The sequence below is a fragment of the Arthrobacter sp. P2b genome (assembly GCF_900168295.1).
In the GTDB taxonomy this organism is placed as follows: domain Bacteria; phylum Actinomycetota; class Actinomycetes; order Actinomycetales; family Micrococcaceae; genus Arthrobacter.
In genome coordinates, this window is sequence record NZ_FVZL01000007.1 from 112,538 (window position 1) to 202,454 (window position 89,917).

General features: G+C 66.5%; 79 protein-coding genes and 1 tRNA gene (1 of these 80 only partly in view). 36 read left to right on the plus strand and 44 right to left on the minus strand.

Annotated features, from left to right (window positions below; genetic code table 11):
* The 3 genes from B5520_RS13225 to B5520_RS13235 all read right to left on the minus strand — a co-directional run.
* Positions 1–211, minus strand: partial view of an ABC transporter substrate-binding protein gene (locus B5520_RS13225; RefSeq protein WP_079597530.1) — the start only. It extends 1,148 nt beyond the left edge of the window; the window shows 211 of its 1,359 coding nt (coding positions 1–211); its start codon is at positions 209–211; its stop codon lies off the left edge, out of view.
* Between the two features lie 291 nt (positions 212–502).
* Entirely contained in the window at positions 503–1,447 is a 945-nt protein-coding gene (locus tag B5520_RS13230) for a carbohydrate ABC transporter permease (RefSeq protein WP_079597531.1), read from the minus strand.
* Positions 1,437–2,381, minus strand: coding sequence for a carbohydrate ABC transporter permease (locus B5520_RS13235; protein WP_079597532.1), 945 nt, complete (start codon positions 2,379–2,381; stop codon positions 1,437–1,439). The genes B5520_RS13230 and B5520_RS13235 overlap by 11 nt, the downstream gene beginning before the upstream one ends.
* Before the next feature lie 376 nt (positions 2,382–2,757).
* On the opposite strand from B5520_RS13235, the gene B5520_RS13240 reads away from it, so the two are divergent.
* The 4 genes from B5520_RS13240 (at position 2,758) to B5520_RS13255 (ending at position 8,469) form a co-directional block, all read left to right on the plus strand.
* Positions 2,758–4,026 carry an ABC transporter substrate-binding protein gene (locus B5520_RS13240; protein WP_079597533.1) on the plus strand — a complete coding sequence of 423 codons (1,269 nt, stop codon included), beginning with the start codon at positions 2,758–2,760 and terminating at the stop codon, positions 4,024–4,026.
* Positions 4,027–4,113: 87 nt separating this feature from the next.
* Positions 4,114–5,262: an acetylxylan esterase gene (locus tag B5520_RS13245; protein WP_079597534.1), complete on the plus strand. Its 1,149-nt coding sequence runs from the start codon at positions 4,114–4,116 to the stop codon at positions 5,260–5,262.
* A 16-nt stretch (positions 5,263–5,278) separates the two neighbouring features.
* Positions 5,279–7,354 carry a DUF6807 family protein gene (locus B5520_RS13250; RefSeq protein WP_079597535.1) on the plus strand — a complete coding sequence of 692 codons (2,076 nt, stop codon included), beginning with the start codon at positions 5,279–5,281 and terminating at the stop codon, positions 7,352–7,354.
* A complete protein-coding gene (locus tag B5520_RS13255; RefSeq protein ID WP_079597536.1) occupies positions 7,351–8,469 on the plus strand; it encodes a M24 family metallopeptidase in 1,119 nt (372 codons plus the stop codon). Before B5520_RS13250 ends, B5520_RS13255 begins: the two co-directional genes overlap by 4 nt.
* Positions 8,470–8,787: 318 nt before the next feature.
* Here the strand turns inward: B5520_RS13255 and B5520_RS13260 are convergent, their stop codons facing one another.
* Genes B5520_RS13260 through B5520_RS13280 form a run of 5 tightly spaced genes read right to left on the minus strand, consistent with a single transcriptional unit; the run spans position 8,788 to position 14,715 of the window.
* Positions 8,788–10,239 carry an aldehyde dehydrogenase (NADP(+)) gene (locus B5520_RS13260; RefSeq protein WP_079597537.1) on the minus strand — a complete coding sequence of 484 codons (1,452 nt, stop codon included), beginning with the start codon at positions 10,237–10,239 and terminating at the stop codon, positions 8,788–8,790.
* A 26-nt stretch (positions 10,240–10,265) separates the two neighbouring features.
* Entirely contained in the window at positions 10,266–11,369 is a 1,104-nt protein-coding gene (locus tag B5520_RS13265) for a mandelate racemase/muconate lactonizing enzyme family protein (protein ID WP_079597538.1), read from the minus strand.
* On the minus strand, positions 11,369–12,274 hold the full coding sequence (locus B5520_RS13270; RefSeq protein WP_079597539.1) for a 5-dehydro-4-deoxyglucarate dehydratase: 906 nt from the start codon (positions 12,272–12,274) through the stop codon (positions 11,369–11,371). Before B5520_RS13270 ends, B5520_RS13265 begins: the two co-directional genes overlap by 1 nt.
* Positions 12,271–13,236: an NAD-dependent epimerase/dehydratase family protein gene (locus B5520_RS13275; RefSeq protein ID WP_079597540.1), complete on the minus strand. Its 966-nt coding sequence runs from the start codon at positions 13,234–13,236 to the stop codon at positions 12,271–12,273. The genes B5520_RS13270 and B5520_RS13275 overlap by 4 nt, the downstream gene beginning before the upstream one ends.
* A gap of 30 nt (positions 13,237–13,266) precedes the next feature.
* Positions 13,267–14,715 carry a Gfo/Idh/MocA family oxidoreductase gene (locus B5520_RS13280; protein ID WP_079597541.1) on the minus strand — a complete coding sequence of 483 codons (1,449 nt, stop codon included), beginning with the start codon at positions 14,713–14,715 and terminating at the stop codon, positions 13,267–13,269.
* A 364-nt stretch (positions 14,716–15,079) separates the two neighbouring features.
* Between B5520_RS13280 and B5520_RS13285 the strand changes: the two genes are divergently transcribed.
* Positions 15,080–16,114 carry a LacI family DNA-binding transcriptional regulator gene (locus tag B5520_RS13285; protein WP_079597542.1) on the plus strand — a complete coding sequence of 345 codons (1,035 nt, stop codon included), beginning with the start codon at positions 15,080–15,082 and terminating at the stop codon, positions 16,112–16,114.
* Between the two features lie 24 nt (positions 16,115–16,138).
* On the opposite strand, the gene B5520_RS13290 is transcribed toward B5520_RS13285, so the two are convergent.
* Positions 16,139–16,849, minus strand: coding sequence for a FadR/GntR family transcriptional regulator (locus tag B5520_RS13290; RefSeq protein WP_079597608.1), 711 nt, complete (start codon positions 16,847–16,849; stop codon positions 16,139–16,141).
* A 99-nt stretch (positions 16,850–16,948) separates the two neighbouring features.
* Between B5520_RS13290 and B5520_RS13295 the strand changes: the two genes are divergently transcribed.
* Positions 16,949–18,286, plus strand: a complete 1,338-nt coding sequence (locus B5520_RS13295; RefSeq protein ID WP_079597609.1) for an alpha-hydroxy acid oxidase — start codon at positions 16,949–16,951, stop codon at positions 18,284–18,286.
* Positions 18,287–18,303: 17 nt separating this feature from the next.
* Here B5520_RS13295 and B5520_RS13300 read toward each other — a convergent pair whose 3' ends face one another.
* Complete coding sequence (locus tag B5520_RS13300; protein WP_079597543.1) at positions 18,304–18,873, minus strand: ArsR/SmtB family transcription factor; 570 nt, start codon at positions 18,871–18,873, stop codon at positions 18,304–18,306.
* 152 nt (positions 18,874–19,025) lie between these two features.
* Here B5520_RS13300 and B5520_RS13305 point away from each other — a divergent pair, with 152 nt between their 5' ends.
* The gene (locus B5520_RS13305; RefSeq protein WP_079597544.1) at positions 19,026–19,496 is read left to right on the plus strand and encodes a hypothetical protein; all 471 of its coding nucleotides are present in this window, start codon (positions 19,026–19,028) and stop codon (positions 19,494–19,496) included.
* Between the two features lie 29 nt (positions 19,497–19,525).
* Here B5520_RS13305 and B5520_RS13310 read toward each other — a convergent pair whose 3' ends face one another.
* Complete coding sequence (locus tag B5520_RS13310; RefSeq protein ID WP_079597545.1) at positions 19,526–20,737, minus strand: acetoin utilization protein AcuC; 1,212 nt, start codon at positions 20,735–20,737, stop codon at positions 19,526–19,528.
* A gap of 104 nt (positions 20,738–20,841) precedes the next feature.
* On the opposite strand from B5520_RS13310, the gene B5520_RS13315 reads away from it, so the two are divergent.
* Positions 20,842–22,272 carry a TrkH family potassium uptake protein gene (locus B5520_RS13315; RefSeq protein WP_079597546.1) on the plus strand — a complete coding sequence of 477 codons (1,431 nt, stop codon included), beginning with the start codon at positions 20,842–20,844 and terminating at the stop codon, positions 22,270–22,272.
* Between the two features lie 40 nt (positions 22,273–22,312).
* Positions 22,313–22,951, plus strand: coding sequence for a potassium channel family protein (locus B5520_RS13320; RefSeq protein WP_172801511.1), 639 nt, complete (start codon positions 22,313–22,315; stop codon positions 22,949–22,951).
* Between the two features lie 19 nt (positions 22,952–22,970).
* Here B5520_RS13320 and proC read toward each other — a convergent pair whose 3' ends face one another.
* From proC to B5520_RS13345, 5 genes are all read right to left on the minus strand, one after another.
* Positions 22,971–23,804 carry a pyrroline-5-carboxylate reductase gene (proC, locus tag B5520_RS13325; protein ID WP_079597547.1) on the minus strand — a complete coding sequence of 278 codons (834 nt, stop codon included), beginning with the start codon at positions 23,802–23,804 and terminating at the stop codon, positions 22,971–22,973.
* Between the two features lie 304 nt (positions 23,805–24,108).
* On the minus strand, positions 24,109–25,098 hold the full coding sequence (locus B5520_RS13330) for a Ppx/GppA phosphatase family protein (RefSeq protein WP_079597548.1): 990 nt from the start codon (positions 25,096–25,098) through the stop codon (positions 24,109–24,111).
* An 80-nt stretch (positions 25,099–25,178) separates the two neighbouring features.
* Positions 25,179–25,631, minus strand: a complete 453-nt coding sequence (locus B5520_RS13335; protein WP_079597549.1) for an SseB family protein — start codon at positions 25,629–25,631, stop codon at positions 25,179–25,181.
* 94 nt (positions 25,632–25,725) lie between these two features.
* Positions 25,726–28,452 carry a type I DNA topoisomerase gene (gene topA / locus B5520_RS13340; RefSeq protein ID WP_079597550.1) on the minus strand — a complete coding sequence of 909 codons (2,727 nt, stop codon included), beginning with the start codon at positions 28,450–28,452 and terminating at the stop codon, positions 25,726–25,728.
* Between the two features lie 123 nt (positions 28,453–28,575).
* Positions 28,576–30,240: a DUF7059 domain-containing protein gene (locus B5520_RS13345; RefSeq protein WP_079597551.1), complete on the minus strand. Its 1,665-nt coding sequence runs from the start codon at positions 30,238–30,240 to the stop codon at positions 28,576–28,578.
* 89 nt (positions 30,241–30,329) lie between these two features.
* On the opposite strand from B5520_RS13345, the gene B5520_RS13350 reads away from it, so the two are divergent.
* Together B5520_RS13350 and B5520_RS13355 are read left to right on the plus strand one after the other, a co-directional pair.
* A complete protein-coding gene (locus B5520_RS13350; RefSeq protein WP_079597552.1) occupies positions 30,330–30,788 on the plus strand; it encodes a hypothetical protein in 459 nt (152 codons plus the stop codon).
* Positions 30,789–30,838: 50 nt separating this feature from the next.
* A complete protein-coding gene (locus tag B5520_RS13355) occupies positions 30,839–31,402 on the plus strand; it encodes a hypothetical protein (RefSeq protein ID WP_079597553.1) in 564 nt (187 codons plus the stop codon).
* 30 nt (positions 31,403–31,432) lie between these two features.
* On the opposite strand, the gene B5520_RS13360 is transcribed toward B5520_RS13355, so the two are convergent.
* On the minus strand, positions 31,433–32,326 hold the full coding sequence (locus B5520_RS13360; RefSeq protein WP_079597554.1) for an oxygen-dependent tRNA uridine(34) hydroxylase TrhO: 894 nt from the start codon (positions 32,324–32,326) through the stop codon (positions 31,433–31,435).
* A gap of 116 nt (positions 32,327–32,442) precedes the next feature.
* On the opposite strand from B5520_RS13360, the gene B5520_RS13365 reads away from it, so the two are divergent.
* Both B5520_RS13365 and B5520_RS13370 read left to right on the plus strand, forming a co-directional pair.
* Positions 32,443–33,135 (plus strand): GNAT family N-acetyltransferase, encoded by a 693-nt coding sequence (locus B5520_RS13365; RefSeq protein ID WP_079597555.1) that lies wholly within the window; start codon positions 32,443–32,445, stop codon positions 33,133–33,135.
* An 88-nt stretch (positions 33,136–33,223) separates the two neighbouring features.
* The gene (locus B5520_RS13370) at positions 33,224–35,608 is read left to right on the plus strand and encodes a DEAD/DEAH box helicase (RefSeq protein ID WP_079597556.1); all 2,385 of its coding nucleotides are present in this window, start codon (positions 33,224–33,226) and stop codon (positions 35,606–35,608) included.
* 115 nt (positions 35,609–35,723) lie between these two features.
* On the opposite strand, the gene B5520_RS13375 is transcribed toward B5520_RS13370, so the two are convergent.
* The 7 genes from B5520_RS13375 to ssd form a co-directional block, all read right to left on the minus strand.
* On the minus strand, positions 35,724–36,107 hold the full coding sequence (locus B5520_RS13375; RefSeq protein ID WP_254865568.1) for an Rv3654c family TadE-like protein: 384 nt from the start codon (positions 36,105–36,107) through the stop codon (positions 35,724–35,726).
* Between the two features lie 65 nt (positions 36,108–36,172).
* Positions 36,173–36,607 carry a TadE family type IV pilus minor pilin gene (locus B5520_RS13380; protein ID WP_079597611.1) on the minus strand — a complete coding sequence of 145 codons (435 nt, stop codon included), beginning with the start codon at positions 36,605–36,607 and terminating at the stop codon, positions 36,173–36,175.
* A gap of 74 nt (positions 36,608–36,681) precedes the next feature.
* Entirely contained in the window at positions 36,682–37,032 is a 351-nt protein-coding gene (locus B5520_RS13385) for a DUF4244 domain-containing protein (protein WP_079597557.1), read from the minus strand.
* 219 nt (positions 37,033–37,251) lie between these two features.
* Positions 37,252–37,863 (minus strand): type II secretion system F family protein, encoded by a 612-nt coding sequence (locus B5520_RS13390; RefSeq protein WP_079597558.1) that lies wholly within the window; start codon positions 37,861–37,863, stop codon positions 37,252–37,254.
* Complete coding sequence (locus B5520_RS13395; RefSeq protein WP_079597559.1) at positions 37,860–38,696, minus strand: hypothetical protein; 837 nt, start codon at positions 38,694–38,696, stop codon at positions 37,860–37,862. The genes B5520_RS13390 and B5520_RS13395 overlap by 4 nt, the downstream gene beginning before the upstream one ends.
* Positions 38,693–39,970 carry a TadA family conjugal transfer-associated ATPase gene (locus B5520_RS13400; RefSeq protein ID WP_079597560.1) on the minus strand — a complete coding sequence of 426 codons (1,278 nt, stop codon included), beginning with the start codon at positions 39,968–39,970 and terminating at the stop codon, positions 38,693–38,695. The genes B5520_RS13395 and B5520_RS13400 overlap by 4 nt, the downstream gene beginning before the upstream one ends.
* Complete coding sequence (ssd, locus tag B5520_RS13405; protein WP_254865571.1) at positions 39,967–41,031, minus strand: septum site-determining protein Ssd; 1,065 nt, start codon at positions 41,029–41,031, stop codon at positions 39,967–39,969. The genes B5520_RS13400 and ssd overlap by 4 nt, the downstream gene beginning before the upstream one ends.
* A 268-nt stretch (positions 41,032–41,299) precedes the next feature.
* Between ssd and B5520_RS13410 the strand changes: the two genes are divergently transcribed.
* Entirely contained in the window at positions 41,300–43,018 is a 1,719-nt protein-coding gene (locus B5520_RS13410) for a bifunctional 3'-5' exonuclease/DNA polymerase (protein ID WP_079597562.1), read from the plus strand.
* Between the two features lie 149 nt (positions 43,019–43,167).
* The gene (locus B5520_RS13415) at positions 43,168–43,359 is read left to right on the plus strand and encodes a YegP family protein (protein ID WP_079597563.1); all 192 of its coding nucleotides are present in this window, start codon (positions 43,168–43,170) and stop codon (positions 43,357–43,359) included.
* A 91-nt stretch (positions 43,360–43,450) separates the two neighbouring features.
* On the opposite strand, the gene B5520_RS13420 is transcribed toward B5520_RS13415, so the two are convergent.
* The 3 genes from B5520_RS13420 to B5520_RS13430 all read right to left on the minus strand — a co-directional run bounded on the left by B5520_RS13420 (position 43,451) and on the right by B5520_RS13430 (position 46,340).
* The gene (locus tag B5520_RS13420; protein ID WP_079597564.1) at positions 43,451–44,128 is read right to left on the minus strand and encodes an NUDIX hydrolase; all 678 of its coding nucleotides are present in this window, start codon (positions 44,126–44,128) and stop codon (positions 43,451–43,453) included.
* Positions 44,125–44,919, minus strand: a complete 795-nt coding sequence (gene nth / locus B5520_RS13425; RefSeq protein ID WP_079597612.1) for an endonuclease III — start codon at positions 44,917–44,919, stop codon at positions 44,125–44,127. The genes B5520_RS13420 and nth overlap by 4 nt, the downstream gene beginning before the upstream one ends.
* Before the next feature lie 65 nt (positions 44,920–44,984).
* Entirely contained in the window at positions 44,985–46,340 is a 1,356-nt protein-coding gene (locus tag B5520_RS13430) for a hypothetical protein (RefSeq protein WP_079597565.1), read from the minus strand.
* A gap of 410 nt (positions 46,341–46,750) precedes the next feature.
* Here B5520_RS13430 and acs point away from each other — a divergent pair, with 410 nt between their 5' ends.
* Complete coding sequence (gene acs, locus B5520_RS13435) at positions 46,751–48,751, plus strand: acetate--CoA ligase (RefSeq protein ID WP_079597566.1); 2,001 nt, start codon at positions 46,751–46,753, stop codon at positions 48,749–48,751.
* Positions 48,752–48,846: 95 nt separating this feature from the next.
* A complete protein-coding gene (locus tag B5520_RS13440; protein WP_079597567.1) occupies positions 48,847–49,635 on the plus strand; it encodes a DeoR/GlpR family DNA-binding transcription regulator in 789 nt (262 codons plus the stop codon).
* Positions 49,636–49,644: 9 nt separating this feature from the next.
* On the opposite strand, the gene B5520_RS13445 is transcribed toward B5520_RS13440, so the two are convergent.
* A complete protein-coding gene (locus tag B5520_RS13445; RefSeq protein ID WP_079597613.1) occupies positions 49,645–50,664 on the minus strand; it encodes a LacI family DNA-binding transcriptional regulator in 1,020 nt (339 codons plus the stop codon).
* 10 nt (positions 50,665–50,674) lie between these two features.
* The gene (locus tag B5520_RS13450) at positions 50,675–51,880 is read right to left on the minus strand and encodes a Gfo/Idh/MocA family protein (protein ID WP_079597568.1); all 1,206 of its coding nucleotides are present in this window, start codon (positions 51,878–51,880) and stop codon (positions 50,675–50,677) included.
* A 209-nt stretch (positions 51,881–52,089) separates the two neighbouring features.
* Here B5520_RS13450 and B5520_RS13455 point away from each other — a divergent pair, with 209 nt between their 5' ends.
* The 5 genes from B5520_RS13455 (at position 52,090) to aroQ (ending at position 58,329) form a co-directional block, all read left to right on the plus strand.
* The gene (locus B5520_RS13455; RefSeq protein ID WP_079597569.1) at positions 52,090–53,031 is read left to right on the plus strand and encodes a carbohydrate ABC transporter permease; all 942 of its coding nucleotides are present in this window, start codon (positions 52,090–52,092) and stop codon (positions 53,029–53,031) included.
* 9 nt (positions 53,032–53,040) lie between these two features.
* A complete protein-coding gene (locus B5520_RS13460; protein ID WP_079597570.1) occupies positions 53,041–53,967 on the plus strand; it encodes a carbohydrate ABC transporter permease in 927 nt (308 codons plus the stop codon).
* Between the two features lie 44 nt (positions 53,968–54,011).
* Positions 54,012–55,349, plus strand: a complete 1,338-nt coding sequence (locus B5520_RS13465; RefSeq protein ID WP_079597571.1) for an ABC transporter substrate-binding protein — start codon at positions 54,012–54,014, stop codon at positions 55,347–55,349.
* Between the two features lie 190 nt (positions 55,350–55,539).
* Positions 55,540–57,735: an alpha-galactosidase gene (locus tag B5520_RS13470; RefSeq protein ID WP_079597572.1), complete on the plus strand. Its 2,196-nt coding sequence runs from the start codon at positions 55,540–55,542 to the stop codon at positions 57,733–57,735.
* Positions 57,736–57,864: 129 nt separating this feature from the next.
* Complete coding sequence (aroQ, locus tag B5520_RS13475) at positions 57,865–58,329, plus strand: type II 3-dehydroquinate dehydratase (protein WP_079597573.1); 465 nt, start codon at positions 57,865–57,867, stop codon at positions 58,327–58,329.
* Here the strand turns inward: aroQ and B5520_RS13480 are convergent.
* Positions 58,326–59,453 carry an acyltransferase family protein gene (locus B5520_RS13480; RefSeq protein WP_079597574.1) on the minus strand — a complete coding sequence of 376 codons (1,128 nt, stop codon included), beginning with the start codon at positions 59,451–59,453 and terminating at the stop codon, positions 58,326–58,328. The two genes, aroQ and B5520_RS13480, sit on opposite strands and share 4 nt — an antisense overlap.
* 341 nt (positions 59,454–59,794) lie before the next feature.
* Between B5520_RS13480 and B5520_RS13485 the strand changes: the two genes are divergently transcribed.
* The gene (locus tag B5520_RS13485) at positions 59,795–60,577 is read left to right on the plus strand and encodes a polysaccharide deacetylase family protein (protein ID WP_079597575.1); all 783 of its coding nucleotides are present in this window, start codon (positions 59,795–59,797) and stop codon (positions 60,575–60,577) included.
* A gap of 21 nt (positions 60,578–60,598) precedes the next feature.
* Here the strand turns inward: B5520_RS13485 and B5520_RS13490 are convergent, their stop codons facing one another.
* Positions 60,599–61,783 (minus strand): MarP family serine protease, encoded by a 1,185-nt coding sequence (locus tag B5520_RS13490; RefSeq protein ID WP_079597576.1) that lies wholly within the window; start codon positions 61,781–61,783, stop codon positions 60,599–60,601.
* A 251-nt stretch (positions 61,784–62,034) separates the two neighbouring features.
* Here B5520_RS13490 and B5520_RS13495 point away from each other — a divergent pair, with 251 nt between their 5' ends.
* The 3 genes from B5520_RS13495 (at position 62,035) to B5520_RS13505 (ending at position 63,451) form a co-directional block, all read left to right on the plus strand.
* Complete coding sequence (locus B5520_RS13495) at positions 62,035–62,712, plus strand: Crp/Fnr family transcriptional regulator (RefSeq protein ID WP_009359192.1); 678 nt, start codon at positions 62,035–62,037, stop codon at positions 62,710–62,712.
* Between the two features lie 151 nt (positions 62,713–62,863).
* The gene (locus B5520_RS13500) at positions 62,864–63,142 is read left to right on the plus strand and encodes a GIY-YIG nuclease family protein (protein WP_254865572.1); all 279 of its coding nucleotides are present in this window, start codon (positions 62,864–62,866) and stop codon (positions 63,140–63,142) included.
* 126 nt (positions 63,143–63,268) lie between these two features.
* Positions 63,269–63,451: a hypothetical protein gene (locus B5520_RS13505; protein WP_254865569.1), complete on the plus strand. Its 183-nt coding sequence runs from the start codon at positions 63,269–63,271 to the stop codon at positions 63,449–63,451.
* A gap of 3 nt (positions 63,452–63,454) precedes the next feature.
* Here B5520_RS13505 and B5520_RS13510 read toward each other — a convergent pair whose 3' ends face one another.
* Genes B5520_RS13510 through B5520_RS22440 form a run of 3 tightly spaced genes read right to left on the minus strand, consistent with a single transcriptional unit; the run spans position 63,455 to position 65,073 of the window.
* Positions 63,455–64,366 (minus strand): NUDIX hydrolase, encoded by a 912-nt coding sequence (locus B5520_RS13510; RefSeq protein ID WP_079597579.1) that lies wholly within the window; start codon positions 64,364–64,366, stop codon positions 63,455–63,457.
* Positions 64,367–64,381: 15 nt separating this feature from the next.
* Positions 64,382–64,915: a RidA family protein gene (locus tag B5520_RS13515; protein WP_079597580.1), complete on the minus strand. Its 534-nt coding sequence runs from the start codon at positions 64,913–64,915 to the stop codon at positions 64,382–64,384.
* Between the two features lie 2 nt (positions 64,916–64,917).
* On the minus strand, positions 64,918–65,073 hold the full coding sequence (locus B5520_RS22440; RefSeq protein ID WP_009359196.1) for a DUF4177 domain-containing protein: 156 nt from the start codon (positions 65,071–65,073) through the stop codon (positions 64,918–64,920).
* A gap of 37 nt (positions 65,074–65,110) precedes the next feature.
* On the opposite strand from B5520_RS22440, the gene B5520_RS13520 reads away from it, so the two are divergent.
* The 6 genes from B5520_RS13520 to B5520_RS13545 all read left to right on the plus strand — a co-directional run bounded on the left by B5520_RS13520 (position 65,111) and on the right by B5520_RS13545 (position 73,058).
* Positions 65,111–67,417 (plus strand): transglycosylase domain-containing protein, encoded by a 2,307-nt coding sequence (locus tag B5520_RS13520; protein ID WP_079597581.1) that lies wholly within the window; start codon positions 65,111–65,113, stop codon positions 67,415–67,417.
* A 6-nt stretch (positions 67,418–67,423) separates the two neighbouring features.
* Positions 67,424–68,368: a metallophosphoesterase gene (locus B5520_RS13525; RefSeq protein WP_079597582.1), complete on the plus strand. Its 945-nt coding sequence runs from the start codon at positions 67,424–67,426 to the stop codon at positions 68,366–68,368.
* A 141-nt stretch (positions 68,369–68,509) separates the two neighbouring features.
* Positions 68,510–70,318: an ABC transporter ATP-binding protein gene (locus B5520_RS13530; protein WP_079597583.1), complete on the plus strand. Its 1,809-nt coding sequence runs from the start codon at positions 68,510–68,512 to the stop codon at positions 70,316–70,318.
* Entirely contained in the window at positions 70,315–72,141 is a 1,827-nt protein-coding gene (locus tag B5520_RS13535) for an ABC transporter ATP-binding protein (protein ID WP_079597584.1), read from the plus strand. Before B5520_RS13530 ends, B5520_RS13535 begins: the two co-directional genes overlap by 4 nt.
* Before the next feature lie 74 nt (positions 72,142–72,215).
* A complete protein-coding gene (locus B5520_RS13540) occupies positions 72,216–72,905 on the plus strand; it encodes a GntR family transcriptional regulator (RefSeq protein WP_176156861.1) in 690 nt (229 codons plus the stop codon).
* Between the two features lie 76 nt (positions 72,906–72,981).
* Positions 72,982–73,058, plus strand: a tRNA-Pro gene (locus B5520_RS13545).
* 147 nt (positions 73,059–73,205) lie between these two features.
* Here the strand turns inward: B5520_RS13545 and B5520_RS13550 are convergent.
* Positions 73,206–73,427 (minus strand): hypothetical protein, encoded by a 222-nt coding sequence (locus tag B5520_RS13550; protein ID WP_079597586.1) that lies wholly within the window; start codon positions 73,425–73,427, stop codon positions 73,206–73,208.
* Between the two features lie 140 nt (positions 73,428–73,567).
* On the opposite strand from B5520_RS13550, the gene B5520_RS13555 reads away from it, so the two are divergent.
* The gene (locus tag B5520_RS13555; protein WP_079597587.1) at positions 73,568–74,833 is read left to right on the plus strand and encodes a helix-turn-helix domain-containing protein; all 1,266 of its coding nucleotides are present in this window, start codon (positions 73,568–73,570) and stop codon (positions 74,831–74,833) included.
* Between the two features lie 36 nt (positions 74,834–74,869).
* Here the strand turns inward: B5520_RS13555 and B5520_RS13560 are convergent, their stop codons facing one another.
* Positions 74,870–75,808 (minus strand): phosphoribosylaminoimidazolesuccinocarboxamide synthase, encoded by a 939-nt coding sequence (locus tag B5520_RS13560; RefSeq protein ID WP_079597588.1) that lies wholly within the window; start codon positions 75,806–75,808, stop codon positions 74,870–74,872.
* A gap of 1 nt (position 75,809) precedes the next feature.
* Positions 75,810–77,126 carry a phosphoribosylamine--glycine ligase gene (gene purD / locus B5520_RS13565; protein WP_079597589.1) on the minus strand — a complete coding sequence of 439 codons (1,317 nt, stop codon included), beginning with the start codon at positions 77,124–77,126 and terminating at the stop codon, positions 75,810–75,812.
* A 99-nt stretch (positions 77,127–77,225) separates the two neighbouring features.
* Here purD and B5520_RS13570 point away from each other — a divergent pair, with 99 nt between their 5' ends.
* Positions 77,226–78,800, plus strand: a complete 1,575-nt coding sequence (locus B5520_RS13570; protein WP_104443499.1) for a molybdopterin-dependent oxidoreductase — start codon at positions 77,226–77,228, stop codon at positions 78,798–78,800.
* 37 nt (positions 78,801–78,837) lie between these two features.
* Positions 78,838–79,854: an asparaginase gene (locus B5520_RS13575; RefSeq protein ID WP_079597591.1), complete on the plus strand. Its 1,017-nt coding sequence runs from the start codon at positions 78,838–78,840 to the stop codon at positions 79,852–79,854.
* Positions 79,855–79,886: 32 nt separating this feature from the next.
* Here the strand turns inward: B5520_RS13575 and B5520_RS13580 are convergent, their stop codons facing one another.
* From B5520_RS13580 to B5520_RS13595, 4 genes are all read right to left on the minus strand, one after another.
* The gene (locus tag B5520_RS13580; RefSeq protein WP_079597592.1) at positions 79,887–81,302 is read right to left on the minus strand and encodes a UDP-glucose dehydrogenase family protein; all 1,416 of its coding nucleotides are present in this window, start codon (positions 81,300–81,302) and stop codon (positions 79,887–79,889) included.
* A 63-nt stretch (positions 81,303–81,365) separates the two neighbouring features.
* Positions 81,366–82,439, minus strand: a complete 1,074-nt coding sequence (locus tag B5520_RS13585) for a right-handed parallel beta-helix repeat-containing protein (protein ID WP_254865570.1) — start codon at positions 82,437–82,439, stop codon at positions 81,366–81,368.
* Positions 82,436–84,298 carry a right-handed parallel beta-helix repeat-containing protein gene (locus tag B5520_RS13590; RefSeq protein ID WP_079597593.1) on the minus strand — a complete coding sequence of 621 codons (1,863 nt, stop codon included), beginning with the start codon at positions 84,296–84,298 and terminating at the stop codon, positions 82,436–82,438. Before B5520_RS13590 ends, B5520_RS13585 begins: the two co-directional genes overlap by 4 nt.
* Positions 84,295–85,629 (minus strand): glycosyltransferase, encoded by a 1,335-nt coding sequence (locus B5520_RS13595; RefSeq protein ID WP_079597594.1) that lies wholly within the window; start codon positions 85,627–85,629, stop codon positions 84,295–84,297. The genes B5520_RS13590 and B5520_RS13595 overlap by 4 nt, the downstream gene beginning before the upstream one ends.
* Before the next feature lie 299 nt (positions 85,630–85,928).
* Between B5520_RS13595 and B5520_RS13600 the strand changes: the two genes are divergently transcribed.
* Positions 85,929–86,306: a sterol carrier family protein gene (locus B5520_RS13600; protein WP_079597595.1), complete on the plus strand. Its 378-nt coding sequence runs from the start codon at positions 85,929–85,931 to the stop codon at positions 86,304–86,306.
* Positions 86,307–86,366: 60 nt separating this feature from the next.
* Here B5520_RS13600 and B5520_RS13605 read toward each other — a convergent pair whose 3' ends face one another.
* From B5520_RS13605 to B5520_RS13615, 3 genes are read right to left on the minus strand one after another with little or no spacing between them, the layout of a single operon-like run.
* The gene (locus B5520_RS13605) at positions 86,367–87,128 is read right to left on the minus strand and encodes an SDR family oxidoreductase (protein ID WP_079597596.1); all 762 of its coding nucleotides are present in this window, start codon (positions 87,126–87,128) and stop codon (positions 86,367–86,369) included.
* 23 nt (positions 87,129–87,151) lie between these two features.
* On the minus strand, positions 87,152–87,895 hold the full coding sequence (locus tag B5520_RS13610) for an aspartate/glutamate racemase family protein (protein WP_079597597.1): 744 nt from the start codon (positions 87,893–87,895) through the stop codon (positions 87,152–87,154).
* Between the two features lie 52 nt (positions 87,896–87,947).
* A complete protein-coding gene (locus B5520_RS13615) occupies positions 87,948–89,516 on the minus strand; it encodes an NCS1 family nucleobase:cation symporter-1 (RefSeq protein WP_079597598.1) in 1,569 nt (522 codons plus the stop codon).
* Positions 89,517–89,917 lie beyond the last annotated feature (401 nt).

Below are 89,917 nucleotides of genomic sequence, written 5' to 3' on the forward strand. Positions count from 1 at the left end.
CGCGTTTGTCGCCGCCCCACCAGGAGAACCGCAGTTCCACAGTGCCGTCGGCGTTTTGCGGGGCGGCTCCCCCGCCGCAGGCACTAAGGGCCATAACGACGGCGGCTGCAGCGGCAACCACGCCTGTCTTACGGATGCGGCGGGCGGCGCCACGGGATGGAGTCTCTGCCGATTGCTTTGCAGCAGACGCAGAACGGGGGAAAAGCGGCACTGGGTACTCCGATCTTCTTTGATCTAGGTGCTGGGGATGGTTTGCTTCGGGTGCTGTTGTTGCAGGGTTTCAGTATTCATTGATGCTGGGGCAGTTAGCGGGAAAACGCTTTCTGCACCTAATGCTACAAGTGAAGAACTTGTATTACAAGGAGTTGGAGAGGGCAAATTTACGGGTGGTTTCGTTCCGGCAGCCCAACGGCCCGTCGCGAGGACGGGCCGTCGGGTTGCGCTGCAGGTGCTCCGGAAAGCCGCCTAATCGCGGCGCCCGGCAGGTCCTGCAAAGTGCAGGTTACTTGATGCCGGTGGTGGCGATGCCCTTGATGAGGAACCGCTGGCCAAAGAGGAAGACCAGGAAGACCGGCAGCAGGGACACGATGGACATCGCGAACAGCGATCCCCAGCTGGTGGCGGACTGCGAGTCCACAAAGGCGCGCAGTGCCACGGGGACGGTGAACATGTCCGGGTCCGTCAGGTAGATCAGGGCCCCGAAGAAGTCGTTCCAGGTCCAGATGAAGGTGAAGATGGTGGTGGTGGCCAGGGCCGGGACCATCAGCGGGAGGATGACCCGCAGGAAGATGCGGGGGTGGCCGGCGCCGTCGATTCGGGCCGCTTCATCCAGTTCGCGCGGGATGCCGCGGATGAACTGGACCATCAGGAAGACGAAGAACGCTTCGGTGGCCAGCAGTTTGGGCACGATCAGCGGCCAGAAGGTGTTCACCCAGCCGATCTGCGAGAACAGGATGTACTGCGGAACGATGACCACGTGGAACGGCAGCATGATGGTCAGCAGCATGATGCCGAAGAACAGCTTCTTGCCGGTGAACTGCAGCCGGGCGAAAGCATAGGCGGCCATGGAGCAGGAGATCAGGTTGCCCAGGATCGAGCCGATCACCACGATGGCGGAGTTGATCATGTAGTGCCCGAACGGGTGGGTCAGGGCGGACCAGCCGTCCGTGTAGTTGCTCATCTCCAGGCTGTCGAGCCAGAGCCCGGGTTCGCGGAAGATCAGTTCGTTTGCCCGCAGCGAGGAGACGATCATCCACAGCAGCGGGTAGATCATCAGGCCGCCGGCAAGGATCAGGATGGCGTGCTTCGTCAGTGCTTTACCGCGCTGGGCCCTGCTGAAGGCGAGGGTGCCGCGGGACTCGCGGACCTTGGGCTTGCGGTGGTTCGTAGGCTTGCCCGGCCCTGACTTCTTGTCCGGGGTGGGCAGCGTCTCCAGCTTAGTCGTCATAGAAAACCCAATACTTAGAAGCGATGAAGTTGATGGCGGTGAAGACACCGATGATGACCAGCAGGAACCACGCCATGGCGGAGGCGTAGCCCATGTCGAACTGGCCGAACCCCTTTTGGTAGAGGTACAGGGTGAAGAACATCGTGGAGTCGGACGGACCGCCGTTGCCGCCGGAGACGATGAACGCCTGGGTGAACGACTGGAACGAACCGATGATCTGCAGCACCAGGTTGAAGAAGAGGATGGGACTCAGCATCGGCATGGTGATCCGCCAGAACTGCTGCAGCGTGGTGGCGCCGTCAACCTTTGCGGCCTCGTAGTACATCACCGGAATCTGCCGCAGGCCGGCCAGGAAGATGATCATGGGGGCGCCGAAGGTCCACACGTGGAGCAGGATGATCGATCCGAGCGCGGTGCTGGGATCGGAGATCCAGCCCGGGCCCTGGATGCCGAACATCGCCAGGACCTGGTTGACCAGGCCGGTGGTGCCGAAGATCTGCTTCCACAGGATGGCAACGGCCACCGAACCACCCAGCAGGGACGGCAAGTAAAACACGGAGCGGTAGAACGGCAGTCCGCGCAGGCCTTTATCCAGGACCAGGGCGATCAGCAGTGCCACGGCCAGCTGCAGCGGAACGCCGACCAGGACGTAGGTGAACGTTACGCCGAGCGAGTTGTGCAGCCGGGCATCGGTCAGCATGCGGGTGAAGTTGTCCAGGCCCACCCATTCCGGGGGCTGGAGCAGGTTGTAGTCCGTGAAGGACAGGTACAGGGACATGATCATGGGCCCGATGGTGATGGCCACAAGGCCCACCAGCCACGGCAGAAGGAAGATATAGGCGGCCTTGTTATCCCGGCCGTTCGCCTTCTTTTCCTCGGCGGAGAGTTTGCCCTTGCGGCGGGAAATCGAGCTGAGCTCGCTGATGGCGCTCACCGCAGTTGCCCCGTCCCGTTCAGGCCCGCTGCTGCCGGCGCATGCGCCGGGCGCGGTGTCCTGGGTATGTGTTTTGCGGCCATGTTGTCTCCTTTGGTCATCGTGGCCTCCACGTTCTTGGTTATCGCCGGGGCGATGTGTTCGAGCACCTTGCGGCTCCGGGGTCCCGCCGCAACAGCGTCAGGAGTGCGTGGTCCGGATGCCGCCGGTGGTGTTGGTCAAAAAGCGGCTCCGTACCAAAGTAAACGGTTTCTTGACTCCTGTATAGCCCTTTGTTAGTTTTTGAGAAAACGCTTTCTTGTTACGCGCATCACCCAACACTAGATCACACAACCTGAGGGGCAGGACAATGCGGTTTCGTCTCAAAAAGTCAGTAATGGGGGTGGCCGGCGCAACAGCGGCGATGGCCCTGGTTCTCACCGGATGCGGCAGCAGCCCGGAGACCGGAAAGGTGGGGACTGTCGAAGATCCTGTCACCATCCGGTTTGCCTGGTGGGGCAACGATTCCCGCGCCAAAACCACCCTGGAGGTCATTAAGGACTTCGAGGCCGCGAACCCCACCATCAAGGTCCAGGGCGAAAACACCGAGTTCAGCTCCTACTGGGACAAGATGGCCACCCAGATCGCCGGCGGCACCACACCGGATGTTTTCGCCATGAGCGGCGCCTACCCCAGCGAATATGCCACCCGCGGCGTCCTGCTGGACCTGGACAAGGTCAAGGACCAGATCGACACCTCCAAGTTTGCCGAAGGGACGGTGGACCTCGGCAAAATCGACGGGAAGCAGTACACCATCACGGCCGGCGTTAACGCCATGTCCATGGTGATCGACCCGAAAGTCTTCGAGGCTGCCGGAGTGGAGCTGCCCGACGACGAGACCTGGACCTGGGACGACTACGCGGACATCGCCGCCGAGATTACCCGGAAGTCTCCTGCGGGAACATTCGGAACCACCCCGATGACCAACGACTCGTTCCTCGCGGTGTGGGCACGCCAGCACGGCGAGGACCTCTACACGGATGACGGCAAGAAGCTGGGCATCAGCGAGGACACCGCCACAAAGTGGTTCGAGATGAACAAGAAGCTGATGGATACCGGCGGCGCACCCTCGGCCTCCCAGACTGTCGAGGACAACTCAGCCCAGCCGGAGCTGACGCTGATGGGCCAGGGCAAGCAGGGCATGAAGATCTCCTGGAGCAACCAGATGAACTCCTACTCGGGTTCACCCCTGGTCATGATGAAACTGCCGAACGAGAGCAAGCAGCCCGGCACCTGGCTGCGCTCCTCCATGGAATACGCCATCTCCTCCAAGTCGGCACACCCCAAGGAAGCAGCCATGTTCATCAACTACCTGGTGAACAACGAGGACGCGGCCACCAAGATCAAGAGCGACCGCGGCATGCCCGCCAACACCGATCTTAAGGCCGCCATCACACCCCTGCTGAAGGAATCCCAGCAGAAGGAAGCGGAATACCTGGACCGCGTCGCTGAGATGAAGATCGAACCGCCGCTGCCCTTCCCCGCCGGATCGTCAGCCACCATGGAGGTCATCAACCGGCTCACCACGGATGTCCTGTTTGGAAAGACATCACCGCGGGACGCCGCCAAGAGCTTCATCCAAGAGGTCAACTCGAACCTGGGCTGATCCCCGTACAGCAGATCAGAGCAGGCAGGCAGCAGCCGGACGCCCAACAAGCAGCTTCAACCAATCACAACCAGAGGAGGCAGGACAGTGAGTGCCGATACGCGCCCTGCACGCCCCAGTGCCATTGCCGGTTACGAGGACTGGCCTGCCTACGTCCGCCAACACCCGCGTTACCGTGCCGCCACCGCCGCGGCCCAGGAACTCTCGGACGCGCTGGGCGTGCCCGCTGTGTCCCGCCTTCAGGAGGTGACGGTCCAGTGGGAAGAAACGTACGACGGCGTCACCACCTCCCAGCTCAGCTGGCAGTTGGGCTTTGGGCCGGCAACCACCGGCTGGCTGGTCAGGCCTGCGGACTCCGCGGGCCCGCTGCCCGGAGTCCTCGCGCTGCACTGCCACGGCGGGAACAAGTTTGGCGGTGCGGACCGGCTGGTGGAGCTTCCAACGAACCATCCCTCTGCCGAGGCCGCCCGCGCCGGCCATTATGACGGACACGCCCTCGCCACCGAGACTGCCCGCAGGGGCTTTGCCGTCCTGGCCCATGACAGCTTCGCCTGGGGCAGCCGCCGCTTCGACCTCTCCACTCCCCCATGGCGGACCGCGTCCGCGCTGGAGGCGCGGCGGGCGCAGTGGCGGGAGGACGGCGTCGTGCCTTCCGAGGCGGACGACTACAACGCCTCGGCCGCGTTCCACGAAGACACTGTTGCCAAAACAGCCGGGCTTCTAGGCACCAGCCTGGCCGGTATGGTGGCCCACGACGACCTCGCCGCGCTGGACATCCTGGCCGGACTGCCAGGAGTGGACGCAGACCGCCTGGGCTGCGTCGGCTTCTCTGGCGGCGGGGGCCGGTCGCTTGCCCTGGCCGTACTCAGCCCACGGATCCGGGCGTCGGTGGTGACGTGCATGATGACCACGTTCCAGTCGCTCCTGCCCGCGTACCTGGACGCCCACTCCTGGCTGCTCCAAACGCCCGGGCTGTGGAAACTGGGCGATTGGCCTGAACTGACTGCCCGGTCAGATGCCGGCTTCCTGGTGCAATACGCGCTGGCCGATGAGCTGTTCCCGGAGGACGGGATGCGGCAGGCCCACCGGGTGCTGGAAACGCTGCACCGCGACGGGAAGTACATCGGAGCCTTCTGGCCCGGCGGCCACGTCTTCACTACGGCAATGCAGGAAGAAGCCATCGATTTCCTGGCCGGCGCCCTGCACCTCAAGACTCCATTCACTACAGCCCTTTAGCCTCAAGGACCCTTTGATGACTCAGCAATCCGCCACCGCGGAACACGGCAGCAGCCCCCGCCACGCCGCGCCTTTACCGGCCGCCGTGCCGCGTATCGCCCTGGTGGGCGTCCACGGCTTCGGCGAACGGCACCTGGCCAACCTCGCCCGGCTGGAGGAGGCCGGCGCCGTCGAACTGGTCGCCGTCGCTGACCCCAACCCTCCGGAGCCGGGCAAACTCGCGGAATCTGTTGCCGTCTTCCCCGACCTGGACGGGCTGCTCGCAGCCCAGCCGGGAGCCGACGTCGTCATCCTTGCCACCCCTATCCAGACGCACGCGCCGCTGGCCGTCGCAGCCCTCCGGGCAGGCATGGACGTCTACGTTGAAAAGCCCCCGGTAGCGTCGCTGGCCCAGTTCAACGAGGTCCTGGCAGCCGCCGAGGCAGCAGGCAAACTGGTCCAGGTAGGCTTCCAAAGCCTGGGGTCCCACGCCCTGCCCGCCATCCGGGACCTCGTTGAGTCAGGCGGCATCGGGGATGTCCTGGGCCTGAGCGCCAAGGGCCAGTGGGCGCGGAACAAGGCATACTTCAAACGCTCGCGCTGGGCCGGGAAGCGCAGCCTGGACGGCATCGACGTTGTGGACGGCGTGGCCACCAACGCGCTGGCGCACGCAGTCGCCACGGCCCTGCACATGGCCGGGGCACACACGCTTGCGGACGTCGCATCGGTGGACACGGACCTTTACCGCGCAAACGAAACCGAGAGTGACGACACCTCGGCGATCCGGGTCCGCACCGCCCACGGCACCACCCTTCTCTGCGGCCTGACCCTCTGTGCTCCGGAACAGCTGGATCCCTCGGTCACCGTGCACGGCACCCGGGGCGAGATCACCCTGTTCTACACAAAGGACGAGGTGGTCATCACCACCCCGGACGGCGAGCGCCGGGAAAGCTTCGGTCGGACGGACCTGCTCGAAAACCTCCTGGAGGCCCGCGCCACGGGTGCTCCACTTCTGTGCTCGCTGCCGGACACCGGCGCCTTCACCACGGTGATGGAAGCCATCCGCACCGCCCCGGCGCCGCAGGCCATCGGTCCGGACCACATCAGCTGGGAGGGCGACAGTGACGACGCCCATCCCGTGGTCCTCGGCATCGCAAACCTGATTGACCGCGCTGCCAAGGCGCAGGCAACCTTCGCCGAACTTGGCGTCCCATGGGCACGCGCCCTTCCGCCGGTCCGCTCGCTGACCGTGGACGGGCGTGCGGTGGCGGATTACCAGGACGGCAGCCGCATCCGTGCCGTTTCCTCGCCGCGGCCCTACCTGCACCCCGTCCGCACGCTGGCCGGCACCGTGGTGACCAACCACCAGCCGTTTGACCATGTGTGGCACCTGGGCGCGGGCGTGGCGCTGCAGGACGTGGACGGCATCAACTTCTGGGGCGGCAGGACTTATACGCGCGAAGCCGGGCAGTACGTCTGGCGGCGCGACCACGGCAGCATCTCCGTCACCGAAACTGTCCTGGAGCAGACCGCCGCCGTGTCCGGCGGCTCCGCCGGCAGGCTGCAGGAGACGCTCAGCTGGAACGGACCCGACGGCAAGCCCGTCCTCGCGGAAGACCGGTCCTGGCGCTGGCAGGGCATCACCCCAAGGGTGTGGGCCCTGTCCCTCGAGTTCACCCTCTCCCCCGCCGGCACCAACCCGGTCAGCCTGGGCAGCCCCGGCTCCAACGGCCGCCATGAGGGTGGCTACGGCGGCTTCTTCTGGCGGCTGCCGGAGTGCCGCAGCGCTGCTGTTTGGACCCCCGTGGGCACCGGCGAATCGGGAGTGCACGGCAGCGTGGCGCGCTGGCTCGCCTGGTCTGGAAAGTTCGGCCCGGGAACGGCCGACGGCGAGGCCACCCTGGTTTTCGTTGCTTCCGACGGCTCCACGGACCCCTGGTTCGTCCGCTTGGAAGGGTATCCCGGCGTGGGCCAGTCGCTCGCCTGGGACACTCCCGTCATCGCCGAACCCGGCAACCCGGTCCGGCGCAAAATTTTCGTCTTGATTGCCGACGGCATCCTGAACACCACCGACATCGAAGCTTTGATCAACCAACAGGGGGACCTCTCATGACCCAGACAACAGCCGCCGCTCCGCCGGCCCTCCGCGTATCACCGGCATCAGCGGCGGACCGGGAGGTCAAGCGCCGCCGGGTCCTGGGCATCCTTGACGCCGCCGGCCGGGACTCGCTGCTCCTGACAACGCACACGGCACTGACCTGGTACCTGGACGGCAGCCGGGTCCACATCAGCCTGGCGGGCGATCCCATCGCCGCGGTGCTGGTGGACCGCGACGGCGACCACCTGGTGACCTTCAACAACGAAGCCGGGCGTATCGCCGCCGAGGAGCTCCCGGCCGGGGTCTCCCTGCACACCGTTCCCTGGTACGGAAACCTGCACGAGGCTGCCGCCGCCGTCGGCTCTTCCCCTGCCGGAGCCCAGGATCCGCTGGTGGAAGCGGACGTCGCGTCCGAGCTGCGCGCCGCCCGCCAGCAGCTGCTTCCCGCCGAAAGCGCCCGCTACGCCTTCCTCAGCGCCGAACTGGCGGCCATCATGACCGATGTGCTGTCCACCGCACGGCCGGACACCACGGAATTTGAGCTGGTGTCCGCCCTGGCGGAACGGGTGGTGGCGGCAGGAGCGGAACCGCTGGTCCTGCTGTGCAACGGCAGTTCCCGCAGCACGTTCCGCCACCCGCTGGCCACCCATTCCCCCCTTGGCCGCCGCGCGATGGCCGTGGTCTGCGCGCGCCGGGACGGCCTGGTTGCCAACATCACCCGCTGGGTGCGGTTCGACGCCGGCACCCTGGAGGAGCGGGACGCGGAGTCCCGGATCGCCGCAGTGGAGGCGGACATCTTCGACGCCACGGTCCCGGGCGCGCGGCTGGACCGTATTTTCGCCGAAATTCAGGCATCGTACGTACGTCACGGCTTCGGCGCCGACCAGTGGGAACAGCACCACCAGGGCGGCCCCGCCGGTTATGCGGGCCGGGACCCCAGGGTCACCTCCGCGGTGGCGGACACGGTGGTCCTGGGCCAGACCTTCACCTGGAACCCCTCCGGTCCCGGAGTCAAGATCGAGGACACCGTGCAGCTCACGGAGTCCGGCCTGCAGGTCCTCACGGTGGACCCCCGCTGGCCGGTGGCCATCGTGAACGGACTGCAGCGCCCCGTCACGCTGCAGTTGTAAACCTCTCTCACGTGATGCCGGTTTCTCCCCGATCCTCTCTCACTAGTCGCTCCGGCCGGGGCGGCACGTGAGGGGGCGTCGGGCTGGACGTACGACGGCGTCACGTCTGGCAGCCTTTTGGCCCACCACAGGCGCCGCTCCCCCGCCAAACCGGGCCGCCGTCGTTGTGCGCTTGCCAAAAGCCGGCGCTGCGTGACGCCCGCCGGCCGAGCAGCACTCCGGACGTCCTGCCGCTTACACTGAAACGCTCTATCACTCTCCTAAAGAAAGTGATAGAGCGTTTGAGTTTAAGCGGCGTTGAGTGCGAGAGCGTTACAGCTACGGCAGCACGAGTTCACCGTCCACGCGGCGCGGGATGCGCAGCGGGTTGGCCTCGTGCAGCGCCGGGTGCAGCACCGTTTCCGGGGCGTCCTGGTAGGCGACCGGCCGCTGGAACCTGCGCACCGCCGTCGCGCCCACCGAGGTAAAGAGGGACGTGGTGGCCGGGTACGGGCCGCCGTGCTGCTGGGCCCAGTTGACGGCGACGCCGGTTGGCCAGCCGTCGAACAGGACCCGGCCGGCCAGCCCGGACAGCTGCTCCACGAGCGCTGTGATGTCCTCGCCGGACTGGGCGTGGAGGGTGGCTGTCAGGCTGCCCGGCACCTTGGCCAGCACGGCCGACAGTTCGGCCTGGTCCGTGTATTCGATCAGCATGGTGGTGGGTCCGAAGCACTCTTCGAGCAGTTGCTCCGGGTTCTCCAGCACCTTCGCAGCGGAGGTCGAGAAGACCACCGGCGCTGCACCGTTGGCTGCGGCGTCCTGGTCCACGCTGCCGCTGACCACGTCCACCCCGGGCACCGACGCAAAGCTGCGGAGCCCATCCGGGTATGCCTCGGCGATCCTGCTGGTGAGCATACCGACGGCGGGCTTGTCCTTGCTGGCCTCCGCCACTTCCGCGGCAAAGGAGGTTCCTGCCGGAATGAAGACCAAACCCGGCTTGGTGCAGAACTGCCCCGCACCAAGCGTGAACGAGCCTGCCAGGCCCGCCGCGAGCTGGCCGCTGCGTTCCGCCAGTGCTGCAGCGGTGATGACCACTGGATTGAGGCTGCCCAGTTCCCCGTAGAACGGAATGGGATCGGGGCGGGAGGTTGCGAGGTCGAACAAGGCACGGCCGCCGGGGATGGATCCAGTGAACCCCACGGCCTTGATGGCCGGGTCCTGGACCAGGGCGGTGCCCACCTCACGGCCGCTGACCAGCGCAAACAGGCCTTCCGGCGCTCCTGCGGCGCCGAGGGCATCAGCCACGATTTCCGCTGTCCGCTCGGACAGGCGCAGGTGGCCGGAGTGGGCCTTGACGATGACCGAGCAGCCCACGGCCAGGGCAGAGGCGGTGTCACCTCCGGCCACCGAGAAGGCGAACGGGAAGTTGGAGGCGGAAAAGACTGCCACCGGACCGATGGGCCGCAGGATGCGGCGGAGGTCGGGCTTGGGCGGGGTGGAGGCCGGGTCCGCGTGATCGATGATGGCCTCGAGGTAGGAGCCTTCGGTGATCACGCGGGCGAAGAGTCGCAGCTGGCCGGAGGTCCGGGCCACCTCGCCGGTCAGCCGCGGGGCGCCAAGGCTGGTCTCCGAATCCGCAATGTCCACCAGTTCGGCAGCGTTGGCATCCAGCGCGTCAGCTACTGCCGTGAGCCAGGCAGCGCGTTCGGCATCCGGTGCGGCGGCGGAAATCGTGGCTGCCTGGGTGGCGGCGGCAGTGAGTTCGGACAGGGAAAGCGTTGCAGTTGTCACTCAGGTACCTGTTCTTTGTCTGTAGTTTAAAGTTCGTCCCGGAACCGGAAGCCGAGGCCCGGCTGGCCGGCCAGGGTTGCCCGGCTGTCGCTGAACCGCACGGGAGAGGGCCCGTCCAGGATGCCGAGCTGTTCGAAGGATGCTTCTTCCACGTCCTCCACGAGTGTGGGCTCCGCCAGGGTGAGCGCCAGCTGCCCGGAAAGTTCCGGCAGCAGGTGGGGCATCACCCGGATGCTGTTGGTCCGCGCCAGCTCGACAATCCGCCGGAACGGGGTAATCCCGCCCACCCGGATGATGTTGGGCTGGATGATGTCCACCGCCTCGGCGTCGATGAAATCGCGGAAGCGGTAGATGGTGTGCAGGTTTTCGCCGAGCGCGATGGGCACAGGTGAATGCTTGCGGAGCCTGCGGTATGCCCACAGGTCGTCGGCGCGGATGGGTTCCTCCAGCCACTCCAGCCCGAAGCCGGACAGGACATCCAGGGCGCGGAGGGTGGTAGGGAGGTCCCAACGCTGGTTGGCGTCAATCATCAGCTTCCGGTCGGGCCCCAGAACGGAGCGGACCGCGGCCACCCGTTCAGCGTCCTCCCGGATATCGGGCTTGCCCACCTTGATCTTTACCGCCTGGTGCCCGGCCGCAACCCACCGCTCAACCTGGGCAACGAGCTCTTCAAGGGTGTAGTGCAGGTTCACCCCGGACCCGTACACCTCCGCCGATTCCTGCCGCTGGCCCAGGAGCCCGGCCACGGATGTCTGGGAACGGCGGGCCTGCAGGTCCCACAGGGCAAGGTCGACGCCGGCCATGGCGATGGTGGTCAGTCCCCCGCCGCCGGCCTCGTGCAGGCGCTTCCACAGCGCGTCCCAGACCGTCTCCGGATTGGCAGGCAGCCCGGTGACAAACGGGGCGATGTCGTAGTCCAGCAGCGCCTTGACGGCCTGCGGGCCGATGGTGGGCGTCCATGAAAAACCGTGCCCCGCGCCGCCGTCGTCCGTGCGGATTTCGGTGACGATCACGTGGTTCTCGGGTGCCTCGACGCCCCAGCTTCTGCGCAGCGGGACGGTGATGAGCCGGGAGGTCAGGCCAGTGATGCGGGGAACGGTGCGGACGGCTACGGCCGCCGGGGCGCTCATCAGCGGCCGGCCAGCTCGTAGCCCTTGGCGAGGATGGACTTCAGCTGCACCAGCTGCTCCTCGGTGGGGTCCACCAGCGGCGGGCGCACGGAGCCTACCGGCAGCCTGCCCAGGCGCAGGCCGGCCTTGATCAGCGAAACGCCGAAGCCCGGGGTCTGGTCGCGGAGGCGGACCAGGGGCGCGTAGAAGCCTTCGAGCAGGGCGTTGCGGCGCTCCTCGTCGCCGGCCATGTAGGCGTCGTAGTAGGCCTTGGCGATCTCCGGGGCCATGGCGAAGGCGGCCGAGGAGTAGAGCGGGATGCCGAGGCCGCGGTAGGCGCCCTGCGTCAGTTCCGCGGTGAGCAGTCCGTTGAAGAAGGCGAAGTCCTCCCGGCCGGTGGCCTTGACGGCGGACACAATCTCCTGGGCAAGGCCCACGTCCCCTAGCCCGTCCTTGAAGCCGACCACCTTCGGGTTGGCCGCCAGGCGGGCCATGGAAGCGGCCGTGAACTTGGCGTTGCCGCGGTGGTAGACGATCACCGGCAGGCTGCTGGCGGCAGCGACTGCTTCGATGTAGGCCACCAGTCCGTCCGTGGGTCCGGTGACCAGGTACGGCGGCAGGACCAGGAGGGCGTCCGCGCCGGCTTCTTCCGCGGCGCGGGCGGCTGCAAGGGCGTGGCCAAGCGGACCACCGGCGCCGGCTACTACCGGGACTTTTCCTGCCACAACCTCGACGGCGGCAGTCACCACGGTGCGGACCTCCTCGATGCTGAGGGCGTGGAATTCACCGGTTCCGCAGGCGGGGAACACACCGCCGGGCCCGAACGGGAGCCGGGAGCTGATGTGTTCCTTCAGCAGCTCTACGTCAACGGCACCTTCGGCCGTGAACGGAGTGACGGGAAAGAACAGTACGCCGTCGAATTTCATGATGTCTCCTTGGTTCCGCTGCCGGCACTGACCAGCGCGGAGGTCTCGTCGTTGAGGGTGGGATGGGACTTGAGTTCCGTGCGCCAGCTGCGCGTGGGCTGCCAGCCCAGGAGTTCCTGGGCTTTGGCGATGGAGAAGGCGGGGCTGGTGCCGGTCAGCCCGGCACTGAGGGCTTCACTTCCGGGCAGGAACCTGGGCATCAGTTCGGCGAGGGGCGCCGTGGCGAGGGCGTCGGCCGCGCCCACGAAGAAGGTTTCCCCGTTGGGAATGGAGTCCATCTTCTGCAGCAGCAGGTCCAGGAAATCCGCCACGTCCCGGGCATCCACGTAGTTGAACAAGGCCGGGGCGGATAGCGCCGGATCGGCCAGCCGCTCGGCAAGGGTGTGGCCCTGCTGCGTCGGTGCGCCGTCCCACTCCTCCGGTGAGATCACGTAGCAGGGGCGGAAGGCGGCGTAGCGGATCTTCTCCCCCTGCGCGGCAGCGAACATCTGCACGGTCTGCTCGGCGATGAGCTTGGACAGAGCGTAGGCATTCCACGGCCGCGGCGTGGTCCGCTCGTCAAGCGGGAACGCCGCCGGCAACCAGCCGGCGGGCGAACCGTAGCCGAGGACCGTGGGGCTGCTGGCCGTCACGATCTTCGGCACTCCCAGTTCCGTCGCGGCGCTGACCACGGCGAAGGCGAGCCGGGTGTTGGTGGCGAAGATGACGTCCTCGGGCGCGCTGAACGGAACCGCGATCGCCGCAAGGTGGATGACGGCGTCGGGCCTGGTCTCGCGGAGGAGCCGCAGTGCCTCCCCCGGGGCAAGGAGGTCTGCCGTTTCCTGCACGACGCCGGCCGGCAGCTGATCGGCCGGCACGGCGTCCCGGTCCACCGAGATGACGTGGTGGCCGGCTTCTGCAAGCCCCGCCACCACACTGCGTCCCAGCCGGCCGGAGCCACCGGTGACGAAAATCCTGCTCATATTGGTTCCTTTAGGTTTTCAGGCAGCGGACTAGGCGCCGCGTCGAAGGTCGACGCCGAGGTCCAGGTCCTCGATGCGGACGGGCAGGGACGATTCAAGCGAGCGGTTCCCGGCGATGCCCACGGAGACGGAGCGCAGTCCGTCCAGGTAACCGGACGGACGGCCCAGGGGGTCTTCACCCGGCCCGTTGAAGAGGTCCGAGAGGAGGAGCTCGTCCCCGCCGCCGTGGCCTCCTTCGCCGTTGACGATCGGCACCTCGTAGGCAGCTTCCCAGTGGCGCTGGACCACGAGGCGTTCACCGTTGCGGCGGATGGCGTCGTCTTCCTCGACGGGGGTTGCGCTCGGGTCCACCACGGTCTTTTTGTCCGTGCTGCTGGTGACGGCGGCGCGTTCCACCACTTCGAGTTCGGCGCGGCCTTCGGTGCCGTTGACCGCCACGCGGTAGCCCTCCCAGGGGCTGTGTGCGTTCAATGAGTAGCTCAGGCGCGGGCCGCCCTGGTATTCCACAACCAGCGCGAGGTTGTCCTCAATGGTGATGCCGCCGGTGAAGACGTCCTGGTCCCGGCGGTATCCGTCGTAGTGCTCGTTGTCCAGGAAGAGGGCCTTGAGCCGCTCGTCTTCGCGGAGGTCCAGCGTGAACGGGTCCTTCTCTGCGGTGGCCGGGGCGTCGGCGCTGGGAGTGCCGCGTTCGGGACGGGGGCCCAGGCCGCGTTCGGCGGCGTTCTTGTCGCCGTAGAACTTCAATCCGCCGGAGGCGAAGACGCGTTCGGGGACGTCATCGATCCACCAGTTGACCAGGTCGAAGTGGTGGGAGGCCTTGTGGATCAGCAGGCCGCCGGAGTTCTTCTTTTCGCGGTGCCAGCGGCGGAAGTAGTCAGCCCCGTGGACGGTATCCAGGACCCAGCTGAAGTCGATGGAGGTAACCTTGCCGATCACACCGCTCTGGATGATTTCCTTGAGGGCGCTGTTCCGCGGCGAGTAGCGGTAGTTGAAAGTGACCACCACGTTGCGGCCGGTCTCGTGCACGGCCTGGGTAATGCGCCGGCAGCCCTCGGCGTCGATGGTGAGCGGCTTTTCCACCACAACGTCGGCCCCTGCACGGAGCGCTTCAACAATGTAGTCGGCGTGGGTGTAGTCCGGCGTGGTCACCACCACGCGGTCGATGTTGTTGGCCTGGATGAAGGCGGTGAGATCTGCGGGATCGAACGAAGCAACGGGACCCGGCGCACCCAGTTCCTGGATGAGCTTCTGGTAGAACTCCACGCGCCCGGGATTCACGTCGGAGAAGGCGACCAGCTCTGCGGTGTGGGCGTAGTTGCCGAAGATTGCCCGGATGTACATTTCCGAGCGGCCGCCGGTGCCGATCAAGGCAATGCGGGCTTTACCGCCGGCTGCGGCAGCAGCGCCCACAGTTGCGGCGGTGTCCGGAGCAGCTGTTGCCGCCCCTGCAGCAGAACTGGATTCGGCTGTGTTGACCATGAGGGGTCCCTTTCGAAAGCTGATACCCGGCCGCCCGGCGGCCTCTGACGTTCGACAATCGGTGCAATGCTGCACCTTGCCCAAGAAAGCGTTTTCTCAGGTCGCTATAAGATTTGTACCAAGGGGATTGTGCATCCGTCAACCATTATCAGCATTGGGAGAAAACGGTTTCCAGTCCGGCCGCGGCCTTGGCTCCGCCGAATGGACAAAAAGTTGCTGGAAAACTTGGGAAAATGAGAGAAATCGCTTTCCCGCCGCGGTATATGCTGTGTTGGAAACGCCGTCGGGCAAAGGCGGCAGGAGCCTGCCATCGGGCAGCAGTACGCGCAGGGACACCGTCCGCTGCGCCAAGGAAGGGACCAGCATGGTCAGGAAATCGGCAACCGGCCGGATTGGCATCGCGGATGTCGCCATCAAGGCAGGGGTTTCGCACGCCACGGTTTCCCGCGTAATGAACGGCAACTTCACAGTGGACCCGGACATCGCAGCCCGCGTCCGGGCAGCGGCGGCGGAACTGAAGTACCAGCCCAATCCTGTCGGGCGCAGCCTGGCCCTGGGTAAGACCGACACCATCGGAATCGTTGTGCCGGACCTGGCCAACCCCACCTTCCAGGCGATTCTTCGCGGCCTGAGCCGCGCCGCGGCGCAGGACAGCTACCGGGTCCTGATCGCCGATTCCTTCGAGGTTTCCAGCGAGGAGGCCATTCTCGCCGGCGAGGCCCGCCGCCGCTGTGACGGCCTCGTCCTCTGCGCACCCCGCATGAGCGACGCCGAACTGGAGGAGATCGCACCCTCGCTGCACCCCCTGGTGCTGATCAACAGGACTACCGCAGCCGCCGGCGTACCCAGCCTGGTGGTGGACTACGGCCAGGGCGTGCAGGACATCGCGGAGCACTTGGTGGACCTCGGACACACCCGCCTGGCATTCCTTGCCGGTCCGCCCCGCAGCGCCTCGAACGGACTCCGGCTCCAGGGACTGGAGTCCTTCAAGGCAGCCCACCCCCAGGTGGAGGTGACCATGCTTGAAGGCGGATCCGACTTCGACACCGGACACGAGGCAGTGGACGCGGTACTTGAGAGCGGCGCCACGGGAATCCTGGCCTTCAACGACCTGGTGGCCATGGGCCTGATGAGCGGGTTGCATGAACGCGGCCTGGACGTGCCGGGAGACATCTCCGTCACCGGCTTCGACGATATTCCGTTCGCCAAATACACGACGCCGGCCCTCACCACGGCGGCGGTGCCCATCACGGAACTGGGCGAGCAGGCATGGCAGCAGCTGCGGGCGCTCATCCGCAAGGAGGAGAACGAGGCTCCGGGGAGCCGGTACCAGCCCAGGCTCGAAGTGCGTTCAAGCACCGGCCCGGCCAAGGCCCCCCGCACGGCAGCCCACGGCTGACGGGCCGGCGGACGCAAGCCCGCGCTACGGCCGGGCCGGTTCCGTTCCGGCGGAAGCCAGCCCGGCCTCTTTGTAGTACCCCTCAATGTGGGCGGCCACCAGCCTGGCCGCCTGCCCGCCGTCGTCGTTCCTGATGGCCGCCAGGATGTCCTGGTGTTCGGCCCGCAGGCGCGATGCGGTGGCCTCCCAGTCAGGCAGGCCGGACGTCAGCTCCGCTGCATATCCCTGAATGGACTCGCGGAGCGATCCCATCATGGCGCTCACAACGGCGTTGCCCGCGGCGTCGGCCAGCGCCAGGTGGAAACGGACGTCCAGTGCCAGGAAGTCGCTGACCGCGAGGTCCTCGGCGGCCATGGCTTCGAGGAGCGCCGAGGCTTCCTCCAGTTCCGGCGCATCCGGACCGGCTTTCGCCACGGCCCACGACTCCAGCAGCACACGGGTTTCCACGATGTCCGCCACCGGCAGGTGCTGGGTGGCCACGTGAAGCCGGAGGGCGGAGCCAAGCGCGGCCGTCGGATCAGAAATGACAACGGTTCCCGCTTCCGGGCCCGACCCTACGCCGGCCCGGACCACACCCATGGCCTCAAGGATGCGGATCGCCTCCCGGACCGAGGTCCGCGACACCTTCAGCTGTTCCGCCAGGGTGCGCTCGGCCGGAAGCCGGCCGCCCACGGTAAGCCGGCCGCCGGAAAGCTCGTTCTCGATCCAGGACAGGACAAGCTGGTGGGTACGCATACGTAAATAGTAGTTGATGTGGTTGGACCACATGCCCTAGAGTGTGGTTAGACCACAGAAGGTTCCGGACACGGACCCGCCTGCCCAATGGAGGACGCCATGACCCACACCATCCAGCCCAACAACCCGGAAACGACCCCCGCGCCGGATGCCACCGACATTCCCGCCGCCCCGGCACCCGCTCAAGCACCGGCGTCGTCCGCTGTTCCGGCGGCACTGAAGCGGCGTATCCCCAAGTACTCGGACCTGGCTCCCCTGATGCAGTTCAAGAAGCCTGAGTTCAGCAAGGAGGCCCGGCTCAAGCGCGCCAGCACCATTTGGGAACTGCGGGACATCGCCAAGCGCCGCACCCCCCAGGCCCCGTTCGACTACACGGACGGCGCAGCCGAAGAGGAAATCACCCTCGGCCGAGCACGCCAGGCGTTCCTGGACATCGAGTTCCGGCCCGGCATCCTGCGGAACGTCTCCACGATCGACCTGGGCACCGAAATCCTGGGCAAGCCCTCTCGGCTGCCCGTGGGCATCGCCCCCACCGGTTTCACCCGGATGATGCAGTCCGAGGGCGAGTACGCCGGTTCCCAGGCGGCCGAAGCTGCGGGCATCCCCTACACCCTCTCCACTATGGGCACCGCCTCCATCGAGGACGTCGCCGCCGCCGCCCCGAACGGCCGCAACTGGTTCCAGCTGTACCTCTGGACAGACCGCGACCGCTCGCTGGAACTGATCGAGCGCGCTGCCAAGGCCGGAAACGACACATTGATGGTCACCGTGGACACCGCCGTCGCCGGCGCCCGCCTCCGCGACGTCCGCAATGGCATGACCATCCCGCCGGCACTGACAGTCAAGACCGTGCTGGACGCTTCCTACCGCCCGGCCTGGTGGTTCAACTTCCTCACGCACGAGCCGCTGACATTCGCCTCGCTGTCCCGCTACACCGGCACCGTGGCGGACCTCATCAACTCGATGTTCGACCCCACCCTCACCTTCGAAGACCTCGACTGGCTGCGCGAAACCTGGAAGGGCAAGCTGGTGGTCAAGGGCATCCAGACCGTCGAGGACGCCCGCCGCGTGGTGGACCACGGCGCCGACGGTGTGGTGCTGTCCAACCACGGCGGACGCCAGCTGGACCGGGCTCCCATTCCGTTCCACCTGCTCCCCGAGGTCAAGCAGGCTTTCACGGCGGACAACACCGACGCCGCGATCATGCTGGACACCGGCATCATGAGCGGCGCTGACATCGTGGCAGCCCTGGCCCTCGGTGCGGACTTCACCCTGATCGGCCGCGCCTACCTGTACGGACTGATGGCCGGCGGCCGCGCCGGGGTGGACCGCACCCTCCAGATCCTCGAGAAGGACATGGCCCGCACCATGGCGCTCCTGGGCGTCAGCAACATCTCGGAGCTCACCCCGGACCACGTCCGCCTGCTGAACAAGTAGGTCCTGCGGGGTTCGCGCTACTTTTTGCGGCCGAACTTGGGGAGGTTGGCCAGCAGGTCGGCCGCGCGGGTGGCCGCACGGCCCACCGTGCGGCCGATTTGCTGCGGAACGCTGTCATCGCTCAGCGGCTGCGTGGTGCCGCCGGGAATAACGACGGCGGGGCTCAGTTCGGCACCGTCCGGTGCCAGGACGCCTTCCGAGACGGCCTCGGCAGCAACCGCCTCGGGCGTCTCGCCGGTGTGGGCGGCGTCAGCGCCCCGGGGGGTGGCGGAGTCCCCGGCGGCGCGGCCTGCGGGACGGACCGGAGCAGCAGCGGGAGCCGACGAGCCGACGTCGAACGTTTCCAGCCAGCTGGCGATCCCTTCCAGCGGCTTGCGGTTCAGCGCGTAGTAGCGCTTCTGTCCCTGCGCCCGCATGCTGACCAGCTGCGCCTCGCGCAGGACCTTGAGGTGCTTGGAAATGGTGGGCTGGCTTGCTGCCAGTTCTTCCACGAGTTCCCCCACGGCCTTGTCTCCGGAGCGGAGGGAGACCAGGATGTCCCGCCGGGTTGATTCCGCAATGACGGCAAATACGTCGTCTGTCACCATGCCTCCCACCCTAACGACATATACGCCGAAAGGCATCAACTATTTCGTCAGCCAACTGGCTATTGCTGCCCATGCGGCGCAGGTGTTACAACGGTTGAACTGTGCCCCGGCCGGCCCGGCCGCCGCCACCTGAGACAAGGGGGTGGGCCATCATGGATGCCCTGCGCCGGCAACTGTTCAACATCATCGCTTTTGTGTTCCTGGGCCTTTTCGTCGCCGTGTGGGGCAGCGTGCTGCTCCGCGTAGGATTCTGGGTGCCGGACGGAAGGACTGCGGCCCCGGCCCTGAACGGCGCATTGGTCACGGCGGCCGGAGTCCTTGCCACGTCGCTGAGTTCACTGACCGCGTCCGCCCTCGGATTCACCATCGCAGAAGTGCGTCATGCCGAGGGGTCTGGCCGCACCGAAACCCCCTTCAGCCCCGGCGACGTCACCGCCAGGCTGTCCGGACGGATCGTCGCGGCCATTGTGGTCTATATGGCAGTGGGGCTGCTGGTCCTGCTCCTCTGGCTGGCCAAGGGCACGGCGTCCACGGACCTGATCGGAGCGTTCGCCCTGTCGCTGCTGGGCTGGCTGATTGGCGCGGCAGGCGTGGTGTTCCAGACCGAAAAGGCTGCATCCTGATGCAATGCGGGGCCGGACGTGGCTGGTGTTCAGTCGAACCAGGGATCGAGTCCATGCAGCGGGAACACGGCCTTGCGGGTGGCCATGACGGTACGGTCCACGGCGTCGTTGGGATCGAAACCGACCTCCCATGACCGCCACCACAGCTCCACGTCGTCGCCCATCAGGCCGGGCGTGGACGTGCCGAATTTCCCTTCCACATAGTCGCGCCAGTCCTGCGGCACCGGCGTACGCAGCGGCACCGGCCGCCCCGCGGCGATGGCCACCAGGTGACTCCAGGACCGCGGCACCACATGCAGGACGTTGTACCCGCCGCCGCCGGTGGCGATCCAGCGGCCGTCGCAGTGGCGCTCGGCGAGATGTCCGACGGCGGATGCCGCCTCCCGCTGACCGTCAACACTGAGATTGAGGTGCGTGAGCGGGTCCGTCCGGTGGGAGTCACAGCCGTGCTGGCTTACGATCACTTCGGGTTCGAAGGCGGCCACGAGCTGCGGCACCACGGCGTAAAACGCCCGAAGCCAGCCGGCGTCGCCCGTTCCGGCCGGCAAGGCGATGTTAACGGCCGTCCCCTCCGCCTGCGGCCCGCCGATCTCGTTGGCGAACCCGGTACCGGGGAACAGCGTGAGGCCCGTTTCGTGCAGGGAAAGGGTGAGGACCCGGGGATCGTCCCAGAAGATGCTTTCCGTGCCGTCGCCGTGGTGGGCGTCAACGTCGATGTACGCCACCTTGCGGATGCCGCCGTCGAGCAGCTTCTGCACGGCAAGTGCGGCGTCGTTGTAGATGCAGAAGCCGCTGGCACGGTCCCTGGCCGCGTGGTGCATGCCGCCGCCGAAGTTCACGGCGTGCAGGGCTGACCCGTCCAGGATCCGGGACGCAGCCAGCAGGGATCCGCCCGCCAACCGCGCGGCGGCTTCATGCATCCCGGCAAAGGCGGGGTCGTCCTCGGTGCCCAGGCCGCGGGATTCATCCGATTCGGACGGGTCCTCGCTCACCCGCCGCACCGCAGCAACGAACTCGGCCGAATGCACGGACTCCAGGTCGGCGTCGGCGGCCACCCCAGGGGCTTCCACCGAAACATGCTCAAGATCGAACAGTCCCAGGCTCCGGACCAGGCGTGCCGTAAGGTCCATCCGCTCCGGTGCCATGGGATGGCCCGGTCCGAAGTTGTAGGCGGTCATGTCAGGGCTCCACGCCACCGTCGTTGGCGGCGCGGGCTTGCTGAGACCGGGCAGGTATGTCATCAATCACAGGCTACCGGAGGCCGGGCCCTTGTCCGCCCGGCCATTACGCGGGCATTAGTGGTTTACTACTGAGGGAAGCAGATTCAACCGAGGAAAAGCCACACATGACGCAAAGCCAGTCGAGGCCCCGGAATTCGGCCAGCTGGCACCCCGCGCAGGAGCGGGAGGGCCTCTGGATCCTAACGCGGCTCCGCGACTTCATTGACGACATTGCCAACACCTCCCCTGCCCGGCTTGCCCTGAGCGCGTTCGCCGCCGTGTGCCTGGTGTTCACCTTCCTGCTGTCCTTGCCCGTTTCCTCTGCCGCCGGCACCGCAACCCCACTGCACCAGGCCATGTTCACCGCAGTTTCCGCCGTGTGCGTTACAGGCCTCACGGTAGTGTCGACGGCGGTCCACTGGTCCTTCTTCGGCCAGCTGGTGATCCTGATCGGCGTGTTCATCGGCGGCCTGGGCACGCTGACCCTTGCGTCGCTGCTGGCCCTGATGGTGAGCAAACGGCTCGGCGTCCGCGGCAAGATCATTGCGGCGGAATCCATGAACAACGCAGGCCGCCTCGGTGAAGTGGGTACCCTGCTGCGGATCGTCATCACCACCTCCGTGGTCATCGAAGGGATCCTGGCGCTGGCCTTGATCCCACGGTTCCTCACCCTGGGCGAGCCGTTCTGGCAATCCGTCTGGCACGGGATCTTCTACGCCATCTCATCCTTCAACAACGCCGGCTTCACCCCGCACTCGGACGGCATCGTCCCGTATGAGACTGACCTGTGGATCCTGGTTCCCCTGATGCTGGGCGTCTTCCTGGGCAGCCTTGGATTTCCCGTGGTGATGGTCCTGCAGCAGAACGGCTTGAACTGGAAGCGGTGGAACCTGCACACCAAGCTGACCATCCAGGTTTCCTTCATCCTCCTGGTGGCGGGTACGTTCCTGTGGGGCCTGATGGAGTGGGACAACGCCCGGACCATCGGCACGATGGGTTTCGGAGACAAGGTGACACACTCGCTGTTCGCCTCTGTCATGACCCGGTCCGGCGGGTTCAACCTGGTGGACCAGAACCAGATGGAATCCACCACCATGCTCCTGACGGACGCCCTGATGTTCGCCGGCGGCGGCTCAGCGTCGACGGCGGGCGGCATCAAAGTAACCACCATCGCCGTGATGTTCCTGGCCATCGTTGCCGAAGCTCGGGGCGACGCCGACGTGAAGGTGTACGGCAGGACCATCCCGGAGGGCAGCATGCGGGTGGCCATTTCGGTCATCGTTGCCGGCGCCACCCTGGTGTCCGTCTCCGCGTTCCTCCTGCTTCACATCAGCGGCGCGTCCCTGGACCGCGTCCTGTTCGAGACCATTTCCGCGTTCGCCACGGTGGGGCTGAGCACCAACCTCAGCGCGGAGGTTCCGCCCGAGGGCGTCTACGTCCTGACAGCGCTCATGTTTGCGGGCCGTGTAGGCACCGTAACCCTCGCCGCCGCCCTGGCCCTGCGCCAGCGCAGCCAGCTCTACCACTATCCCGAAGAGAGGCCCATCATTGGCTAGTTCCCCAGACGCCCCCAGGCGCCCCGCCCATAATGCTCCGGTGCTGGTGATCGGGCTGGGCCGCTTCGGTTCATCCACTGCCGAGCAGCTGGTGAAGCAGGGCCGTGAAGTGCTCGCCATCGAACGGGACCGGACCCTGGTGCAGAAGTGGGCACCCCTGCTGACCCACGTGGTGGAAGCCGACGCCACCAACATCGACGCACTCCGGCAGCTTGGAGCCCAGGAGTTCAGCTCTGCCGTCGTGGGCGTGGGCACGTCCATTGAGTCTTCCGTGCTGATCACCGTAAACCTGGTGGACCTGGGCATTGAACACCTGTGGGTGAAGGCGATTACGCCATCGCACGGCAAGATCCTCACCCGGATCGGTGCCAACCACGTGATCTATCCGGAAGCGGACGCCGGCGTACGCGCGGCGCACCTGGTGTCCGGGCGCATGCTCGACTTCATCGAATTCGACGACGACTTCGCCATCGTCAAGATGTACCCGCCCCGTGAAACAGTTGGTTTCACGCTCGATGAGTCGAAGGTCCGCTCCAAGTACGGCGTGACGATCGTGGGCGTGAAGTCACCGGGTGAGGACTTCACCTACGCGCGGCCGGAGACCAAGGTGTCCTCGCGGGACATGCTGATCGTGTCCGGCCACGTGGACCTGCTGGAGCGCTTCGCCGCCAGGCCGTAGGGGTTTGGGCGGGCCCAAATTAGCCGAGCTGTTTGGTGATTTCCGCTGCCCTGTCCGCTGCGGCCTTTGCGCCGGCGGCGATGATGGACGGGATGCCCTGCTCATCAAATGTGGCGATGGCGCGTTCCGTGGTGCCGTTCGGGCTGGTGACCGCCTTCCGCAGCGCTGACGGGTCGGCACCGGGTTCGGCGAGCATGAGCCCGGCGCCGGCTACGGTTTCGCGGGCCAGGAGCAGGGACAGTTCATGGTCCAGGCCCAGTTCCACCCCCGCGGCGGCCATTGCTTCGGCGAGGTAGAACGCGTAGGCGGGTCCCGAGCCGCTGATGGCCGAGAGCGCGTCCACCTGTTCCTCGGGTACTTCGACGACGGTTCCCGCGCCCTGCAGCATGTCCTTGACCTGCTGGAGCTGTTCAGGGGTGCAGTTGGTGCCGGGCGAAACGGACACCACGCCGCGGCCCAGTTTCGCCGGTGTGTTGGGCATGGTCCGGATGACCGGCTGCCCCGCGGGGAGCGCGGCTTCGAGCTGGGCGATCGACACGGCGGCGGCCACGCTGACCACTACGGTGTTCGGCGAGAGAGCCCCGCTGATTTCCCGGGCGAGGTCCGCGATGCCCACCGGCTTGACGCCAAGAATGACGACGGCGGACCCCTTGGTAGCCTGTCTGTTGTTGTCGGGCTCCTCCTCGCCTGCGATGGCGGTGATGCCGTGGTACCGCTCGGCCAGTTCGGCGGCACGCTCGGCGCGCCGGACCGTAGCCACGACGTCCGCCGGATCCGTGCCAGCTTCCAGCAGGCCGCCGAGAATGGCCTCGTTCATGGATCCACAGCCAAGGAATGCGATTCGGTTGCTCATGGCTCCATCATTGCAGTTAGCCACGGCGGGTGCCGACTTCTTACAGCAACGCGGGGTCGGATAAAGCCCAATTCCTGCCCGATATTGGGCCGTATCTGACCCCGCGTTGGCTGGATTCACAGCTGGCTCACATGTTCAGCGCAGGTCCCTCACAAGTTGCGCCCCTACCGTGGTTATTACCTCATTGAGGGTGCGAGTGATGCGGCAGGCATGGGGATGTCTGCCAGGGCACCGGCGGCTGGCAACAGGTTTTCCCCCATTTTCCTGTTGCCGGCCCCGGTGCTTCCGCTTTTAAAGGCCAGTCCTAGACGGGTGCCTCCACGGCCTGCGGGGCGGCGATGTGCGGCGCGGGTTCAAGAGGCCCGGAGAAGACCAGCTGGTCAAGGCGGCGCAGGATGAGGCCTTCGCGCAGGGCCCAGGGACAGATGCGGAGCTTCTTGAATTTGAACAGCTCCAGTGCGGCCTCAGCCACCAGCGCACCGGCCAGGAGCTGGTGTGCGCGCGCCTCGGAGACACCGGGCAGATGCAGCCGGTCTTCGGCTTTCATCGCCGAAATGCGCTGCGCCCAGATCCCAAGATCGGAGGCGTGCAGTTCCCGCTTGACGTAGGGACCGCCCGCGCTCGGTGCCGCCCCGGCGATCCGGGCCAGGGACCGGAATGTCTTGGAGGTTCCGGCCACCAGGTTGGCCCTGCCCAGGCCGTCGAACTCCCGGACCGCGGGCTTCAGGGTGGCCTGGATGTACCGCCGCAGTTCCTTCACGCTCTTTGCGCTGGGAGGGTCCTCCGCCAGCCAGTCCCGGGTGAGCCGGCTGGCGCCCAGGGGCACTGACGTGGCCACCTCCGGGAGCTCGTCCTGGCCAAAGGCCATCTCGAAGGAACCGCCGCCAATGTCCAGGTTCAGGATGGGGCCGGCACCCCAGCCGTGCCAGCGGCGAACGGCGAAGAAGGTCATGGACGCTTCCTCACTGCCGGTCAGCTCCTGCAGCGTCACGGTGGTTTCATGCTTGACGCGGGCCAGGACCTCGGGACCGTTGGTGGCCTCGCGGATGGCCGACGTACAAAACGCCAGGAGGTCCTCTGCCTTGTGCCGGGCCGCGAACTCCCACGCTTCCAGCACGAATTCGCTGAGTTCGTGCTGCCCGGCGTCGCTGATGCTGCCGTCAGGTTCCAAGTACTGGACCAGGGACAGGGGCCGCTTGTGAGATGCAAAAGGAACCGGGCGCGCACCAGGGTGGGCATCCACCAGCAGAAGATGGACAGTGTTGGACCCGATATCGAGGACGCCTAGTCGCATCCTGCCATTATTCACTGGCGCAGCAGGTGGATTCCAACCGCCACCCGGTCAACGGGTGCAGCAGGTCAATTGTTGCGGCGTCAGTTGGTGGACGGGTCCGTCGGGGCATCGCCGGGGAGTTCGTCAGCGCGCTTGAAATCGCGCTTGATGTTGGCGACGCCCTCAGGGTTGATTTCGAAGCCGTAGGCCGCCCCGGGGTTGATGACCATGCCCAGCTCCTCGCCGATGTTGGCGATGATCGCTGCGCCCTGGGTGCCGAGCACGTTGGGGGCTGCTGCAAGATACTGCTCGTCAACACGGCTGGGGTGCGAGAAGACGGCAAGGACGGGGTCGCCGTCGGAGTTGGCCAGGACCAGGGGCTCCACCTGGGAGTCCTCGCCCTCGATGCCGTCCGAGCTGACGATGTACACCTCGCTGTTGAGGAAGGACAGGATGACGTCCACGGGACTCGCGTCAGGCTCTCCGCCCTTGGCGAGCTTCTCCTCAAGGTCGTTCAGCGGAGTCGGGTCGGCAATTCCGGGCTGTTCAGTCATGCCTCTACCCGATCACGTTCCGGTGCCCCGCGCAAACGCCGGTGGCTGAGCTGTTCGAAACATGGGTTTCGAACAGCTCAACCACTGGAAGAGATTACTTCTTGGCCGTTGCCTTCTTTTTGGCCGGCGCCTTGCGGGTGGCCGTGCGCTTGACCGGGCCCTTGGCGCGCTTCTCGGCGAGGAGCTCCACGGCCTGTTCGCGGGTGAGTTCCTCCAGCGAGGTGGCGCGCGGAACGGTGATGTTGGTGATCCCGTCGGTGATGTACGGGCCGAACCGGCCTTCCTTCACCACGATGTTCTTCTCGGACACCGGATCGGGGCCGAACTCCGCCAGCGGCGGCACCGCAGCACGGGCACCGCGCTGCTTCGGCTGGGAGTAGATCTCGAGGGCCTGCTCCAGCGTGATGGTGAAGATTTCCTCCTCTGAGCCGATGGACCGGGAGTCCGTCCCCTTCTTCAGGTAGGGGCCGAACCGGCCGTTCTGCACGGTGATGAGGTTGCCTTCGGCGTCCTCACCCAGGACGCGCGGCAGGCTCATGAGCTGCAGCGCCTCGTCGAGGGTTACGGACTCGACGGTCATGGACTTGAAGAGCGAGCCGGTGCGCGGCTTGGCCTTGACCGGCTTCTTGGCCGGCTTGGGCTTGCCGTTCTTGTAGTACTCCACCGGCTGGTTGGCGATCTGTTCCTCGGTCATCTCGGGGATGACCTCGGTGACGTACGCGCCATAACGGCCGTTCTTGGCAACTACGGTGTGGCCCGTGTGCGGGTCGGTGCCCAGCACCCGCTCCTCGGGGGCCGCGGTCTCCATCAGCTCGATGGCCTTGGCCGCCGTCAGTTCATCCGGTGCCAGGTCCTCCGGCACATTGGCGCGCGCCGACTCCACGATTTCCCCGGTCTTGGGGTCGACGGTGGCAGCGGAACTTTCCAGGTACGGACCAAACTTGCCAACCCGCAGCGTGATCTCGTCGGTGATGGGGATGGAGTTGATTTCCCGGGCGTCGATCTCGCCCAGGTTGTTCACGATGCTGAGCAGGCCCGGATCGGAGTCTTCCCCAAAGTAGAAGTGCCGGAGCCAGGAGGCGCCAACGGCCTGGCCGTTGGCGATCTTGTCCAGGTCGCCTTCCATGTCCGCGGTGAACTCATAGTCCACGTAGTCGCTGAAGTGCTGCTCCAGCAGGCGGATGACCGAGAAGGCGATCCAGCTGGGAACCAGGGCCGAGCCCTGCTTCCGGACGTAACCGCGGTCCTGGATGGTGGAGATGGTAGAGGCGTAGGTGGACGGGCGTCCTATGCCCTTCTTCTCCAGCTCTGCCGTCAGCGACGCTTCGGTGTACCGCGGCGGCGGCGAGGTTTCGTGGCCCACAGCGATGATGTCCGAGGCCTTGAGGGCATCGCCCTTGGCAACGTTGGGAAGGCGCCGGGCTTCGTCGGAGTCCTCGTCGCCGCGGGTCTCGTCCTTGCCTTCCTCATAGGCCGCAAGGAAGCCGGGGAACGTGATCACGGTGCCGGACGCGGAGAACTCGGCATCCCGCCCGTCCGCAGCCACCGCGCCCAGGCGGATGGTCGCCGTCGAGCCCTTGGCATCGCCCATCTGGGATGCAACGGTCCGCTTCCAGATCAGTTCGTACAGCCGGAACTCGTCGCCCGAGAGCTGTTTCGCCACCTGGGCGGGCGTGCGGAAGGAGTCACCGGCGGGACGGATGGCCTCGTGGGCTTCCTGCGCGTTGGCAGACTTGTTGGCGTACACGCGCGGGGACTGCGGAACGTACTCGGGGCCGTACAGCTCGGCAGCCTGCCGGCGGGCAGCGGTCACGGCTTCGTCGCTCAGCGCGGACGAGTCGGTACGCATATAGGTGATGTAGCCGTTTTCGTACAGCCGCTGGGCAACCTGCATGGTGCTCTTGGAGGAGAACCGCAGCTTGCGGCCCGCTTCCTGCTGCAGTGTGGAGGTGGTGAACGGCGCGGCCGGGCGGCGGGTGTACGGCTTGGTGTCCACGGAACGGACAGTGAACGAGGCATCCTGCAGCCCTGCTGCCAGCGACGTAGCCAGCTCCTCGTTGAGGTGCGCCACGTTCTTGGAGGTGAGGACGCCGTCGTCGTTGAAGTCGCGGCCGGTGGCCACCTTGGCGCCGTCAACAGCCGCGAGCTTGGCTTTGAAGGAGCCGGAATCCGCGCCGAACTGGCCGGTGAGGTCCCAGTAGGACGCCGCCTTGAACGCCATGCGTTCGCGTTCCCGGTCCACCACCATGCGGGTGACCACGGACTGCACACGGCCGGCGGACAGGCCGCGCGCCACCTTGCGCCACAGGACCGGGGAGATTTCGTAGCCGTACAGGCGGTCCAGGACGCGGCGGGTTTCCTGCGCGTCCACCAGCGCCGAATCGACGTCGCGCAGGTTGCCCATGGCGCGCTGGATGGCTTCCTTGGTGATTTCGCCGAACGTCATCCGGTACACCGGGACCTTGGGCTTGAGCACTTCCAGCAGGTGCCACGCGATGGCTTCGCCCTCGCGGTCCCCATCGGTTGCGAGGTAAAGTTCGTCGGCGTCTTTGAGCGCCGCCTTGAGCTCGGTCACCTTTTTCTTCTTGTCCGCGGACACCACGTAGTACGGCTTGAAGTCGTGCTCGATGTCCACGGCGAACTTGCCCACCGAGGTTTTCTTCAACTCTGCGGGGAGCTCGGACGGCTGCGGCAGGTCGCGGATGTGACCAATGGAGGCCTCAACGATGAAGCCCTCGCCGAGGTACTTGGCGATGGTCTTGCTCTTGGCCGGAGACTCCACAATCACGAGTTTCTTGCCGGTTTTGGCCTTGCTTGGCACGGTGCTCCTACAGAAAAAGGTTGCTGGGGCAGATGAGCCCATATTGGCCTAGTTCACCATATTTTGGAGAATTGTGCGCATTCCTGTGGAAAACCGGGGGCTGCAGGCAGGCGCCGCGGACGCCTAATCGGCAGCAGGAATAAGGAAGCCGTCGCGGACCAGGTTTTCCACATCGGCAAGCAGCGCACTCCGGAAGGTACCGGCGTCAAAACCGCCGTCCGGGCCATCTTCGACGGCACCCATACTGCCGCCCAGCAGGGCCTCCAGCGCACCGGCGATCTGCCCGGCGGACAGGTCGCCGTCGCACGCCGACACAAAGCCGGCCAGTTCCGTACTGAGCAGGTTGGTGCGGCGCAGCCCTGCCCCTTGGCGGAGCAGGATGACGCCCGGATGCTCCGCGCCCGGCCGCTGGTGCCGCTCCTCCGTGACGTCATCCGCCACCAGCAGGTGCGCGTCCTCAATGTCGTTGGCCGCCAGCCAGTCGCTGCGTTCGACGGCGGCGCCCAGGTGGGGGCCGATGGGCTGCTCGATGGGGTAGGTGATTTCCTCGAAGCGGCTGACCGCGACGTGTCCGCCAGTAACGGGACGCCGCAGCCAGACCATCCCGAAGCCGATCCCCTCCACCTGCCGGGATTCAAAGTCGGCGAGGTAGGCCTCATAGGCATCGCGGTAGTGCTGCCGGTCCCGGCCTTCCGACGCGTCCTGCAGCCACGTCTCGGCGTACTGTTCCGGGCTGACCTGTTCCCGCTGGATGAACCAGGCGTCCACGTCCGGACCGGCCCAGCTTTGCGGCCGCTCCTGCCACTCGGCGCCGGCCGGTACTTCCCAGTTGCCCAGCATTTGCGCCGTGCCGCCGGGGGCGAGCACGTCCGGCAGTGCCCTGACCAGCGAGGAGACGATCTCGTCGCCCGGCATCCCGCCGTCCCGGTAGGTGAACTGCTCCGCGGCTTCCTCCCCCGGACGCCGCGGGGTGATGACAAAGGGCGGGTTGGATACCACCAGGCCGAATTCCTCACCCGCCACCGGATCCAGGAGCGACCCGAGCCGGAGGCTCACCCGCTTCTCCAGCCGCGCCGGGTCAACAGAGAGGGCCTCGGCGTTGAGCAGGATGTTGAAGCGCGTGAAGGCCAGGGCCCGTTCGGAAATGTCGGTTGCCGTCACGTGCTCGCAGTGGTGGAGGAGGTGGAACGACTGGATCCCGCAGCCCGTACCGAGGTCCAGCGCCCGCTCCGTGTGCCGCCGGATGGTGGTCTGCACCAGTGTGGTGGACGCCTGGCCGATGCCCAGGACGTGGTCATGCCGCAGCACGCCCGGCTGCTGGTGGGCCGCAAGGTCGCTGGCCACCCACAGTTCGGCCCCGCCGCTGCCGTCCTCGTTCGCATCCCAGCCGTAGGGCCGCAGGTCCGCCTTGGCGGCCAGCCGTCCCGAGCCGGGAACGGGCTGCAGCAGCCCCAGCTCCAGCAGGCCCCCGGCGCGGATGCCCGGCAGGGCGGCGTCGAGCGTTTCCCGTTCCTGGGGTTCGGCCAGGAGCCACAGACGGACGACGGCGGCAAGCGCCGCTGCGCCCTCGTCCTCCCGGACGGCGCGCTCGGCAGCGAGCAGGGCAGGGATGGTCTGGTCCCGGTTCAACGCAGCCGACGCGGAGGGCCCGAGCAGCCGGGCGACGCCGTCGAGCGTGTAGCCAAGCCGGCGCAGGTCAGCGGCGAGCGCCGTGAGCAGTTCGGGAAGGTCGCTGCGCGGGGCGTCGGGCGTGTTGCCGGCGGTGAACTCGTAATGGGATCTAGGCACCGGACAAGTTTAGTCCGGCGGGATGTGCCGCCCGGGGCTGCGCCAGCCGGCAGTGCAGCCTGGTCCCGCCCAGGCGGTAGCGTGGAAGCATGCCTTCCCGACTTTCCTTCCTTCCGCGCGCCCGCCGCGGAACCGCTGTGCTGACATTCAGCGCCCCGGTGGCCGCGGCCCTTGCATTGGCCGCCTGCGCACCCCTGGTGTCCATCGAGAACGCGGACGTTCCGCAGTGGCGGGCCACCGCGCTGCCCACGGCTTCGGGAACGGTCCTGGCGGACGCCGGCAAGATCCTTAACCGGGACCGCATCATTGAGGAAGCGGCCAACGTTCCCGCAGGCCGCTACACGCTGACAGCCACCTGCGAAGGCGGCGGCAAGGCCTTTTTTGCGGTATCGCTGAACGGCGCCCAGCTGGTGGACCACGGCGCGGCCTGCAACGGCAGCAAGGAAACAACCCGGATCACACTGCCTGAGGCAGGCACCCTGAACATCAGCACCTCCAGCGTGGACGCTCCGCTGATCTACGCCTACCACCTGGTGCCTGCCGAATAGGGAGCGGTGGGGCTATGGCCCGCCGGCGCCGGCAGGCATAAAGTCGGATTATGCCCAGCGTGCGGAAAGCCTCCGCGCCCCGTCCCGTACGGACAGCACGGGCGCCGCTGGCACGGAAGCCGGCGGCCGCCGTCGTCCTGGGCATCGTGCTGGCAGCGGGAACGCTAAGCGGCTGCGAATATACGTACGACGACGGCCGGGACTGGTCCGCCCCGGCGGAGGCGACACCGCTCCCGGGTCCGGTGTTCACTCGTGACCCGCTGCGGCGGGATCCCGTGTCCGAAGCCGAGCTGGAGGGATGGATCTCAGAGACCCTCCCCGACACCCCGCAGACGGTGGTCCACGCGGGGGCCGGGCTGCTGGGCGCCGGGGAGGTGCGGACCGAAGCCACGCCGGTCCTCGGAACCGGCACCTATGCACTGGCCCTTGCCTGCCGGAGCCAGCGGCGGGTGACGTTTACCGTCCGCAGTGATGCGCTCACGCTGGTGGATCTTGGCCTCAGGTGCGGGGTCAACCGCGAAAACGTCATCTACCTCTCCGCGGAGACGGCCCTGACCATCACCGTTGAGGCTCGAACCGGAGCCAACTTTGCCTACCGCGTGCGGCGCCTTTGATCGCGCGCCGGGCGGCAGCTCCAGGGGTGTTCAGGCGGCGCAGCCCTCGGGACACCGCAGCGTTTCCGGACTGGCGGCGCACTCGGCGCAGTAGAGCGTGAGGGTGCGGCAGCTGGGGTTGGAGCAGTTTTCGAACTTGCTGGTGGGTGCTGAGCAGCGGGTGCATTCGCCGATGGTCTTGGCGTCCTCGCTGAACTCCAGGTGCATGCGCTTGTCGAAGACGTAGAGGGAGCCTTCCCAGAGGCCCTGGTCCTTGAAGGTTTCGCCGTACCGGACAATGCCGCCGTCCAGCTGGTAGACCTCTTTAAAGCCGCGGTTCACCATGAGGCTTGAGAGCACCTCGCAGCGGATCCCGCCCGTGCAGTAGGTGACCACGGGTTTGTCCTTGAGTTCGTCGTACTTGCCGGACTCCAGCTCCTTGATGAAGTCGTGGGTGGTGGCGACATCCGGGACCACGGCGTCCTTGAACCGGCCGATCTGGGCTTCGAACGCGTTCCGCCCGTCGAAGAACACCACCTCTTCCCCGCTCTGTTTCTTCGCGTCCACCAGCTCGTGCAGCTCTTCCGGCTTCAGGTGCTTGCCGCCGCCCACAACGCCGTTGGCGTCCACCGTGAGCTCGCCGGGAGCTCCGAAGGAGACGATCTCGTCGCGCACCTTGACGCTGAGCCTGGGGAAGTCGTGCGCGCCGCCATCGGACCATTTAACGTCGATGCCGTGGAAGCCCTTGTACTCCCGGGTGGTCTTGACGTACTGCTTCACGGCTCCGATTTCGCCGCCGACGGTGGCGTTGATGCCGTCCTTGGAGATGATGATGCGGCCGGTGAGGCCCAGCTTTTCGCAGAGGGCACGCTGCCAGAGACGCACCGCGTCCGGGTCCGCGATGGGGGTAAAGCCGTAAAAAAGGACAATTCGGTTCAAAGCCACGTATTTAAGGGTACCGGCTGGGGTTCCTGGACCGGATCGGCGCCTCCTGCATCACGATTGCATAAGCACTCCGCCGCCCACTGTTGCTGGCGATCGGGCTGGATTAGTGTTCAGTCATGAGCCCGGAAACCATGATTGAAGACATCACAGGCCTTCTTGAAGTGTGGGTGGCCGGCTGGGCCGGCTGCCGCGGATACCAGACGTCCACCGAGGGCCGCTTCCCCGCTGCGCTCCGGGCCGACACCAGCGGGGAATGGGAATTCTTCGCCTCCGACCCAACCCCGGAAGAGTTCGCGGCCTTGGCGGCCAAGACCGCCGAGGTCCCCGCCCGGGTGCTGACCATCCTGACCAACGACGTCGACCGCTACGCGGCGCTGGCCCGCCAGCACGGGCTGAACGTCACCTCCGACTCGCAAACCATGATGATCGTGGACATGGAAACGCAGGACGCCGAGGACCCCTGGCTTTCGGACGACGACCTGAAGCTGTACCTGTCCGAGCACAACCACGTCCACTACGCGGAAGTGCGCTCCGGCGACACTGTAGCCGCCAGCGGCCGGGTGTTCGTGGTGGGCGATACCGCCGTGTTCGACAAGATCATCACCGAACCGGGATTCCAGCGCCGCGGACTGGGCAGTTTCATCATGCGGGCCCTCGCTGCGCAGGCCTTCGAACACGACGTGGAGACCGGGTTGCTGCTGGCGTCCATTGACGGCCAAAAGCTGTATTCCCATCTGGGCTGGAGCATTGTCTCGCGGGTCCTGATGCTGTCGGCATCCCATGACGGTTCCGACCTTTCCCTGAGCTGACCCTCCTTCTTCGGCAGATCCAGCCGGTCCGGTTACCCCTTGGGCGAACCGGCCCGGCTGGCTCCGCGACGGGTGAAACAATGTTGGGGTGAACCCCCATGACTCCCTGATTCCCCTGCTGGGCCGCGGCCCGGATCCGGAACAGCTCCGTCATGTCCGCACCATCCCGGCCCGCGCCGCCCTGTACGAGCCGTGGCCGGACTGGCTGCACCCTGACTTGGCCGGGGCATACGGCTCGCTGGGCATCCAGGAGCCGTACCGGCACCAGGTGGAAGCGGCGAACATCGCCCACGACGGCGAACATGTGGTGGTGGCCACCGGGACAGCATCCGGAAAGTCGCTGGCCTACCAGCTGCCTGCGCTGGATGCCATCCACCGCTCGGAACTGCGCGTCCTCGCCGACCCCGGCAAGATTCACGACGGTGCGGTCGCCCTCTATCTCTCTCCCACCAAGGCGCTGGCCGCCGACCAGCTGAACGCGATTCGGGCACTGAAACTGCCCACGGTGAGGGCGGAAACGTACGACGGCGACACGGATCCTGCCTCCCGGCGCTGGATCCGGGACCACGCCAACTTCATCCTGGCCAACCCCGACATGCTGCACTTCGGCATCCTCCCCAACCACGCCTGGTGGGCCGGGTTCTTCCGCCGCCTCCGCTATGTGATCGTGGACGAAGCCCACAGCTACCGCGGGGTGTTCGGCTCCCACGTGGCCAACCTTATGCGGCGGCTGCGTCGCATCTGTGCCTACTACGGAGCCGGCACGTCCTTCCCCGAGCCCGTGTTTATTGCTGCGTCGGCCACCGCCTCCGATCCCGATGCCTCGTTCTCCAGGCTGATCGGCGCGCCCGTTAAGGCGGTCTCCCGGGATTGCTCGCCGCACGGCGCCACGACCGTGGCGTTCTGGGAACCTGCCCTCACCGAGGTCCGGGGCGAAAACGGTGCCAAGGAACGGCGCACGGCAGTGGCCGAAACAGCCGACCTGCTGGCCAACCTGGTGTCCGCCCAGGTCCGCACCATTGCCTTCATCAAATCGCGCCGCGGGGCCGAAACCATCTCCTCCATCACCAAGCGCCTGCTGGACGAGGTGGACCCGAGCCTGCCGCAGCGGGTGGCCGCCTACCGGTCCGGTTACCTCCCGGAGGAGCGCCGTGCGGTTGAGAAAGCCCTGCGGTCCGGCCGGCTCCTGGGAGTCTCCAGCACCTCCGCGCTGGAGCTGGGAATCGACATCTCCGGACTGGATGCCGTCCTGGTCGCAGGGTGGCCCGGAACCCGGGCTTCCCTTTTCCAGCAGATCGGGCGGGCCGGCAGGGCCGGGCAGGAGGCCATCGCCGCATTCGTTGCCAGCGACGACCCCCTGGACACGTTCCTGGTGAACCATCCGGAGGCGATCTTCGACGTGTCCGTTGAAGCCACCGTTTTCGACCCCTCCAACCCCTACGTCCTGGGTCCGCACCTGTGCGCCGCCGCGGCGGAACTACCGCTCGGCCCGGGCGAGCTGGACCTGTTCGGCAAAACAGCGGAAGGGCTCCTGGACAAGCTGGTGGCACAGGGCTACCTTCGACGGCGGCCTGCCGGGTGGTTCTGGACGCATTCCCAGAGCGCCGCTGCCATGGTCAACCTGCGGGCCGACGGCGGCGGTCCCGTCAGCATTGTCGACGCGGACACGGGTTCCCTCCTCGGGACCATGGATTCGCCGCAGACCCACTACCAGGCACACAACGGCGCGGTGTACATCCACCAGGGCGACAGCTATGTGGTGGAGGACCTGAACGAGGACGACCACTGCGTGGTGGTGCGCCGGGCCAACCCCGACTACTACACCACCGCGCGGGACGTTACCCAGATCGAGGTCCTGGAAACCCAGCGCACCATGCAGTGGGGCGACATAACAGTCCATTTCGGCGACGTGAAGGTGACTACCCAGGTGATCTCCTTCCAGCGCAAGGCACTGATCTCCAACGAAATCCTGGGCGAGGAACCATTGGAGCTCGGTGCCCGGGAACTGTTCACCAAGGCGGTGTGGTTCGTGGTGGACAACCGGTCCCTGACGGCAGCCGGGCTTATCGAAGCCCAGTTCCCCGGTGCCCTTCACGCGGCCGAACATGCGGCAATCGGTCTCCTCCCCCTGGTGGCGTCCAGCGACCGGTGGGACATCGGCGGTGTCTCGACTGCCCTGCACGCCGACACCGGAGTGCCCACCATCTTTGTGTACGACGGGCACCCCGGCGGCGCGGGGTTTGCTGAACGGGGTTTCGACAAGGCGAAGGTGTGGCTGGCTGCCACCCGGGATGCCATCAAAGCCTGTGAGTGCGAATCCGGCTGCCCGTCCTGCGTGCAGTCCCCCAAATGCGGGAACAAGAACAACCCGCTGGACAAGGACGCTGCCGTGACCCTCCTGGACGTCCTGTTGAAGGACGCGACCGAAAAGACCGCAGCTACCCAACCAAGCGCCGGCCTCCGGCCCGTCTAGGACGTGTTTGGCCGGTGGCAACCCGTCAGGCCAGGGTTGGGTGCCCGCCAAGGTGGGGAGCCCGCCAAGGTGGAGTGTCCGGCCAAGAGCGGTTCATGGCTAGGACGGGTGGATGCTAAGGCGGCGGTCCAGCCCGGGCCCGGCCGCTTGCCGGACCCAGCATGGACCGCTCCCTCAGCTCTGTCCTGACCTCGAGGATCTGTCCTGCGCTTTCCGCGCAGCTGAGGACGGCGGCCGCGTGCCGGGCAGCCACCTCTGCTGCCACCGTGCAGGGTTCACCGTCGGTGATTCCCCGCAGCGCATCAGCTCCGGCAAGGGCGGCAAGGTCAGCGGCCGAAGCTGCCCGACTGGCCAGCACTGCAGACTGGGCCAGGAGCAGCATCATGGCCATCACCATCATGACCACCAGTGCCAGGCCCGCGGCCAGGACAGTTCCGGAACCCCTTTCACCGGAATCCTCCTCCAACCCGGCCCACGACTCGTGCACCCCGCTCCGCACGGCAGCCCTCCTGCTCCGGCTCGTTCTCCAATCAGGCAATGGAACATAGGCCAGGCATCCACCGGTCACGTCCCATCCTCGCGATCAGCGGCCACGCCGGCCCGGAGCACGTCGACCTCAAGCACGGCGGGCTGCAGCGCGGTAGCGGTCTCGCTCCGGGTGGAAGCGCGGGCGGTAAGGGTCCACGGAATCGAGGAACCCAAGGGCCCGCCCACCCGGTCGGTGACCGTGATGCTGAACCAGCCGCCCTCGGCCGCGATCGAGGCCGATGCCGTGCCGCCGGCCAGGGTCCGGACTGTCCTTTCGACAGCCGCAGGATCCTCACCCCTGGCGAGGGCGCGGGCGCCGGCCCGTGCCCCCTCCTCAATCCGCAACTGCGTGACGCCTGCAGCAGCACCTGCCAGGAGCATGACCAGCAGAGCAACGACGGCGGGCAGGACGACAGCAAACTCGGCGGTTACCGCGCCGCGGGAATCATCAGCGTTCCTTCCGCCGGACATCACAGCCGTGGGGATTCCCCGGCTTCCGCGGCCCATGAGGAGCTTTCCGCCCCTCAACGGCTCGCATGCACTTGTCACGGCAGCGCCAGGGCTGTACGGATCAGTGTCAGCAGGAAACCGCGGACCTCGTCACTGCGGAGGATGAAGACCAGGAGCCCGGCCAGGCCCACGGCCGCGAGCGTGGCGATTGCGTATTCCGCTGTAGCCATGCCGGCTTCGGAACCCATCAGGCGCACGGCGCGGCCGCTGCTCGGTGCCAGGCTTGCGCCCGGATAGAGCTCCACGACGTTGGCCGGCAGGGTGCCCTCCGTCCGGTGGGGCCCCGTGCTGCGGCTACGGCTGCCGCTGTGTCCCCTCGGAGCAGGCCTGGAAGCGGCGGGAACGGCAGATCCGGCAAAGTAGCGGCGGTGGTGGTTCATGGACATGTGGTGTTTCCTTTCCTGGGGCCGGTGGTGTTGCCGGCTGTACCGACTCTTCCGGCCCCCCACTGGCGCGGTAAGGCTCCTGCTGCGCTAAGTGGATAAGCCCGGCCGCTGCGCTGGTGTGGAGGACAAGCTGATGTGGAGGACAAGACCGGACAGCGGGCCGGGATGGGCCGGGGCCCGCGTTTAGGAACCGGAAGGAAGCTCAGGAACCGCAAGGATTCAGGAACCGGAAGGAACCAGGGCCAGCAGCACGGGAACCACGCCTAGGCAGATGAACGCCGGAAGCGAACACAGGCCCAGCGGAACCACCAGCTTCACCCCCAGTGAGGCTGCGCGCTTCTCAGCGGCCCGGAACCGTTCGCGGCGGAGCCGGGCGGCCTGGGCGTACAGGATGGCCGACGACGGTGCACCGGTCAGTGCAGCAAATCCCAGGGCATCGCGCAGTTCAAGGATCTCGGGAAGGCGGACGGCCGAGCTGCGCCAGGCGGTGTCCCAGTCGGCGCCGATGGCCAGGGCTGAGACAACAGGCCGGAGCGAATCGCTGTACCGGGCCGAAGCCGAGGCTGCCACCAGTTCAAGGCTGCGCCCAATGCTGGACCCTGCGTCAAGCATCGCGGCGACCAGTTCGAGCATCATGGCCGTGTCCTTGAGACCGGGCCCTCCCCGGTTCCGCGTGGCACTCGCCGTCTGTTCCACACGCCCAGCCCCGTCCCCGGCCAGAGGCAGGCTGCGCAGGCGCTTCCTTGCCGCCCCGGGTCCGGCACAAACGAGGCAGGCAGCTGCGGCGAGCACCAGGAAGACGGCCAAGGCCAGGGCGTAGTTCCCGGTCATGGCACCCCAGCGCCGGCTGCCGCCGCGACAAGCCGCGCCGACCAGACCCTTCCGGCCACGGTGAGCGCGACCCCGGCTGCCAGTGCTGCCAGCCCTAGGGGTGTGCCGAGCAGGATGGCGAGCGGGTCCACCCCCAGAGCCGCTCCGAGCCCCAGCCCCATGAGTGGAAGCCAGGTCAGGAGGCTCACTGTGGCCTTGGGACCGGCGAGGGCGGTCTGCCGTGCTGCGTCGGCGTCGTCCTCCACTTCCAGCTGGGCGGCGAACCGGGTGAGCACGTCCGCAAGGGGACATCCGCTTGCTTCGGCGATGTCCAGGCAGGCGGCCAGCTCCGACCAGATCCGGGTCTCCCGGTCCCCGCCGGCAGGCGCGGCTGGCAGCGTCCGCCGGATTGCGTCCGATACCGGGGTACCCCCGGCCGCCGCCGCGCGGGCAGAGCCGAGCACGGCGACTGACCCGGCGGACAACGCGCCGGAGGGGTGCTGCCGCGGGGATGGTGGGAAGCGGGGCGCCGCGGATGCGGGCAGGTGCGATGGCTGTTCGTGGCCGGGAGCCCCGTACACCACCCACAGTTCGTCCCACAGCCGGGCAGGGGTCCGCCCGCCTTTGAGCAGCGCCGCGAGTTGCTGGACCACGAGGGTCATAGGCGACCCCCGCATCATTTTCCCTTTCCTGGCTGCAGGCCTGGCCCGCGAAAAAATCCGCATTCCCATGGAAGCGGATGCGGGAGCCGAACCCTGACCTGCGGCACGGCGCAGCCGGCCCGGAGCCCCGTACGGCGGCTTGAGCAACAGCACCGCAGCAAGGCTCAGGGCCGCGGCCAGGAGGAAAATCACGCGAGACTCTCCGGGTCCAGTCCCAGCCGGGCTGCCAGTGCGGGCCACGCCGGACCAACACCGGGCGCGGCAACCCCCGGCCCGGGAATCCCCGCCGGCCCGGCAACGCCCGCAGCCGTTCCCAGCGCCGGGACCACAGCAAGCCCGTCTGGACCATCACCGATCAGGCCCAGGCACGTTACCTCCCGGCCCCGGCGTGTCCGTTCTACGTGGATGACCACGTCGAGGGCGCTGGATGCCTGGAGCCGCACGGCATCAGGACCCAGCCCGGCCAGGGCGCCCAGGGCTGTCAGCCGGGCCGGAACAGCGGTGGCAGTGTTGGCATGGATTGTTCCGCCCCCGCCACTGTGTCCGGTGTTCATGGCAGTCAGAAGCTCCCGGACCTCCGCGCCGCGGCATTCACCCACCACCAGCCGGTCAGGGCGCATGCGCAGGGCCTGCCTGACCAGTTCGCCGAGGTCCACCTCGCCGCCGCCTTCAAGGTTCCCGTGGCGGGATTCCAGGGACACCACATGCGGATGGACGGGGTTCAGCTCGGACGCGTCCTCGATCAGGACCAGCCGCTCCTCCGGGGAGCACAAGCCCAGCAGGGTGGAGAGCAAGGTGGTCTTCCCGGATCCGGTGGCGCCGCTGATCAGGAAACTCAGCCTGTGCTCGACGACCCTCTCCAGGACAGCCTGCATCTGCGGGCCGAACATTCCGGCCGTGCCGAGTTCGTCCATGGTGAACACCCGTTCCCGCCGGATCCTGACGCTGAGTAGGGTCCCCGCCGTGGAGACCGGCGGGAGCACGGCGTGGACGCGGTAGCCGCCTGCCAGCCGCACATCCACGCAGGGCGAGCCGTCGTCCAGCCTGCGCCCGCCCGCCGCGACCAGCCTGCAGGCCAGTGCCCGCAGCTGGGTTTCACTGTCGAAAGCCACCGGCGTCCGCTCGATGCCGCGGCCCCTGTCCACCCAGACGGAATCAGGAGCGTTGACGAAAATGTCCGTGGCGGCAGGGTCCCGCGTGAGTTCCTGCAGCGGCCCCAGCCCGTTGAGTTCCGCGCTGATCCGTTCCGCAGCGGCGAGGGAACCGGCGGTGCCCAAAAGCTTGCCGGTGGCCTGCACAGCGGCGGCCACCCGCGAAGGCGTGACCGCCCCGGCCTCAGCCATCATGGACTCGCGGACCGATTCCAGAAGGCCGGCGTCCACGGTGCGCCTGCTGCGGAAATCCTGCTCGCGGCCGTCCCGCCTGCGGCCGCCCAAACCTGTTTCCAGTCCGGGCTGTTGCCTCATGCCGGCCCTCCCACCGGCATATCGTCACCGAGCAGGTCGAGGACCGACGCGGCAAAGTGGCGGACGCCCCGCCGCTTGCCGAGGTCCAGGAGCCGCCCGGATTCCGTGGCTGCGGCCACACCGCGCAGTTCGGGCACCCGGCCCTGGACAGGCAGTCCAATCGCCTCGGAGAGCAGCGAGCCGTCCAGCGCTGCGCCGGGTTTCCCCCGGACCAGGAGGGCAGCCTCAACCGGCGGAAATTCCTGCAGCAGCCGCACGGCCGCCACGGCTGCCTTGAGCTGCGCGGGAACCACGAGCAAAATACGGTCGCAGTCCCAGGCAAAGGCCTGCAGCGGCTCTGTCCTGCGCCCGATGTCCACCACCACCAGTTCATAACCCCGCCGGGCAGCGTCGAGTACTCCCACGGTGGTAGCAGCGGCGACCGGAGCCGGCTGGTCCCTGCTGGCGGGCCATGACAGGAACGAGAACCCGCCGGCTATGGGCAGGGAGTCCGACAACTGTGCCGGGTCGATGCTGCCCCTCGCCTCGGCGAGATCGGGCCAGCGCAGCCCCGGGTTTTCCTCTGCAGCGATGGCGAGTTCCAGGCCGCCGCCCCAGGGATCGCCGTCAACGAGCAGCACGCGCACTCCCAGGCCTGCCGCTGCCTGCGCTATCCAAACGGCAGCAGTGGTTGCGCCGGCACCGCCGCACCCGCCGGTCACGCCGAGGACCAGCCCTCCCGGGCCGGGCGATTTGGACCGGCTGAGGTGGTCAGCCAACCACGCCGCCGCGTCCGGCAGGACGGCAACCCGTTCTGCTCCCAAGGCTGCGGCGAGGTGCCACAGGCTGTCGCCTTCACCGTCGAGGCCCACCAGGACCGCGGGTGCCCGGCGCCGCGGGGGCAGCTCGCGGATGTCGCTCCCCACCAAAACTGCGCCGGCCCCGTCCCAGTGCCTGCTGGCCCCGGCAGCGTCAGCCGCGACCCGAAGATGCGCTCCGGCGGCGGCAACAATCCGCTCCACCTCGGCCCGGAGAAACGCCGACGACGTCACCAGGAGCACGTCATCGGAACCCTCCGGCAACCAGGAATCGGCCCTGTCCCCTGGACCTGCCTCTCCGGGACTGAATATTCCCAGCTGTCCCGCCCCGGAAGGCCGCAGCTTTCCGCCGCCGGAACTGCCCTGCTCGGTGTGGGAAGGGGTCAACTGGTGCCTGCTCATGGGGCCACTCTTCACGGCCGGCCGAAGCCACGTAAGGGATCACGGCCGCTATGTGGAAAAGCCCGACGAGGCAGTCATCCGGAAGCCACACCGTCAGCGGGGCCGCCGGAAAACAGGGCACAATTGGACCATGTACCTGCTGCTCGCCGCCCACCCCGACGGCGTGGCCCTGCAGGAGCTGACGCAGGCCGGACTCCCCCAGCCAGCCAACCCCGAACCGCGCCTTGTGGACCGAAGCGGCCTGGCCGCCGTCGTCCGCGATCTGGAAACGAGGCGGCCCGGCGGGCAGCCGCCCCGCTGGATCTGGCACCGCACCCGGGACTGGTATCCGGACCTGCTCGCGGCCGGCGTGGAGCTGGAGCGGTGCTACGACATCAGCCTCTGTGGGAACATCCTGGCCTTTTCGCAGTTCAGTGCCCACACCGAGTACGCGCGCAACGCCGTCAGGATGCCGGTGGATGATCCGTTGCTCCCGCCAAAGGCGCTCCTGCCGCCCCGTCCGCCGGCGGAGCAGGGCGCCTTGTTCGACGAACCCGAGACCGGTCCCGCACCGCGGTACACCCCGGACGAACTCCGGTCCGAATACGCCGCCCAGCAGGATGCCCTGGCGGCGGCGGACACCGGGGAGAACCGGCGCAGCCGGCTGCAGCTGCTGCTGGCCGCTGAATCCGCCGGCGCCATGATCGCCGCGGAAATGCAGCATACCGGCGTCCCATGGAGGGAGGATCTGCACGAGAAGATCCTCGTTGAGTACCTGGGGCCCCGCCCGCCCGCGGGCCAGCGGCCGGCCCGGCTGGAGGCGCTGAACTCGGAGCTCCGTGAGCTGCTGAACTCGCCCACGCTGAACCCCGATTCCCCGCAGGACCTGATGCGCGCCCTGCACCGCAACGGAATCGAGGTGAACAGCACCCGAAAGTGGGAGCTGAAGGAATCGAACCACCCGGCCATCGGGCCACTGCTGGAGTACAAGAAGCTGTCCCGGCTGCACACCGCCAACGGCTGGGCGTGGCTTGACGCGTGGGTTGCCGGCGGCAGGTTCCGGCCCGAATACGTGGTGGGCGGGGTGGTATCCGGCCGCTGGGCCTCCCGCGGGGGCGGCGCCCTGCAGATCCCCCGCCAGGTCCGCGGTGCCGTGCACGCCGATCCGGGCCACAAGCTGATCGTCGCGGACGCCTCACAGCTGGAGCCGCGCGTGCTGGTTGCATTGGCCAGGGACGCCGTCATGGCTGAGGCTGCCCGGGACCAGGACCTGTATGCAGGCATCGCCGCCAAGGGGTTCGGCGGTGACCGGGCGAAGGCGAAGGTGGCCCTGCTGGGTGCCATGTACGGCGCCACCTCGGGCGAATCCGGCCGCCTGATGCCCCAGTTGGCACGGACCTATCCGCGTGCGGTGGACTTCGTGGAACGCGCGGCGCGCGCCGGCGAATCAGGCGGCACCGTGACCACGCGGCTGGGCCGCAGCAGCCCGCCGCCGTCGGAGCGATGGTTGCAGAGCCAGCGCTCCACCACCGCGGAGGAGCAGCGCCGTGCAGAGTCCATTGCCCGGTCCCGGGGCCGCTTCACGCGGAACTTCGTGGTCCAGGGCTCGGCGGCAGACTGGGCGGCGTGCTGGCTTGCCGAATTACGACGACGGCTGCGCAGCCTCCGCACGGAAGGCACCGTGGGTGCCGAACTGGTCTTTTTCCTCCACGACGAGGTGATGGTCCACGCGCCCGCAGAGAAAGTGGGCGCCTGCATCAAGGCCATCGAAGACGCGGCCAGCGCGGCCAAGGAGTTGCTGTTCGGCCCCATCCCGGTTGAGTTTCCGGTCAGCGTGGCCGTGGTTGATTCCTACGACCACGCAAAGTAACTGGCTGCACGGCCCTCAGTTAAGGAAAAGTAACCTACCCGGCAGTAGCTCGACGGGCAGCGTGACGGACGTTACAGTTCATACCGGTGACTGAGGCAGATCGGCGCCAAAGATGATGCAAAGACGCATACCCAGGGGAGGTCCGGCATATGGCGGGCAGGTTTGAAATTCATCGAGTTGGAGACGAGTCGTACCGGCTGCGGCTCACGGACGCTGAAGGCAACATTGTTGCCGTTTCACCCAACTTCAAGTCGCTGAACACACTGGTTGACGGCATCAAGGCGATGCGGGAGAACGCAGCAACAGGCGTAGTGGTGGACCTGCGGCAGCAGCAAGCCTAAGCCTGGAGTTTTACGGGCGCCCGGCACCATAACGGGCGCCCGCACCAGACCGGGCAGCCGCGCTCAAAGGCGCGCGTGGCTCCCTTACTCTTTACACCCCCATCGGATGCAGGCGGTTCCGGTCCCACGGAACGGACCAGCCAAGCTGGTCGAAAAGCCCGCTCAGGACAATCCCGGTAAACCCCCACACCACCACGCCGTTGACGGTAAAGGCGGGGCTGTCGAAGGTCCGGCCGGCCCGGTGGACGGTAGCCATCACCCGGTTGTCCGGATCCAGCAGGTCCCGGACGGGGATCCTGAAAACCTGCGAGGATTCCGCGTAGTCCACCACCCGCACGGGTGACGGGGACCGCCACCAGCCCAGCACTGGTGTTACCAGGAAATTGCTGTGAGCCAGGCCGAGCTGCTGGAGTGTGCCCAGGACTTCGACCCCGTCTGACTCGAGCCCGGTTTCCTCTACTGCTTCCCGGAGCGCTGCCTGCACGGCAGTTTCGTTGGCATCGATGCTGCCGCCGGGAAACGCCACCTGCCCCGGGTGCGATCCCAGGGTGTGGGCCCGTTCCAGGAGCAGCACATCGAGGTCGGCGGGCGCCAGCGGCTTGCCGGAGGTGGCCGGAACATCGTCCAGCGCGCCGAAGAGCATCAGGACGGCAGCCTTGCGCGCCCGCTCCTCGTCCACCGTCAGGGCAGCCCATCGGGGGTCAGGGGCGGCGGCTGACCCGGATTCGGCCCGGCGCGCCAGTTCCAGAAGGTCTTCGCGGGCGCTCACAGGGTCCGCTTCCGGGAGGCCATCCTGATTTCGGCGGCACGGTGGGTTTCAGCGAGCAGCTCCGCCAACAGCGCCTCGCTGCCGGGTGCGAGCTCGTACTTGAGGAGTTTGGCCGCCTTCACCGGATCCGTTTCGCCCATGCCGTAACTGGGGCACCAGTTGGCCACCGGGCACGACCCGCACGCCGGTTTCCGGGAGTGGCAGACGCGCCGGCCGTGGAACACCACGCGGTGCGAAAGCATGGTCCAGTCCTTCGGCTCGAAGAGTTCGGCCACATCAGACTCGATCTGCACCGGGTCTTCCGATTGCGTCCAGCCGAACCTGCGGGCCAGCCGTCCGAAGTGGGTGTCCACCGTGATGCCGGGGATGCCGAACGCGTTCCCGAGCACCACGTTGGCGGTCTTGCGTCCAACCCCCGGAAGGGTGACAAGGTCCTCGAGCCGGCCGGGCACCACGCCATTGAACTCGTCCACCAGCCGGGTGGCCAGTGCGATGAGGTTCCGGGACTTGGCCCGGAAGAAGCCGGTGGGCTTGATGATCTCTTCGAGCCGGGAGGGGTCGGCCTCGGCCATGGCCCGCGCGTCCGGGTACTTCTGGAAGAGCAGCGGCGTGATTTGGTTGACCGTCACATCCGTGGTCTGGGCCGACAGCACGGTAGCCACCAGCAGCTCGAAAGGGTTGGTGAAATCCAGCTCCGCGTGTGCGTACGGGTACTTTTCGGCCAAAGCCCTGTTGATGCGCCGCGCCCGCCGCTTCAGGGCGAGCACCGACTCGGAGGAAACCACCGGCATGCCGGCGGCTTGGCCGGCGGCAGCCTTCCCTCCGCCGGCCTTGGCCCGGGGCGCGGCCATGGGCGTTAGCCGCGCTCGATGTTGCTGAGGTCCCGCAGGACGCCCAGCCGCCCGTCGGTGTGCTGGACCAGGAACTCGTGGCCGCGGTCCTCAAGGGCAAGGACCCACCCGCCCGGCTCAATAACGAAGGCCGGGGCCCCGGTGCGGGGGTCGTAGGCGGTACGGTGCTGGGCGACAGCGAACCAGAACGCCTCATGGATGGGCAGTTCGTCCGATTCGCCGTGCCGGCTGGCAGGGTCCACGGTGGCCCCAATGGGTTCCTCGGAGCGGACCTGCTGATGGACGGCAGTTGCCGCCGGCGGTTCCCACGTGCTCCTCGCCGCGGAGGCAGCCAGCTGGGCGCCGCCGTCGTGATGGGACATCGCGGATGAACCGCCTGCCCCGGCACCTACGGGCACATCCCCGAACTGCGTCTCTTCTGCGGCAGGCGCGGAGGCGGGACGGACGACGTCGGCTGCCTGGGTTGGCGGGCCGGCGTCAACTTCGGGCGCCCGGTCGGACACTTCGGGGGCGGTGGATACAGGACCACCAGCAGCGGGTCCGCCCGCCGCAGCGACGCCGGCGGATGGGACGGCGGCGGTAGCAGGTGAATGCGGCGCGGCTGCCGTGGGAACGGCCGCAGTGGCCGGTGCATGATGGGTGGGTCCGGGCTGGACGGCCGAGGATCCGGCGCCGGCACCGCCGAACAGCTTTCCGCCGGCAGCGCCCAGCAGCTTCCCGCCGCCGGGCTTGGACGCGGACTCGGGCTTGGGCTGCTTGGGTGCACGGGGCTTCTGGACCGGGGCGGCTGCCTCACGGGCCACCACATGCGCCGGCACCTCAGCGCGGTCCTTGAAATCGCCCGAAAGGTACGGCAGGAAGCGGCCCAGGACCGTTGCAGCGAACAGGATCAGGGAGCCGATCAGGCCCACCAGCAGGCTGGGCACGTACGCGCCTGCCACGGACAAAAAGAAGAAGGCGACGGCGAAGCAGGCCACCACCGACGCGAACTGGTCGATGGAGAGGGAGCCGATGCGGATTTTGGTGGCGGGTGCCAGCCTGCGCGCGGCAAAAAGGGCGCTGACGATGAGGGGAAGGATGATGCCCAATCCCAGGAAGAAGAGGTTGTTCAGGTTCCACAGGTTGTAGCGGCCGCCGAAGATGGGCAGCAGCGAAGCGATGAACAGGATGAGGGTGGCGGCAAACACGGCCAGGTCCCGCACGGTGAACGGACCGAGCACTGCCTGGTTGGCGTCCTTGGCAAGGCCTGCCGGCTTCCCTTCGGACGTGGCCTGCTGGCCTGCCCCGGTGGCGGGTCCGGCGGCGCCGGAACCTGCCGCGGTATCAGGGCCGGTCTTCTGGCCAAAGCTTTGCTGGTTCATTCTGTTCTCCTTAGCGTGGCGGCACCGGGGCCGGCATGGCCCCGATATCGTGCCGTCGTAACACCGGTTCCGCCGCGGCCACGCGCAGTTGCGCCTGTCCACAGCGGTCCGAAGTGAAGTCACAATTCCATTTCAGCCTAGTCAACAGCCGGGCTGATCACTAGCTGAACGGCGCCGCCGGGGGCGTCCTCCCGACGGCGGGCCCAACCATTCACCGCTTAATGGACGCCGCTCGCGGGTACGTCTGTGACAGGGCACACATGTATGTCCGGGCAAGCATTAGTCTTGATTCCGGAACAGCTCTTTGCGGTATGTCCGTGATCGGCCGGTGCCCAACGTCGTGCGTGCGGCGGAGCCCGGCCGGCAGCCACCATGCCGCGCAGCAAAGATCGATGAATGATGAGGTTCACATGTCCCAGGACACTCCAAGCTCCACGGCCACCGTTCCCGCAGGCTCGGCACAGCAGGGCGATGCCTTTGAAAACCTGCTCCATGAGACCCGGACCTTCCCGCCTTCGCCGGAGTTCGCGGCCAACGCGGTTGTCACCGCCGAGGAGTACCAGGAGGCCGACGCCGACCGGCCGGCTTTCTGGGCGAAGCAGGCGCGGGAGCTGCTCACCTGGAGCAAGGACTTCGACGAGGCGCTGGACTGGTCCAACCCGCCGTTCGCCAAATGGTTCGTGGGCGGCGAGGTCAACGCCGCGTACAACGCGCTGGACCGGCACGTTGAGAACGGCCGGGGCGACCGGGTGGCCATCCACTTCGAGGGCGAACCCGGCGATACCCGCTCCTACACCTACGCGCAGCTGACCGAGGAAGTAAAGAAGGCAGCCAACGCCTTCGAATCCCTGGGCGTGGCCAAGGGTGACCGGGTGGCCGTCTACCTGCCGATGATCCCCGAAGCGGTCATCACGCTGCTGGCCTGCGCCCGGATCGGCGCCGTTCACTCGGTGGTGTTCGGCGGGTTCTCCGCCGACGCGCTCCGCTCCCGCATCGATGACGCCGAAGCCAAACTCGTGGTCACCGCCGACGGCACCTACCGCCGCGGCAAGCCCAGCGCCCTGAAACCCGCCGTGGATGAAGCCCTCGCCAAGGCCGGCCACACGGTGCAGAACGTGGTGGTGGTCAAGCGCAACGGTCAGGACGTGGACTGGACCGAGGGCCGGGACCACTGGTGGGCCGACACCGTCGAGGCAGCCTCCATCGAGCACACCGCCGTCGGGCATGACTCCGAGCACCCGCTGTTCATCCTCTACACCTCCGGGACCACCGGAAAGCCGAAGGGCATCCTGCACACCACCGGCGGATACCTCACCCAGACCGCCTACACCCACAAGGCTGTGTTCGACCTGCACCCGGACACTGACGTCTACTGGTGCACGGCCGACGTCGGCTGGGTCACCGGCCACTCCTACGTCACCTACGCCCCGCTGATCAACGGCGCGACCCAGGTCATGTACGAGGGCACCCCGGACTCCCCGCACCAGGGCCGCTGGTGGGAGATCATCGAAAAGTACAAGGTCTCCATCCTCTACACCGCGCCCACCGCGATCAGGACGTTCATGAAGTGGGGCCGGGAGATCCCGGACAAGTACGACCTCACCTCCCTCCGCGTGCTCGGCTCCGTGGGCGAACCCATCAACCCCGAAGCCTGGATGTGGTACCGGAACGTCATCGGCGGGGACAAGACCCCCATCGTGGACACCTGGTGGCAGACCGAAACCGGCGCCCAGATGATCGCCCCGCTGCCCGGCGTCACCGCCGCCAAACCCGGCTCCGCCCAGGTCCCGCTGCCCGGCATCGCCGTGGACGTCGTGGACGAAATGGGCGAATCGGTACCCAACGGCCACGGCGGGTTCCTGGTGATCCGCGAACCCTGGCCCGCGATGCTCCGCGGGATCTGGGGCGATCCGGAACGCTTCAAGGACACCTACTGGTCCCGTTTCGAGACCATGTACTTCGCCGGCGACGGTGCCAAGAAGGACGAAGACGGGGACGTCTGGCTGCTGGGCCGGGTGGACGATGTCATGAACGTCTCCGGCCACCGGCTCTCCACCACCGAAATCGAATCCGCCCTGGTCTCCCACCCCGCCGTGGCCGAAGCCGCCGTCGTCGGAGCCGCAGACGAAACCACCGGCCAGGCCGTCGTCGCGTTCGTCATCCTCCGTGGCGACGCGGTCAACGGCGGCGACGACACCGTCCAGGAACTCCGGAACCACGTGGGCAAGGAAATCGGACCCATCGCCAAACCGAAGAACATCCTGGTGGTCCCCGAACTGCCCAAGACCCGGTCCGGCAAAATCATGCGCCGCCTCCTCAAGGACGTCGCAGAAGGCCGCGACCCCGGCGACGCCACCACCCTCTCCGATCCGACGATCATGCAACAGATCGCCCAGTCGCTCAGGAAATAGAAGTCCCCGCGACGACGGCGCTGCCCACTCGGTGGGCGGCGCCGTCGCCGTATGCTGGGAGCAGCCCCGTCGCCTGCCCCGAAGGAACCGCCCGAATGCTCGCCGTCGCACGCCACCAGGCCATTTTGGACGCCCTCCAGCGCGAACGCGTGGTCAGGGTCTCAGACCTGGCCCAGCAGCTGGGGGTATCGCTGATGACTGTGCGGCGGGACATTGAGGTGCTTGAAGAGGGCGGGCGCCTTGAGCGCATCCACGGCGGCGCCAAGGTCCCGGGTGACACCAGCACGCATGAGCCGGGATTCGACCTGAAGTCCACACAGCTGACCGACGAGAAAAAGGCGATCGCGATTGAGGCGGCCAGCCTCGTGCAGGAGGGCATGGCGGTGGGCCTGAGCGCCGGAACCACCACGTGGGCACTGGCCAAGGAACTCACCGGGGGGCCACGGATCACTGTTGTCACCAACTCGGTACGCATCGCGGATCTGTTCCACCACGCCGCGTCCGCTGGCTCCGCCCGCTATGCGTCCACCGTCATCCTGATTGGCGGCGAGCGCACGCCGTCGGATGCGCTGGTGGGCCCCATCGCCACCGGCGCCCTGAAGCAGCTGCACCTGGACGTTTTGTTCCTCGGCGTCCATGGCATGGATGCCGACGCCGGGTTCACCACCCCCAACCTTCTGGAGGCGGAAACGGACCGCGCCTTCGTGGCGGCTGCGCGCAAGACTGTGGTCCTGGCTGACCACACCAAGTGGGGCCTGCTGGGCATCAGTTCCATCGCTTCCCTGGAGGAAGTCGACGAAGTCATCAGCGACGAAGGCCTCAGTCCGGAGGCTCAGCGCATCCTGCAGGAACGGGTGGGCCGGCTGAGGCTCGCTGGCCTCTAACCAAACCCTTTAGGGGCAGCCGCAGGATTGGCGGATGTGCAGTTTCGTGGGGAAGATCCGGTGCTGCGGCTTTTCCCCGCGGCTGGCTCCCACCAGTGCCGCCACCGCGGCTTCCGCCATCACGGCCACCGGCTGCTCCACTGTGGTCAGCGGGGGCCAGGAGTATTCGGATTCGGCGGAACCGTCGAAGGAAGCTACCGCAATTTCGCCGGGGATGGACAGCCCTGCTTCGTGCACTGCCCGCAACAGGCCGATCGCCTGCATGTCGGACGTGGCGAAGATCGCCGTCGGCCGGTTGACGGAAGCCAGCAGCCGCTGGCCGGCAAGGTAGCCGCCGGGCCGGGTGAAGGGATGGTAGACAATCGGCCCTTCGGGCAGGCCCGCGTCCTGCAGAGCCTCCCGCCAACCCACTTCACGGCCGTCGGTATTGCCGGAAACATTGGTGCCCATGGCCAGGCCGATATTGGTGTGCCCGTGGCTGATCAGGTGTTCAACGGCCATCCTGGCGCCCGCCGCGAGATCCACTCCGATGCTGTTGAACCCCGGCGCATCCCGCTCCTGGTTGAGCAGGACCGAGGGAATGTCCGCCGTTTCCAGGACCTCCAGATCCGGTTCGAAAAGGACGCTGGCCAGGAGCACCCCGTCCACTTGCCGGGCGGCAAGGTTGCGGATATTCCGCCGCTCCTTGGCCAGGTTCCCGTCCGAGTTGCTCAACACCAGGGCATATCCCAGTTCTGCCGCGGCATCCTCCACGGCATGGGAGAAAAGCGAGAAGAACGGGTTGGAAATATCCGGAACCACAAGCCCGAGCGTCTCGCTGGAGCCCAGCTTGAGCGCACGGGCCGCCGCGTTGGGACGGTAACCCAGGACGCGGATGGCGTCCTGGACCTTGGCTTCGGTGGCAGGCGCCACCTTCTTGGGCCCGCCGTTGACAACGTAACTAACGACGGCGGTGCTCACGCCGGCGTATCGCGCCACGTCCTTGCGCGTCACGGGGCCCCGTGTGGCCTGCGTTGCCGGAGAAGTCATGCTGTCCATGTTAGGTACAAGTACCCGGCGCATCGCCGAAGTCACGGATGGGAAGCCGTGCGCCGCTTTGCAAAGCCGACTGGTGCGCCACGATTCCGGGGAGGGTGAAGCGGGCCGCCACCCAGGCGTTCACCGGCGGCAGGGTGCGGTTGTTGACGGCCGTGACGAAGTCATCCACCAGGAAGTGGTGGCTTCCCTCGTGCCCGTTCGGCGCTCCCCGGAACTCCTGCGGAAGCCGTTCCGGGTCGTGGACCGGTGCCAGGCCGGAGACGAAGGCGTCCCTCAGCTCGGGCGCTACATTGGCGAGCGACGGGTCGTCCAGGGAAATACTGGGCCGGGTCTCGAGTTGCTCGGAGATGTCGTGGACGTTGCGCTTGTCCTGCCACACGGTGACTTTCGCGAGCTGTTCGAAGCTGGCCTCGGTGCCGAAGAACCGGAACCGGGACTCCCGGATGTGTGAGGGGTAGCCCACCCGGCGCATCTCGTTGGTGCGCATGACCCCGCCGTCGTTCAGCTCAAAGAGGGCCGTGGCATTGGAGAAGTCGTTGCCGAACATGCTGACGTCCTTGTCAAAGACGCCGTCGTTGCGGTCATCCCTGACTCCGACGCAGCTGACGCTGACCGCATGGGCGGGAACGGCACCGAGTACTCCGCCCACGGCGTGGGTTGGATAGAGCATGGGCGGGTAGCTGGCTGTTTCCTTCCAGCGGTCCCCGCCGCTGTACTGGTAGGCCTCGTAGAAGCCGAGGTCCATGTCGTGGACGTAGTCGCCTTCGGCATAGAAAATCCGGCCGAACTTCCCCTCAGCGAGCTGCTTGCGCGCATAGACGGTGGCGGGGTTGTAGTAGCTGGTCTCCCCCATCATGTAGACCAGCCCGGTGTCACGGACAGCCTCGATGATGCGGGCAATCTCGTCCTCGGAAACAGCCATCGGGACGGCCGAGTACACGTGCTTGCCGGCGCGGAGGGCCTGCTCCACCAGCGGACCGTGCGTCCAGCGCTGGGTGAAGATGGCCACGGCGTCGACGTCGGAGGCCAGGAGCTCCTCAAAGCTTGCCTGTGACCCGGCCAGCCCATAGCGGTCCACCGCTTCCGCAGCCCGCTCCGGAAGCTCGTCCACCACGTGGACGGCACTGACGCCGGGGTGGAGGTTGAACAGGTGGGCGAACTGGCTGCCAAACTGGCCGGCTCCTACTACGCCGATTGAGAACGTCATTGTCTTCCTTCCGGGAAGTTTTGGCAGCACCGGGCAAGCGCTGTCCTTCGGGAAGGCAAGTGTTTCACCCGCATCTACTCGAGTCAACAGACCATCAAATGGAAAATGCCTGTTACATCCGAGGAAAAACAAAAGCTTGCTGCGGCCAATCTACTCGTGTAGATTACATCCCGGTTGTTACTCACATCACAGTCAGGAAAGGGTCGAAGATGACCACCCTTGCCAAACACCCCGGATCGGCTCCGCCGGCAGCGGCTTCGCCCAAGCCGCAAGGCAGCTACCGCCGGTTCGGGGACCTCAGGATTGCACTGCTCTTCATCGCCCCGGCGCTCATCGGGTTCGTCTTTTTCTACGTCGTGCCAACCATCCGCGGCATCTACCTGAGCTTCACGGAATACAACATCCTCGGTGATCCGGAATGGATCGGCCTGGACAACTACACGGCCATCGCCAAGGATCCGCTGTTCTGGAATTCCCTCGCCGTTACAGGACAGTACGTCTTCCTGAATATCCTCCTCCAGACGGCCCTGGCCCTGGGCCTGGCCCTCCTGATGCACCAGGTGGCAAAGTCCACGATCATCCGCGGGGCACTGCTGCTGCCGTACCTGATGTCCAACGTCATCGCCGCACTGTTGTGGTTCTGGATGCTGGACTACCAGATCGGCGTGGTGAACCAGTTCATCGAGTGGAGCGGGCTGCCCCGGATCGCCTTTTTCGGCAGCGAGGAGTGGGCCATTCCCACCCAGGCCCTGATCAATACCTGGCGCCATATGGGCTACACGGCACTGCTGATCTTTGCCGGGCTGCAGGCCATCCCGGGCCACGTTTATGAGGTGGCCAAACTGGACGGCGCCTCAGCATTCCAGACCTTCCGGAAAATCACCATCCCGTTGTTGCGCCCGGTCCTGGTCCTGGTCCTCGTGGTGACGGTGATCGGTTCGTTCCAGGTCTTCGACACCGTTGCAGTGACCACCGCGGGCGGCCCTGTCAACGCTACCCGCGTCATCCAGTACTACATCTACCAGCGCGCCTTCACCGAGTCGGACTTCGGCTACGGATCCGCCATCGCCGTCATTCTCTTCCTCATCCTCGCCCTGGTGGCCTTCATCCAGATGAAGTTCCTCAAGGGCAACGAATCGGACCTGGACTAGGAGTCCCGCATGACCACCACCGCAAGCCGCGCAACGATGCCGGCCGGAACCCGCCGCCGTCGTCCGTTCAACGCCCGCCGTGCCGGCGCGTGGGCCCTCCTGGTCCTCGCCATCGCCGTCTCCGTCCTGCCCTTCCTCTGGGTGCTGAGGACCGCACTGTCCACCAACAATGCCCTGGCTTCCAGCGCCGCCAGCCTGCTGCCGGCGGAGTTCACCTTCGGCGCCTTCAAACGGGTCTTCGGGCTGCAGTCACCGGCGGAAGCCGTGGCCGAAGGCGGCTCCGGTGCCGCCATCGACTTCTGGCTCTACCTGCGGAACTCGATCATCTTTTCCTCCATCACCACCGCCGGCGCCGTTTTCTTCAGCGCGATGGCCGCCTACGCTTTCGCCCGGCTGCGCTGGAAGGGCCGCAATGCAGTCTTCAGCCTCTTCCTCGGCACGATGCTGGTCCCGCCGATCTTCACGGCGCTCCCCAACTTCCTGCTGATCAAGAACCTGGACCTGCTCAACACGATGCTCGGCATGGTCCTGCCGTACGTCTTCATGACGCCGTTCGCCATCTTCTTCCTCCGCCAGTTCTTCCTGAACATGTCCCGTGAGGTGGAGGAAGCGGCCATGCTCGACGGCGCCAAGCACCTCCGGATCTTCTTCCAGATTGTGCTTCCCAACGCCGCAGCCCCCATCGCCACCCTGGCCCTGCTCACCTTCATCGGCCAGTGGAACGAATACTTCTGGCCCCTGTTGGTCGGCTCCCAGGACGACGTCCGGGTCCTCCAGGTGGGGCTCGGCGTCTTCAAGTCCCAGTCGCCGCAGGGCGCACCGGATTGGTCCGGCCTCATGGCGGCAACCCTCATCTCGGCCCTGCCGGTGCTGATCCTGTTCGCGGCCTTCGGCAAGAAGATCGTCAACTCCATCGGCTTCTCCGGCATCAAATAAGCAATCCCACCTCCCGCCAATACCCCCGAACGGAAAGTAGAACCATGAAGAAATCCCTCGGCGCCGTTGCCGTCGCCGCAGCTGTGGCACTCTCCCTGTCTGCCTGCAGCGGATCCTCGTCAGAAGAAGCCGCCAAGGGCGAGATCAGCTACTGGCTCTGGGATGCCAACCAGCTCCCCGCCTATCAGCAGTGTGCTGACGACTTCACGAAGGCCAACCCTGACATCACGGTCAAGATCACCCAGCGCGGCTGGGACGACTACTGGTCCACACTGACCAACGGCTTCGTGGGCGGCACCGCACCAGACGTCTTCACCAACCACCTGGGCCGCTACGGCGAACTGGCAGAGAACAACCAGCTGCTGGCCATCGACGACGCCGTCGAAAAGGACAAGGTGGACCTCTCCGCCTACAACGAGGGCCTTGCAGACCTCTGGGTGGGCCAGGACGGCAAGCGTTACGGCCTGCCCAAGGACTGGGACACCATCGGCCTGTTCTACAACAAGGGCATGCTGGCCGGCGCCGGGATCACCGAGGACCAGATGAAGGACCTCACCTGGAACCCCGAAGACGGCGGCACCTACGAGAAGGTCATCGCGCACCTCACCGTGGACAAGAACGGCAAGCGCGGCGACGAGCCCGGCTTCGACAAGAACAACGTTGACGTCTACGGCCTTGGCCTGAACGGCGGCGGCGACTCCTCCGGCCAGACGGAGTGGAGTTACCTCACGAACACCACCGGCTGGTCCCACACCGACAACAACCCGTGGGGCACCAAGTACAACTACGACGACCCCAAGTTCCAGGAGAGCATGGACTGGTTCGCAGGGCTGGCCGAGAAGGGCTACATGCCCAAGCTTGAGACCACCGTGGGCGCGGCCATGGCGGACACCTTCGCAGCCGGTAAGTCCGCAATCAACGCGCACGGCTCCTGGATGATCGGCCAGTACACCGGTTACAAGGGCATTGAGGTGGGCATCGCTCCCACCCCCGTTGGCCCCGAAGGCGAGCGCGCGTCGATGTTCAACGGCCTGGCAGATTCCATCTGGGCCGGGACCGAAAAGAAGGACGCAGCCATCAAGTGGGTCGAATACCTCGCGTCCGCCGACTGCCAGGATGTCGTCGCCTCCAACGCCGTGGTCTTCCCCGCACTCAAGGCGTCCTCGGACAAGGCAGCTGAAGCCTTCAAGGCCAAGGGTGTGGATGTCACCGCGTTCACGGAGCACGTCAAGGACAAGACCACATTCCTGTACCCCATCACGGACAACACCGCCAAGGTCAAGGGCATCATGGAGACCGCCATGGACGCCGTGGTCTCCGGCAAGGCGCCCGCCAGCTCCCTCACCCAGGCCAATGAGCAGGTCAACGCCCTCTTCAAGTAGGCACTGCTTCTTCAAGTAGGCACTGCTTCGCCATCCCAATCCGTGGCTGCGTTTGTGGTCGCAGCCACCGGGCCGGATGCCGCCGTCCCATCCTCGCGGCGGCGGCATCCGGCCACCCCTTCCCGGCTACCAAAACACTCCGTACCGCGTCTTCCGGCGCACAGCACAAACGATGAAAGAGACTTTCCCTATGGATCCCCTGCACCTCCGTTCCGCCGGCACCAGCCTGGTGATCAGCTTCGACAGCGGGGAGGCTGAGGTCATCCATTGGGGCGCCGACCTCGGTGCCACCCTGCCGGACCTGGCCATCCTGACCAGCCCCGTTCCCCACTCCGCCATCGACGCCCGCGTCCCCGCCGGCCTGCTCCCCCAGGCTTCCTCCTCCTGGCGCGGCCGTCCCGCCCTGCGTGGCTCGCGGATCACCGACGGCGACTCCGGCCTGGACTTCTCCTCCCGCCTCCGTACTACCTCGGTCACCTCAGAGGGCTCCAGTGCACAGATTGTCCAGGCCGACGCCGATACCGGCATCAGCGTCTCGTCCCACCTGACGCTGCACGACGGCGGCCTGCTGGAACTGCGCCACACCGTCACCAACGAGGGCACCACCCCCTTCCAGGTGGACGAACTGGCAACCGTCCTCCCGGTGGCACCGGACGCCGTCGAACTCCTTGACCTGACCGGCCGCTGGTGCCGCGAGCGCCATCCGCAGCGCCGCGCCATCCAGCAGGGCACCTGGGTCCGGACCGGCCGGCACGGCCGCACCGGCCACGATTCCTCCCTGCTGTTCGCCGCCGGCACCCTGGGTTTCGGCAATCGCCACGGCAAGGTCTGGGCCACCCACCTGGCCTGGAGCGGCAACCATGAGCAGTTCGCGGACACCATCGGCGACGGCCGGACCATGATCGGCGGCTCGGAGCTCCTGGGCCCCGCCGAGGTGGTCCTTGCACCGGGCGGCAGCTACACCACCCCGGCACTGTTCGCCGCCTACTCGGACGCCGGACTGGACGGGATCACCGACGCCTTCTACAGCTGGTTCCGGTCCCGCCCGCACCACGTGCTCCCCGCCGCGTCCACCGGCCTGCCCGCCGGCAAGCCCCGCCCGGTGGTGCTCAACACCTGGGAAGCCGTCTACTTTGACCACAACCTGGACACGCTGATCGAGCTGGCCGAATCCGCCGCCGATCTCGGTGTGGAGCGCTTCGTGCTCGACGACGGCTGGTTCCGCGGCCGCCGCAACGACCAAGCCGGACTCGGTGACTGGTACGTCGATGAGACCCTGTGGCCGAACGGCCTGACGCCACTGATCGAGGCGGTGACCTCCCGCGGGATGGAGTTCGGGCTGTGGGTGGAACCGGAAATGGTCAACCTGGACTCGGACATTGCCCGGGCGCATCCGGACTGGATCGTTGGCCCCTCAGCCATCCAGCACAAGGACGGCGGCCGGCTGCCCCTGGAATGGCGCAACCAGCACATCATCGACCTGGTCAACCCTGAGGCCTGGCAGTACATCTATGACCGCATCGACGCGCTCCTGGCCGGCAACAACATCAGCTACCTCAAATGGGACCAGAACAGGGACCTGCTGGAGCACGGTCACGCCGGCCGCTCCTCGGTCCACGAACAGACCCTCGCCGCGTACCGCCTGTTCGACGAGCTCCGCAAGGCGCACCCCGGCGTCGAGATTGAAAGCTGCTCCTCCGGCGGCGCCCGGGTGGACCTGGGCATCCTGGAACGGACCGACCGGATCTGGGGGTCGGACTGCAACGATGCGCTGGAGCGGCAGACCATCCAGCGCTGGACCGGCGCCGTGGTCCCTCCGGAGCTGGTGGGCAGCCACATCGGCCCCACCACGTCCCACACCACGGCCCGCACGCACGATTTGTCCTTCCGCGCCATCACCGCCCTGTTCGGCCACTTCGGCATGGAGTGGGACGTCCGCAGCGTGCAGGGCGAGGAGCGTGAGGAACTGCGGCGCCTCGTGGGCCTGTACAAGGAGCACCGGGACCTGATCCACAGCGGCCGCCGGGTCCACGCCGACGTCGCTTCCGACGCGCTTCTGCTGCACGGTGTTGCTGCTGCCGGCACGCCAGTTGTAAAAGGTACGACGGCGGCCCTGTTCGCTTTGGTCAGCACCCGCACCTCCGCGGCCGAGGAACCCGGGCGGATTGGACTCCCCGGCCTGGATGCGGAACGCAGCTACCGGGTGGAGGCAATCTTCCCCGCGCCGGGCGACGCCGACTACGTGCACACCTTCACCCAGGTCCAGCCGCCGGCGTGGCTGTCCGACGGTGCGGCGGCAAGCGGCAGGTTCCTTGCCGAGGTGGGGCTTCCCATGCCCATCCTCAACCCCGAGCACGCGCTGCTGTTGAAGGTCACCGCCCTCTAGCAAGCGAGTGCTCTGTCCCGGCGTTTCCAAGCAACGCGGGGTCATTTATCACCCATTCCGAACGCCGGAACGGGCACCAAGTGACCCCGCGTTTCTTTTGGCTGTAGCTCCGACGATAGATTTGCCTGCATGACTGAAGCCTCCTCCGCCGTCGACGCCGGCCGCGGCACCATCCTTGTGATCAATGGCCCCAACCTGAACCTCCTGGGCACCCGCGAGCCGGAAAAGTACGGCACCTCAACCCTCGCAGACGTGGAGCAGCTGGCCGCCGCCGCAGCGAAGGCCCATGGCTTCGACGTGGAATGTGTCCAGTCCAACCATGAAGGCGTCCTGCTGGATGTCATCCACGCGGCCCGGGGCACGGCCGCGGGCATCGTGATCAACGCCGGCGCTTTTACCCACACGTCCGTGGCACTCCGTGACGCCCTCGCCGCCGTGCAGCTTCCCGCCGTCGAGGTGCACATCACCAACGTCCACCAGCGCGAGGAATTCCGGCACCATTCGTACCTCTCGCCCGTGTGCGCGGCGGTCATCGTGGGCGCAGGCGTCACCGGGTACCGGCTGGCCATCGACTACCTGGGCGAAGTCCTCTAGCTGCGTGTTCCGGCCCCTGCGGGCCAAAGCCGTGGTGTCCTGCCTGCGGCGAGGTCTTCCACCCAGCCCACGCACAGGATGGCGGCTCCCAGGAGCGGCCAGACCATGAGGAACAGCAGCCAGTCGCTTTCCAGCAGCCAAGGAAAGGCCTCGCTGAGGACCGGGTTTTCCCAGCCCAGGTCAATGAGCGGGACCGCGGCGACGAGCAGCAGGTTGTGCCACAGGTAGATGGTGATGGCCCGGTTGTTGACGAGCGTTACAACGCCGTCGAGGATCTTCATCCGCCCGGGCAACGCCGGCCAGACCGGGGAAAGCCGCAAAAGCACCGCGCAGTACCCCAAGGACCACAGGGCCTGGGCGAGCGGGATCTCGTTCAGGTTCCAGCCTTCCTCGCTCGGGTGGGTGGCCGCCCAGGCGAGTCCGAGCACCATGAGGGCCAGGGCAAGGACCACCACGACAGGGAACCGCAGTTTGCGCAGCAGGCCATCGTGGTGGGCGAAGCCGAGGACCCAGCACGAACCGAAGGTGATGAAGTCGGTGACGGGATTGTTCGCCCATTCCGGCAATGCCGCGTTTTCAAGGGTCAGGACAGCCAGAAGTCCAAGCGGGGCCAGCAAGGTAACCCAGGGAAACCGGCGGAACGCCTTGAGCAGCAGCGGTGACAGCAGCATGAACCAGAAGTAGGCCCGGATGTACCACAGGATCTCCTCGGCCTGGAAACCCCATGAGGAGTCGGTCAGGACGCCATTTGTTCCCGCGCTTTCCGGGAACGGCGGGGTGCCCACCGGGACGAACCACAAAGCAAGGTCCAGCCAGTAGCCTTCCTCCTCCTGCCATGGCCGCCAGCCCGTGAGGAACAGCAGGCCCAGCACGGTGACGGCGTAGAGCCAGAGCGGAAGCAGCAGCCGCCGGGCCCGGCTTTTCAGGACCCCCGCAGCGGGCCGGTCCAGCGACCGGGCCATCAGGGCCCCTGCCAGGGCGAACATCACGCCCATTGAGGGAAACACGAGGCTCATCCAGACGGCACCCGAGAAGCTGTGGAAGGCAACCACCCGGGCCAGTGCCACCGCACGCAGGGTATCCAGGTACCGGTCCCGCCCGGGTGCCTGGATACCAGTTGACATGGCTTCCTTCCTCCCGGGTTGCCGCCTTGCTTCCGCACAACAGTAGAAGCACCAGCGGACGGGGGCATCTGTAGGAGGTACTCGAAGTTTTCCCTTGCCATACCTGCATCCCGGGCCGGATGTGGGGCAGGCCGGCGGGAACTCCCCTTCTTTGGGATTGGGTAGCCCAGGCCCTCGACCCCAAAAGCACGCGCAGAATACTATTCGTTTACGCCGGGGAGCCCGGCCAGGGCGGACAATGCAGCTGGTACGGCTGCAGTAAGGGACCTCGTCCCGATACATAAAATAAGCGGATCCACGACCGATCCGCCGGTGCACATGCCAGGCCTTCGGGGTGCCCAATGCGAAAACTTTTTGTTCTGCTGACGTCCGTGTTTTTGGTGTTGACCCTCGGCGGCTTCACCGGGGATGCCGGCTTCAGCCGCGGCATGGTCAGCGTCACATTCGACGACGGCTGGGCCAGCCAGCACCGGAATGCGCTGCCCATTCTGGACAAGTATGGAATTCCGGCCACCATGTACATCCACTCCGGAGCCATTGACGAACAGCCCACGTACATGACGCAGGAGCAGATCCAGGACTTTGCGGACCGCGGCCATGAGATCGCGTCCCACTCTGTGACGCACGCGCACCTTCGCGAGGTCCCGGCCGGCCAGCTCGATGCGGAGCTGAGGGAAAGCCAGGCTACGCTGCGGCAGTTGTTCGGACCGGCGGCGGCCACCAGCTTCGCCTCGCCCTATGCCGAATACAACGACGCAACCCTGGCGGCCATCAGGCAGGTCTACTCCAACCAGCGGGCCTATGACGACGACGGGACGGACGACTCCGGCTTCAACACCCGCCTCAACTATGACCCCTATAACTTGAGGGTGAAGTTCGTTGACGCCACCACCACCACGGCAACCGTGCAGGGGTGGATCAATTCCGCCAAGTTCTACAACGCCTGGCTGATCCTGGGCTACCACGAAGTGGGCGAAAACATCGGCGGCGGCGTCTACACCACGGACACCGCCGTACTCGATGCCGACATGAAAGCCGTCAGGGACAGCGGCCTTGGCATTGTCACGGTCGCTGATGGCGCCGCCGAAGCCTTGCCGCAGGCATCAGTAAACCTGCCGGGCTGACCCGCCACCTGCGCGGGCTGGCTATTTCTGGATGCACTGCCCGGAGGAAACAGGCGACGTCAGCGCCGGGGCCTGCGCGGCGACCGGATTCAGGTCATCCATGGTGATGGCGAAGCCCATGTCCGTGTCCGAGGTGGCCTTGGCGAAGATGACGCCCGCCACCTGGCCGTCCGTTGTGAGCAGCGGCCCGCCGGAATTACCCGGCTGCACGTCGCCGGCCAGCCGGTAGATCTCCTCCGGGGTCGGGTTGCTGCCGTAGATGTCGGGGACCAGCACGGTGGTGATGTCCTGCACGGTGGCCGGCTTCGATTGGAAGGGACCGCCGTGCGGGTAGCCGGCGAAAGCCGCCGGGCTGCCCCCGGGCAGGTCTGTGCTCAGTGGCAGCGGCTGCGACGGCAGGTCCTCCACGGCCAGTACCGCGAGGTCATGCTTGGTGTCGAAGTAGACCACGCGGCCCGGCATCGCGCCGCCGTCGGGCAATTCCACCACCGGCTGCGACACGCCCGCCACAACGTGCGCGTTCGTCACCACGCGATCCTCGGAAACCACAAAGCCGGTGCCGGTCTGGTTTTGGCCGCATTCGTAGGCCGTGCCCGCAATTCTCAGGACGGACTCGGCCGCCCTGTTCAAGGCAGGGGTGTCAGTGCTGGCATTGGGCACGGGAACTACAGGGCCCTGTTCCAGCCCCTCAATGAGGGTGGGAATTCCGTTGCCAATAACTGCCGAGCGCAGCTGCGCCATGGTGGCCTTGACCGGGGTGGGGGTCAGTCCGTCGATGAACCGGATGACCTTGGATTCCGCCAGCTGCTGGGAAACGAGCGGCACACCCAGTGAACTGATGCTGAACGCGAGCATGGACATGACCAGCGCGGAAACCACAACATTGGCGGCGCCGCCCACCAGCCGGTCCGCTGCCCGCAGGGGCCGGATCCGCATAGCGCCGCGTATTTGCCGGCCCACCATGGTGCCCAGGCCATGCCCCAGGACCACCAGGACGACGGCGGCCGCCACGATGGCGGTCAGCCTCCATCCGGAGTCCTCAACGAAGCCGCTGACCAGGGGAACAGCGAAAAAGGCCGCCACGGCGCCGGCAGCAAAACCGGCGATGCCGCCCGCCGTCACGAGGAAGCCGTTGCGGAGGCCGTAGACCAGGTAGGACAGCAGGGCCAGGATCAAGATCAGGTCCAGGACAGTCAAGCCGACCACGAAGGCTCCTTATAAACAGTTGAAACCTCATTCTAATGGCGGTGGCTGACAATCATCTGTGGGTTTGCTTCTGCTGCCGGGCACCCGCATGGCGCTCCCGGACGGGCCGTAACGGGCCGGTGAAATGCGTCCGATCGCACCGTTTGGGCCCGTCATAGGGGCGTTTCGGCTGCCAAGTTCGTCACAGAACCTTGAAAATTCTGAAACAATGGCACAAGCGCCACAGCCGATACTTTTACTCAGGAGATTTTATGGACATCGAGGTACTGCGCCGAGCACCCCTTTTCGCCACGCTCGACGACGACGCATTCCGTCTGCTGACGGACGAGCTCACCGAGGTGGACCTTTCCCGCGGCGCATCTGTTTTCCGCGAGGGCGACCAGGGTGACCAGCTTTACTTCATCGTTTCCGGCAAGGTGAAGCTGGGACGCACCTCCCCGGACGGCCGCGAATCACTCCTGGCCATCCTCGGCCCGGGTGAACTGTTCGGCGAAATGGCGCTGTTCGATCCCAGCCCTCGCACCGCCACGGCAACCGCGGTCTCCGAGACCCGCCTGGCCGGATTGAAGAACGAGAGCCTGAACAACCTGCTCCGCACGCGCCCCGAGGTTTCGGCCCAGCTCCTGCAGGCTTTGGCCCGCCGTCTGCGCCGCACCAACGACTCCCTCTCGGACCTGGTGTTCTCCGACGTTCCCGGCCGCGTCGCCAAAGCACTGCTGGACCTGGCCGACCGCTTTGGCCGCCCCGCCACCGACGGTGTCCTGGTGGCCCACGAGCTTACGCAGGAAGAGCTGGCGCAGCTGGTGGGCGCCTCCCGCGAAACCGTGAATAAGGCCCTCGCCGAGTTCGTCCAGCGCGGCTGGCTCCGCCTGGAGGCCCGCGCCGTAGTCATCCTGGACATGCAGCGCCTCCGCCAGCGCTCCCGCTAAGCACCGCAAGAAGGCCGCCCCTCGGGGCGGCCTTCTGCATGCCGTTCGGTGGTTGAGCCTGTCGAAACCCAAGTGCCTTTCCACATAGCCGCCTCTGTCCCTCCTCTAGACAGTCCAGGCGCAGGAGAATCGGCCCATGCCATTCACCTACATGCTCCGATGCTCTGACGGGTCCTATTACGTAGGCAGCACAACAAACATCGAAGTTCGCCTCGCACAACACCAGACAGGTGCAGGAGCCGTTTATACCCGGCGTCGACGCCCTGTCGAACTCATATGGTTCGAAGAATTTAGCCGTATCGACCAAGCGTTCGCCAGGGAGAAACAGGTCCAGGGTTGGAGCCGCGCCAAACGGGAAGCGCTGATTGCCGGAACGTATGGCACGTTGCCCGGGCTCTCGGCGAATCACAGCAGGCCGCGTCGTGAATAGGGTTTCGACAAGCTCAACCACCGGAACGTGCTTCGGTTTCGACAAGCTCAACCACCGGAACGTGATGGAGCGTCCACAGCCGAGGAGCGCCGGCGGCGGTAAAATTGAGCCTAGAGGTGCATGGCGATGTCTGTGGCTCTGGCTGTCTTCCTGATCCTGCTGGGCCTGGCGTCCCTGGCTGCCATTGCCGGGACGGTGGCCCTGGTGATCCGCGACGGCCGCGGCCAGATTCCGCTGGAGCCTTCTATCCGGCCCTGGACTGCGGGGGCGCTTCCCAGCCGCCCCTACTCCACGCTCCCTAAGATCTAGCCTTTAGCGTTCGCGCTGGGGATCGCCGGGTGTGGTCTTCGCCGCCTCCACCTCGAGGAGGAGCCTGCCGTCCTCCTGGACAAGGCTGGGCTGGTACACGTGGGCTTTACGCTTGTAGCTCAGGTAGGCGATGCAGCCGTTGGCCGAGGCCATCTTTTCAAGCATGATCTCGGAGCCAGGCACCAGGAGCTCGCCGAGGGTCCGCCCCACGGTGTTCTCCTGGCCCACTTCGTCGCCGAGGGCGGTGGTATCACGGTCTTCGATAATCCTTGCGGCGTTCACCCACCTGCCCCAGACGCCTTTGCCTTCCAGGAGGGTGGGCTCCTGGCTCAGCGGCACGGTGGCCGCGAAGTAGCGGGTGTCGAACCTGCGGTGCGCGAAGTCCGGGCTGCGCCAGTTGACCAGGGACTTCAGCAGGTCGGTCCGCAGCAGGAGGCCCCGCTTTTCCAGGACCTGCGTAAACGTCTTCTCCTGTTCGGCGACGGCAATGCGGGCACGCATCCAGTCGGCGGTGGACGTGGCTTCGACGGTACTGGACATGTCCGGCCCCGCCAGCAGCACGCCCGTCTCTTCGAAAAGTTCCCGGATGGCGCCCACCACGTGGCGGCGTGCCAGCCCGACGTCGTCCGTTCCCATCTGCTCAGCCCAATGCTGCGGTGACGGGCCCAGCCACCCGACGGGGTCGTCGTCGGCGGCATCAAGCGAGCCGCCGGGGAACGCAAGAACCCCCAGCGGCGAGGAACCTGGCCGGTAAGCCAGCCAGGTTTCCAGGCCGGTGGGGGAATCCCGCAAGAGGACCACGGACGACGCCAGGCGCGCAGCCCGTGGCGTCCGTTCGCCGTGTTCAAGCCAGCTGTGCGCTGCCCCTTCGAGATCCTGGGGAAGAGCAAAAAGGCGTCGGGCGAGGTGAGGCAAGGGAAGCGACCGGCCTTAGCTGAATTCGGCGATCAGTTCGACTTCCACAGGAGAGTCGAGCGGAAGGACGGCAACGCCGACGGCGGAACGGGCGTGCTGGCCTGCGTCGCCAAGGACGCGTCCCAGCAGTTCGGAGGCGCCGTTGATGACGGCGGGCTGTCCGGTGAAGGACGCCTCCGAGGAGACGAAGCCCACCACCTTGACGATGCGGGTGATGCGGTCCAGGTCCCCGATCACGCTCTTGACGGCGGCCAGTGCGTTGACGGCGCACACAGCGGCGTAGCGCTGGGCGTCTTCCGGGGAAACAGTGGGCTCGTCGGCGAAGGCCTCACTGCCCGCCGAAACCTTGCCGGTAGCTTCGAGTTTGCCGTTAATAAAGGGGAGCTGGCCGGAGGTGTAGACGTGGCTGCCGGAGATCACTGCCGGCACGTAGGAGGCCACCGGGGCAGCCACCTCGGGAAGGGTGATTCCCAGTTCGGCAAGGCGCTGCTCAACAGCGGAAACAGGGGCTGCGGCCGTGCCGGACACGGCTTCTGCGGGGGTGCTCATTACTACTGCTTCTCCCTTTTAAGGTAGGCAACCAGGCCGTTTCCGTCAGGTCCGGGGACAACCTGGACGAGCTCCCAGCCGTCCTCTCCCCACTGGTCCAGGATCTGCTTTGTGGCGTGAATAATGAGCGGAATCGTCGCGTACTCCCATTTGGTCATGAGAGAAAGACTAGTCCTTGCCGGTAAAGTGGAAAACATGGCGACTCGTAAGAACCCCTTATTCGATACTGCCACCACCCTCGGAAAGATCCTCGTTTTCCTTGGCGTGAGTGCGATTTGTGGTGTCCTGGTAGCTGGCCTGCTGGTCCCGGCGGCCGCCGTTTCGGGCAGCGCAGCAAGCGGTTCCATCGAGTTCTTCGACACACTTCCGGCGGAGCTGAAGGTTGATCCGCCCAACCAGACCACCAGGATCCTGGCGGCTGACGGAAGCGAGATCGCCAGCGTCTACACAGAGAACCGCACCAAGGTTGCTTTGGACCAGATTTCGCCGTTCGTGAAAGAGGCTGTCATCGCCGTCGAGGACAGCCGTTTTTATGACCACGGCGGTGTGGACACCACCGGTATTCTCCGCGCGCTTGTGAGCACCGCGCGCGGCAACCGGCAGGGCGCCTCCACCATCACCCAGCAGTACGTGAACAACGTCCTCAACGCCAACCTCGCCGCCGAGGGCAACGAGGACCAGATCAAGCTCAACGGCGTCAACAAGGGCGTGGGCGACAAGCTCCGCGAGATGAAGCTGGCCATCGCCCTGGAGAAGGAGTTCAGCAAGGAGCAGATCCTTGAGGGCTACCTGAACATTGTGTTCTTCAACCGTGACGCCTATGGCATCGAAGCCGCCTCCAGGTTCTTCTTCAGCACCTCTTCCAAGGACCTGACACTCCCCCAGGCTGCGCTGCTCGCCGGCCTTGTCAACAGCCCGTCCGCATTCGACCCCATCAGCAATCCGGAGAGCTCCAAGCAGCGCCGCGACCTGGTGCTGGGACTCATGCGGGACCAGGGCAAGATCACCCAGGCGGACTACGACGCCGCCGTTGCCACCCCCGTGGAAACCAAGGTGACGCAGCCCAAGCAGGGCTGCGCGTACGCTTCCACCGCCCCGTACTTCTGTGACTACGTGCTCCACCTGCTGGAGAACAACCCCGCCTACGGCGCGGAATTGGATGAGCGGAAGCGCCTCATCTACGGCGGCGGCCTGACCATCACCACAACGCTTGACCCGAGCGCCCAGGCTGCCGCCCAGGAACAGGTCAACGCCTCCGCCGGCGCCAACCCGGACAAGTGGGGCGCGGCCATGGTTTCCGTGCAGCCCAACTCGGGCAAGATCGTCTCGATGGCCCAGAACACCACCTTCCTGCCGGCCGAAGGCTCCTTCGACTCGCAGGTGAACTTCAACGTGGACAAGCTGGACAAGGACGGCAACGACCTCAACGGACTGGGCGGCGCACAGCCGGGCTCCACCATGAAGCCGTTCACGTTCGCCCAGTGGCTCAATGAGGGCAAGTCCATGAACACCGTGGTCAACGCCGCGCAGCGCAAGTACCCGCTGAACTTCCGCTGGCGCAACTCCTGCGGCGTGGTCACCGGCGCGTACAACACGGCCGAGAAGGGACTCGGCGCCGCTGACGACCTGCAGAACGCAGAGCCGCAGTGGTACCGGCCCCTGTCCGTCCTTGAAGGCCTCTACAACTCCATCAACACCGTGACCTTTGCGTCCGCGGCCCAGCTGGACTTCTGCGGCATCCAGAAGATCGTGGACGCTGTGGGCCTGCATGGCGGCCTCCCGGCTGACGGCGACCCGAACCCGAAGATCAACATGTCCACGCTGGCAAACCTGCTGGGCTCCACGCAGACAGCCCCGCTGACCATGGCCAGCGCCTTCGCCACGTTCGCCAATGACGGAAAGTACTGCGAGCCCATTGCCATCACGTCAGTCAAGGACCAGACCGGGGCAACCCTGCCCGCCCAGTCCACCAACTGCCGGGACGCGATCAAGCCCGAGGTGGCACGCGGCGTGAACTATGCGCTGCAGGAGACGCTGAACCGCGGCTCCGGCTCGCTGATCCAGCCCAGGATCTCCACCCGCACCAGCTTCCCCATCGGAGCCAAGACCGGTACGTCCAACAACAACGGCTCCACCTGGGTTGTTGGCCACACCACCGGCCTGGCAACCGCTGCCTGGTTCGGTGACGCCCTGGGGTCCCAACAGCGGCCAGGCCAGAACGTCACCGTCAACGGCAAGTTCTACCAGGGGATCGATGGTTACATGATCGCCGGGCCCATGTTCTCGAACTTCATGACCCGGATTGCCCCGGCGTACGGCACCGAGCCGTTCCCCGCGCCGCCGAGCAACCTGCTGGGCGGCGGCGGAACCACGCGGAACACCACACCCGCCACCACGGCTCCCCAGGCCACCCAGGCGCCGGCACCCTCCTCGCCGGCCGCCACGCAGCCCGCCCCTGAGCCCAGCAGCAACGGGAACGGCAACGGAAACGGGAACGGCTAGCCGCCGATGACCATGACCACCTTGGCCAGCCGCGTCCGCACCGTCGGACGCGGCTTTGCCGTTACCGCAGGAGCCGGGGCAGCCGCAGGACTGGCCGCGTTCGGCTACGGGCTCTGGGAAAAGAACCAGTTTGTCCTCCGCGAAGAGACCCTGGACATCCTGCCTCCCGGCCGGAATCCGTTTAGGATCCTTCACCTGAGCGACATCCACTTCGTACCCGGCCAGAAGAAAAAGGCGGCGTGGCTGGAATCTTTGGCCGGCCTGGAACCGGACCTGGTGGTGAACACCGGAGACAACCTCAGCCACGCCCAGGCGGTGGATCCGCTCCTGGCCGCTCTCCGCCCGCTGCTGGAGTTTCCGGGCGTCTTCGTCCCCGGCTCCAACGATTACTTCGCGCCGAGCCTCAAGAACCCTGCCACCTACCTGCTTGGCCCGTCAAAGGTGAAGCCAAAGCCCGTCCCGCTGGACTGGCCGCGGCTGCGTTCGGGATTCGGGATGGGCGGCTGGGTTGACCTGACCAACCGCCACCAGTCGCTGGTCCTGAACGGCATGCGTTTCGATTTTTCCGGGGTGGATGACCCGCACCTGAACCGTGAGCGTTATGCAGGGTGGCCCCGCGGAACCATCAACCAGGACTCCAACGACCACCTCAAGGTGGCCGTCATCCACGCGCCCTATCAGCGGGTGCTGGACCACTTCACCGAGAACGGGGCGGACCTCCTGCTCGCGGGGCATACGCACGGCGGCCAGTTGTGCATCCCGGGTTACGGTGCCCTCGTATCCAACTGTGACCTCCCCACGTGGCGCGCCAAGGGCCTGAATGATTGGCAGAACAACGGACGCACGACGCCGGTGAACGTCTCGGGCGGCATCGGCACCTCGCGCTTCGCCCCGGTAAGGATCGCCTGCAAACCCGAAGCGGTCCTGCTGACCCTCACCTCCCCCAGCTAGCGCCGGACCGCAGGGCCATTACGGACTGCAATAAGGGGGCAAGCACCCAAACCCGGTTCGATCCCTGTGAATCGTCTCACCCCATGGCATAGGGTAGTTGCTACGGGAAACTACATTCGATTTAGAGCTTGAGAAGCGGGCATGGCCAAGCAAACTCCATTTTTCAGATCCATCAGCCGTCTCTACCCCCATGTCCGCCCCATCATTCCCCGGCTCCTGCTGGGACTTCTCTGCGCGCTCCTGGCCAGCGTTGTTGCCCTCGCCATCCCCCAGGTGTTGCGCGTCCTGGTCAATGAATCACTGAAGTCCGGCGGCGCCACCGAGGCGGTCTGGATGTCCGCGGGCATCATCCTGGTCCTGGGCGTGGCCGAGGCCGGACTGGTGGCCCTGCGCCGGCAGTTCGTGATCAATCCCGCCACAACCGTGGAAACCCGGATGCGGGTGTCACTTTACGGCCATTTGCAGGACCTCACGGTCTCCTTCCACGACCGCTGGGGCTCGGGCCAACTGCTCTCCCGCGCCATGACGGACCTGAACTTCCTGCGCCGCTGGATGGCCTTCGGCGCCATCATGCTGGTGGTCACCACCCTCACCGTCATCATCGGCATCTCGGTCATGTTTGCCATGAGCTGGCAGCTGGCCCTCATCTTCCTGGCCGCCGCCGTGCCCATCATGGCGTACAGCTTCCGCTTCCGGACCCGCTTCAGCAAGGTCGCCCGCCGCAGCCAGGACCAGGCCGGCGACCTTGCCACCACCGTGGAGGAATCCGTCCACGGCATCCGCGTCCTGAAGGCCTTCGGCCGGAGCAGGGAGGCGCTGGAGAACTTCAACGAACAGGCTGAGGAACTCCGGCAGACCGAGATCGAAAAAGCCCGCCACCAGGCCATGTTCACCATGGTGGTCACGCTCCTGCCCGAGCTCGCCCTCGGCGCCGGCCTGGTGGTCGGCGTTATGCTCTGCGCCAGCGGCCAGCTGGACATCGGCGCCCTGGTGGCGTTCTTCGCCACCGCGGCCGTGATGGCCTCCCCCGTGGAATTCTCCGGGATGCTGCTGGCCATGGCACTCACCGCCAAGACCGCCGTCGACCGCCACTACGAGGTGATGGACTCGGAAAACACCATCACCAGTCCCCCGGAACCGCGGCGTCCCGTCCGGCTGGCAGGCTCCCTGACGTTCCGCAACGCCTCCTTCGCGTTCGACGATGCACCGGACAAGCCCATCCTGAAGGACATCACCCTTGACGTCCGGCCCGGCGAGACCATGGCCCTGGTGGGCATCACGGGCAGCGGCAAGAGCGCCCTGATCCAGCTGGTGCCCCGGCTCTATGACGTGACCGAAGGAGCCATCACCATCGACGGCGTGGACCTGCGGGACTTCGACGTGGAGGAACTCCGGCAGATCGTGGGCGTGGCCTTCGAGGACACCACGCTGTTCTCCAATTCGGTCCGCGACAACATCCTGCTGGGCGCCCGCGAACGGACTGACGACGTCCTGGGAGAAGCACTCGACGTGTCACAGGCGCACTTCGCCTACTCGCTGCCAGAGGGTGTGGACACCTTGATCGGCGAGGAAGGGCTCAGCCTTTCCGGCGGGCAGCGGCAGCGGATCGCCCTGGCACGTGCCATCGCGGCCCGCCCGCGGGTCCTGGTCCTGGACGATCCCCTGTCCGCCCTGGACGTCCACACCGAGGAACTCGTGGAGACCCGCCTGCGGGAAGTGCTGAAGGACACCACCACCCTCATCGTGGCCCACCGGCCGTCCACCGTGGCCCTCGCCGACAGGGTGGCGCTGCTTGAGGAAGGCCGGATCACCGCCGTCGGAACCCATACGGAACTGCTGGCAAGCAACCACCATTACCGCTACGTCATCGCCAGCCTGGACCGGGAACCCCGGGACCTGGACTCCGAACTGTCGGCGTTTGAGGACCAGGCAGAGGAAGTCACCCGATGAGCACGGCAACGTTCGGCACGGCCAATGAAGACAACGCCCACCTCAGCAAAAGCGACAGCAGGGCGGTACGACGGCGGTCGCTCGCCTTGCTGCGCTCCCTCATCCGTCCCGTTAGGGTGCGGTTCTGGCTGACCATCGCCATGGTGGTCCTCTCCCAGGCCGCGCGGGTTGCCGGGCCGGCGCTCATCGCCTTCGGCATCGACCACGCCCTGCCGGCGCTGCAGGCCGGCGACAACCTTCCGCTGGTCTTCACCGGCGTCGCCTACCTCCTGGCAGCCATCGCGACGGCGGGGCTCACGGCCCTGTACGTCACGTCCACCGCCAAGCTCAGCCAGTCCATGCTGCTGGACCTCCGGGTCAGGGTATTCCGCCATACGCAGCGGCTCAGCCTGGAATTCCACGAAAAATACACGTCCGGGCGGATCATCGCCCGGCAGACCTCCGACCTTGAAGCCCTCCGCGAGCTCCTTGACTCGGGCGTGAGTTCGCTGGCATCGGGCCTGCTGTTCATGATCTTCACGGCCGTCACCGTTTTCGCCCTGGACTGGCGCAGCGGGCTGCTGGTCCTGGCCGCCGGCGTTCCCATGTTCTTCCTGGCCCGCTGGTACCAGAAGCACTCCCAGATTGTCTTCCGGGAATCCCGGGTGGTGTCCGCCCGGCTGATCGTGCATTTTGTGGAAACCATGACCGGCATCCGCGCCGTCAAGGCGTTCCGCAAGGAGAAGGAAAACGCGGAAACCTACGGGCAGGTGGCCGAGGAATACCGGCAGGTGACCGTCCGGTCCATCAACCTCAACGGCATCTTCCAGCCCGGGCTGGTCCTGATCGGCAACGTATGCGTGGCCGTGGTGCTGCTGTTCGGCGGCTTCCGGGTACTCACCGGCGACCTTGCTGTGGGAGTGCTGCTGGCACTGATGCTTTCCACCAAGCGCTTCTTCCAGCCGGTGGACCAGATGGCCATGTTCTACAACTCCTTCCAGAGCGCCCAGGCCGCCCTCGAAAAAGTCTCCGGCCTCCTCGAGGAGGTTCCCACGGTGCGGCCGCCGAAGAACCCTGTTGCGTTGAAGAGCGCCCGGGGGGAAATCGACTTCCGTGGCGTGGAGTTCCGCTATGGCGACGGGCCCGTCGTCGTCCCCACCCTGAACCTGCACATTCCGGCCGGCCAGACCGTGGCGCTGGTGGGCCAGACGGGTGCCGGAAAGTCCACGCTGGCCAAGCTTATTGCCCGTTTCTACGATGTGACGTCCGGTTCGCTCACCCTCGACGGCGTGGAGCTCCGGAAGCTCAGCACCACGGACCTCCGGCGGAACATCGTGATGGTCACCCAGGAAGCTTTCCTGTTCAGCGGTTCAGTGGCGGACAACATCGCCCTTGGACGCCCGGAGGCGTCCCGCGCCGAAATCGAGGAAGCCGCCAAGGCGGTGGGTGCCCACGACTTCATCCTGGAACTTCCCGAGGGCTATGACACAGACGTGAACAAGCGCGGCGGACGGGTGTCCTCAGGCCAGCGGCAGCTCATCAGCTTTGCCCGGGCCTTCCTGGCACGCCCGGCCGTGCTGATACTGGACGAGGCCACCTCCTCCCTGGACATACCCTCCGAGCGGCTGGTGCAGAGCGGGCTGGCCCGCCTGCTCGCCGGCACCGATACCGCGGGCAGGACTGCGCTGATCATCGCCCACCGGCTGTCCACCGTGGAGACCGCTGACCGGGTCCTGGTGGTCCACGACGGCCGTATCGTGGAGGACGGCAGCCCCGCGGACCTCATTGGCGGCGGCGGACGCTTCGCCGACCTGCACGGCGCCTGGAAGGATTCGCTGGTCTGAGCCTGCTGGTTACGGGCAGGCAGACATGCGCGCCCGGTTAGGCTATGAGAAACCTGCCTGTCCAAGGAGCACCCATGGAGTCACCCAGCCCGCTGCTGCCGCGCGGGCCGCTGTCCGAAAAGGTGGCCGAGGTACTGCGCGAGCGGATCATCTCGGGCGAACTCCCGCCGGGCGGGCGGCTGAATGAACGCGAGCTCGCCGCGGAATTCGAGGTATCCCGGATCCCGCTGCGCGAGGCGCTGCCCCTGCTCGAGGCTGAAGGCTTCATCACCACCGCTCCCCGGCGCGGGGCAGTGGTCCATACATTCACCCTGCGGGACGCCGAGGAAGTCTTCGACCTGCGCATGCAGCTGGAGCCGTTAGCCGCTGCCTGCGCCGCCAGGAAGGTGGCTGCCGGAGCCGATGCTTCCCCACTGCTTGAGGCCCTGGAGTATGCGCGCAGCGGGACACCCGGTGAGGAATCGTCCGGCCGCAACTCGGACCTCCATGAACAGATCGTCCTGCTGGCGGACCACCACCTGCTCCGGCGCATGACCAGCCTGATGAACGGGCGGGTCCGCTGGCTGTTCCGGCTGACACCCGAGCGGGACACCCAGGCCATGTGGCGGGAACACGAGGAACTGGTCCTCGCCATCACCTCCGGCCAGGTGGCGCTCGCTTCCGCACTGGCCACTGCCCACGTCGAGCGCGGCCGGTCCGCGTCACTCTCCGGCCTCGCCGAGCGGCTGCCAAAGGAGCCGGTGGCGCGCCGCCGGCGCCGCTGATGTGATTGGCTGCGGTCAGGATTTCACATCGGGACCCGGGATCGGCTATCCTTGTAAAGTTGCTTTCGCAGCGGATCGGGATGTAGCGCAGCTTGGTAGCGCGCTTCGTTCGGGACGAAGAGGTCGCAGGTTCAAATCCTGTCATCCCGACCATAACGAAAAGAGGGTCTCCTTGCGGAGGCCCTCTTTTTGTGTCTCGCTTTGGTCTCGGCACCGCACTGTGACCGGTCCATTGACAAAAAATAACCCCGGAGCAGAAGCTCCGGGGTTATTCTCATGCCTCCTGTTTAAGGGGTGCTGTTACATCGGGTCAGGCCAGATACCCGTGTATGTGGTGTAGGTGGTGTCGCTGCTCTTCTTGTCCTTGCCCTGCTTGGAGGACATGGGATCGGGCCAAATACCTGTTGCTGACGAGATACCCGAGGTGTCGGAAACGGAACCTGCGGAGAGGGTGGCCGGAGCCACCGCGGAGAACGCCAAAGCCCCAGCCAAGACAGCCGCGGCGGCAATCTTTTTGAACATGTGAGTTCCTTAATGCGAGTCGGATTCGTTACAAAGCCAGCACAGCCCTTGTTGACATACATTGTAAAATGTTTTCCACAGGGCTTGTCAAGCCTTGCGAAAGGAACCGTCCCCATCAGGACCAGAAGAGGAGGAGTGCCGTGGGCAATGGATTCGGGGAAAAGCTCCGTGCGGAACGACTGGAGCGTGGACTGACTCAGGCCGAGTTGGGCAAGGACCTGTATTCCCCCAGCTACATCTCGCTTCTCGAAACCGGACGCCGGGAGCCGACAGCGGAGGTCATCGAGGAACTCGCCCGTCGCCTGGACCTGGCACCCAAAGCGCTGGAAGCCTGGAGCCAGCCCATCTCAGTCAGCGATGCGGAATATGTCCTGGCAGGTCTCTACGCCCGCCAGGCCTGGGACCTTCGTGACTATCCGCTCGCTGCAAGCCATGCTGCTACGGCTGCACAGATCGCCCTCGAAGGCCGCAACACCAGCGCCTGGTGGAACATGACGTACATGCAGGCGGAATGCCTGCTGAAACACGATGACTTGCAGGAATGCCAGCAGATCGTGGAACGTCTGCTGGAACATCCCATGGCAAGGGAGTCCGCAGGACTGGGTGTCCGGGCCCGCCAAATGCTGGCCACGGTTTTCCAACGTCAGGGCAAGCTGTCACTCGCAGTGGACCAGGCCCTGGAAGCGGTGCAACTTTCGGAACAGCTTCCCGGAAATTCCACAATCATCGTGGGTGCCCTCCGTGCCCTCATAGCAGCCCTGGCGGAAAGCGGACGGCTGGATGACGCTTGGCGCTACTGCGAGATCATGAGTGACAAGGTGGATGAAGCGTCCATGTCCCAGCTGGCCGGTGAAGTGGCCTGGGTTATCGGAAATGTCGCCTTTATCCGGCACGACTATGCGGAAGGCGTCAAACACCACGAGCGTGCGGCCAAGCTGCTGTCGCCGGCGAACGACATTGAATTGTGGGCCCGGTTCAACAAGGCTTCGGCCACTGTGAGGCTGACGGCAGGCATCGTGGAACCGGAAACGCTCTCTGCCATCGAGCGTGCTGAACTCGCTTTTTCCATCGTCAGCGGCACTAAGGGCGACGCACTGGAAGTCGCCTTCATCCGCGCCCGGTGGCTGTACCTGACCGGGGACATCGTCGCCGCCGTCGAGAAGCTGCGCGAGATCCACGCCGAACGCAACGCCCTCGCCAAGCACACCGCCGGTGAAGTTTCACTCCTCCTGGGCAAGTCCCTCAAGGCAGCAGGCGAGCCGGACGAAGCCCTGGTGCACCTGCAGGAAGCGCAGAAAGCCTTCAGCGCAGCCGGCGCCGGGGACCGCGTCCAGCAGGCACTGGACGCGGTCCTGGAAATAAAACTGGCCCAAAAGCGCGCGGCAGCCGCCGCGAAGGCCAGCTAGCTACAACGCCGTTCGCCGGGAGCAGCTGGGGCTCCGTCAGGCGAAGGTTTTCCCGGTGATTTTCTCGTAGGCCTCGACGTAGCGGCTGCGGGTACGCTCAACAACCTCAGCAGGCAGCGCCGGTGGCGGCGTATCAGAGGACTTGTCCCAGCCCGATTCCGCCGATGTCAGCCAGTCCCGAACATACTGCTTGTCGTAGGACGGCTGCGCCTGGCCCGGCTGGTAGGTGGCGGCATCCCAGAACCGTGAGGAATCCGGCGTCAGCACCTCGTCGCCGAGGGTAATTGAGCCGGAGACGGCGTCGTAGCCGAACTCCACCTTGGTATCGGCGAGGATGATGCCGCGCTGCCGCGCAATGTCTTCGGCCGTCGTGTAGATCTTCAGCGTCAGTTCCTTGAGCCGGCCGGCGATGTCATCCCCCACTATGGCCGCCACGGCATCGTAGGTGATGTTCTCGTCGTGTTCGCCCACTTCGGCTTTGGCCGACGGCGTGAAGATGGCCTGCTCCAGCCGCGAGCCGTCAACCAGGCCCTCGGGCAAAGGAATGCTGCACACCGTTCCGGACGCCTTGTATTCCTGCAGGCCGGAACCGGTGAGGTAGCCGCGTGCGATGCATTCCACCGGGAACATGTCCAGCTTCTTGCAGATCATGGCACGGCCCTCAACCTCGGCCGGCACGCCGTCCTCCACCGTGGAGGCCAGCACATGGTGTTCCACGTCCAACTGGTCGAACCACCAGAGGCTCAGCTGCGTGAGGATGCGTCCCTTGTCCGGAATCTCGCTGGCCAGCACATGGTCGTAGGCGCTGATGCGGTCGCTGGCGACCACCAGGACGCATTCCTGGCCAATCCGCTGCTGGATGGATTCGTCGGCCGGTTCGTAGAGGTCCCTCACTTTGCCCGAGTAGACGTGCTTCCAGCCCGGCAGGTCGAGTGCTGTGGTGCTGAAGCCGCGGGGGGCTGGTGTTTCCGTCATGCTAGGCCTTCGCTTTCGTTACGGGCAGGGAAGCAGTGGCGGCGGAAGGAACCTTGATCTCCCCGCGCGCCGCCTTGCCGCCGATGTCGCTGCGGAACTGTGAGCCCTCCAGCTGCACCAGCTCCACGCCGTCGTACGCCCTTTCGCGCGCTTCCACCAGGTCGCTGCCGAGGGCAACGACGGCGAGCACACGGCCTCCGGCGGAGACCACTTTGCCTTCCTCGTCAAAGGCCGTTCCGGCGTGGATTACATGTACACCTTCGAGCGCTTCCACCTTCTTCAGCCCGCGGATCCGGTCGCCGGTGCGGGGAGTGTCCGGGTAGTTTTCGGACGCGACGACGACGGCGACGGCAGATTCCTTCGCCCAGCGCAGCTCCTCTGCCTTGTCCAGTTCGCCCTTGGCGGCTGAGAGCAGCAGGGAACCGAGGGGCGTTTTGAGCCGGGCGAGGACGGCCTGCGTTTCTGGGTCGCCGAAGCGGACGTTGAATTCGATGACGCGGGTGCCGCGGGAGGTCAGGGCGAGTCCTACGAACAGGACGCCCACAAAGGGGGTGCCGCGGCGGGCCATCTCGTTGACGGTGGGCTGGGCCACGCGGTCAATGACCTCCTGGACCAGGCCTTCGGGGGCCCATTCAAGGGGTGTGTAGGCGCCCATGCCGCCGGTGTTGGGGCCTTCGTCGTTGTCAAAGATGCGCTTGAAGTCCTGCGCCGGAGACAGGGCAACCGTGTTGTGCCCGTCGCAGAGCACAAAGAGGGAGACTTCCGGCCCGTCCAGGAACTCCTCGATGACCACCGAGCCGCCGGCGTCAAAGCAGGACTGCGCGTGGGCGAGCGCTTCCCCGCGGTTCCTGGTAACCACCACGCCCTTGCCGGCAGCGAGGCCGTCGTCCTTCACCACATAGGGGGCGCCGAAGGTGTCCAGGGCGGAGGCTGCTTCGTCGGCGTTGGTGGCCACCATGGCCATCGCCGTGGGAACTCCGGCCTCTGCCATGATCTCCTTGGCAAACGCTTTGGAGGCTTCCAGCTGGGCGGCGGCCTTGCTGGGCCCGAACACGGGGATTCCGGCATCACGGACGGCGTCGGACACGCCTGCGGCGAGCGGAGCTTCCGGGCCCACCACCACCAGGTCAACAGTGAGCTTGGTGGCGAGCGCAGCCACGGCGTCGGGATCGTTGCCGTTGATGTTGTGCGTGGGGACCAGCTTGCTGATGCCGGCGTTGCCGGGCGCCGCATGGACTTCGGACACGTTGGGGTCGGCGAGCAGGGAGCGGACAATGGCGTGTTCGCGGCCTCCGGGGCCAATGACGAGTACCTTCACAGTCTCCAAGGGTACTTTGTGCACCCTGCCCCCTCCTAAGCTGTGTCCCTTCCAACCTGCAGTGACAATCCGCAGCCCTTCCCGCTCCGAACAACAACCATGAAAAAGCTCCGAAACTGGCTCCAGGGTCCCACCGCTTTGGCCGCACTGGCCGGCGTGGTGGCGGCCGCCGTCGTCCTCGCCGTTGCGGAGCTGATCGGTGCGTTCTTCACCGCGCGGGCCACCCCGCTGTTCGCCTTGGGATCAACCTTCATCGACTTCACCCCGTCCTGGCTGAAGGATTTCGCCATCGCCACGTTCGGCACGAATGACAAGGCCGCACTGTTTGCGGGCATGGGGCTCACCATCGCCGTGCTCGCGTGTGTCCTGGGCATCGTGGCCTACCGCAGGTGGGCCTTGGGCGTCCTGGGCGTCCTCTTTATGGGCACGGTTATCGTGGCGAGCGTGGTGACCCGTGCCGGAGTGAATCCGGTGGATGCGCTCCCCAGCGTGCTCGGAACGTTCGCCGGCCTCGTAGCCCTGCGGCGTTTGACGGGGCCTTTGCGGACCATGAAGGCGTGGCCGGAGGCGCCCGCGGACACAGCAGTAGAAGACAGACGTCCGGGAACCAGCCGGCGCCGTTTTTTTGCCGCGGCCGGCATCACCGCGGCGGCCGCCGGGATCGCGGCAACGGGTGGACGGCTCCTCGGTGCCGCACGGAGCAATATTGCCCAGGCGCGGGAGGCCCTCAAGCTGCCGTCTCCGGTCAGCGCCGCACCTGCCGTACCCGCCGGCGTCCAGGCAGCAGTGCCGGGCGTTCCGTCATGGGTAACGCCCAACGGCGACTTCTACCGCATCGATACCGCACTGAGCGTTCCGGAAATCAACGCTGACGACTGGGAACTGCGGGTCCACGGGCTGGTGGAGGAGGAAGTGCGGCTCACCTTCCAGGACCTGCTCGACGCCGACCTGATCGAATCGCACGTAACCCTCACCTGTGTCTCCAACCCGGTGGGCGGCAACCTGGCCGGCAACGCCAAATGGCTGGGCCTGCCCCTCCGCGAAGTCCTCAAACGGGCCCGGCCCACGGACGGTGCGGACATGGTGCTTTCCACGTCCATTGACGGCTTCAGCGCCTCCACGCCCCTGGAAGTGCTCCAGGATGACCGCGACGCCATGCTGGCCATCGGCATGAATGACGAGCCGCTGCCGCTGGAGCACGGCTACCCCGTACGGATGGTGGTTCCGGGGCTGTACGGCTTTGTGTCCGCCACCAAATGGGTGGTTGACCTGGAGGTCACCCGGTTCGCCGACAGCAAGGCCTACTGGACCGAGCGGGGCTGGGCGGAACGCGGCCCCATCAAGACGATGGCACGGGTGGACGTCCCCAAGTCCTTCGCCAAGGTACCGGCCGGACAAGTTGCCGTCGGAGGCACAGCCTGGGCCCAGACCCGCGGCATCACGAAGGTGGAAATCCAGATCGACAAAGCAGACTGGGTAGAGGCCGAGCTTTCCACCGAGGCGTCCCTGGTCACCTGGCGCCAGTGGTCCTACCAGTGGGATGCCACCCCCGGCGCCCACTACATCAAGGTCCGGGCCACGGACGGGACCGGCGAGGTGCAGACGGACCAGCGTGCTGATCCTGTTCCCGACGGCGCGTCCGGCTGGCAGTCCGTGATGGTCACGGTGGAGTAGCGCCGGATTCCGAGGGGCGGCCCCTAGACTGGGCAGCATGCCGCACAACCCGCATGCCACCTTCACCGTGGACTCCGCCGTCGAACTGGCCGTGATCGAGCGCAGCGGTTTTGTCGAGTCACGGCACATCGGTTCAGCCGTCCTCCTGTCCGCCGACGGTTCCGTGGTGACCGAACTGGGCGACATCAATACGCCCATCTACGGCAGGTCGGCCCTGAAGCCGTTCCAGGCCCTCGCCGCCATGCAGTCCGGTGTCCCGCTGCGCGGAGCCCAGGTGGCCATCGCGTGCGGCAGCCACACCGGCTCGCTGGACCACATGGACGTAGTGGCCGGGATGCTCAAGGCAGCCGGGGTCCGCGAGGACCAGCTGCAGTGCCCCGAGGCGTGGCCGCAGGACGAGACGGCCCGGAACTGGCTGGTGCGCTCGGAAAAAGGCAAGTCGCGGCTGGCGTTCAATTGTTCAGGCAAGCATGCGGCCTTCCTCTGGGCCTGCACCGAGAACGGCTGGGACACCCACAGCTACCTGGAGCCCAACCATCCCCTGCAGCAGCGGGTCCGCACGGTTATCGAGGAGTACACGGGAGAGAAGATCGCCCACCTGGGCATCGACGGGTGCGGGGCGCCGGTGGCGGCGGTCTCGTTGAAGGGCCTGGCCAGGGGGTTTTCCCAGCTGGCAAAGGCTCCGGGCGACCAGAGTTTCAGTGCCCGCGCCGCCACGATCGCCACATCGATGCTGGACTATCCGTGGGCTGTGCAGGGCCGCGGCGAGGCCAACACGCTGGTGATGGATGAGCTGGAGATTATTGCCAAAATCGGGGCGGAAGGCGTCCTGGCCATGGCCACCCCGCAGGGTGTCTCCGTGGCCATCAAGATCCTGGACGGCAACGTCAGGGCCACCTCGCTGGTGGCCCTGACGCTCCTTGCCGCTGCCGGTGCGGTGGAAATCCCCGGTGTTGCCAGCGTCCTGGAAAAAGTGGTGGAACCGGTGACGGGCGGCGGACGGCCGGTGGGCAAGATACGCCTGGGCCCGGCCGTTTCCGCGCTCCTTGATTGAGGCGCCTTGACTGACGCGCAGGCTGCGCCCGGCTAAGCCGGCCGCTTCAGCTCCGCGTCCGCAACGGCAGCCTGCCCCGCAGGCGCAGTCCCATAGGGAGCAGCCTGGTAGGGCCGGCCCAAGGCCCGGTACTCCCAGCCGGACGAGACGTACAGTCCGGAATCCAAGGCATGCCTGCCGTCAACGATCCGGCGGTGCCGCACCAGTCCGCCCAGATAATCCGGGCCGGCCGACCGGAATTCATCCCACTCGGTCAGGAGTGCCACCACGTCCGCGCCCTCCACGGCCGCGGCCAGGGAGTCAACGTAGTTCAGGTCCGGGTACAGCCGGTGGGCGTTGGCGTTCGCTTCGGGGTCGTACACCGTCACCACCGCCCCTTCCAGGTAGAGCATGCGGGCCACGTCCAGGGCAGGGGCGTCCCGCACATCGTCCGAGTTCGGTTTGAACGCCGCGCCCAGTGCCGCCACCCTGACCCCGGCAAGGCTTCCGCCGGCCAGCTCCCGCACCAGGTCCACTGTGCGGACGCGCCGGCGGTTGTTGATGGAGTCCACCTCGCCCAGGAAGCTGACGGCCTGGCCCACGCCCAACTGCTCAGCACGGTGCTTGAAGGCCCGGATGTCCTTGGGCAGGCAGCCGCCGCCGAACCCCAGGCCCGGCTTGAGGAACCTGCCGCCTATCCTGTCGTCCAGGCTCAGTGCCTTGGCCAGCGTGCTGACGTCGGCGGCGGTGGCCTCGCAGACTTCGGCCATGGCGTTGATGAAGGAAATCTTGGTGGCCAGGAAGGAGTTGGCCGCCACCTTGACCAGTTCCGCCGTCGGCATGTCCGCGACGATCAACGGCGTGCCGTCCGCCAGCAGCGGCTCAAACGCCCGCCGCAGCATGGACTCGGACCAGGCTGACGCCACACCGAACACCAGCCGGTCCGGGTGCAGCGTGTCCTGCACGGCATACCCTTCGCGCAGGAATTCCGGATTCCATGCCACTTCGAGGTCCGCCCCGAGCGGTGAGATGTCCGCCACCATGCCGGCCAGCCGTGCCGCTGTGCCGATGGGCACCGTGGACTTTCCCACCAGCAGCGCTTTCCGGGTGATCCGTGCGGCCAGCCCGGCAAAGGCCGCATCCACGAAGGTCAGGTTGGCAGCTGTCGAGTTGGGGGCCTGGGGTGTTCCGACGCAGATGAAATGCACGTCGCCGAACTGCGCCACCTCATCCAGGTCGGTGGTGAACCTCAGCCGACCCGAGGCCAGCGCCTCGTGGAGTTTCTCCGGGAGCCCCGGTTCGTAGAACGGCACCTCGCCGGCCGAGAGCCGGGCAATTTTCCGCTCGTCAACGTCGAACCCCAGGACGTCGAAGCCCATGACCGCCATGCAAATGGCATGCGTTGCGCCGAGGTAGCCGGTTCCGACCACCGTGATTTTGGGCGCGTTGAAGGAAGGAAGGTTGTTCATTGGTTTCTCGATTCCGTCTCTAGTGGAGGAGTGAGCAGTCCGCCGGATGGCCGGCGTTGTCCTCTAGCTGGTACAGGGGATGTTGGAGAGGCCCTGTTCCGCCTGCGAGGCTGTGTTGCTGCAGTCGACCACGTTGTCGCGCGCGGGTTTCAGTGAGTAGCCGAGTCCGGGCCCGTTGACTTCCGCGACGTTCCGTCGGAAGACGTTCTCCGTGCCCCAGCCATCAATAATCTCGTGCGTCTGGAACCCGTCCTGGGGTGAGTTCCTGCCGGTGTTTCCTTCGATCCGCCAGCCCCTGCCCTTCACGTCCACCCACGAGTCGGCCTCGGTGATGCCCGAGCCGTCGAAGATGTTCTCCAGCAGGAGCCCGTCCGAGGTTCCTTCCTTGATGTCGATGCTTTCCGCGGTGGTGTCCGAGACGGTGTTGCCTCGGATTTCATTGCGGTCGCTTTTGTCCGGTTCGCAGGCGCTGACGTCGCACCAGTTGCTCTCCGCCGTTCCGATGTAGATTCCCTCACCGAACTTGGGTTTCCGGAGCCCGGCGCCGCGGATGGTGTTGCCGGTGACCTTGTTGTCCGAGCTGAACCTGCGCAGGTGGATGGCTTCGTCGCCGGTGTTCTCGACGGTGAGGCCCTGGAACAGGGAGAACGTGGTTTGGTCAGCCATGATCCCTTTTTGCCCGTTCCGGACGGTGAAGCCCTGCACGGTCCAGTAGGACGCCTGGTCCAGATGGAGCACGTAGCCGTCCTCGGTGCTGCCGCCGTCCAGGACCGCTCCCGGGCCGCCGCAGAGCGTGATCGGCTGGCTTGCCGTCCCGGCCCCGGTTGCCCGGAAGTTGCCGACGTAGACGCCGTCCGCGAGCCGGATCACGGCACCCGGACCGGCTGCTGCCAGCGCTGCGGTCAGTTCGGCCGCCGTCGAGACGCCGGTGCCGGCGGGGCACTCCGCTGGTGCCGCCCCCGGGGCAGGAGGTGGTGCAGCTCCGGGTTCCGTTGGGGCCGGCCTTGATGATGGCGGGGTGCCCCCTTGGGGCGTCTCCTCCTGGAATCCCATCATGGCAAAAACTCCCATCAGTACTGCAACGATCACGACGGCGAGCACGGCCCAGGCGCCCAGCCGGATCCGGCGGCCGGTCACCGCAGCTGCCTCTCGTCGTCGTACGCCACCACTCCCCTGCCCAGGGAGGTGAGCGGGACGTGGTCGGCGTAGGGGCTGCGGATGACGCCCTGGGCGTTCCTTCCCCGCGCGACGGCGGTGATGAGCAGCAGCGCGGCGAGCACGAACCAGATAAACGTCAGGGGCTGGAACACGGACTTGACCACCCTTTCCATTGTGTAGGCGGGGACCCAGGAGAGCTCGTCATTCTCGCCAAGGATGGCACCGGTTGATGCCTCGGTCCAGATGGCGCTGGACCCGTTGCCGCCCACGGTGTTGCCGGCCACGGACGTTTTATCGACTGCGCCCAGCAGGGTGATGCCGTGGTTGGAGATGCGGTCCAGGGTGTTCGCGCTGACGTCCGCCGTGGCGTCCCTGACGTAGATGCCGGTGTCACCGCCGGTGATGGAATTGCCGCTGACCCGGGCCGTGGAGCCGCCGCCGCGCACCGCGATGGACTGGCGGGCGTTGTCCAGCAGGGTGTTGCCGGTGATGATGACTCCCTTGGCGCCGTCGGCGGCCACGATCCCCACCTCGTTGGCATTGACGCGGTTGTCCCTGACGGCCAGCGACGTGCCGCCGATGACCTCGATGCCGTAGCGTTCGTTGTCTTCGACAGTGCCCCCGGCCACCGTGTTTCCGCCATAGGCGTTCACGGCGGTCCCGACGGCGTTTGGCCCGTCCGCGAGCGGGCGGCCGTCCATGGATACCCCGTTGCGCCCGTTGGCCACGGCTTTGACGCCGTCCAGCGTCACGCCTTGGGTTGACCGCCCCACGCTGAAGCCGTCCACTGCGTTCCCGGAGGAATCGGTCCGCGTGATGGTGGCGTTGGAGACGAACCGGTGGAGCACCAGCCCGTCCACCAGGCTTCCCGTGATGGTGGTGTCCCGTACGGCGATGTCCCGGGCGTTGGTGACGAAGAGTCCGAAGGCGTTGTTGCGCAGGCGGACGTTCTCGATGCCTGCCGTGACCAGGCTGTAGTCCTGCGCGGATTCCTGCGTCAGGGCTGCCAGTTCCGCTTCCGGAAGGAGGCGGGCGCCGCCGCTTGCCGCCTCCGTCTCCCCCGGCGTCGGCTGTTCATCGCTGAAGGTGCCCACTGCCTCGGTTCCGGTCAGCGACAGGCCGCCGGTGTTGCCGCTCCAGAAACCCAGCTCGGAGATGTCCGAATGGCTGAAGGAGGCATGGCCGCCCACCACCCTGATGTAGGCGCGGCCGTCCACCGTGGTCCGGTCCGGGCCGCCCTTGGTGCTGTCCCAGCTGGTGACACTGACGCGCGCTGCGTCCGTGCCGCCCAGCGTGAGCGACCCGCCCAGGGCCACCAGGGAGACGAATGACCGGGCACCGCTTTCCAGCCTCAGGTTCAGCGGCCGGGCAGGGTCCGGCGAGGCCAGGGACAGCGTGGCGCCGGCCAAAACCGCGATGGACTCGGACAGCAGGTAGTTCCCGTTGTCCTGCTGGCTGTCCAGGTGACGGAAGGCGTTGGGGGCCAGGGCCAGCAGGTCCGCCACGGTGTAGGCCTCGGCCCGCGCGGGCAGGACCAGCGTGTAGCTGGACCCGGTCCTGATCCGGTAGGGGCCCTCCAGTCCTTCCACGCGCCAGCGGGCGGCGGAGGCGATGGTGCGCACGTAGACCAGGCGCTCGTCCTCCTGCTCCACCAGCCTGGCCTCGCTCGCCGGATTCCCCGGGTAGAGCCGGCCCTGCACGTTACCGTTGGCTGCGATCTCGTTCCGGCCCAGGGCTTCGGCCCCGGAACCGTCCTGGATGCTGCCGGCGTAGAGGAAGCCGGCGGTCCCCAGCACGGCGGTGAGGACGGCGGCCGCGATGGGGCGGGCGGCCCTCATGCCGCCACCTCCCCTGTGGAGAGGTTGTCCCCTGCGCTGAGGTTGTCCCCGGTGCCGACGTTGTCCCCGGTGCTGAGGGTACGGGCGTCCTGGCCGTCCCCGCCCGTCTGGTGGGCGTGGCGGGTGAGCCAGCCCTGCTTGTTCATGGTGGCGAAGGCGTACATCTTGATGGGCAGCGCCACCAGGATCACGGTGACGGCCAGGACCGGGAGAATCAGGAAGTCCTTGGGGTGCCGCCGGAGGTGCGAAACGCCGCGGATTCCCCGGCCCAGCAGCAGCCAGCAGACCGCGGCCCCGATTCCGAACGGGGTGGGATCAAGGCGGTGGAAGACCAGGTACACCAGCGTGAGCCCCATGGTGACGGGGGTCAGGAGGATCTGGAGCACCGTCACCTTCGTGACGAACGGAACCTTCCACAGCCAGCCCTTGGCAATGGCGGTGAGGTAGCAGCGGTACGAGTTCCGGCTCCAGCGGACCCGCTGCTTCATGAAGGCCCGGAAGCTGGAAGGGAACATGGACAGCGCCCGCGCGGATGACTGGTGGACAGTTTTGTAGCCGGAGGCCAGCACCAGCCAGGTGAGCCTGCCGTCGTCGCCGGAAATGCAGCGGCGGCCCATGAAGTACTCGTTTTCCAGGTGTTCGATCACGTCCATCACGGCGCTTCGGCGGTAGACGGCGGTCCGGCCCGAGATGCACGGGACGGCTCCTGCCCGGCCCATGGCCGGCACGTAGTCCAGGTACCTGACGTTGACCAGCCAGTCCGCGATGCGGCGCCAGATGCTGGTATCCCGCTGGTACACGTTCTGGTGGGTGCCGACGGCTCCCACCATCGGGTCTTCGAAGGGCATCTGGACGTTGGCGAGGAGCCCGGGCTGCCACCAGGTGTCCGAGTCGGTCAGCACCAGGATCTCGTGCCGGGCCATCCGCATCCCGACCCCCAGCGCGGACCTCTTGCCCATGTGGTGGAACAGGACGGGGCGGATGGTGTCATCGCCCAAGGCATTGATCCGGTGGTAGGCGTCGAGGTCCTCGACATCCAGGACGATGATGATCTCGTCCGGCTTCTGCTGCCGCCAGGACTCCAGGGCGCTCATCAGGATGTCCGGGTCCTCATGGAATGACGGGACCACCACCGAGGTGGACGTCCGGAAACCGGTCACGATGGGCCGCGCCCGGTGGGAAAGGATGAACCGGTACAGCCAGAGGCCCCAGACAATGACGCCTGCCACGGCGAGTGGGAAGTAGGGGGAAAATTCGGTGTAGAACTCGTTGAGGCTTCGGGCGGTGAAGGCCCCGAAGACGTCGTCGACATCAAGGAATAGGGCAGTCATGGGCAGTCCTTCGCTGGGGTGGATTTCAGTGAGGGAACTGCCGGCGCACGGCCGGCGGCGTGGTCCTTCCCGCCACCGGAGCCGGTAGCGGGGCCCTGATGCCCCTGCTGAGGGGGCCGGGCTTCTCACTGCTGCCGACTCTGCGATGAGCCTTGTAAGAAGCATGCTTGGCAAATTCTTCTTCCGCCAGCGTGCGCGATACTCTAATTGCCTTTGCCACTACCCGTCTTTTCAGCGAGCCCCTACTCGTGTTTTGAAGGGGCCATACTGAGAATATTTACCGGAAAGAAGCCCGAAACATGGCTGTAGCCCGCCGTCGTATTGACGTGGAGGAAGGTGCAGCGGCGCTGGCCGCCTGGCGGAAAGCTGCCGAACCGCCGTCGGACACTCCCCTACCGCGGGCCGTCCTGGCCACTGCCGTGCGCTATTCGCTGGAGGAAGTCACCGCGCGGGCACCGGGGAACTCGGTGGAGGTGCGGGTGCCGCCGTTCGGCGTCACCCAGTGCGTGGAGGGGCCACGCCACACGCGCGGCACCCCGCCGAACGTCATTGAGTGCGACGCCGCCACCTGGCTGGCGATGGTGACCGGCCAGCTGGGCTGGCCGGACGCCGTCGCGGCCGGCAGGGTGGCTGCTTCGGGACTGCGCGCGGACCTCTCGGAGCTGCTCCCGCTGTAGTCGGCTGCCGGTAGCTGACTGCCCGCCGGCTGGCCGCCCGGCCGGCTTGCGCTCGCGCTTTTAGCCGCGGCCGACGAACGGCATGCCCGCGGCGGTCACCACCACCGAGCCCACACTGGCCGTGGCAGGCATGTCCGCCATCATCAGCACCGCGCGGGCAGCGTCGGCCACCGGGAACATCGGCTCCACACGGCGGCTGCCGTCAGCCTGCAGGGCCCCGGAGCCGACGCCGATGGTGTCCATGATGTCGGTGGCCGTGTTGCCGATATCGATCTGGCCGCAGGTGATCCCGAAGCCGCGCCCGTCCAGCTCGATGCTTTTGGTGAGGCCCGTCATCGCGTGCTTGGTCACCGTGTAGGCCACGGTCCGCGGGCGGGGCGAATGTGCGGAAATGGAGCCGTTGTTGATGATCCGCCCGCCCCGGGGTTCCTGTTCCTTCATGGTCCTGACGGCGGCCGCGGCGCACAGCATGGAGCCCGTGAGGTTGACCGCAACGGTGGCGTTCCAGTCGTCCACGCTGATCTCGTCCACGCTGGCTGCCGGGCCGAACACGCCTGCGTTGTTGAAGAGCACGTCCACCCGGCCCCACTGCTGCCGCGCGGCTTCGAAAAGCCGCCCGACGTCGTCGGGCCGGGTGACGTCGCACGGCACCACCAGTGCGTCAGGGTGGCCGTCCGCTGTCTCCTGCAGCTGCGCTTCGCGGCGTCCGGCCAGCGCAACGCGGTACCCCCCGGCAAGCATCTGCCGTGCCACTTCCCGCCCGATGCCGGAGCCCGCTCCGGTGACCACTGCGACGCGTCCGGCGGGTTGGGGATTGTTCAAAGCTGTTCTCCTGGAATGTGGTGCTAGAGCGGGGCGGGCGCTGCGGTGCTGTTTAGCGGCCAGCCTATGACGGTCTTGGGCCGCGGCGCAGCGTAGGTCCGGACTTTGGAGGTGGAGAGGCGCATGCGGACCAGGGATTCTGCGATGGTCACCGCCGATGCCACGCCGTCCACCACGGGGACGCCGGCCCGCTGCCGGATCTGCTCGTCCAGGCCTGCCATGCCTCCGCAGCCCAGCACGATGACCTCGGCCTTGTCCTGCGTGACCGCCAGCAGTGCCTGGTTGATGATTGCCTCCACGGCCCGCTCCGGTTCCTCCTCGAGCTCCAGGACCGCCATGCCGCTGGCCCGCACCGAGGCGCACCGTGCATCCAGCCCGGCGAGCTTGAGCCGGTCCTCGATGAGGGGGACGGTGCGGTCCAGGGTGGTGACCACGGAGTACTTGTGGCCCAGGAACATGGCCGTGCTGGCTGCCGCCTCGGTGATGTCCACCACCGGGACGTCCAGGAGTTCCTGGAGCCCTTCACGCCCGTGCTCACCGTAGCCGGCCTGGATGGCGGCGTCGTACGGTTCCGGGTAGGAAGTGATGGCGTCCATGACGGCTATCGCTGCAAGGTAGCTTTCGAAGTTCCCCTCGCAGGAGTCGGCGCCGAAGCGGGGTGTCACCCCGATGATCTCGGTGCCGGGGGCCGCAACACTGCGGGCTGAGGCGGCGATGGAATCCGTCATGGAGGCGGTGGTGTTGACATTTGCTACAAGGATGCGCATGGAGGGTCCTTTGGGGTTTGCTGGTGCATCCGCGGCGGGCGCGGGTGGGCCGTCAGTGGGTGCTGGCGATGGCGATGGACTCGCCGTCGTGGTCTTCCAGCTTCTGGGTGCGGTCGGCGATGAAGAAGTACACCACCGCGGCAATGCCTGCCGCGAAGAACCAGGCGAACGGAGCTGCGGATGCCAGGGCCGGCACGAATGCGATGAGGAGGGCAAGGACGGCCGCCGGGACCATGGCGATGATCGCCCGGGGGTTGACGCCGTTCTTGTAGAAGTAGGCACCCTCCGGCGAGGCGGTGTACAGCTCCGGGACGTTGACCTTGCCGCGGCGGATCAGCCAGTAGTCGGCCATCACGACGCCGAACAGCGGGCCGAGCAGGGCGCCGAGGCCGCCGAGGAAGTACACGATGACCAGCGGGTTGTTGTAGAGGTTCCACGGCAGGATGACCAGGCCGATGACGGCGCTGACGATGGCCGCGCGGCGGAAGTTCAGCCGCTTGGGGAACAGGTTGGTCAGGGCGTAGACGGGAGCCACGAAGTTGGCCATCAGGTTGACGGCGATGGTCAGGATCAGCAGTGCCAGGCAGGCCAGCACCAGGAAGAGGGTGTTGGGGATGGTCTGGACAATGTCCGAGGGGCTCTCGATGATGGTGCCGTTGATCTTGAACTGTCCGCCGGCCATCACCACAACGATGGCACCGAAGACCAGCATGTTGATGGGGATGCCCCAGAAGTTGCCGCGGACAACGGCCTTCTTGGAGACGGCGGAGCGGGTGAAGTCGCAGAAGTTCAGGACGAAGGTGCCGTAGATGGAGACCCACAGGGCGCCGCCGGCGAAGATGGTGAGCCACATTTCCGGGCCCTCAAGGGCGTTGTCCGAGGACCAGGCGATGGCGCCGCCGGCTTCGATGAAGATCCAGATGGCGATGGCGGCCATCGTGGCCAGGATGACCGGGCCGGCAAATGCTTCGTACTTGCGGATCATTTCCATGCCGAAGCTGACGATCACCAGCTGGACAACCCAGAGGATGATGAAGGCGATCCAGCCCAGGGTGGAGAGCCCCAGGATGGAGTCCTTGTCCATCTCCGCGAGGGCGGGGAACATGGCCACGAGCATCACGCGGGAGACGACGGACGCGAGGTAGGTCTGGATGCCGAACCAGGCCACGGCCACGGCGCCGCGCAGCAGGCTGGCGATTTGTGCGCCCCTGATTCCGAAGCTGATGCGGCTCATCACCGGGAAGGGAACACCGGTCTTGACGCCCATGAAGCCGGAGAGGTTGAGGAGGCCGAACAGCAGGGCCGCCCCGATGCCGAGTGCCAGGAGGATCTGCCATCCGCCGAGGCCCAACGCGAACAGCCCGATGGCGAAGGCGTAGTTGCCGAGGCTGTGAACGTCATTGGCCCAGAGGGTGAAGATGCTGTAGCCGGACCAGCTGCGGCCGGCGCGCTTGGTGGGGGCGAGATCCACGTTATAAAGGGTGGGGCTGATGCTCTGGCCGGATGCCGTGCTGGCGGATTCGCACAGGGCTTCAACTGGAACGGAGGGGTGTGCGGCGGCGACTGACGGCGCTGTCAGGTCTGCGGCCGCGTCAACACCCACCGGTGGAGGGGTCTGCATAAGGGTCTCAATTCTGGGAGGATCCGCGGTGGTGAGACCGGCGCTGGTGGCCGTTTCTGTTATTCCACATTACGGAATCGAGATATTGAATAGTGAAATAAGAGTATGACCTGCGTCACCTGCGGTCAAGGACGGACTCCCACGGGCTGCAGTCACAATCGGTTTGCAGCAGTCCTTGCCGCGCAGGAGGGCGTGGACCCCGCCGTCGATGTTGACCCTCCTGCCATCTTCTCGCTAATCTCATATGGCAAGAATGTTTTCTCACAATACGAAAACATGAGCCATTCGACGATGAAATGAGGCTCCCGTGGCTGCAGGAGAAGATACCTCCCATATCCTCAGCGGGTTGACTAACCAGCTGCCTGATCGTGATCCGGAAGAGACTGCCGAGTGGGTTGAGT

Excerpts from the sequence above, each read along its gene's own strand:
- B5520_RS13230 (WP_079597531.1), bottom strand. The coding sequence starts at position 1,447 with ATGACGACTAAGCTGGAGACGCTGCCCACCCCGGACAAGAAGTCAGGG.
- B5520_RS13240 (WP_079597533.1), top strand. The coding sequence starts at position 2,758 with ATGGGGGTGGCCGGCGCAACAGCGGCGATGGCCCTGGTTCTCACCGGA.
- B5520_RS13250 (WP_079597535.1), top strand. The coding sequence starts at position 5,279 with ATGACTCAGCAATCCGCCACCGCGGAACACGGCAGCAGCCCCCGCCAC.
- B5520_RS13255 (WP_079597536.1), top strand. The coding sequence starts at position 7,351 with ATGACCCAGACAACAGCCGCCGCTCCGCCGGCCCTCCGCGTATCACCG.
- B5520_RS13265 (WP_079597538.1), bottom strand. The coding sequence starts at position 11,369 with ATGAGCGCCCCGGCGGCCGTAGCCGTCCGCACCGTTCCCCGCATCACT.
- B5520_RS13270 (WP_079597539.1), bottom strand. The coding sequence starts at position 12,274 with ATGAAATTCGACGGCGTACTGTTCTTTCCCGTCACTCCGTTCACGGCC.
- B5520_RS13275 (WP_079597540.1), bottom strand. The coding sequence starts at position 13,236 with ATGAGCAGGATTTTCGTCACCGGTGGCTCCGGCCGGCTGGGACGCAGT.
- B5520_RS13280 (WP_079597541.1), bottom strand. The coding sequence starts at position 14,715 with ATGGTCAACACAGCCGAATCCAGTTCTGCTGCAGGGGCGGCAACAGCT.
- B5520_RS13285 (WP_079597542.1), top strand. The coding sequence starts at position 15,080 with ATGGTCAGGAAATCGGCAACCGGCCGGATTGGCATCGCGGATGTCGCC.
- B5520_RS13290 (WP_079597608.1), bottom strand. The coding sequence starts at position 16,849 with ATGCGTACCCACCAGCTTGTCCTGTCCTGGATCGAGAACGAGCTTTCC.
- B5520_RS13295 (WP_079597609.1), top strand. The coding sequence starts at position 16,949 with ATGACCCACACCATCCAGCCCAACAACCCGGAAACGACCCCCGCGCCG.
- B5520_RS13300 (WP_079597543.1), bottom strand. The coding sequence starts at position 18,873 with ATGGTGACAGACGACGTATTTGCCGTCATTGCGGAATCAACCCGGCGG.
- B5520_RS13305 (WP_079597544.1), top strand. The coding sequence starts at position 19,026 with ATGGATGCCCTGCGCCGGCAACTGTTCAACATCATCGCTTTTGTGTTC.
- B5520_RS13310 (WP_079597545.1), bottom strand. The coding sequence starts at position 20,737 with ATGACATACCTGCCCGGTCTCAGCAAGCCCGCGCCGCCAACGACGGTG.
- B5520_RS13315 (WP_079597546.1), top strand. The coding sequence starts at position 20,842 with ATGACGCAAAGCCAGTCGAGGCCCCGGAATTCGGCCAGCTGGCACCCC.
- proC (WP_079597547.1), bottom strand. The coding sequence starts at position 23,804 with ATGAGCAACCGAATCGCATTCCTTGGCTGTGGATCCATGAACGAGGCC.
- B5520_RS13330 (WP_079597548.1), bottom strand. The coding sequence starts at position 25,098 with ATGCGACTAGGCGTCCTCGATATCGGGTCCAACACTGTCCATCTTCTG.
- B5520_RS13335 (WP_079597549.1), bottom strand. The coding sequence starts at position 25,631 with ATGACTGAACAGCCCGGAATTGCCGACCCGACTCCGCTGAACGACCTT.
- B5520_RS13350 (WP_079597552.1), top strand. The coding sequence starts at position 30,330 with ATGCCTTCCCGACTTTCCTTCCTTCCGCGCGCCCGCCGCGGAACCGCT.
- B5520_RS13355 (WP_079597553.1), top strand. The coding sequence starts at position 30,839 with ATGCCCAGCGTGCGGAAAGCCTCCGCGCCCCGTCCCGTACGGACAGCA.
- B5520_RS13365 (WP_079597555.1), top strand. The coding sequence starts at position 32,443 with ATGAGCCCGGAAACCATGATTGAAGACATCACAGGCCTTCTTGAAGTG.
- B5520_RS13380 (WP_079597611.1), bottom strand. The coding sequence starts at position 36,607 with ATGTCCGGCGGAAGGAACGCTGATGATTCCCGCGGCGCGGTAACCGCC.
- B5520_RS13385 (WP_079597557.1), bottom strand. The coding sequence starts at position 37,032 with ATGTCCATGAACCACCACCGCCGCTACTTTGCCGGATCTGCCGTTCCC.
- B5520_RS13390 (WP_079597558.1), bottom strand. The coding sequence starts at position 37,863 with ATGACCGGGAACTACGCCCTGGCCTTGGCCGTCTTCCTGGTGCTCGCC.
- B5520_RS13400 (WP_079597560.1), bottom strand. The coding sequence starts at position 39,970 with ATGAGGCAACAGCCCGGACTGGAAACAGGTTTGGGCGGCCGCAGGCGG.
- B5520_RS13410 (WP_079597562.1), top strand. The coding sequence starts at position 41,300 with ATGTACCTGCTGCTCGCCGCCCACCCCGACGGCGTGGCCCTGCAGGAG.
- B5520_RS13415 (WP_079597563.1), top strand. The coding sequence starts at position 43,168 with ATGGCGGGCAGGTTTGAAATTCATCGAGTTGGAGACGAGTCGTACCGG.
- nth (WP_079597612.1), bottom strand. The coding sequence starts at position 44,919 with ATGCCGGTGGTTTCCTCCGAGTCGGTGCTCGCCCTGAAGCGGCGGGCG.
- B5520_RS13430 (WP_079597565.1), bottom strand. The coding sequence starts at position 46,340 with ATGAACCAGCAAAGCTTTGGCCAGAAGACCGGCCCTGATACCGCGGCA.
- acs (WP_079597566.1), top strand. The coding sequence starts at position 46,751 with ATGTCCCAGGACACTCCAAGCTCCACGGCCACCGTTCCCGCAGGCTCG.
- B5520_RS13440 (WP_079597567.1), top strand. The coding sequence starts at position 48,847 with ATGCTCGCCGTCGCACGCCACCAGGCCATTTTGGACGCCCTCCAGCGC.
- B5520_RS13445 (WP_079597613.1), bottom strand. The coding sequence starts at position 50,664 with ATGACTTCTCCGGCAACGCAGGCCACACGGGGCCCCGTGACGCGCAAG.
- B5520_RS13450 (WP_079597568.1), bottom strand. The coding sequence starts at position 51,880 with ATGACGTTCTCAATCGGCGTAGTAGGAGCCGGCCAGTTTGGCAGCCAG.
- B5520_RS13455 (WP_079597569.1), top strand. The coding sequence starts at position 52,090 with ATGACCACCCTTGCCAAACACCCCGGATCGGCTCCGCCGGCAGCGGCT.
- B5520_RS13460 (WP_079597570.1), top strand. The coding sequence starts at position 53,041 with ATGACCACCACCGCAAGCCGCGCAACGATGCCGGCCGGAACCCGCCGC.
- B5520_RS13465 (WP_079597571.1), top strand. The coding sequence starts at position 54,012 with ATGAAGAAATCCCTCGGCGCCGTTGCCGTCGCCGCAGCTGTGGCACTC.
- B5520_RS13470 (WP_079597572.1), top strand. The coding sequence starts at position 55,540 with ATGGATCCCCTGCACCTCCGTTCCGCCGGCACCAGCCTGGTGATCAGC.
- aroQ (WP_079597573.1), top strand. The coding sequence starts at position 57,865 with ATGACTGAAGCCTCCTCCGCCGTCGACGCCGGCCGCGGCACCATCCTT.
- B5520_RS13480 (WP_079597574.1), bottom strand. The coding sequence starts at position 59,453 with ATGTCAACTGGTATCCAGGCACCCGGGCGGGACCGGTACCTGGATACC.
- B5520_RS13485 (WP_079597575.1), top strand. The coding sequence starts at position 59,795 with ATGCGAAAACTTTTTGTTCTGCTGACGTCCGTGTTTTTGGTGTTGACC.
- B5520_RS13495 (WP_009359192.1), top strand. The coding sequence starts at position 62,035 with ATGGACATCGAGGTACTGCGCCGAGCACCCCTTTTCGCCACGCTCGAC.
- B5520_RS13500 (WP_254865572.1), top strand. The coding sequence starts at position 62,864 with ATGCTCCGATGCTCTGACGGGTCCTATTACGTAGGCAGCACAACAAAC.
- B5520_RS13505 (WP_254865569.1), top strand. The coding sequence starts at position 63,269 with ATGTCTGTGGCTCTGGCTGTCTTCCTGATCCTGCTGGGCCTGGCGTCC.
- B5520_RS13515 (WP_079597580.1), bottom strand. The coding sequence starts at position 64,915 with ATGAGCACCCCCGCAGAAGCCGTGTCCGGCACGGCCGCAGCCCCTGTT.
- B5520_RS22440 (WP_009359196.1), bottom strand. The coding sequence starts at position 65,073 with ATGACCAAATGGGAGTACGCGACGATTCCGCTCATTATTCACGCCACA.
- B5520_RS13520 (WP_079597581.1), top strand. The coding sequence starts at position 65,111 with ATGGCGACTCGTAAGAACCCCTTATTCGATACTGCCACCACCCTCGGA.
- B5520_RS13525 (WP_079597582.1), top strand. The coding sequence starts at position 67,424 with ATGACCATGACCACCTTGGCCAGCCGCGTCCGCACCGTCGGACGCGGC.
- B5520_RS13530 (WP_079597583.1), top strand. The coding sequence starts at position 68,510 with ATGGCCAAGCAAACTCCATTTTTCAGATCCATCAGCCGTCTCTACCCC.
- B5520_RS13535 (WP_079597584.1), top strand. The coding sequence starts at position 70,315 with ATGAGCACGGCAACGTTCGGCACGGCCAATGAAGACAACGCCCACCTC.
- B5520_RS13540 (WP_176156861.1), top strand. The coding sequence starts at position 72,216 with ATGGAGTCACCCAGCCCGCTGCTGCCGCGCGGGCCGCTGTCCGAAAAG.
- B5520_RS13550 (WP_079597586.1), bottom strand. The coding sequence starts at position 73,427 with ATGTTCAAAAAGATTGCCGCCGCGGCTGTCTTGGCTGGGGCTTTGGCG.
- B5520_RS13560 (WP_079597588.1), bottom strand. The coding sequence starts at position 75,808 with ATGACGGAAACACCAGCCCCCCGCGGCTTCAGCACCACAGCACTCGAC.
- B5520_RS13570 (WP_104443499.1), top strand. The coding sequence starts at position 77,226 with ATGAAAAAGCTCCGAAACTGGCTCCAGGGTCCCACCGCTTTGGCCGCA.
- B5520_RS13575 (WP_079597591.1), top strand. The coding sequence starts at position 78,838 with ATGCCGCACAACCCGCATGCCACCTTCACCGTGGACTCCGCCGTCGAA.
- B5520_RS13580 (WP_079597592.1), bottom strand. The coding sequence starts at position 81,302 with ATGAACAACCTTCCTTCCTTCAACGCGCCCAAAATCACGGTGGTCGGA.
- B5520_RS13590 (WP_079597593.1), bottom strand. The coding sequence starts at position 84,298 with ATGAGGGCCGCCCGCCCCATCGCGGCCGCCGTCCTCACCGCCGTGCTG.
- B5520_RS13595 (WP_079597594.1), bottom strand. The coding sequence starts at position 85,629 with ATGACTGCCCTATTCCTTGATGTCGACGACGTCTTCGGGGCCTTCACC.
- B5520_RS13600 (WP_079597595.1), top strand. The coding sequence starts at position 85,929 with ATGGCTGTAGCCCGCCGTCGTATTGACGTGGAGGAAGGTGCAGCGGCG.
- B5520_RS13610 (WP_079597597.1), bottom strand. The coding sequence starts at position 87,895 with ATGCGCATCCTTGTAGCAAATGTCAACACCACCGCCTCCATGACGGAT.
- B5520_RS13615 (WP_079597598.1), bottom strand. The coding sequence starts at position 89,516 with ATGCAGACCCCTCCACCGGTGGGTGTTGACGCGGCCGCAGACCTGACA.